Annotated in this window: 100 protein-coding genes (2 of these 100 only partly in view); 41 read left to right on the top strand and 59 right to left on the bottom strand. The window is 72.3% G+C overall.

Going from position 1 to position 114,056, the window contains the following annotated elements:
* Together ACYVK7_RS25375 and ACYVK7_RS25370 are read right to left on the bottom strand one after the other, a co-directional pair.
* A protein-coding gene (locus ACYVK7_RS25375; RefSeq protein WP_460890514.1) for a SanA/YdcF family protein crosses the window boundary here: on the bottom strand, nucleotides 1-42 show its start. Its footprint begins 582 nt before the window's first position; 42 of the gene's 624 nt are visible here — the first part of the coding sequence; its start codon is at nucleotides 40-42; its stop codon lies off the left edge, out of view.
* A 187-nt stretch (nucleotides 43-229) separates the two neighbouring features.
* Nucleotides 230-1,141: a DUF4031 domain-containing protein gene (locus ACYVK7_RS25370; RefSeq protein ID WP_460890513.1), complete on the bottom strand. Its 912-nt coding sequence runs from the start codon at nucleotides 1,139-1,141 to the stop codon at nucleotides 230-232.
* A 481-nt stretch (nucleotides 1,142-1,622) separates the two neighbouring features.
* Between ACYVK7_RS25370 and ACYVK7_RS25365 the strand changes: the two genes are divergently transcribed.
* The 3 genes from ACYVK7_RS25365 to ACYVK7_RS25355 all read left to right on the top strand — a co-directional run bounded on the left by ACYVK7_RS25365 (nucleotide 1,623) and on the right by ACYVK7_RS25355 (nucleotide 3,494).
* Nucleotides 1,623-2,471 (top strand): polymorphic toxin-type HINT domain-containing protein, encoded by an 849-nt coding sequence (locus ACYVK7_RS25365; RefSeq protein WP_460890512.1) that lies wholly within the window; start codon nucleotides 1,623-1,625, stop codon nucleotides 2,469-2,471.
* A 14-nt stretch (nucleotides 2,472-2,485) separates the two neighbouring features.
* Entirely contained in the window at nucleotides 2,486-2,875 is a 390-nt protein-coding gene (locus tag ACYVK7_RS25360) for a hypothetical protein (protein WP_460890511.1), read from the top strand.
* A gap of 184 nt (nucleotides 2,876-3,059) precedes the next feature.
* Nucleotides 3,060-3,494, top strand: a complete 435-nt coding sequence (locus ACYVK7_RS25355) for a hypothetical protein (RefSeq protein WP_460890510.1) — start codon at nucleotides 3,060-3,062, stop codon at nucleotides 3,492-3,494.
* On the opposite strand, the gene ACYVK7_RS25350 is transcribed toward ACYVK7_RS25355, so the two are convergent.
* The 4 genes from ACYVK7_RS25350 to ACYVK7_RS25335 all read right to left on the bottom strand — a co-directional run bounded on the left by ACYVK7_RS25350 (nucleotide 3,451) and on the right by ACYVK7_RS25335 (nucleotide 10,182).
* Entirely contained in the window at nucleotides 3,451-4,071 is a 621-nt protein-coding gene (locus ACYVK7_RS25350) for an LppM family (lipo)protein (RefSeq protein WP_460890623.1), read from the bottom strand. The genes ACYVK7_RS25355 and ACYVK7_RS25350 overlap by 44 nt on opposite strands.
* A 181-nt stretch (nucleotides 4,072-4,252) precedes the next feature.
* Nucleotides 4,253-5,473 carry an acetate/propionate family kinase gene (locus tag ACYVK7_RS25345; protein ID WP_460890509.1) on the bottom strand — a complete coding sequence of 407 codons (1,221 nt, stop codon included), beginning with the start codon at nucleotides 5,471-5,473 and terminating at the stop codon, nucleotides 4,253-4,255.
* A gap of 91 nt (nucleotides 5,474-5,564) precedes the next feature.
* Nucleotides 5,565-7,670, bottom strand: a complete 2,106-nt coding sequence (gene pta, locus ACYVK7_RS25340) for a phosphate acetyltransferase (protein ID WP_460890508.1) — start codon at nucleotides 7,668-7,670, stop codon at nucleotides 5,565-5,567.
* A gap of 22 nt (nucleotides 7,671-7,692) precedes the next feature.
* Nucleotides 7,693-10,182: a phosphoketolase family protein gene (locus tag ACYVK7_RS25335; RefSeq protein ID WP_460890507.1), complete on the bottom strand. Its 2,490-nt coding sequence runs from the start codon at nucleotides 10,180-10,182 to the stop codon at nucleotides 7,693-7,695.
* A 117-nt stretch (nucleotides 10,183-10,299) separates the two neighbouring features.
* Here ACYVK7_RS25335 and ACYVK7_RS25330 point away from each other — a divergent pair, with 117 nt between their 5' ends.
* Nucleotides 10,300-11,202 (top strand): SURF1 family protein, encoded by a 903-nt coding sequence (locus ACYVK7_RS25330; protein WP_460890506.1) that lies wholly within the window; start codon nucleotides 10,300-10,302, stop codon nucleotides 11,200-11,202.
* A 51-nt stretch (nucleotides 11,203-11,253) separates the two neighbouring features.
* Here the strand turns inward: ACYVK7_RS25330 and ACYVK7_RS25325 are convergent, their stop codons facing one another.
* Together ACYVK7_RS25325 and ACYVK7_RS25320 are read right to left on the bottom strand one after the other, a co-directional pair.
* Nucleotides 11,254-12,420, bottom strand: a complete 1,167-nt coding sequence (locus tag ACYVK7_RS25325) for a MalY/PatB family protein (protein WP_460890505.1) — start codon at nucleotides 12,418-12,420, stop codon at nucleotides 11,254-11,256.
* A gap of 52 nt (nucleotides 12,421-12,472) precedes the next feature.
* Nucleotides 12,473-12,886: a DUF3817 domain-containing protein gene (locus ACYVK7_RS25320; RefSeq protein ID WP_460890504.1), complete on the bottom strand. Its 414-nt coding sequence runs from the start codon at nucleotides 12,884-12,886 to the stop codon at nucleotides 12,473-12,475.
* Between the two features lie 54 nt (nucleotides 12,887-12,940).
* On the opposite strand from ACYVK7_RS25320, the gene ACYVK7_RS25315 reads away from it, so the two are divergent.
* From ACYVK7_RS25315 to ACYVK7_RS25305, 3 genes are all read left to right on the top strand, one after another.
* Nucleotides 12,941-14,782: an ABC transporter ATP-binding protein gene (locus ACYVK7_RS25315; RefSeq protein WP_460890503.1), complete on the top strand. Its 1,842-nt coding sequence runs from the start codon at nucleotides 12,941-12,943 to the stop codon at nucleotides 14,780-14,782.
* Nucleotides 14,779-16,524 carry an ABC transporter ATP-binding protein gene (locus ACYVK7_RS25310; protein WP_460890502.1) on the top strand — a complete coding sequence of 582 codons (1,746 nt, stop codon included), beginning with the start codon at nucleotides 14,779-14,781 and terminating at the stop codon, nucleotides 16,522-16,524. Before ACYVK7_RS25315 ends, ACYVK7_RS25310 begins: the two co-directional genes overlap by 4 nt.
* A 66-nt stretch (nucleotides 16,525-16,590) precedes the next feature.
* A complete protein-coding gene (locus ACYVK7_RS25305) occupies nucleotides 16,591-16,755 on the top strand; it encodes a hypothetical protein (RefSeq protein WP_460890501.1) in 165 nt (54 codons plus the stop codon).
* Between the two features lie 3 nt (nucleotides 16,756-16,758).
* Here ACYVK7_RS25305 and ACYVK7_RS25300 read toward each other — a convergent pair whose 3' ends face one another.
* Complete coding sequence (locus ACYVK7_RS25300; RefSeq protein WP_460890500.1) at nucleotides 16,759-17,544, bottom strand: IclR family transcriptional regulator; 786 nt, start codon at nucleotides 17,542-17,544, stop codon at nucleotides 16,759-16,761.
* A 69-nt stretch (nucleotides 17,545-17,613) separates the two neighbouring features.
* Here ACYVK7_RS25300 and ACYVK7_RS25295 point away from each other — a divergent pair, with 69 nt between their 5' ends.
* From ACYVK7_RS25295 to guaA, 4 genes are all read left to right on the top strand, one after another.
* The gene (locus tag ACYVK7_RS25295; RefSeq protein WP_460890499.1) at nucleotides 17,614-18,636 is read left to right on the top strand and encodes a 2-dehydro-3-deoxygalactonokinase; all 1,023 of its coding nucleotides are present in this window, start codon (nucleotides 17,614-17,616) and stop codon (nucleotides 18,634-18,636) included.
* On the top strand, nucleotides 18,633-19,256 hold the full coding sequence (locus tag ACYVK7_RS25290; RefSeq protein WP_460890498.1) for a 2-dehydro-3-deoxy-6-phosphogalactonate aldolase: 624 nt from the start codon (nucleotides 18,633-18,635) through the stop codon (nucleotides 19,254-19,256). Before ACYVK7_RS25295 ends, ACYVK7_RS25290 begins: the two co-directional genes overlap by 4 nt.
* The gene (dgoD, locus tag ACYVK7_RS25285) at nucleotides 19,253-20,401 is read left to right on the top strand and encodes a galactonate dehydratase (protein ID WP_460890497.1); all 1,149 of its coding nucleotides are present in this window, start codon (nucleotides 19,253-19,255) and stop codon (nucleotides 20,399-20,401) included. Before ACYVK7_RS25290 ends, dgoD begins: the two co-directional genes overlap by 4 nt.
* Nucleotides 20,402-20,467: 66 nt before the next feature.
* Nucleotides 20,468-22,060: a glutamine-hydrolyzing GMP synthase gene (guaA, locus tag ACYVK7_RS25280; protein ID WP_460890496.1), complete on the top strand. Its 1,593-nt coding sequence runs from the start codon at nucleotides 20,468-20,470 to the stop codon at nucleotides 22,058-22,060.
* A 105-nt stretch (nucleotides 22,061-22,165) separates the two neighbouring features.
* On the opposite strand, the gene ACYVK7_RS25275 is transcribed toward guaA, so the two are convergent.
* From ACYVK7_RS25275 to ACYVK7_RS25260, 4 genes are all read right to left on the bottom strand, one after another.
* Nucleotides 22,166-22,795, bottom strand: coding sequence for a prepilin peptidase (locus ACYVK7_RS25275; RefSeq protein ID WP_460890495.1), 630 nt, complete (start codon nucleotides 22,793-22,795; stop codon nucleotides 22,166-22,168).
* Nucleotides 22,796-23,506: 711 nt separating this feature from the next.
* On the bottom strand, nucleotides 23,507-24,754 hold the full coding sequence (locus tag ACYVK7_RS25270; protein WP_460890494.1) for a glycosyltransferase family 4 protein: 1,248 nt from the start codon (nucleotides 24,752-24,754) through the stop codon (nucleotides 23,507-23,509).
* Nucleotides 24,755-24,855: 101 nt separating this feature from the next.
* Nucleotides 24,856-25,530, bottom strand: coding sequence for a hypothetical protein (locus tag ACYVK7_RS25265; protein ID WP_460890493.1), 675 nt, complete (start codon nucleotides 25,528-25,530; stop codon nucleotides 24,856-24,858).
* Nucleotides 25,527-27,176 (bottom strand): PspC domain-containing protein, encoded by a 1,650-nt coding sequence (locus ACYVK7_RS25260; RefSeq protein ID WP_460890492.1) that lies wholly within the window; start codon nucleotides 27,174-27,176, stop codon nucleotides 25,527-25,529. The genes ACYVK7_RS25265 and ACYVK7_RS25260 overlap by 4 nt, the downstream gene beginning before the upstream one ends.
* Nucleotides 27,177-27,312: 136 nt before the next feature.
* Between ACYVK7_RS25260 and ACYVK7_RS25255 the strand changes: the two genes are divergently transcribed.
* The 3 genes from ACYVK7_RS25255 (at nucleotide 27,313) to ACYVK7_RS25245 (ending at nucleotide 30,146) form a co-directional block, all read left to right on the top strand.
* Entirely contained in the window at nucleotides 27,313-28,722 is a 1,410-nt protein-coding gene (locus tag ACYVK7_RS25255) for a sensor histidine kinase (RefSeq protein WP_460890491.1), read from the top strand.
* A complete protein-coding gene (locus ACYVK7_RS25250) occupies nucleotides 28,719-29,423 on the top strand; it encodes a LuxR C-terminal-related transcriptional regulator (protein ID WP_460890490.1) in 705 nt (234 codons plus the stop codon). The genes ACYVK7_RS25255 and ACYVK7_RS25250 overlap by 4 nt, the downstream gene beginning before the upstream one ends.
* A gap of 111 nt (nucleotides 29,424-29,534) precedes the next feature.
* On the top strand, nucleotides 29,535-30,146 hold the full coding sequence (locus ACYVK7_RS25245; RefSeq protein WP_460890489.1) for a hypothetical protein: 612 nt from the start codon (nucleotides 29,535-29,537) through the stop codon (nucleotides 30,144-30,146).
* Between the two features lie 93 nt (nucleotides 30,147-30,239).
* Here ACYVK7_RS25245 and ACYVK7_RS25240 read toward each other — a convergent pair whose 3' ends face one another.
* From ACYVK7_RS25240 to ACYVK7_RS25225, 4 genes are all read right to left on the bottom strand, one after another.
* Entirely contained in the window at nucleotides 30,240-33,101 is a 2,862-nt protein-coding gene (locus ACYVK7_RS25240; protein ID WP_460890488.1) for an immune inhibitor A domain-containing protein, read from the bottom strand.
* Nucleotides 33,102-33,319: 218 nt separating this feature from the next.
* Entirely contained in the window at nucleotides 33,320-34,624 is a 1,305-nt protein-coding gene (gene cobA / locus ACYVK7_RS25235; RefSeq protein ID WP_460890487.1) for a uroporphyrinogen-III C-methyltransferase, read from the bottom strand.
* Nucleotides 34,617-35,477 carry a phosphoadenylyl-sulfate reductase gene (locus tag ACYVK7_RS25230; protein ID WP_460890486.1) on the bottom strand — a complete coding sequence of 287 codons (861 nt, stop codon included), beginning with the start codon at nucleotides 35,475-35,477 and terminating at the stop codon, nucleotides 34,617-34,619. Before ACYVK7_RS25230 ends, cobA begins: the two co-directional genes overlap by 8 nt.
* Nucleotides 35,474-37,237 (bottom strand): nitrite/sulfite reductase, encoded by a 1,764-nt coding sequence (locus ACYVK7_RS25225; protein WP_460890485.1) that lies wholly within the window; start codon nucleotides 37,235-37,237, stop codon nucleotides 35,474-35,476. Before ACYVK7_RS25225 ends, ACYVK7_RS25230 begins: the two co-directional genes overlap by 4 nt.
* 518 nt (nucleotides 37,238-37,755) lie before the next feature.
* Between ACYVK7_RS25225 and ACYVK7_RS25220 the strand changes: the two genes are divergently transcribed.
* Together ACYVK7_RS25220 and ACYVK7_RS25215 are read left to right on the top strand one after the other, a co-directional pair.
* On the top strand, nucleotides 37,756-38,109 hold the full coding sequence (locus tag ACYVK7_RS25220; protein ID WP_460890484.1) for a hypothetical protein: 354 nt from the start codon (nucleotides 37,756-37,758) through the stop codon (nucleotides 38,107-38,109).
* A 24-nt stretch (nucleotides 38,110-38,133) separates the two neighbouring features.
* Complete coding sequence (locus tag ACYVK7_RS25215; protein WP_460890483.1) at nucleotides 38,134-38,616, top strand: DUF456 domain-containing protein; 483 nt, start codon at nucleotides 38,134-38,136, stop codon at nucleotides 38,614-38,616.
* A 113-nt stretch (nucleotides 38,617-38,729) separates the two neighbouring features.
* Here the strand turns inward: ACYVK7_RS25215 and ACYVK7_RS25210 are convergent, their stop codons facing one another.
* The gene (locus tag ACYVK7_RS25210) at nucleotides 38,730-39,278 is read right to left on the bottom strand and encodes a PaaI family thioesterase (RefSeq protein ID WP_460890482.1); all 549 of its coding nucleotides are present in this window, start codon (nucleotides 39,276-39,278) and stop codon (nucleotides 38,730-38,732) included.
* A 24-nt stretch (nucleotides 39,279-39,302) separates the two neighbouring features.
* Between ACYVK7_RS25210 and ACYVK7_RS25205 the strand changes: the two genes are divergently transcribed.
* Together ACYVK7_RS25205 and ACYVK7_RS25200 are read left to right on the top strand one after the other, a co-directional pair.
* Nucleotides 39,303-41,336, top strand: a complete 2,034-nt coding sequence (locus ACYVK7_RS25205) for a S9 family peptidase (RefSeq protein WP_460890481.1) — start codon at nucleotides 39,303-39,305, stop codon at nucleotides 41,334-41,336.
* A gap of 13 nt (nucleotides 41,337-41,349) precedes the next feature.
* Complete coding sequence (locus ACYVK7_RS25200; protein WP_460890480.1) at nucleotides 41,350-41,823, top strand: GNAT family N-acetyltransferase; 474 nt, start codon at nucleotides 41,350-41,352, stop codon at nucleotides 41,821-41,823.
* 4 nt (nucleotides 41,824-41,827) lie between these two features.
* Here the strand turns inward: ACYVK7_RS25200 and ACYVK7_RS25195 are convergent, their stop codons facing one another.
* The gene (locus tag ACYVK7_RS25195; RefSeq protein WP_460890479.1) at nucleotides 41,828-43,387 is read right to left on the bottom strand and encodes a sugar transferase; all 1,560 of its coding nucleotides are present in this window, start codon (nucleotides 43,385-43,387) and stop codon (nucleotides 41,828-41,830) included.
* A gap of 314 nt (nucleotides 43,388-43,701) precedes the next feature.
* On the opposite strand from ACYVK7_RS25195, the gene ACYVK7_RS25190 reads away from it, so the two are divergent.
* The 5 genes from ACYVK7_RS25190 to ACYVK7_RS25170 all read left to right on the top strand — a co-directional run bounded on the left by ACYVK7_RS25190 (nucleotide 43,702) and on the right by ACYVK7_RS25170 (nucleotide 48,442).
* Nucleotides 43,702-44,877 carry a glycosyltransferase family 4 protein gene (locus ACYVK7_RS25190; RefSeq protein WP_460890478.1) on the top strand — a complete coding sequence of 392 codons (1,176 nt, stop codon included), beginning with the start codon at nucleotides 43,702-43,704 and terminating at the stop codon, nucleotides 44,875-44,877.
* 108 nt (nucleotides 44,878-44,985) lie between these two features.
* Nucleotides 44,986-46,239 carry a DUF1972 domain-containing protein gene (locus ACYVK7_RS25185; RefSeq protein WP_460890477.1) on the top strand — a complete coding sequence of 418 codons (1,254 nt, stop codon included), beginning with the start codon at nucleotides 44,986-44,988 and terminating at the stop codon, nucleotides 46,237-46,239.
* 13 nt (nucleotides 46,240-46,252) lie between these two features.
* Entirely contained in the window at nucleotides 46,253-46,984 is a 732-nt protein-coding gene (locus ACYVK7_RS25180) for a CDP-alcohol phosphatidyltransferase family protein (protein ID WP_460890476.1), read from the top strand.
* A complete protein-coding gene (locus ACYVK7_RS25175; RefSeq protein ID WP_460890475.1) occupies nucleotides 46,981-47,427 on the top strand; it encodes an adenylyltransferase/cytidyltransferase family protein in 447 nt (148 codons plus the stop codon). The genes ACYVK7_RS25180 and ACYVK7_RS25175 overlap by 4 nt, the downstream gene beginning before the upstream one ends.
* Nucleotides 47,428-47,527: 100 nt before the next feature.
* Entirely contained in the window at nucleotides 47,528-48,442 is a 915-nt protein-coding gene (locus tag ACYVK7_RS25170) for a glycosyltransferase (protein ID WP_460890474.1), read from the top strand.
* Between the two features lie 42 nt (nucleotides 48,443-48,484).
* Here the strand turns inward: ACYVK7_RS25170 and ACYVK7_RS25165 are convergent, their stop codons facing one another.
* From ACYVK7_RS25165 to ACYVK7_RS25145, 5 genes are all read right to left on the bottom strand, one after another.
* Nucleotides 48,485-48,820 (bottom strand): hypothetical protein, encoded by a 336-nt coding sequence (locus ACYVK7_RS25165; RefSeq protein ID WP_460890473.1) that lies wholly within the window; start codon nucleotides 48,818-48,820, stop codon nucleotides 48,485-48,487.
* A gap of 26 nt (nucleotides 48,821-48,846) precedes the next feature.
* A complete protein-coding gene (locus tag ACYVK7_RS25160; protein ID WP_460890472.1) occupies nucleotides 48,847-49,068 on the bottom strand; it encodes a hypothetical protein in 222 nt (73 codons plus the stop codon).
* 182 nt (nucleotides 49,069-49,250) lie between these two features.
* Nucleotides 49,251-50,270: a glycosyltransferase family 4 protein gene (locus tag ACYVK7_RS25155; protein WP_460890471.1), complete on the bottom strand. Its 1,020-nt coding sequence runs from the start codon at nucleotides 50,268-50,270 to the stop codon at nucleotides 49,251-49,253.
* A gap of 37 nt (nucleotides 50,271-50,307) precedes the next feature.
* Nucleotides 50,308-51,618, bottom strand: coding sequence for a lipopolysaccharide biosynthesis protein (locus ACYVK7_RS25150; RefSeq protein ID WP_460890470.1), 1,311 nt, complete (start codon nucleotides 51,616-51,618; stop codon nucleotides 50,308-50,310).
* The gene (locus tag ACYVK7_RS25145; protein ID WP_460890469.1) at nucleotides 51,615-52,634 is read right to left on the bottom strand and encodes a glycosyltransferase; all 1,020 of its coding nucleotides are present in this window, start codon (nucleotides 52,632-52,634) and stop codon (nucleotides 51,615-51,617) included. Before ACYVK7_RS25145 ends, ACYVK7_RS25150 begins: the two co-directional genes overlap by 4 nt.
* Nucleotides 52,635-52,724: 90 nt before the next feature.
* On the opposite strand from ACYVK7_RS25145, the gene ACYVK7_RS25140 reads away from it, so the two are divergent.
* From ACYVK7_RS25140 to ACYVK7_RS25125, 4 genes are all read left to right on the top strand, one after another.
* On the top strand, nucleotides 52,725-53,669 hold the full coding sequence (locus ACYVK7_RS25140; RefSeq protein WP_460890468.1) for a glycosyltransferase family 2 protein: 945 nt from the start codon (nucleotides 52,725-52,727) through the stop codon (nucleotides 53,667-53,669).
* Between the two features lie 59 nt (nucleotides 53,670-53,728).
* On the top strand, nucleotides 53,729-54,415 hold the full coding sequence (locus ACYVK7_RS25135; protein ID WP_460890467.1) for a hypothetical protein: 687 nt from the start codon (nucleotides 53,729-53,731) through the stop codon (nucleotides 54,413-54,415).
* Nucleotides 54,416-54,567: 152 nt separating this feature from the next.
* Nucleotides 54,568-57,852, top strand: coding sequence for a PKD domain-containing protein (locus ACYVK7_RS25130; RefSeq protein WP_460890466.1), 3,285 nt, complete (start codon nucleotides 54,568-54,570; stop codon nucleotides 57,850-57,852).
* Entirely contained in the window at nucleotides 57,849-59,117 is a 1,269-nt protein-coding gene (locus tag ACYVK7_RS25125; RefSeq protein ID WP_460890465.1) for a hypothetical protein, read from the top strand. The genes ACYVK7_RS25130 and ACYVK7_RS25125 overlap by 4 nt, the downstream gene beginning before the upstream one ends.
* Here the strand turns inward: ACYVK7_RS25125 and ACYVK7_RS25120 are convergent.
* The 10 genes from ACYVK7_RS25120 to ACYVK7_RS25075 form a co-directional block, all read right to left on the bottom strand.
* The gene (locus tag ACYVK7_RS25120; RefSeq protein WP_460890464.1) at nucleotides 59,114-59,761 is read right to left on the bottom strand and encodes a LysE family translocator; all 648 of its coding nucleotides are present in this window, start codon (nucleotides 59,759-59,761) and stop codon (nucleotides 59,114-59,116) included. The genes ACYVK7_RS25125 and ACYVK7_RS25120 overlap by 4 nt on opposite strands.
* 73 nt (nucleotides 59,762-59,834) lie before the next feature.
* Complete coding sequence (locus ACYVK7_RS25115) at nucleotides 59,835-60,953, bottom strand: glycosyltransferase family 4 protein (protein ID WP_460890463.1); 1,119 nt, start codon at nucleotides 60,951-60,953, stop codon at nucleotides 59,835-59,837.
* Nucleotides 60,937-62,517 (bottom strand): tyrosine-protein kinase domain-containing protein, encoded by a 1,581-nt coding sequence (locus ACYVK7_RS25110; protein WP_460890462.1) that lies wholly within the window; start codon nucleotides 62,515-62,517, stop codon nucleotides 60,937-60,939. Before ACYVK7_RS25110 ends, ACYVK7_RS25115 begins: the two co-directional genes overlap by 17 nt.
* 59 nt (nucleotides 62,518-62,576) lie before the next feature.
* A complete protein-coding gene (locus ACYVK7_RS25105; protein ID WP_460890461.1) occupies nucleotides 62,577-63,215 on the bottom strand; it encodes an arsenate reductase/protein-tyrosine-phosphatase family protein in 639 nt (212 codons plus the stop codon).
* 88 nt (nucleotides 63,216-63,303) lie between these two features.
* Nucleotides 63,304-64,878 (bottom strand): sugar transferase, encoded by a 1,575-nt coding sequence (locus ACYVK7_RS25100; RefSeq protein ID WP_460890460.1) that lies wholly within the window; start codon nucleotides 64,876-64,878, stop codon nucleotides 63,304-63,306.
* Between the two features lie 331 nt (nucleotides 64,879-65,209).
* Nucleotides 65,210-65,839 carry an acyltransferase gene (locus tag ACYVK7_RS25095; RefSeq protein WP_460890459.1) on the bottom strand — a complete coding sequence of 210 codons (630 nt, stop codon included), beginning with the start codon at nucleotides 65,837-65,839 and terminating at the stop codon, nucleotides 65,210-65,212.
* 15 nt (nucleotides 65,840-65,854) lie between these two features.
* Nucleotides 65,855-66,160, bottom strand: a complete 306-nt coding sequence (locus tag ACYVK7_RS25090) for an acyl carrier protein (protein ID WP_460890458.1) — start codon at nucleotides 66,158-66,160, stop codon at nucleotides 65,855-65,857.
* A 22-nt stretch (nucleotides 66,161-66,182) separates the two neighbouring features.
* Complete coding sequence (locus ACYVK7_RS25085) at nucleotides 66,183-67,427, bottom strand: pyridoxal-dependent decarboxylase, exosortase A system-associated (RefSeq protein WP_460890457.1); 1,245 nt, start codon at nucleotides 67,425-67,427, stop codon at nucleotides 66,183-66,185.
* Complete coding sequence (locus ACYVK7_RS25080) at nucleotides 67,424-69,022, bottom strand: acyl-CoA ligase (AMP-forming), exosortase A system-associated (protein ID WP_460890456.1); 1,599 nt, start codon at nucleotides 69,020-69,022, stop codon at nucleotides 67,424-67,426. The genes ACYVK7_RS25085 and ACYVK7_RS25080 overlap by 4 nt, the downstream gene beginning before the upstream one ends.
* Nucleotides 69,023-69,248: 226 nt before the next feature.
* On the bottom strand, nucleotides 69,249-70,118 hold the full coding sequence (locus ACYVK7_RS25075) for a GNAT family N-acetyltransferase (protein ID WP_460890455.1): 870 nt from the start codon (nucleotides 70,116-70,118) through the stop codon (nucleotides 69,249-69,251).
* 176 nt (nucleotides 70,119-70,294) lie between these two features.
* Here ACYVK7_RS25075 and ACYVK7_RS25070 point away from each other — a divergent pair, with 176 nt between their 5' ends.
* Nucleotides 70,295-71,560: a glycosyltransferase family 4 protein gene (locus ACYVK7_RS25070; protein WP_460890454.1), complete on the top strand. Its 1,266-nt coding sequence runs from the start codon at nucleotides 70,295-70,297 to the stop codon at nucleotides 71,558-71,560.
* Nucleotides 71,557-72,540, top strand: coding sequence for a hypothetical protein (locus ACYVK7_RS25065; protein WP_460890453.1), 984 nt, complete (start codon nucleotides 71,557-71,559; stop codon nucleotides 72,538-72,540). The genes ACYVK7_RS25070 and ACYVK7_RS25065 overlap by 4 nt, the downstream gene beginning before the upstream one ends.
* Before the next feature lie 25 nt (nucleotides 72,541-72,565).
* Here ACYVK7_RS25065 and ACYVK7_RS25060 read toward each other — a convergent pair whose 3' ends face one another.
* The 5 genes from ACYVK7_RS25060 to ACYVK7_RS25040 all read right to left on the bottom strand — a co-directional run bounded on the left by ACYVK7_RS25060 (nucleotide 72,566) and on the right by ACYVK7_RS25040 (nucleotide 77,115).
* Nucleotides 72,566-73,435, bottom strand: a complete 870-nt coding sequence (locus ACYVK7_RS25060) for a glycosyltransferase family 2 protein (RefSeq protein ID WP_460890452.1) — start codon at nucleotides 73,433-73,435, stop codon at nucleotides 72,566-72,568.
* The gene (locus ACYVK7_RS25055; protein ID WP_460890451.1) at nucleotides 73,432-74,331 is read right to left on the bottom strand and encodes a glycosyltransferase; all 900 of its coding nucleotides are present in this window, start codon (nucleotides 74,329-74,331) and stop codon (nucleotides 73,432-73,434) included. Before ACYVK7_RS25055 ends, ACYVK7_RS25060 begins: the two co-directional genes overlap by 4 nt.
* A complete protein-coding gene (locus ACYVK7_RS25050) occupies nucleotides 74,331-74,984 on the bottom strand; it encodes a polysaccharide deacetylase family protein (RefSeq protein WP_460890450.1) in 654 nt (217 codons plus the stop codon). Before ACYVK7_RS25050 ends, ACYVK7_RS25055 begins: the two co-directional genes overlap by 1 nt.
* An 83-nt stretch (nucleotides 74,985-75,067) precedes the next feature.
* On the bottom strand, nucleotides 75,068-76,381 hold the full coding sequence (locus ACYVK7_RS25045; RefSeq protein ID WP_460890449.1) for an O-antigen ligase family protein: 1,314 nt from the start codon (nucleotides 76,379-76,381) through the stop codon (nucleotides 75,068-75,070).
* Nucleotides 76,378-77,115, bottom strand: coding sequence for a hypothetical protein (locus ACYVK7_RS25040; protein ID WP_460890448.1), 738 nt, complete (start codon nucleotides 77,113-77,115; stop codon nucleotides 76,378-76,380). Before ACYVK7_RS25040 ends, ACYVK7_RS25045 begins: the two co-directional genes overlap by 4 nt.
* 125 nt (nucleotides 77,116-77,240) lie before the next feature.
* Between ACYVK7_RS25040 and ACYVK7_RS25035 the strand changes: the two genes are divergently transcribed.
* On the top strand, nucleotides 77,241-77,954 hold the full coding sequence (locus tag ACYVK7_RS25035; protein WP_460890447.1) for a hypothetical protein: 714 nt from the start codon (nucleotides 77,241-77,243) through the stop codon (nucleotides 77,952-77,954).
* On the opposite strand, the gene ACYVK7_RS25030 is transcribed toward ACYVK7_RS25035, so the two are convergent.
* The 10 genes from ACYVK7_RS25030 to ACYVK7_RS24985 all read right to left on the bottom strand — a co-directional run bounded on the left by ACYVK7_RS25030 (nucleotide 77,872) and on the right by ACYVK7_RS24985 (nucleotide 89,493).
* On the bottom strand, nucleotides 77,872-79,110 hold the full coding sequence (locus ACYVK7_RS25030; protein WP_460890446.1) for a rhamnosyltransferase WsaF family glycosyltransferase: 1,239 nt from the start codon (nucleotides 79,108-79,110) through the stop codon (nucleotides 77,872-77,874). The genes ACYVK7_RS25035 and ACYVK7_RS25030 overlap by 83 nt on opposite strands.
* A complete protein-coding gene (locus ACYVK7_RS25025) occupies nucleotides 79,107-80,291 on the bottom strand; it encodes a glycosyltransferase family 2 protein (protein WP_460890445.1) in 1,185 nt (394 codons plus the stop codon). The genes ACYVK7_RS25030 and ACYVK7_RS25025 overlap by 4 nt, the downstream gene beginning before the upstream one ends.
* The gene (locus ACYVK7_RS25020) at nucleotides 80,288-81,469 is read right to left on the bottom strand and encodes a DegT/DnrJ/EryC1/StrS family aminotransferase (RefSeq protein ID WP_460890444.1); all 1,182 of its coding nucleotides are present in this window, start codon (nucleotides 81,467-81,469) and stop codon (nucleotides 80,288-80,290) included. Before ACYVK7_RS25020 ends, ACYVK7_RS25025 begins: the two co-directional genes overlap by 4 nt.
* A complete protein-coding gene (locus ACYVK7_RS25015; RefSeq protein WP_460890443.1) occupies nucleotides 81,469-82,953 on the bottom strand; it encodes an oligosaccharide flippase family protein in 1,485 nt (494 codons plus the stop codon). Before ACYVK7_RS25015 ends, ACYVK7_RS25020 begins: the two co-directional genes overlap by 1 nt.
* A complete protein-coding gene (locus ACYVK7_RS25010) occupies nucleotides 82,946-84,124 on the bottom strand; it encodes a glycosyltransferase family 4 protein (RefSeq protein ID WP_460890442.1) in 1,179 nt (392 codons plus the stop codon). The genes ACYVK7_RS25015 and ACYVK7_RS25010 overlap by 8 nt, the downstream gene beginning before the upstream one ends.
* The gene (locus ACYVK7_RS25005; RefSeq protein ID WP_460890441.1) at nucleotides 84,121-84,774 is read right to left on the bottom strand and encodes an acetyltransferase; all 654 of its coding nucleotides are present in this window, start codon (nucleotides 84,772-84,774) and stop codon (nucleotides 84,121-84,123) included. The genes ACYVK7_RS25010 and ACYVK7_RS25005 overlap by 4 nt, the downstream gene beginning before the upstream one ends.
* Nucleotides 84,771-85,928 (bottom strand): DegT/DnrJ/EryC1/StrS family aminotransferase, encoded by a 1,158-nt coding sequence (locus tag ACYVK7_RS25000; protein ID WP_460890440.1) that lies wholly within the window; start codon nucleotides 85,926-85,928, stop codon nucleotides 84,771-84,773. Before ACYVK7_RS25000 ends, ACYVK7_RS25005 begins: the two co-directional genes overlap by 4 nt.
* Nucleotides 85,925-86,971: a dTDP-glucose 4,6-dehydratase gene (locus ACYVK7_RS24995; RefSeq protein WP_460890439.1), complete on the bottom strand. Its 1,047-nt coding sequence runs from the start codon at nucleotides 86,969-86,971 to the stop codon at nucleotides 85,925-85,927. Before ACYVK7_RS24995 ends, ACYVK7_RS25000 begins: the two co-directional genes overlap by 4 nt.
* Nucleotides 86,968-88,080, bottom strand: coding sequence for a Gfo/Idh/MocA family protein (locus ACYVK7_RS24990; protein WP_460890438.1), 1,113 nt, complete (start codon nucleotides 88,078-88,080; stop codon nucleotides 86,968-86,970). The genes ACYVK7_RS24995 and ACYVK7_RS24990 overlap by 4 nt, the downstream gene beginning before the upstream one ends.
* A 216-nt stretch (nucleotides 88,081-88,296) precedes the next feature.
* The gene (locus ACYVK7_RS24985) at nucleotides 88,297-89,493 is read right to left on the bottom strand and encodes a glycosyltransferase family 4 protein (protein WP_460890437.1); all 1,197 of its coding nucleotides are present in this window, start codon (nucleotides 89,491-89,493) and stop codon (nucleotides 88,297-88,299) included.
* Between the two features lie 391 nt (nucleotides 89,494-89,884).
* Here ACYVK7_RS24985 and ACYVK7_RS24980 point away from each other — a divergent pair, with 391 nt between their 5' ends.
* A complete protein-coding gene (locus ACYVK7_RS24980) occupies nucleotides 89,885-93,769 on the top strand; it encodes a DUF4082 domain-containing protein (protein WP_460890436.1) in 3,885 nt (1,294 codons plus the stop codon).
* A gap of 21 nt (nucleotides 93,770-93,790) precedes the next feature.
* Here the strand turns inward: ACYVK7_RS24980 and ACYVK7_RS24975 are convergent, their stop codons facing one another.
* The 3 genes from ACYVK7_RS24975 to ACYVK7_RS24965 are packed head-to-tail and all read right to left on the bottom strand — an operon-like array spanning nucleotide 93,791 to nucleotide 96,967.
* The gene (locus tag ACYVK7_RS24975; RefSeq protein ID WP_460890435.1) at nucleotides 93,791-94,543 is read right to left on the bottom strand and encodes a hypothetical protein; all 753 of its coding nucleotides are present in this window, start codon (nucleotides 94,541-94,543) and stop codon (nucleotides 93,791-93,793) included.
* A gap of 4 nt (nucleotides 94,544-94,547) precedes the next feature.
* Complete coding sequence (locus tag ACYVK7_RS24970; RefSeq protein ID WP_460890434.1) at nucleotides 94,548-95,579, bottom strand: TolB-like translocation protein; 1,032 nt, start codon at nucleotides 95,577-95,579, stop codon at nucleotides 94,548-94,550.
* On the bottom strand, nucleotides 95,576-96,967 hold the full coding sequence (locus tag ACYVK7_RS24965; RefSeq protein ID WP_460890433.1) for an MFS transporter: 1,392 nt from the start codon (nucleotides 96,965-96,967) through the stop codon (nucleotides 95,576-95,578). The genes ACYVK7_RS24970 and ACYVK7_RS24965 overlap by 4 nt, the downstream gene beginning before the upstream one ends.
* 177 nt (nucleotides 96,968-97,144) lie before the next feature.
* Here ACYVK7_RS24965 and ACYVK7_RS24960 point away from each other — a divergent pair, with 177 nt between their 5' ends.
* Nucleotides 97,145-97,930, top strand: coding sequence for a class I SAM-dependent DNA methyltransferase (locus tag ACYVK7_RS24960; protein ID WP_460890432.1), 786 nt, complete (start codon nucleotides 97,145-97,147; stop codon nucleotides 97,928-97,930).
* 37 nt (nucleotides 97,931-97,967) lie between these two features.
* On the opposite strand, the gene ACYVK7_RS24955 is transcribed toward ACYVK7_RS24960, so the two are convergent.
* Nucleotides 97,968-98,129, bottom strand: coding sequence for a hypothetical protein (locus ACYVK7_RS24955; RefSeq protein WP_460890431.1), 162 nt, complete (start codon nucleotides 98,127-98,129; stop codon nucleotides 97,968-97,970).
* 177 nt (nucleotides 98,130-98,306) lie between these two features.
* On the opposite strand from ACYVK7_RS24955, the gene ACYVK7_RS24950 reads away from it, so the two are divergent.
* Together ACYVK7_RS24950 and ACYVK7_RS24945 are read left to right on the top strand one after the other, a co-directional pair.
* The gene (locus ACYVK7_RS24950; RefSeq protein WP_460890430.1) at nucleotides 98,307-101,027 is read left to right on the top strand and encodes a UvrD-helicase domain-containing protein; all 2,721 of its coding nucleotides are present in this window, start codon (nucleotides 98,307-98,309) and stop codon (nucleotides 101,025-101,027) included.
* A gap of 332 nt (nucleotides 101,028-101,359) precedes the next feature.
* Nucleotides 101,360-102,682, top strand: a complete 1,323-nt coding sequence (locus ACYVK7_RS24945) for a hypothetical protein (RefSeq protein ID WP_460890429.1) — start codon at nucleotides 101,360-101,362, stop codon at nucleotides 102,680-102,682.
* Here ACYVK7_RS24945 and ACYVK7_RS24940 read toward each other — a convergent pair.
* The 6 genes from ACYVK7_RS24940 to ACYVK7_RS24915 form a co-directional block, all read right to left on the bottom strand.
* Nucleotides 102,624-103,346 carry a hypothetical protein gene (locus ACYVK7_RS24940; RefSeq protein ID WP_460890428.1) on the bottom strand — a complete coding sequence of 241 codons (723 nt, stop codon included), beginning with the start codon at nucleotides 103,344-103,346 and terminating at the stop codon, nucleotides 102,624-102,626. The genes ACYVK7_RS24945 and ACYVK7_RS24940 overlap by 59 nt on opposite strands.
* Nucleotides 103,343-103,963 (bottom strand): DUF4352 domain-containing protein, encoded by a 621-nt coding sequence (locus tag ACYVK7_RS24935; RefSeq protein WP_460890427.1) that lies wholly within the window; start codon nucleotides 103,961-103,963, stop codon nucleotides 103,343-103,345. Before ACYVK7_RS24935 ends, ACYVK7_RS24940 begins: the two co-directional genes overlap by 4 nt.
* A complete protein-coding gene (locus ACYVK7_RS24930; RefSeq protein ID WP_460890426.1) occupies nucleotides 103,960-104,640 on the bottom strand; it encodes a hypothetical protein in 681 nt (226 codons plus the stop codon). Before ACYVK7_RS24930 ends, ACYVK7_RS24935 begins: the two co-directional genes overlap by 4 nt.
* A 98-nt stretch (nucleotides 104,641-104,738) precedes the next feature.
* Nucleotides 104,739-105,050: a hypothetical protein gene (locus ACYVK7_RS24925; RefSeq protein WP_460890425.1), complete on the bottom strand. Its 312-nt coding sequence runs from the start codon at nucleotides 105,048-105,050 to the stop codon at nucleotides 104,739-104,741.
* Between the two features lie 232 nt (nucleotides 105,051-105,282).
* A complete protein-coding gene (locus ACYVK7_RS24920; RefSeq protein ID WP_460890424.1) occupies nucleotides 105,283-105,825 on the bottom strand; it encodes a Clp protease N-terminal domain-containing protein in 543 nt (180 codons plus the stop codon).
* Entirely contained in the window at nucleotides 105,825-106,034 is a 210-nt protein-coding gene (locus tag ACYVK7_RS24915; protein WP_460890423.1) for a helix-turn-helix domain-containing protein, read from the bottom strand. Before ACYVK7_RS24915 ends, ACYVK7_RS24920 begins: the two co-directional genes overlap by 1 nt.
* Before the next feature lie 293 nt (nucleotides 106,035-106,327).
* Here ACYVK7_RS24915 and sucC point away from each other — a divergent pair, with 293 nt between their 5' ends.
* From sucC to ACYVK7_RS24880, 7 genes are all read left to right on the top strand, one after another.
* The gene (gene sucC / locus ACYVK7_RS24910; protein ID WP_460890422.1) at nucleotides 106,328-107,494 is read left to right on the top strand and encodes an ADP-forming succinate--CoA ligase subunit beta; all 1,167 of its coding nucleotides are present in this window, start codon (nucleotides 106,328-106,330) and stop codon (nucleotides 107,492-107,494) included.
* Nucleotides 107,495-107,532: 38 nt separating this feature from the next.
* Complete coding sequence (sucD, locus tag ACYVK7_RS24905) at nucleotides 107,533-108,429, top strand: succinate--CoA ligase subunit alpha (protein WP_460890421.1); 897 nt, start codon at nucleotides 107,533-107,535, stop codon at nucleotides 108,427-108,429.
* Nucleotides 108,430-108,653: 224 nt separating this feature from the next.
* Nucleotides 108,654-110,138, top strand: a complete 1,485-nt coding sequence (locus ACYVK7_RS24900; protein WP_460890420.1) for a cell division protein PerM — start codon at nucleotides 108,654-108,656, stop codon at nucleotides 110,136-110,138.
* Nucleotides 110,086-111,375, top strand: coding sequence for a hypothetical protein (locus ACYVK7_RS24895; protein WP_460890419.1), 1,290 nt, complete (start codon nucleotides 110,086-110,088; stop codon nucleotides 111,373-111,375). Before ACYVK7_RS24900 ends, ACYVK7_RS24895 begins: the two co-directional genes overlap by 53 nt.
* 74 nt (nucleotides 111,376-111,449) lie before the next feature.
* Entirely contained in the window at nucleotides 111,450-112,094 is a 645-nt protein-coding gene (purN, locus tag ACYVK7_RS24890; RefSeq protein ID WP_460890418.1) for a phosphoribosylglycinamide formyltransferase, read from the top strand.
* Between the two features lie 314 nt (nucleotides 112,095-112,408).
* Complete coding sequence (locus ACYVK7_RS24885; RefSeq protein ID WP_460890417.1) at nucleotides 112,409-113,758, top strand: MFS transporter; 1,350 nt, start codon at nucleotides 112,409-112,411, stop codon at nucleotides 113,756-113,758.
* Between the two features lie 204 nt (nucleotides 113,759-113,962).
* Nucleotides 113,963-114,056, top strand: partial view of a BCCT family transporter gene (locus ACYVK7_RS24880; RefSeq protein WP_460890416.1) — the 5' end (the start) only. The gene runs 1,490 nt beyond the window's last position; the window shows 94 of its 1,584 coding nt (coding positions 1-94); it begins with the start codon at nucleotides 113,963-113,965; the stop codon falls past the right edge of the window.

Raw genomic sequence — 114,056 nt, 5'->3', positions numbered from 1 at the left:
GAGCACGCCCGCGACGAGGCCGGCGACCTTGAGGGGAGTCACGAGCGGAACCGTACCGTGCTCTGGCCGTTGCGTGGGGCGGCGGCGTGCGGCGGCGTGCGGCGGCGAGGAGCGGTGTGCGGCGGCGTGCGGCAGCGAGGAGCGGCGTGGTCGGCAAGACGTCAGGTCATCGGTAACTCGGGTTGCCGACCACCTGACGTCTTGCCGACCACATGGGTCCGTCGCGGCGCTAGGCGGCCAGCCTCCCCAGCTCTTCCCGGAGGTTTGTCTCCGCGGCGGCCTGCCAGCGAGCCGCACCTGGTGCGGTGCGGAAGAGGGGACCGCCGGCCAGGAGCGCGCGGAGGACCTCGGAGCGTCCGGCGCGGAACAGCGGATCGGGCACGTCGCAGTACTCGGCGCGCACCTGCAGCGTGTACCGGGTGTAGACGGCGGGGCTGCCGCCGACCACCGCCAGGTCGGCGTCGCTGACCAGGCCGCCGACGACGTCGTCGGGCGCGGGGTCGTGGTCCGCCGTGACCAGGACGAGGCGTGCGACCTCGTCGAGGTCCTCGCCCGTGACACCGTTGCCCGCCAACGGGCCGAGCAGCTCGGCGACCAGCGCCGCCGAGCGCTCCTCGTCCTGCCCGGCGACGCCGTCGTGCACCGCGTCGTGGAACCAGAGGGCGAGGCGGGCGTGCCAGAGCGCGCGCTCCGAGACACGGGCCTCGCCGGCGATGGAGTCGAGCGCGTCGAGGGCCACGGCCAGGTGCAGGGTGGTGTGGTAGACCCGGTGCGGCTCGCGCCAGCGGTCCACCAGCTCCTCGCCGGCCTTGTGCGCGAGGACCGGGTCGGCCCACAGGGCGTCCCACCGGGTCAGGAGGGCCGGACGCTTGGCGCGGCTGCGCTCGGCGCCCGGGACGCGCAGACCGGAGGTTGCCAGGCGGCGGGCCAGGTCGCCACCCTCCGCGGGCACCGCACCCGCCGCGACGAGCGCGGCGTACCGCTCGGCCGGGACGTCGTAGTGGTCGAGGTCGAACGCCCGGTCGGGCACGCCCTGCGCGCGGGCGAAGAGGCGGAGCTCTTGCAGCGACCCGTCCGAGACCAGGTGGGAGAACAGGGTCCCGTGCGCGGGCCAGGCCGGCGGGTCGATGAGGAGGGTCACTGGACGAGCCTACGGCGGGTCGGGTGATCGCCTGCACTACGGCCGGGGCATAAGGCTTGGTCGCGGCGGGGTGCTTCTGGCTGTGCGTCGTGGTCTGCGGGTGATCTTTGGTGAATCACCCGCAGAGTTGCTCATTCTGGTCATTGGACCCCAACCTGTGGAAAACGAAGGCTCAGAAGAAGGAACCCTTTACGTGGAAGGGCTTCCTCACCGAGACAGCGGTCGGTGCGGCCTCTGTGCGGTCGCGAGTCGCATCGCGCCGACAGCAACGGCGGCGGCTTCTGGCGCGATCCGATCGGTGACCTCTGCGGTTTCTCAGCGTGCGTCGTCGGCTGCGCAGGCGATGGCGTCCGCTGTGTCGCGGAACAGGTCGACGGCTGCTGCGGCGGCGGCGCGGCAGCGGATCTCGAGTGCTGTGTCGGGCTTGAAGCAGCGCTTGTCGGGGTCTGGTTGCTCGTTTGCTGGGTCTACCGGGGTGTTGATGGCGGACGGCTCCGTCAAGGCGATCGACCAGGTCGAGCCTGGTGACGAGGTGGTGGCCACTGATCCGGAGAGTGGCGAGCAGGAGTCCAGGCCGGTCGAGGCGGTGCATGGTCACGACGACGTCATGCTCACCCTGGTCCTGACGACCAGCACTGGTGAGAAGCGCGAGATCCTGACGACCGAGGACCACCCGTTCTGGTCGCAGTCGGATCAGGAGTTCCAGCGGGCTGACGAGCTTGCTCCGGGTGAGCAGGTGCTGACCGCGGACGGTGGCAGCATGGAGGTCCACGCGATCGAGACCGAGGAGGTGACCTACGGGCCGGCCTGGAACCTAACTGTCCAGGGCCTGCACACCTACAGCGTGATCGCTACCGGTGCTGATGTCGGTGCTGGCACCACCCGCGGGCCACCCGCTCACGCTCAGACCGACGCAGTCCTTGTTCACAACTGTCCGATTGCCCCTGGTCAACCGGGTGCGGCAGGTGCAGGTGCGCGGGGCGGGGGCCATGGTTCGCCGGGCAGCCTGGCAGACAACCTCGGCGACGATGTCGTCTTTCACTACACGGACGAGACTGGACTTAATGGCATTACGGGTAGTGGCGTGCTCAAGCCGGACGGTAAGGGTCGAGTGTTCGTAACGCAGGAGATGCTTTCGGCTGGTGACGCTCACAATGTGCTCTTCGCCGGCGCGCCGAGCCATGCGGGGCGAGGGAGCCACCTTCTCGCTATTCGATTGCGGGAGGGGGCAGCAGTGGAGCAGCAGGTGCAGAGATTTGAGCTAGTGCACCAGGGGGCACTCAGGTTTGATCCCTCAGATATTGTGTTCTCGGGGATAAATCCGTTCTGACGACTGGAGGATCAGTGATTATCGACTTAAGTGCGCAGGAGTGCGAGAAGGCATTTGAAGCGATCGTTCGGCTCAAGTTTGATGACGATGATGATGTTCCCGGGCCGTATTTCGCCAGCCCTTTTGTGTCGAGTGCCCTGGCGAAGATGTTCTCGGCCCTGATGGAGGAGGCGGAGACCTCAGGGGATCGCCGAAGCGTCGACGCGTGGCTGAAGTGGCGCAATTGGAAGAACCGTTCGCACGAGAGGCGGATCCTGGTTCGTCGCGCTGCATCGTGGGGACCTTGGGATGGGTGGAGCGACGGAGAGCGTGCGGACGTTCTTCGTTACGGCGCGGCACCGTTCTTGCTGAGCGATTCGGATGTCGATGACCTCATTGCAGAGATCGACGCTGTGAGGAATTGAACATCCTTGTGGGATGGTCATGAGAAATGTTATAGCCGATGGTTTCTCGACTCAGAATTCATGAGCGCAATTCGGAGTACTGCGCGGCCGAACAGAATGCGAAAGCCCTGCGGGTTGATCTGATGGCCAGTCCTCAATGTCGTGCAACCTTGAATGTAGTTCTCTCTTTGACAAGGATCAGAAAATGAACGACATCGGCTTTTACGTGTTCCTCGCCCTCGTCATCGCAGCCAGCTTCGTCGTGGCGAACTGGCTATTTCGTCGGGCGGCAGCCAAGCGCTCCGGTTCTGGCGTCGTGCAGCTGGTGGTCTGGGCGCGCTCGGGCAAGGTTCCCGGCCTGAAGCGGCAGAAGAAGTGGGTCAAGGCCACGGCGCGTGTGGGTGAGTCCGGGAGTCTGGTGTGGGTCAAGCCCGCTGGCGATCCAGTGGCGGTGACCCTGCGGAGCCATGAGTCGCGCCCGCGGAACAAGAGCGACCTGTGGTTCCTCGACCCGGGGACCCCGGTCTGGGAGGCCGTAACCGCCGACGGCCAGGAGCTGGGCATCGTGATTCCGCAGTCACGTGAGCACTGGTTCGTCAAGCAGCTGCCGGCCGCGGATGAGCCGGCGATGCTCTTGTAGGCTGCCTACGCCACCTCGTACGGCCAGTAGAACTGCGCACGCCAGGACTGCACACAATAGAACGGCCCCGCCGGAAATCCGGCGGGGCCGCTCTGTTTGAGCACCGGGTCAGCTCACGGCAGGGTGACCGCGAGCTCAACCCCTGCGGCGCGAGAGAGCGCGAGAGCACGCACGACAGAGCCCGTGGCGAGCAGTGCTCACCACGGGCTCGGGTCGTCAGGATCGGATGATCACGCCTGCGGAGATCCAGCAGGTGCGTCGGGCGCGGCGGCTGATGCCGGCGCTGCCGCGAGCTCGGCTGCCGTCCTGCGCTTGCGCGCCGTCCGAACCAGGTCGGACAGTTCTCGTCCGCCACCTCGGTCAGCGCCGAGCCCTCGAAGACGTACCGCTTGCCGGTGAATCCGTCCTCGGCGTAGTCCTGCACCTTGGCAGCGCCCTCACCAAGGTCTTCGCTGTCCATCTCTGCGAGCAGCTCGGCGGAGGTCATCCCCGCAGCGTCTGCGGCCTGGTCCGACACGGCGAGCAGCATCGTGCCCGTGGCGGTGTCGTCGCTGTTGAGCGTGAGGTCCACGCCCATTTTCACGCAGGCCGAGAGGAGTAGTGCGCTCAGAAGCAGCGTGGCGGCGCCGAGCGCGCGCCGTGCGTTGCTCATGCGCGAAAAATCGCGGCCCCGTTCGTCGGAAATAGACCTTCCCTTGAGTCCTGCCTCGTTTCACCCGGCAGTCTGCCGGATCGTCAGGCGGACGTGACCGGAGGCCTCACTGCTCGACAAGCTCCATCGTCTGCCGCGCGATCGCCAGCTCCTCGTTGGTCGGCACCACCATGACCAGCGGCGCCTGCTCACTCGAACCCGCCGAGACCACCCGCGCCTCGTCCGACCGCGCCTCGTTCGCCGCCGGGTCGATCGTGAGCCCGAGGAACTTCAGGTCCCGCACCACGCCCGAGCGGATGCGGTGGTCGTTCTCGCCCACACCGGCGGTGAACGTCAGCACGTCGATGCCGCCCAGCACCGCCGCGTACGCACCCACGTACTTGCGCAGCCGGTGCAGGTACACCTCCAGGGCGAGGCGCGCGTCGCCGTCGCCCGTGTCGGCCAGCTTTCGCACCTCGCGCATGTCGTTCACCCCCGACATGCCCAGCAGGCCGGACCGCTTGTTGAGCAGCGTGTCGACGTCGGACGCGGACAGGCCGGACCGCACCAGGTGGAACACGATGCCCGGGTCCACGTCTCCGGGGCGGGTGCCCATCACGAGGCCCTCGAGCGGCGTGAACCCCATCGACGTGTCGACCGGGCGCCCACCCAGGACCGCCGACGCCGACGCGCCGTTGCCCAGGTGCAGCACCACCTGGCGCAGCGTCTCGGGACCGCGGCCCTCGGCCGCCAGCTTGGCGACGACGGCCGGGTGGGCGGCCACAGCGGCCGACACGAACTCGTGCGACGTGCCGTGGAAGCCGTACCGGCGGATGCCGTGCTCGGCGGTGACCTTGCGGTCCAGGGCGTAGGTCGCGGCGGCGGCGGGCAGCGGTGCGAAGAAGGCCGTGTCGAACACCGCGACGTGCGGCAGGTGCGCCAGCAGCTCGCGCGCCACCTCGATGCCCTTGACCGCGGCGGGGTTGTGCAGCGGCGCGAGCGGGATGAGGTCGCGCACGGCGGCCACGACGTCGTCGTCGACCAGCGTGGGCTCGGTGAACACCGCACCGCCGTGCACCACCCGGTGCCCGACGGCGGCGATGCCGGCGTCCGCGAGGGACGGACCCGACTCGTCGAAGAGGTCGAGCACGAGGCGCAGCGCCGCACCGTGGTCCGGCACCCGTGAGTCGCGGACCGTCTCGGCGTCGCCGGACTGGTGCGTGGCCGACCCGGTGGACTCGCCGATCCGCTCGACGATGCCACCCGCTATCGACCGGCCGGACGCCGGGTCCACGAGCTGGTACTTCAGCGACGACGAGCCGGAGTTGAGAACAAGAACGGTAGCCACAGGGCGAGCCTTTCAGAAGTCCGGTTGCTGTGGGCGCGATCTTCGTCACGTCGCGCCGGTCTGCGGCGCGATGTTCGCGCCGACAACCACGTCAGGGGGTCTGGGCCTGGATCGCCGTGATCGCCACCGTGTTCACGATGTCCTGGACCAGTGCGCCGCGGGACAGGTCGTTCACCGGCTTGTTCAGGCCCTGCAGCACCGGTCCGACGGCGACCGCCCCCGCCGACCGCTGCACCGCCTTGTAGGTGTTGTTGCCGGTGTTCAGGTCGGGGAACACGAACACGGTGGCCCGCCCGGCGACGTCGGACTCGGGGAGCTTGGACGCGGCGACCGAGGCGTCGACGGCGGCGTCGTACTGGATGGGGCCGTCGACGTCGAGCTCAGGGGCGCGCTCACGGACCAGACCCGTGGCGGTGCGCACCTTGTCGACGTCGGCGCCCGTTCCCGACTCGCCGGTCGAGTACGACAGCATCGCGATGCGCGGCTCCACGCCGAACTGCGCGGCGGTGGCCGCCGAGGAGACCGCGATGTCGGCCAGCTCGTCCGACGTGGGGTCGGGGATGACGGCGCAGTCGCCGTACACGAGCACCCGGTCCTCCAGGCACATGAGGAACACCGACGACACGGACGACGTACCGGGCTTGGTCTTGATGATCTCGAACGACGGCCGGATCGTGTGCGCCGTCGAGTGGGCGGCGCCGGACACCATGCCGTCGGCCAGGCCGAGGTGCACCATCATCGTGCCGAAGTACGAGACGTCGGTGACGATCTCCCGTGCCCGCTCGACGGTCATCCCCTTGTGGGCGCGCAACCGGGCGTACTCGGTGGCGAACCGCTCCACGTGCTCGGGGTCGTGCGGCGACAGCACGCGCGCGGCCTCGATGTCCAGGCCGAGCTCGGCGGCGCGGGCCCGGATCGGCTCATCGGAGCCGAGGATCGTGAGGTCCGCGATCTGCCGGGCCAGCACCGTGGACGCGGCGCGGAGGATCCGGTCGTCGGAGCCCTCCGGCAGCACGATGTGCCTGCGGTCGTTGCGGGCCCGCTCGATGAGCTGGTACTCGAACATCAGCGGCGTGACGACCTGCGGGCGCGGCAGGTCCAGGCGGGCGGCCAGCGCCGCGGCGTCGACGTTGCGCTCGAACAGGGCGCGCGCGGTCTCGACCTTGCGCACCGAGCCCTTGTCCACGCGGCCACGGGTCTCCGCCGCGGCACTGGCGGCGCGGTACGTGCCCAGCTCCGTGGTGATGACGGGCAGCTTGGGCCGCATCGCCTCCAGCAGCTCCGCGGGCCGGCCCTGCGGGTAGAACCCGCCGTTGAGGATGATCCCCGCCAGGGACGGGAACGACGGCGTGAGGTGCGTGGTGAGCAGGCCGATCAGCAGGTCGGTCCGGTCGCCGGGGGTGATCACGACGGCGCCGTCGGTCAGCCGTTCGAGCAGGTGCTCGAAGCTCATCGCGCCGACCTGCAGCTCGAGCGCCTCGCGGACCAGCAGCTCCGGGTCGCCCAGCACGAGCGTGCCGTCGACGGCCTCCAGGAGCTGGCCCACCGTCGGCGCCTGCAGGAACGGCTCCTCCGGGATGGTCCAGACCGGTAGGTCGGGCTGAGCCGTGGCCAGCAGGGACCGCACGTCGAGCGCGCTGTGGGTGTCCGCGCGGTTGACGACCAGACCGATCGCCTGGGCGTGGTGCGCCGCCAGCTCGGCGAGACTCACCTCGGCCAGGGCCCGGATGTCCTCGGGTGCCCGCTCGCGGCCCGAGACGACGAGCAGCACCGGCGCGCCGAGGTTCGCCGCGATCCGCGCGTTGAACGAGAGCTCGGTCGGGCCGGCGACGTCGGTGTAGTCGGTGCCGAGCACCACCACCGAGTCGCAGCGCGCCGCGAGTTCGTGGAACCGGGACACGATGCGGCTCAGTGCCGCCTCCGGGTCCGCGTGCACGTCCGCGTAGGTCACGCCGATGGCGTCGGCGTACCCGACGTCGACGCCGTCGTGCTCCAGGAGGAGCTCGAGCACGTGGTCACGCTCCCCGCTGGTGTCCTCGGCCTCCGTGGCGCGCGACACCGGCCGGTAGACCCCGACCCGCTGGCCCTTGCGGACCAGCAGGTCGAGGACGCCCAGGGCGACCGTCGACTTACCGCTGGCGCCTTCGGGGGATGCAATGACGATGCTGCGCGTCGCGCCGGTCACGTGCCGCTCCATGTTCGCTCTGTGATATTTGGTGCTACTCGTTGTCTCCACCAGTGCCGAGCGTAGCGTCAACCTGGTCCCCGTCGGCCAGGTCCTGGGCGTCGGGCCAGACCCAGTCGCGCACCTCCGGGATGTCGTCGCCGTGCTCACGGGTCCAGGCGCGAGCCCGCAGCCGCGCGTCCTGCATGCGCTGGCGCAGCACGGCCTGGCCGCTGCCGAGCGACGGCACGCGGTCGATGACGTCGATCACCAGGTGGTACCGGTCGAGGTCGTTGAGCATGACCATGTCGAACGGCGTCGTCGTGGTGCCCTCCTCCTTGTACCCGCGCACGTGGATGTTCGGGTGGCCCGCGCGACGGTAGGTCAGGCGGTGGATGAGCCAGGGGTACCCGTGATACGCGAAGATGATCGGACGGTCGGTCGTGAACAGGCCGTCGAACTCGCGGTGGGTCAGGCCGTGCGGGTGCTCGGTCGCGTCCTGCAGCCGCATCAGGTCCACCACGTTCACCACGCGCACCTTCAGGTCGGGCAGCTCCCGCCGCAGGATGTCCGCCGCCGCGAGCACCTCCAGGGTCGGCACGTCGCCGGCGCAGCCCAGCACGACGTCCGGCTTCTCGCCCGGGGTCTCGGTACCCGCCCAGTCCCAGATGCCGAGGCCCCTGGTGCAGTGCTCGATCGCTGTCTCCAGATCGAGGAAGTTGGGTGCGGGCTGCTTGCCCGCGACCACCACGTTGACGTACTGACGGCTGCGCAGGCAGTGGTCGTACGTGCTGAGCAAGGTGTTGGCGTCCGGCGGGAGGTAGACCCGCACGATCTCCGCCTTCTTGTTCATCACGTGGTCGATGAACCCGGGGTCCTGGTGGCTGAACCCGTTGTGGTCCTGCCGCCACACATGGCTGGACAGCAGGTAGTTCAACGAGGCGATCGGTCGCCGCCACGGGATGTCGTTCGAGACCTTGAGCCACTTGGCGTGCTGGTTGAACATCGAGTCGACGATGTGGATGAACGCCTCGTAGCTCGTCAGCAGCCCGTGCCGGCCCGTGAGCAGGTAGCCCTCCAGCCAGCCCTGCACCTGGTGCTCGCTCAGCACCTCCATGACGCGTCCGGCCCTGGCCATGTGCTCGTCGACGTCCGGCCCGAGGTACTCGGCGTTCCACTGCTTGTTCGTCGCGTCGTACACCGCCTGCAGGCGGTTCGACGCCACCTCGTCCGGCCCGAAGATGCGGAAGTTGTCAGGGTTCAGCCGCACCACGTCGGTGAGCCACTGGCCCAGGACGCGGGGCGCCTCCGACGTGGTCCCGCCCGGTGTCGGGACCTCCACCGCGTACTCGCGGAAGTCCGGCAGCCGCAGGTCCTTCAGCAGCAGCCCGCCGTTCGCGTGCGGCGTGGCGCTCATCCGCAGGTCGCCCTCGGGGGCCAGCTCGCTGATCTCGGGCAGCACGCGGCCGTCGTCGTCGAACAGCTCCTCCGGACGGTAGGACCGCAGCCACGCCTCGAGCACGCGCAGGTGCTCGTCGGTGTCGCGGGCGCTCGCGAGCGGCACCTGGTGCGCGCGCCACGAACCCGTCGTCTTCTTGCCGTCGATCTCGTCGGGGCCGCTCCACCCCTTGGGCGTGCGGAACACGATCATCGGCCACGCAGGGCGGCTCAGGTCGCCCTTCGCCGCCCGCGCCTTGATCGCGGCGATCTCGTCGAGCACCTCGTCGAGCAGCGCGGCGAACCGGCGGTGCGTCTCGAGCGGCGACTCGTCCTGGTCGTACCCGCCCTCGAAGAAGTACGGCGTGTGCCCGTAGCCCACCATGAGGTCCCGCAGCTCGTCCTCCGGGATACGGGCCAGGACGGTCGGGTTGGCGATCTTGTAGCCGTTGAGGTGCAGGATCGGCAGCACCACACCGTCCTGGGCCGGGTTGACGAACTTGTTCGAGTGCCACGACGTGGCGAGCGGCCCGGTCTCCGCCTCGCCGTCGCCCACCACCGCCGCGACGAGCAGGTCCGGGTTGTCGAAGGCCGCGCCGTAGGCGTGGCTCAGGGAGTAGCCGAGCTCGCCGCCCTCGTGGATCGACCCGGGCGTCTCCGGCGCGACGTGGCTGGGGACGCCGCCCGGGAAGGAGAACTGCCGGAACAGGCGCTGGACGCCCGCGGCGTCCTGCGTGATGTCGCTGTAGACCTCCGAGTAGGTGCCGTCCAGGTACGCCGAGGCGACCAGGCCCGGCCCGCCGTGACCCGGACCCGTGACGTAGACCGTCTGCTGTCGCCGCTCCGTGATGGCCCGGTTCAGGTGCGCGTACAGGAAGTTCAGTCCCGGCGTGGTGCCCCAGTGCCCCAGCAGCCGCGGCTTGACGTGGTCCGGGGTGAGCGGCTCGCGCAGGAGCGGGTTGTCCAGCAGGTAGATCTGCCCCACCGAGAGGTAGTTCGCGGCTCGCCACCAGGCGTCGATGCGCTCCAGGTCGGCGGGCTCCAGCCGGGCGACCCCTGTCGCGCGCCATCCGGTGGCCGGGGAGTCGGGGACTGTGGTCGTAGTCATCACTCACGCTCCTACCTGCTGGTTACCTGCGGAATCTGTGCCGGGTCGGCTCCTTGATCATTCGAACGCAGAACGGCTGGGCACGCGACACGTCCGCGGGCGGTTACCGTTGACGTCATGCCTGTCAGTGCCCCCAGCACACCCACACCGACGGCGCACGACGCCGATGCGGCACCCGAGCGCCGCACCTTCCTCCAGGTCGCGCGGCAGCCCCGCATGATCGGTCTGCTGCTCGTGTTCCTGCTGGCAGCGCTCCTGTGCGGCAGGCTGGGCGCGTGGCAGCTGGACCGCGCGTACGAGCGCGCGGAGCTGGCCGCGCAGCAGGAGGCGGCGGAGTCCGCGGCGGCCGGCCCGTCCTGGCTGGGCGACGTGCTCGCGCCGCAGGAGAGCTTTCCCGGTGAGCTCGTGGGCCGCGAGGTCCGGGTGACCGGCGAGTTCGAGCCGACGGGCTCGCTGCTGGTACCGGGCCGCGCGCTGGAGGGGCACACCGGCTACCTCGTGCTCGCCCCCTTCCGGGTGTCCGACGACGGCATGGGTGGCGACTCCTGGGCCGACCTGTCCGGCCCGCCCGTGCTGGCCCTGGTCCAGGGCTGGGTGCAGTCGCGGGCGGACGCGAAGGCCCTCGTCCTCCCGGAGGGCGAGGTCACGGTGACGGGCTGGCTGCAGGCGGGCGAGGCGACGTCGGGGAGCGCGGCGGTCGTGGACGGACAGGTCGACCAGATCGCCCTCAGCGCGCTCGTCAACGAATGGGGCGGCCCCATCTACACCGGCTACCTCGTGGCGACCGGGGGTCCTGGCTCACCCGAGGGCGGCGGGGTCGCCGCCCTGCCGCGGCCCACCATCGACGGCGGTTCGGGCGCCAACCTGCAGAACGTCTTCTACGCGCTGCAGTGGTGGGTGTTCGGCGGCTTCGCCGTACTGCTGTGGATCCGTCTGGTCCGGGACGAGATGGCCGGCGGGCGCAGGGGCGGCGAGCCGACCTCCGCCGACACCGGTATCGCGGGTCTGCCGTCGTCGTAGCGCTCGCCGCGCTCCTCGCTCTCCTTGGGCTTCGAGCGCTCGACGGGCGCGTCAGCCGACCAGGCTCTTGAGCATCTGGTCCACCGCCTGCTCGAGGACCGGCCGGGGCATGGCGGCGTTGAACCGCACGAAACCGTGGCCCGCCTCGCCGCACATGCCGCCGTCGGTCAGGGCGACGCCCGCGTGCTCCTGGAAGTGCCCGGCCAGACCGGCCGACGCGGGCGGGACGTCCAGGCCGCGGCAGTCCAGCCAGGCCAGGTAGGTGCCCTCCGGCCGGCGGTAGCCGATGCCCGTCCCGTCGAGCAGCTCGCCCAGCCGGGTGAGGTTGCCGTGCAGGTAGGCGATGGTGTCGTCGAGCCAGTCCCGGCCCTCGGAGTACGCGACCTGGTTCGCCAGGACCCCCGGCGTCGACGCCCCGCCCTCGACGCGCCGGCCCACCTCGTTCCAGAGCCGCACGTCCGCGTCGTTGGACAGGACGATCTGCGCGCACTTGAGGCCGGGCAGGTTCCACGCCTTCGAGGCGGAGGTGGCGGTCAGCGTGTGGCCGGCCGTCGTGTCGTCGAGGGACGCGTACGGCACGTGCCGGTGCCCCGGGTAGACCAGCGGGGCGTGGATCTCGTCGGAGAACACCCGCCCGCCGTGGCGGTCCACCACCTCGGCGACGGCCAGCATCTCGTCCGGCTCGAGCACCCTGCCGATCGGGTTGTGGGGGTTGCAGAGCACCAGCAGGTGGCCGCCCGCGCGGAACGCCGCGTCGAGCGCGTCGAGGTCGTAGGTGTACCGGCCGTCGGCGTCCCGCAGCATCGGCACCTGGATCACCTCGCGGCCGAGCCCGCCGGGCAGTGTGAGGAACGGCATGTAGGCCGGGGTCGGCAGGATGATCGGCGAACCGGGGCGCGAGAACCGCGTGATGGTGTGCTCGAGCGCGGTCAGCACGTCGGACACGGGCCGTACCCGGTCCGGGTCGACGGTCCAGGAGTACCGGTCGGCGGCGAACGACACATACGCGTCGACCATGCCCGTCACGAGGGTCGGCGGGAGGTAGCCGAGCAGGCCGCGGTCCACGGCGTCGTGCAGGGCGGCCGCGACCGGGGGTGCGAGCGGGAAGTCCATCTCGGCGACCCAGGCCCCGATGGTGCCGGGGTAGGCGGTCCACTTGAGGCTGCCGTTGTCGCGGAGGTGGTCAGCGGTCAGGGCGTCGAAGGCGTGAGCGGTCACGCTTGCATTGAACCAGGTGCGGCACGCCCGCGGCAGGGACGACCGGGGGGCGTCAGCTCAGGTAGCGCGCCTCCAGCGCGGCGAGCTTCGCCTCCGCCTCGGTGTGGATCTTCTTCTCCAGCACGAACGACATCACGGGCACCACACCGGCGATCACCATCGTGACCAGGCGGCCGAAGCCCCAGCGCATCTTCGACCACAGGTCGGCGACGGTGACCAGGTACGCCACGTAGATCCAGCCGTGCGCGAACGGCACCCACGCGATGAACGGCATGACGCCGTCCACGTCGGTCAGCGCGCCCACGCCGTACTTGATGCCCAGCTCGACGCAGAGGATCAGCAGCATGACACCGGTGACGAGAGCCATGAAGCGGTAGCGCGCCATGGCGCCGCGAGCCTTGCGGATCGCGGTGGCGGCTGCCTCGGCGGAGATCTCGGGAGCAGTCTGAGGGGTACTCACAACCATCGAGGATATGCCTTCTCCGGCATGCGATCTGCCGTGGGGATAAAGCGTGGATCAATGTCAGTGGTCGTCCGTACCGTGTTGATCGTGCGCTCCCTCCCCTTTGCCGATCCCGGCACCCCGCCGCTGCGCGGTCCACTCACCCTGCTCCTGTGGCTCGCGCGGAAGCAGGCCCGTGTGGTGCTCGTCGCGATGGCGTTCGGTGTGCTCGGTTTCACGTGCAGCGCCTTCCAGCCGTTCCTGCTCGGCCGCATCATCGATCACGCGAGCGCGTCAGGGCTCGACCGGACCACCTGGACCTGGGTCGGCGTGATGCTGGGTGTCGGCCTGGTCTGGATCGCCTCGAACGCGATCGGGCACCGGTGGGACATCGCCGCGTGGATGCACGCGGCCTTCCGCACGTCCCAGCTCGTGACACGCACCGTGTCCCGCTCGGGGCACAACATCACCAAGGAGCTGCCGACCGGCGAGGTCGTGTCCTCGGTGGCGAACGACACGATGCGCATCGGCGAGGTCTTCGCCATCGCGGGGCAGGCCATCGGCAGCATCGCCACCTACGGCATCGTGACGGCGCTCATGCTCTCGCAGTCGGTCACGCTGGGCGTCGTCATCGCGCTCGGGCTGCCCGTCGTCGCCGCGATCCTCGCCCTGCTGGTCAAGCCGCTCCAGAAGCGGCAGAAGCATCAGCGCGAGGCCCAGGGCCGGCTCACCACGCTCGGCGCGGACACCGTCTCGGGCCTGCGGATCCTGCGCGGCATCGGCGGCGAGAAGGTCTTCACCGGCCGCTACCGCACGCAGTCGCAGAAAGTGCGTGAGGCCGGCGTCGACGTGGCGGGCACCCAGTCGGTGCTGGACGCGCTGCAGATCCTGCTGCCCGGGCTCTTCATCGCGCTGGTCGTGTACCTCGGCGCGGTGGAGGCCATCGCGGGGCGCATCACGACGGGCCAGCTGGTCTCGTTCTACGGGTACGCCGCGTTCCTGTCCTGGCCGGTGCACCTGCTCGTGCAGTCGGTCAACGTGGTGACCAAGGCGCACGTCGCCGCCGCCAAGGTCGTCAAGGTGCTGCAGGTCGTCCCGGCCACCGGCGCGGCGGGCTCGACGGCGGCCATGCCGCCGGCCGGCGTGCCGCTCGTCGACGAGGCGACAGGGGTCACGCTCCAGCCGGGGCGCGTCGTCGCCCTGGTCAGCCCGGACCCGGACGAGTCGGCACAGGTCGCGATCCGGATGGGCCGGTTCGACGACGAGGCGGAGGCAGGCACGCCGGTCACGCTCGGCGGGGTCCGGCTCGCCGACCTCGACAAGCGCGAGCTGCGCGAGCGCATCGTCGTCGCGGACGCGACGCCGTCACTGTTCTCCGGCCGTCTCGCCGGCGAGCTCGACGTGCGGGACTCCGCCGACCGGGAGGCGCTGCTGCGGGCCATGCACATCGCCGACGCGCACGACGTGCTCGACTCGCTGCCCGACGGCATCGAGGGCGAGATCCCGGAGAAGGGGCGCTCGCTGTCCGGCGGTCAGCGGCAGCGGGTGGCTCTGGCCCGCGCGCTGCTCACGGACCCGGAGATCCTGGTGCTGGTCGAGCCCACCTCAGCGGTCGACGCCCACACCGAGGCGCGCATCGCGCAGCGGCTCACCGCGTGGCGTCGCGGCCGGACGACCCTGATCGTCACCGCGAGCCCGCTCGTGCTCGACCACGTGGACGACGTGATCTTCCTGGCCGACGGGCAGGTCGTCACGCACGGGACGCACCGCGATCTGCTCGACCTGCCCACGAACGCCGACGGCGGGCGTGCGGCCGGCCGCTACCGGAGGGTGGTCGGCCGCTCGCTGGACGAGGACCTCGACGCCGAGCTCGACGAGCTGCTGGGCGCGACCAAGATGCCGGAGGGAGGCACACCATGAGCACGGAGAAGATCCTGCCGATCGCCGACGCTGCCGATACGTGGCAGTACACGCGAAAGATGCTCGGGCGGCACCGGGCACCCCTGGTCGTCATCACGGTGGCCAACACGGTCGCGGCGGTGGCCGGCCTGGCGGGGCCGTTCGTGCTCGGCCGGCTCGTCGACGCCGTCACGGAGGGCACCACGCTGGAGGTGGCGCGGAACCTGGTCCTCGTGGCCGTCGCCGCGGTGGTGCTGCAGGCGCTGATCACCCGGTTCGCGCAGCGGCGCGCCATGGTGTTCGGCGAGACGGTGTTCGCGGACATGCGCGAGGAGTTCGTCGAGACGGTCACGTCCCTGCCGTTGTCGACCGTGGAGACGGCGGGGACCGGCGACCTGATCGCCCGCACGACCCGTGACGTCAACCGCATCCAGAACGCGGTGCGCTTCGGTGTGCCCCGGCTGGTGATCGCCGTGGTGACGCTCGTGCTGACCATCGTGTTCAGCCTGATCGTGTCGCCGCTGGTGGCGCTCGGGATGTTCGTCGGCGTGCCGGTGCTCGTCGCCGTCGCGCGCTGGTACCTGAAGCGAGCCACCCCTGCCTACCAGCGGGAGTCGGCCGCCTACGCGCGGCTCGACGGCACCGTCACCGAGTCGGTCGAGGGTGCGCGCACCATCGATGCGCTCAAGATCGGCGGCCGTCGCACGTCGCGCGGCGACGACGACCTGCACGAGGCGTTCGAGGCGGAGATCGGCACGCTCAACCTGCGGACCGTGCTGTTCCCGGGGGTGGACTTCGCCTTCATGCTCGCGCCGATCGCGGTGCTCGTCTGGGGAGGGTTCCTGGCCTCGGAGGGCACCGTGACCATCGGCGTGGTCGCGACGATCGTCATGTACACGTACCAGCTCCAGGGCCCGGTGTGGGAGCTCATCTTCTGGCTGGACGAGATCCAGGTGGCCGCGACGTCGCTGTCCCGCATCATCGGCGTCCGGCTGGTGCCGGCGGACCGGACGGCCGGCGAGGAGGTGCCCGGCGACGAGCAGGTGCGGGGCACGGACGTGCGCTACGCGTACCGCGAGGGGACCGACGTGCTGCACGGCATCGACCTCGACCTCAGGGTGGGGGAGCGGCTGGCGATCGTCGGGCCGTCGGGCTCCGGCAAGTCGACCCTCGGCCGCATGCTGGCCGGCATCCACCCGCCCACCGGCGGCACCGTGAAGGTCGGTGGGGTGCCCCTCGTGGACCTGCCGCTGGAGGACCTGCGCAAGCACGTGGCGCTCGTGACCCAGGAGCACCACGTGTTCGTGGGGTCGCTGGCGGAGAACCTGCGGCTCGCCAGGATCGAGGCGAGCGACGACGAGCTGATGGAGGCCCTGCGTGCCGTGGACGCCCACGGCTGGGTCGAGGCGCTCGACGACGGCCTGGCCACGGAGGTGGGTTCAGGCGGCTACCGGCTCACTCCCGCGCAGGCGCAGCAGGTGGCGCTCGCGCGGCTGGTGCTGCTCGACCCGCACACGCTCGTCCTCGACGAGGCGACGTCGCTGCTGGATCCGCGCGCGGCCCGGCACCTGGAGAGCTCGCTCAACGCGGTGCTCGCCGGGCGCACGGTCGTGGCCATCGCCCACCGCCTGCACACGGCGCACGACGCCGACCGCGTGGCGGTGCTCGACGGCGGCCGGATCACCGAGATCGGCCCGCACGACGAGCTGGTCGCGGCAGGCGGCGAGTACGCCAAGCTCTGGCGCAGCTGGCAGCACGAGTGAGCAGCCGTGTCCAGGGGAGAGGTCCCCTAGGGTTTTCGGTGCGCGGCGCGGCGGCGTGCGGACGCGGTGGCAGGCATCCTCCGGGACGCCCGCCCGGACCTGCGGCTCACCGTGAAGGGTCACGGCGAGCGGCAGCCGATCGCGGAGAACGAGGTCGACGGCAAGGACAACCCGGCGGGCCGGGCCAAGAACCGGCGGGTCGAGGTCAGCTACACCGGCACCTCGGGCTGAGCACTACCCGGCGGGCGTCCGCCGCCCCAGCCCGGCCGAGATCCGGGCGGCGGCGTCCCGCACCACGGGCGCGAGCGTCTCCAGCCGCTCGGGCGGCATGTACGGCCGAGTCGCCGTGACGCTGATGGCCGCGACGATGGCGTTCGACGTGTCCCGGACCGGCGCGGCGACACAGAGGATGCCCGGCTCGTTCTCCTCCAGGTCGAACGCGACTCCCTGTGCGGCCGAGACCTCCATGACCTGCACGAACGCCTCGGCGGTCAGTACGTCGTGGTCCAGGCCGTGCCCGGCGCCCACCGGCCGCTCCGCGACGAAACGCTCGCTCCAGCGACCCGGGCTGTCCAGGAGCAGCGCCTTGCCGATCCCGGTCCGCGTCAGCGGCATGCGGTGCCCGATCTGCGAGCGCATCACCGCACCTCGGGTTCCCGGGATCTTGTCGAGGTAGAGCACCTGGCCCCGGTCCTCGATGGCGAGGTGGACCGTGTCGTGCACGCGCTCGGCGAGCGCGCGCAGCACGGGTGCCGCGATGGCGGTCACCGGGTTCTCCTGCAGCGCCTGGTAGCCGAGCTCGATCAGGGCGGGCCCGAGCGCGTAGGCGCCGTCGTCGAGCTGGCGCAGGTAGCCGGTGGCGAGGAGCAGCTGGAGCAGGCGGTGGGTGGTGCTGCGCCCCACGCCGGTCTCCTCCACGATGTCGCGCAGGCGGGTCCGGCCGCCGGCCACGGCGTTGACGACGGCGATGCCGCGGGCGAGTGTCTGGGTGCCCGGGGGAGTAGCGGCGGGGGCGGTCACCGCATCAGCGTATCCCGATAATAGGGATGCGGTTCAGATAGTCGGGACGCCCGCTCTACCGTCCGGAGCATGGCTGACGAACCGTCGGAGCGCGACGCCGCGCTCCTCGCCCTGGACTGGGGCACCACGACGTTCCGGGCCTGGCTCCTCGACGGCACCGGCGCCGTCCTCGACCAGGTCCGTACGAACGACGGCGCCCTCACGATCTCGGAGCGATCCGACTCGGCCCGCGTGCGGGCCGCGGCGTTCGAGGAGACGTTCACGCGGCTGTGCCGCCCGTGGCTCGCCGAGCACCCCGGCGTACCGGCGCTGTGCGCGGGGATGGCCGGCTCGAACCACGGCTGGGCCGAGGCCGGATACCTCGACGTGCCCGCGGACCTCGGCGGCCTCGCCGAGCGGCTGACCGTCGTGCCCGCGGGCGACGCCGTGGTGCACCTCGTGCCGGGGCTGCGGGCCACCGGCACGGATCCGGACGTCATGCGCGGCGAGGAGGTCCAGCTCGCCGGGGCGCTCGCCGTGGCGGCAGACCGGCCGGGGACGGTGGTGCTGCCCGGCACCCACTCGAAGTGGGTGCGTCTCGACGGCAGCCGGGTGACGGGCTTCACCACCGCGATGACGGGCGAGCTCTACGGTCTGCTGATGCGGGACAGCATTCTCGCGCGGCTCGCGACGGGCGAGCCGGGCACCGAGGTCTCGGCGGCCTTCGAGCGGGGGCTCGACACCGAGGCGGGGCGGGGCGACGAGCGCGGGCTGCCCGCACTGCTCTTCACGGCGCGCCCCCTCGTGCTCGCCGGCCGGCTCGAACCCACCGAGGTGGCCGACTACGTGTCCGGGCTGCTGATCGGAGCCGAGGTGCGGCACGCGCTGCGCGCGACCCCCGCCACCGTCGTCGCTCTGTGCGGGCCGCCGGCGACCGAGCAGCGCTATCGCTTCGCGCTGGAGCGCGCCGGCGCGAGCGTCCACGTCGTCGGGGAGGACGCCGCCACCCACGGGCTGTGGCAGGTCGCCCTCGACGCGGGCCTCGCGCAGGCCGCCCCGCGCACCCCGGCCGCACCGCGGACCACCCCGACCACCGAGGAGCAGCACGCATGACCTCCCAGCCCACCGGCCTCGTGGCCATCCTCCGCGGGGTGACGCCCGCCGACGCCGTCGCCGTGGCGGAGGCGATCTTCGACGCCGGGTTCCACGCCGTCGAGGTGCCCTACAACTCCCCGGACCCGCTGGAGTCGGTCCGCCGGATCCGGGCGGCCGGACCGGCCGACCGCCGCGTCGGCGCGGGCACCGTGCTCACCCCCGACCAGGTGCGCCGGGCCGCCGACGCCGGGGCGTCGCTCATCGTCTCGCCGAACACGCGGGCCGACGTCGTCGCGGAGACCGTGCGGCTCGGTCTGACGAGCTACCCGGGGGCGGCGACGCCGACCGAGGCGTTCGTGGCCCTGGACGCGGGTGCGCGAGCGATCAAGCTCTTCCCGAGCACGGCCGTCGGCACCGACGGCATGCGGGCCTGGGCCAGCGTGCTGCCCGCGGGGACGGAGCTGATCCCCGTCGGGGGCGTCGACGCCACCAACCTCGCCGGCTGGATCGCCGCCGGTGCGGCCGGCGCCGGGATCGGCACGTCCCTGTACCGCCCGGGCGACACGCCGGACGTCGTCGGCGAAAGGGCCACCGAGCTGGTCCGCATCTGGAACGACAGCGTCAGGAGCGCGCAGTGAAGATCACGTCGATGACCACCTTCGTCGTCCCGCCCCGGTGGCTCTTCCTCAGGATCGAGACCGACGAGGGCGTCGTCGGCTGGGGCGAGCCCGTCCTCGAGGGACGGGCCGCCAGCGTCGCGGCGACCGTCGAGGAGCTGTCCGACTACCTGATCGGCAAGGACCCCCGCCGCATCGAGGACCACTGGACGGTCCTGTACCGGTCCGGGTTCTACCGTGGGGGCGGCATCCACATGAGTGCGCTCGCCGGTATCGACCAGGCCCTCTGGGACATCAAGGGCAAGGCGCTCGGGGTGCCGGTGCACGAGCTCCTCGGTGGTCAGGTGCGAGACCGCATCAAGGTGTACTCGTGGATCGGCGGCGACCGGCCCGCCGAGACCGCCGCCCACGCGAAGGACGCCGTCGAGCGCGGCTTCTCCGCGGTCAAGATGAACGGTCCGGAGGAGCTGCAGTACCTCGACACGCGCGACAAGGTCGAGAAGGTGGTCGCCAACGTCGCCGCCGTGCGGGAGGCCGTCGGCCCCGACATCGGCATCGGCGTCGACTTCCACGGGCGGGTGCACCGCCCCATGGCCCGCGTGCTGCTCGACGCCCTGCAGCCCTACCACCTGATGTTCGTCGAGGAGCCGGTGCTGTCCGAGCACGTCGACGGCATCGCGGACGTGCTGCGCGCCTCGGCCACCCCCATCGCCCTCGGGGAGCGGCTCTACTCGCGGTGGGACTTCAAGGACGTCATCACCTCCGGCGTGGTCGACATCATCCAGCCCGACCTGTCCCACGCCGGCGGCATCACGGAGGTCCGCAAGATCGCGGCCATGGCCGAGGCCTACGACGTCGCCGTCGCCCCGCACTGTCCCCTCGGCCCGATCGCGCTGGCGGCGTGCCTGCAGCTCGACGCCGTCGCGTACAACGCGGTGATCCAGGAGCAGAGCCTCGGCATCCACTACAACACCTCGAACGACCTGCTCGACTACATCGTCGACCCGGCGGTCTTCGCCTACGAGGACGGCTCCGTCGCCATCCCGCAGGGACCCGGCCTCGGCATCGAGGTCGACGAGGACTACGTCCGCGAGCGCGCCGTGGACGGCCACCGCTGGCGCAACCCGGTCTGGCGGCACGCGGACGGGTCGTTCGCCGAGTGGTGATCCGGCGTGCGGGACGTTACACGGCCGTGGAGCGCCCAGCCGCTGTCGGCCCCATAGACTTGCCGTGTGTCGTCCACCGCCCCTGAAAGCCAGCCCCCGACCCCTCGACCGGTCATCGTCGTCGACTTCGGCGCCCAGTACGCCCAGCTGATCGCCCGCCGCGTGCGCGAGGCGAAGGTGTACTCCGAGGTCGTGCCGCACACGTGGACCGTCGAGCAGATGCTCGCCAAGGACCCGGCGGCCATCATCCTGTCCGGCGGGCCGTCCTCCGTGTACGCGGCGGGCGCCCCGTTCGTCGACCCCAAGCTGTTCGAGGCAGGGGTCCCGGTCATGGGCATCTGCTACGGGTTCCAGGCCATGGCCCAGGCGCTGGGCGGCGAGGTCGCGCAGACCGGGCTGAGCGAGTACGGCGGCACGGAGGTCGAGGTGTGCGCCTCCGGCATGCTGCTCGCGGACACCCCCGAGCACCAGACGGCGTGGATGAGCCACGGCGACGCGGTGCACAAGGCCCCGGTCGGTTTCGAGGTCCTCGCGACGTCGGACGGCTCGCCCGTCGCCGCGTTCGAGGACACGCACCGCCGCCTGTTCGGCGTGCAGTGGCACCCCGAGGTGAAGCACTCCGCGCACGGCCAGCAGGTGCTCGAGCACTTCCTCTACGAGGGCGCCGGCCTGGCCCCCGACTGGACCCCCGGCAACGTCATCGCCGACCAGGTCGCGAACATCAAGGCGCAGATCGGTGACTCGCGCGTCATCTGCGCGCTGTCGGGCGGCGTGGACTCCGCCGTCGCGGCGGCGCTCGTGCAGAAGGCCGTCGGCGACCAGCTGACGTGCGTGCACGTCGACCACGGCCTCATGCGGGCCGGCGAGGTCGAGCAGATCGAGAACGACTTCGTCGCCTCGACCGGTGTGCGACTCATCGTCCGGGACGAGAAGGAGCGCTTCCTGACGGCGCTCGCCGGCGTCAGCGACCCGGAGACCAAGCGGAAGATCATCGGCCGCGAGTTCATCCGTGTCTTCGAGGACGCGCAGCGCGACATCGTCGCCGAGGCGGGTGCGCACGGCGAGGAGGTCAAGTTCCTCGTGCAGGGCACGCTGTACCCGGACGTCGTGGAGTCCGGCGGCGGCGAGGGTGCGGCCAACATCAAGAGCCACCACAACGTGGGCGGCCTGCCCGACGACCTGGACTTCTCCCTGGTGGAGCCGCTGCGCACCCTGTTCAAGGACGAGGTCCGCGCGGTGGGCCGCGAGCTCGGGGTGCCCGAGGAGATCGTCTCGCGCCAGCCGTTCCCCGGCCCCGGCCTGGGCATCCGGATCGTCGGCGAGATCACCGCCGAGCGCCTGGAGATCCTGCGCCGCGCCGACGCCATCGCCCGCGAGGAGCTGACGAAGGCCGGCCTGGACAACGAGATCTGGCAGTGCCCCGTGGTGCTGCTCGCCGACGTCCGCTCGGTGGGCGTCCAGGGCGACGGCCGCACGTACGGGCACCCGATCGTGCTGCGCCCCGTCTCGTCGGAGGACGCGATGACGGCGGACTGGACCCGCCTGCCGTACGACGTGCTCTCGACCATCTCGACGCGCATCACCAACGAGGTGCGTGAGGTCAACCGTGTGGTGCTCGACGTGACGAGCAAGCCGCCGGGCACCATCGAGTGGGAGTGACCTCCTGCGGCCCTGCCCCTCGCCGGGGGCAGGGCCGCAGTGCTGTGCGGCGGGCGTGCGACCCCGGGGTGCTCCTGGGCGCTCCCGGGGTGCTCCCGCGGGTGCTCACCACCAGCCGATGAGGCGGGCCCAGCTCAGCCCGATCACGGTGCCGAGCAGCAGGTAGGGGCCGAACGCGATACCCGTCTTCCAGCCCGCGCGCCGGCCCAGCAGTAGGACGATCGCGACCACTCCCGCGACGATGTGCGCCGCGAAGATGCCGACCAGCAGGATGTACCAGGAGTGCCAGGTCAGCAGGGCACCGAGGCTCAGGGCGAGCTTGACGTCCCCGTACCCCAGGCCGCCGCGCGGGGCGATGAGGTAGAGCACCTGGTAGACGGCGAAGAACGCCAGCGCGCCGAGGGCCGCCCGTCCCAGCGATCCCCAGGCACCGGTCCCGAGCGCCGCCAGCGTGAGCAGGAGTGCTGTCGCCCACGTCAGGGGGAAGACGAGGACGTTCGGCAGCCGGTGCGTGCGCGCGTCGATCACGGCGAGCGCGGCCCCCACGACGGCAAGCATCAGGTACGCGGGCGTCAGCCAGCCCGGACCGCTCGCCCAGAGGGCCCAGACGACGGCGGGCACCGCGGCGAAGCCGATGGCGCGCGCGTACGGCCGTACCTCGGCCCGGGCGCGCACGTACTGGCGGACGACGAAGGGCTCGGCCGGGGTCGTCGCAGCCGGTTCGGTGGGGCTCACCGGGTGAGGCTATCGGCGGGCACAGGACGGGTGCGACTGCAGGGTGGGTGTGGGTGTGGGTGTGGGTGTGGGTGTGGTCGGCGGCCGGGCGACTCGTCGCGGCGGTACCTGCCTGGACCTCAGCCTGGAGACGGGCTTGGAGGCGGGCTTGGCGACGGGCTTGGAGGCGGGCCTGGAGACGGAGTTCGGCGATTGCAGACTTGGTCGCGGCCCGCCCCGTCGACTGCAGACTTGGACGCGGTTGTGGGCCCTCAGGCCGCAATGAAGTCTGCAGTCGGCACATGGGGATGCGACCAAGTCTGCAGTCGGCGACGCCGGGGGCCGGGGGACCTTCGTCGGGATCACCGCCCGGTGCCGGTGCCGGTGCCGGTGCCCGGGGCCGGTCGGCGGGTGGCGGTCGGTCGTCGGCGGGCCGGGCGACTCGTCGCAGTTGCACCTGCCCACTGCAGACTTGGTCGCGGCCCGCCCCGTCGACTGCAGAGTTGGACGCGGTTGTGGGCCCTCAGGCCGCAACGAAGTCTGCAGTCAGCACATGCGGCTGCGACCAAGTCTGCAGTCGGCGACGCCGGGGGCCGGGGGACCTTCGTCGGGGCCGGAGGAACCGCCAGCGGGGCCGGGGGGACCACCAGCGGGGCCGGGGGGACCGTCGGCGGGACCGGGGAACCGCCAGCAGGGCCGGGGCCGGGGACCGTCAGCGGCGCGGCGAGCGACCTACGCCTCCACCAGCGCCGCCGCCTCCCGGTAGGTCTGCTCGGTCGCGGCGAGCACCTCAGGCCAGGCCACTCCGGCGGGTGGTGTCGCGGCCCGCGCCAGGAGGCCGTCCAGGAGGCCGGGCTCGGTCGCCAGCCGCACGATCGCGTCGGTCAACGAGTCGTCGTCGGGGACGACGAGGCCCGTGGCGCCGTCGGTCACCCGCTCGGCCACGCCCGAACCCGAGCGGGTGAGCACGGCCAGCCCTGCCGCCTGCGCCTCGAGAGCGGCCAGGCCGAACGCCTCCGCCACGGCGGGTGCGGCGAAGACGTCGGCCCGCGCGTAGAGGCGCTTGAGCTCGGTCGCGGTGAGCCGCCCCGGCAGCGAGACGACGTCGCGCAGGCCGTGCTCCATGACGAACCGGCGGGCCGCCGCGCGGTCCGGGCCGTCGCCGGCGAGGGTCACGAACAGCGCGCCGTCGGGGAGTGCCGACGCGGCATCGGCGGCTGCTGTGAGCAGCGGCAGCATCCGCTTGCGCGGCGCGAACCGGGCGGCGGACACCAGGTGCACGGCGGACCCTTCGGGCCGCGCGCCACGCTCGGTACGCGGAACCCGCCAGGCGTCCAGGTCGAGGCCGTTGGGCAGGATCGCCACGTCTCCCGCGTTCCGGGATCCGCCCACCGAGCCGCCCACTGAGCCGCCCACCGAGCCGCCCACCGAACCATCCACCGAGCCGCCCACGACTCCCACCCCCGCCGAGGACACGAGCCGTCGTAGCGGCGCCGCCGTCAGCTCGCTCACCGCCGACCACCGCACGGGCCAGCGCGACCAGCGGAGCACGACGTCGGCCGCCGCGAAACCCCGCCAGGCGCTGCCCCACACGCTGTGCACGGTCAGCACGGCGGGCAGTCCGAGCCTGGTCACCGGGCGCAGCGCCGCCTGTACGGTCGGGGCGAGCACCCCCATGTGCAGGTGCACGACGTCGGGGCGCTCGCCTCGCGCGATCACGTCCCGCAGCCGGGCGGTCACGTGGGCGGTGGAGCGCGGGTGGACGGGCCAGCCGCCCGGCACCCGCGCGGCGACGCGGTGCACGGTCACCCCGTGCTCGACGGTGGTGCTCACCCCGTGCGCTCCGGGAGCCGCCGGCGTGGTGGTGATGACCTCGACGTCGTGGCCCGCCGCTGCCTGCTGTTCGGCGAGGCGGCTCACCTGGGCCTCGATGCCGCCGAGCAGCGGGAGGTAGGTGTCCGACAGATGAGTGATCCGCACGCTGACATCCTCGCAGGCACCGCGTGACCGGGCCGGTACGAAGCATCGAGGCCGGTCCGGACCTGGACCGACCTCGATGGGTTGTGCCGACGGGTGGCGGGTCAGCGCCGCCGGAGGCTCGAGACCACCGAGCCGACGACAAGGATCACGCCCGCCGCGCCCAGCAGCACGATCAGGGCGACGCCCAGGTCGAACATCACGCCGGCGGAGACCGCGAGGATCCCCAGGCCGACCGCGATGACGATCAGCCCCCACACCGCCGTCCCGACCCGCGGACCGCGCCGCACGGGGGCGGCCTGCGCGGCCTGTGCGACCTGCAAGGCCTGGGCCGGCTGAGTCTGCGTCGGGGCAGCCGCGCCTTCGAGCCGGTCACCGGCCGGCGCCGTACCGGGCCGGTCGTCCGACGCCACGCCCGTCACCGGGTCCGACGTCGGGGTGGCCGCCTCGGGGGCCGGGTCACGCAGCGGGGCGAGCGGGTCGGAGTGGTCGGGCGCCGGGGCGTCCTGGACGGCGGCCGACGCGGCCTCCTCCTCCTGCACCCGTGCCGCGGCGACGCCGTACGCGGGGTGCACCTCGACCTCGGGCGCGGGCCCCGTGGGGATCCGCTGGGTGGCCTGGCTGATCTCCTGCGTCGGCGGGGTCTCCGCGGACGGCAGCACCTCGGTGGTGTCCGGATCCTGCGTGGTCTGGTTGTCCATGGCTTCGCTCGTGTCCCGGCCCTCCGGCCGACTGGTGGTGTCGCTCTGGTTCTCTCGGTCGTTCGGGTGCTCGGTCATGGGTTGCTCCCTGACTTGGTCTCGCTGACGATGACCTCGCCGGCCCCGGCCTCGATGTCGAGGCTGAGCACGGCGCCGTCGTCCCCTACCTCGTCGCTCGCGAAGTAGGCGTCGGTGCCGACGCCGCTGGCGGACCGGCCCTGGTTGTCGACGTTCCACTCGACGACACCCGCGGCGATGTAGGCGTTCGCCTCGACCGCCACGTCCGACGGCACCAGCACCTCGGTCGTGCCCGCTCCGAGCTGGATCGGCACCGTCACGGGCTCACCCGGCTCGACCTCGGACAGGTCGAGCTCGGAGAGGTCGATGACGGGTTCGCCCCAGCGGATGTAGAAGCCTCTCTGCGCCTCCCGCACGGTCTGCACGGTCACGGTGCCCTCGGTGAGAGTGGTCGCGTCGGGGTCGTTGGGCTCGTTCACGTACTCGCTGATCTCGCGGCTGCTCGTCACGGCGTCGTCCACCCAGCGCGGGCCCACCGCACCGGCGACCGTCACGTACGTGAGGCCGAACAGCATGGCCACGATCGCGAAGAACCCGAGCAGCCCGCTGGTGCGGCCGCGCATCGCGGAGATGAAGATCGCGACGCCCAGCACCACGGTCCCGATGCCCAGCCAGGTCGCCGCGAACCCGGCGTCACTGGGCAGCTCTCCGCCGTTCATGCGGTGCAGGGCGAGGAGCAGGGCGCCGGCCAGCAGGATGATGCCCACCGTGATGCCGACGAGGGTGCCGCCCGGACCGCGGTGCGGGCGGGCAGGAGGCGGGGTGTAGACCGGCTGCGGAGCCGGGGCCGCAGCCGGAGCAGGCCCGGACCAGTGGGGCGCCTGCGTCTGCCGGTGCGGGGCCGGTCCGGCGCCCGTGGCGTAGACCAGACCGTCGGACCGGCGGTAGTCGACCGGCGGAGCGGGCGTGAACGGTGCCGGCGTTCCGCCGGGGCTCGGTGTCCCGGGCATGGGCGTACCGGAAGCAGCGGGGCCAGACGGGGTCGGCACCGTCGGAACCTGCGCGGGGGCAGCGCCCGTGCGGCGGGCGGCGTTGTTCTCGCGCTGCCGCCGCACGCCCTGGACGATCAGGTAGACGACCCCGCCGACCACGGCCAGCCAGAAGAGGAAGTTCAGCAGCTGCAGCTCGGCGCCGCCCCACCCGCCCAGCGGGCCGCCCCAGGCGAAGCCCATGAGGAACACGGCCACCGAACCGAGCATCGCCACGTCGAAGTTGCCGCGCGCCGCCTCCTGCAGGTGGATCCGTCCGTCACGCTCCGGGAGCAGGGCCCACGCCGCGCCGTACAGGATCAGGCCGAGGCCGCCGAAGAAGATGCTCACGATCAGCAGGCCGCGCACCAGCAGCGGGTCCCAGCCCACCCGCTCGGCGAGACCGCCGGCGACGCCGCCCACCCAGCGCTGCTCGGAGCGCGGGAACAGGCCACGGCGGATCGATGCGAAGAAGCCGGACTCCGGGTAGGGCCGCTGTCCGGGTGGTACAGGTGCAGGACCGCTCGTCGGGGCGGTCGCTGGATCGGCAGCCGGCTCGAAGGCCGGGCCGGAGGTGCTGGCGTCCGGGCCGGCCGGCCCGGCGTTGGCCGGCCCGGCGTCGGCCGAGCCGCCAGGCTCACTCGTGGCGCCCTCTGGACGCGTCTCGTCGGTGCTCATGGTGACAATGCTGGTCGACCGGCGACCGATCCGGCATCGGGACCTGCCCTGAACCAACCCTGGTTCGGGTCGTGCGGGACCCTGAGATCCAGGCTCAGCCGTGTTCAGGGGGCCCCGAACGTGTGACGATCGGAGAGTGAACCAGAGACTTACCTTCCGCAGGCCCGCCTCGGCGGGGCCGGGATACAGCGGCCGCTGGGTGGCGGGTGTCGCCGCCGGCCTCGCGGCCCACCTGGGCGTACCCGTGTGGCTGGTCCGGGTCGCGTTCCTGATCCTCGTCTGGTTCGCCGGAGCCGGCCTGGTGGCCTACGTCTTCTGGTGGATCACCGTCCCCACGGGCTTCCCCACCGTGGCCGACGACGCCCTGCCCGCCGACCGCCGGCGGCTCGCCCCACGCCTGACGACCGACGCCGACGCCGACGCCGGTGCCGCGGACCGGACGGCATCGCTCGTCGACCGCGTGCGGCTCTCCGGACCGGTGTCCCGCCTCGCGGTCCGCGACATCTGGATCGGCGTGGTCCTGCTGTCGAGCGCCGCGCTCATGCTCGCGATCCGTGCCGACTGGGACCCGGTCGCATCCTGGGTGCTGCCCGCCCTGCTCGGCCTCGGCGGCGTGGCCCTGGCCTGGAGCCAGATCGACGCCACCGAACGCGGCCGCTGGGTCGACGGCACCACCACCGGCCTGCGATCGCGCACCGCGCTGCTCCGCCTCGCCGGCGGCGTGGTGCTCACCATGCTCGGCGTGCTGATGCTGGTGGGCCAGGACACCCCGGCGAGCGTGCTGATGCAGGCCACCATCGCCTCCGTGGCCATGGTCGCCGGCATCGCGCTCGTGTCGCTGCCCTGGTGGTTCCGGCTCGTGCGCCAGCTCGGCGACGAGCGCGCCGCCCACGCCCGCGAGGCCGAGCGCGCCGACATCGCGGCCCACCTGCACGACTCGGTGCTCCAGACCCTCGCCCTGATCCGCGCGCAGGCCTCCGACCCCGAGGCCGTCTCCCGCATGGCTCGCGCCCAGGAGCGCGAGCTGCGGGGCTGGCTCTACGACGACCGGCAGGAACCCGGCACCTCGGTGGCGGCGGAGCTCAAGGAGCTGGTGGCCGAGATCGAGGACGCCGTGGCACCGCTCACCGTGGAGACCGTCGTCGTCGGCGACGCCCCGCCCACCGAGGCGACGTCCGCCCTGCTGCAGGCCGCCCGCGAGGCGCTGCTCAACGCCTTCAAGCACGGCGCACCTCCCGTGTCCGTATACCTTGAGGTCACCGACGCCGTGGCCGAGGTGTTCGTCCGTGACCGCGGCACCGGGTTCGATCTCGACGAGATCGCCCAGGACCGGTTCGGCGTCCGGGAGTCGATCCTCGGCAGGGTCCGCCGGCGCGGCGGCACCGCCGAGGTCGTCAGCCGGCCCGGCTGGGGCACCGAGGTGCGGCTCCGGATGCCGCTGGACAAGCCTGCGAACGGCGAGAAGAAGACCGAGAAGAACGGCAGGGCACGGGCCACGACGGCCCCCAGCTCTGCCCCCACCACTGCGGAAGGCGCGACGAGATGACAACCCAGGCGACGCCGTCGGGCGGCAGCACGCAGGGCTCCGTGACCATCCCGGTGCCCGTCGTGCTCGTGGACGACCACCACCTGTTCCGCACGGGCGTGCGGGCTTCCCTGGACAACCGGGTGACCGTGGTGGGCGAGGCGTCCGACGTCGACTCGGCGGTGGCGCAGGTGCACCAGCACCGGCCGCCCGTCGTGCTGCTCGACGTGCACCTGCCCGGCGGCAACGGCGGCGGCGGCGCCGAGGTGGTGCAGCGCTGCGCCGACCTGCTCGCCGAGGGCGTGCGGTTCCTCGCCCTCTCCGTGTCCGACGCCGCCGAGGACGTCGTCGCCGTCATCCGGGCGGGCGCCCGTGGCTACGTCACCAAGAACATCGCACCGGCCGACCTCTCGTCGGCGGTGGTGCAGGTGGCCGGCGGCGACGCCGTGTTCTCGCCACGGCTGGCCGGGTTCGTGCTGGACGCGTTCGGTGCGTCCGCGAACGACATCGCCGTGGCCGACGACGAGCTCGACCGCCTCTCGAAGCGGGAGCAGGAGGTCATGCGCCTCATCGCGCGCGGCTACTCCTACCGTGAGGTCGCGAGCGAGCTGTTCATCTCGATCAAGACCGTGGAGACCCACGTGAGCGCGGTGCTCCGCAAGCTCCAGCTCTCCTCGAGATACGAGCTGACCCGCTGGGCGGTGGCCCGCCGCCTCCTCTGACGAGGCGGTGGGTGGAGTCGGGGATGAAGTCCGGGGGGTGGCGTTCTGCCTGGTGGCGGGCGTTGATACGCTCTGTGGCCCGACCCACCGAGACGAAGAAAACCAACCTCCATGCGGAGCAGTCGACTAGTCAGCCTCATGATCGCGGTGGTCGCCGCGATCATCTGGGTGGTGAGCACCTACGCGAACCCCTCGAACTCCTGGGATCCGGTGAACTTCGTGCTGCGGATCGCCGCGGGCGCCCTCACGGTCGCCGCTGCGGCCGAGTGGCTCGTGCTGAGCATCCGGGAGAGCCGGGGCGCCAAGGTCCGTGCACGAGGGTCCCACCTCGCGGCGGCGGTGCGCCGCAGCGCGGGCTCGAGGACCTTGCTCGACAACCTCCTGCGGGCCTCCGACGGTCGCCCCACCCCGGCGCAGGACCTCGCCGTCGTCGAGGGTGGCGGGGCGGTGCTGGTGGTCGCGTACCTGATGGAGCGAAAGGTGCGCCGGGTCTCGCTGCGGGTCGGTCTGGACCAGGCCTCCGCCGAGTCCCTCGAGGCGGTGCTGGGCGCTGCGCCTCACCGGCTGTTCGGCACGCAGCCGCCGACGCGCGGCGCGTTCGACCGGTCCTCGTACACACAGCTCGAGGGCGCCTCACGGTCCGGGGCCTGGAGCGTCGCGGTGCCGACGGCCGACGTCGACCTGCTCCGCTACGTCCTCGTGCGGGCAGAAGAGTTCCTGTGAGCCGGTAGGGCGGGACCACCTGGCTGGTGGTCCCGCCCTCGCAGTGCGACGACCGCCGGGCCGGCGGCTGTGCTGCCGGCCCGGCGGTGCGGGTCACCGCCCCGAGAGCGGCGGCGTGATCTGGACCAGGGCCGAGGTGTTGCCCTTGAAGGCCTTCTTGAGGTGGATCACGGTGCCGTAGCCGACACCGTCGTCCGCCGGGTCTCCGGTGCCGGTGATGGCGCCGATACCGAAGTCCTGCCCGAACTCGTCCGGCAGGAGCGCCCCGTTCTCGTCGACGATCCGCACCGTGTAGGGCGAGTTGTCGACGGACGGCACCACGGTCGACGCGTCGTTGTCACGGTAGAACAGGCTCCCGCCGTTGACCTCGATCCCGGGGTACCAGCCCGCGTCGTCGGTGAACGTGCGCACCGGCGCCTGCGCGTCGAAGTCCGTGCAGAACTCGACGGTGGTGTCGGCACCCGTGATGCACTCCGTGAACGGGTACGTCGGCCGCAGGCCGAACGCCACGTTCGAGGACTGCGGACGGGACGGCAGGTTCTTCAGCGTCGACGTGTCCGGCGTGGCCGACTCGTCGCGGCGCAGCGGGTCGAAGTGGCTGTCCACCAGCAGCAGACCGCCCTTCGCTCCGGTGCTCGGGAGCTCCGAGAGGTTGTTCAGCACGTGGTTCTGGCGGCCGAACGTCGTGTCCCGGTACCAGACGAGCATGCCCGGCGCGTTGTAGGCGAGCTTCTCCACCTTCCACGCGTCGGTCTCCGGAGCCGCGTACGTGGTGTCGTACGCGTACTTCAGGCCCTCGTCGAACCCGTCAAGGTTGCGCCACTCGACCAGGTAGAAGTGCTCCTGGACGGACGAGCCGGAGTAGGTGTGCCAGCCGTTGCCCGTGGTGTCCGTGAAGGTCGAGACCTCGGGGGTCCAGCCCGCCTCGCCCGACTCCACGTCGTCGCTCCACACGACCTCGCTGCCGCTCGTGAGCTCGAAGTCGTCGGAGAACCAGCCGCGGTCCTCGAACGCCGCGTCCGTGGCATAGCGCAGACGCAGCTGGACGGTCTGCCCGGCGAAAGCGGACAGGTCCACGTTCAGGTGCGCCCAGCCCTCGGTGGTGCCGGTGAGGCCGTACTTCTTGGTGCCGTAGTCGGCCATGCGGCCGTTCGGGTCCGCGTACCCGTCCGGTGTGGTGACCTCGGCACCGGCGTCGTCCAGGACCTTCTGCTCGTCCCAGGTGGCGCCGCCGTCGGTGGAGACCTCGACGAACCCGTAGTCCCAGTCGGCCTCGATGCTGTAGTCGGCCCAGAAGGAGAACGTGGCGTCCGCCGGGACGTCGAGCGTGCGGTTCAGCCGGATGTCGGCCCAGCTCTGGTCCGACCCGGTGTACCACATGGCCTCGCCGCTGTGCGGCTCGCCGAGCTCGATGCGCTTGTCCGGCAGGTTGATCTTGACGCCGTCCTCCGTCCCGCGGTGCGGGCGGGAGGCCTGGCCCACCTTGACGGCGAGCTTGTCGTCGCCAGGGTTCACCTCGACCGGGTCCACCCAGCCGAGCACCCACTTGTCCCAGATGCCCATGTGCGTGGGCATCGACTGGAAGATGGGTCCGGCGTGCGAGCCGGAGCTCATCAGGTCCCAGAAATCCACGTCGGAGTCGCCGCCGCTGGCCGTGTCGTACAGGTCGGGCAGGCCGAGGTCGTGGCCGTACTCGTGGGCGAACACGCCCACGCCGGAGTCCTCCGGCTGCACGATGTAGTTGGACAGCGTCAGGTCGGTGCCCGGGATGGGCGCGCCGCCGGGGACGTTCGACGAGTGGGCCCAGATGGCGTACGTGCCCTGCTCGCCGCCACCACCGGACTTGTCCTCACCCGCGTGGACGAGCACCACGTGGTCGATCACGCCGTCCGGCTCGTTGACGTTGCCGTCACCGTCCCGGTCGGACTGGTCCTCGATGTCGTAGTCGGCCCACGGGAAGTCGGGCTGCATCTCGGCGAGCTTCGCCACGGCGTCGATCGGCAGCTGCCCGGGACCGCTGGGGTTGTCCGGGTGCCCGTTCATGGTCTGGTAGGCACCGGCCTCCCACTCGCCCTCGTCGTTGAGGAAGCAGCGCTGCGCGCCGTACCAGGCCTCGGAGTGGGGCACCTTGACCCACGGTGTGGCCTCACCCGAGACGGTGTAGGCGTTGCGCGACATCTCCTCGTACATGTTCTTCATGGTGTAGCCGGAGATGTCGATGCCCGGGCGGCCGTCCGGCCCGGTGAGGTCGGGGCGCACCCGCTCGGTGATGCCTTCGTCCGTGAAGAGCATCTTGTCGAAGTGCTCCGACGAGAAGTCCTCGACCCACATCGTGTTGTTGTCCGGCTGAGATGCTTCCGCGGGGTTCGGGATGTTGTTGTGCAGCGGGCCGTTCTGGACGTTACCCGGCATGCATTCCGACGAGCCCCAGTAGGTGGGCACCATCTGGTCGGTGAAGTCGTCGTTCGCGTTCTCGTCGAACTCCACGAGGATGGTCAGGAGGCGAGCCTCCTGTGTGCTGGGCGCGCTCTTGTAGCGCGACTCCTTGATCTCCTTGGGGCTCTTGCCCGTGCGGATGGCCTGGCTCTCCAGCTTGGCGAGCTGCTCCGCCGCCGCCGGGTTGCCGCTGGAGAACTTCTTGGCGAGCTCGTCCGAGGCGGTCTGGACGGTGGCGTCGACGCCGACGCCGCTGCTGCCCTCCGCCTTGTGGACGATGGTGCGGCCGTCGGCGGTGATCTCGACGTCGTCGTCGATCTCGGGCTGGGCGGCGACGTCCGCGTAGTTGATGTAGTGCTCGGAGCTCTCGAAGGCCGAGCTCTCGATGGCCGTCGTACCGCTCCCGGTGGCCGACGCCGTCGTCGCCCCTCCGGTCGCGGCGAGCCCGGTGACGGTGAGCGCGATGACAGGAATCGCGGCCACCGTGCACCGAAGCGCACGGGTGGTGTGTGTTCTCATGCGTTCTCCCAGATCAGGCCGTCAACAGTGGTCGCGTGACGGCAGGGGCAGAAGGCCGCGGAATGTCGCGGCCTTTGCATGCCTACCGGAACTTGACCTATGACGAAAGGGGAACGGGGGCTTTTCCTGCCGTGTGGAGCGGAATTCACCCTGAAGAAATCCGTTGAGTGCTGGGTATCCGAGGGTTGATGGCCTTCGCGCCAACAGATACCCAGCACTCAACGAGCTTGGTGGGCCCAGGCCGGGGAGAGACGGACCACCGCGCCGACCACGACGACCGCCGGCGGCCGGACGCCGACCTCGGCCGCGCGGTCCGCGATGGTCGCCAGCGTGCCGACGGTGACGCGCTGTCCCGGTCCGTAACCGTCCTCGACCACGGCGACCGGAGTGTCGGCGGGGCGGTCGGCGGTCGTGAGCGCGGCAGTCGTCTCGGCCAGGCGGGTGACGCCCATGAGCAGCACGAGCGTGTGGTCGGGCCCGCCGGGTAGCTCGGCGGCCGCGCCCTCGCGGGGACCGGGGAGCGCGTCGTGCCCGGTCAGCACGCTGAAGCCGCGCGCGACGCCGCGGTGTGTGACCGGGATGCCCGCGGCGGCGGGCACCGAGACGGCCGACGTCACGCCAGGCACCACCTCGACCTCGATGCCCGCCGCGCGGCAGGCCGCGAGCTCCTCGCCGCCCCGGCCCAGCACGTACGGGTCACCACCCTTGAGGCGGACGACGTCGCTCCCGGCCTGGGCGTGCTGGATCAGCAGCGCGTTGATCTCGTGCTGCGGCACCGGGTGGTTGCCGCTGGTCTTGCCGACGTCGATGATCTCGACGTCGGGGGACAGCTCGCTCAGCAGGGCACGCGGACCGAGCCGGTCGACGACCACGACGTCGGCCTGCGCGAGGACCGAGCGGCCCCGCGCCGTGATGAGGCCGGGGTCGCCGGGCCCGCCGCCGACGAGCCAGACCCGGCCGAGCCCGTCGCTCGCCGCCGGGGGCCGGTGCCGGCGCAGCGGGAGCGTGCCGGACCGGAGCTGGGCCGCCACGGCGTCCCGGATCGCCAGCGCGCGCCGCGGGTCGCGGCCGGCGGTCACCGAGACGGTCACCTCGGCGTCGTCGGTCAGGGTGGTGCGGGCTACCGCTGGGACCCACGCGCTGCCCACGGAGGCGTCGCCGGCGGTGACGCAGAAGACGCGGGCGCGCTCGGCGTCGTCGGCCACCTGGTGGTCCACGCGCGCCGAACCCGTCGCCGTGTGCACGAGCCACGCCCCGTCGAGGTCGCCCGTGCGGTAGTCGCGCCGCACCCATTCCACCTCGGCCGGACCGGGGCCGTCCGAGGGCTCGGGAGCCTCCGCGGCGACGGGGATCCCGGACTCGGCGAGCACGGAGTGCGGCGTCACGAGACGGACGCGCGCCCCCGCGTCGACGAGCGAGCGCACGCGCCGCGCGGCGACGGGGCCGCCGCCGACCACCACGACGAGCCGGCCGGCGACCTTGAGGCCGAGCGGGTAGATGTCCTGCGTCCCGGCGTCAGACATGGAGACCGCACTCGTCCTTGTCGCGCCCGGCCCAGCGGCCGGAGCGGGCGTCCTCACCGGGCAGCGGCCGGGCCGTGCACGGCTCGCAGCCGACCGACGGGTAGCCGTCGGCGAGCAGGGGGTTCACGACGAGGCCGTGCCGGTTGGCGTACTCGGCGACCTGGTCGTCGCTCCACGCGGCGATCGGGTTGATCTTGACCACGCCGTTGCGCTCGTCCCAGCTCACGAGCGGAGCGTTGGCACGGGCCGCCGTCTCGCTGCGGCGCACGCCCGTCGCCCACGCCTCGTACTGCTCGAGCGCCTTCTGCATGGGCGCCACCTTGCGCATGGCGCAGCAGGCCTCGGGGTCGCGCTCGTGCAGGCGTGCCCCGTACGCGGCGTCCTGCTCGGCGACGGTCAGCTCGGGGCGCACGTCCACGACGTTGACGTCCATCTCGATCTCGACGGCGCCGCGGGTGCCGATCGTCTCCGCGAAGTGGTAGCCCGTGTCGCCGAACAGCACGTCCACGAACGGGAACTGCTCCGCCACCAGGTGCGAGAGCACGGTGTCCTGCATCGAGGAGGCCACCGCCATGTACGGCCCGAACTCCCGTACCGCCCACGCGATGACCGCCTGGGCGTCCGCCTCCGGCGTGCTCCCGCACGCGTTGAGCTGGGCCTGCCCGCGCTCCACCACGGCACGCAGTTCCTCGGGCGTCCGACGGCGGCGCCGGGCCCGGGCCGTCGGCCGCATCGCGCGGATGCTCTCGCGGGCGGCGGCGCGGGCCCGCACGCGCGCGAGGCGCGGGTTGATCACCGCGCCGTGCCCGGAGAGCGACAGAGAGGACGCGGGCGCTGCTTCCACGGTGGTCATCGCAAGGCCTCCTCGTCGGCGCGGTGCGCCCACTGCGCGAACGTCTCGTCGCCGTCGTGGTCGGCGTCGTACCGGCGTACCACGCGCTCCACGTAGTCGCCGATCCCGTCGGCCGTCACCTTGAGGCCGCGTACCGTGCGGCCCAGCCCGGCGTCGTCCCGCTCCACCGACGCGAGCCCGCCGCCGAGGTGCACCTGGAAGCCGGGGACCTGGTTGCCGTCGTCGTCCATCACGAGCTGGCCCTTGAGGCCGATGTCCGCCGTCTGGATGCGCGCGCAGGAGTTGGGGCAGCCGTTGACGTGCAGGGTCAGCGGCTTGAGGTCCTTGAGGTCCCCGAGCCGCTCCTCGAGCTGCGTGATCGCCTCGGCCGACGTCGCCTTGGTCTCGACGATCGCCAGCTTGCAGTACTCGATGCCGGTGCAGGCGATCGTGTTCCGGCGGAACAGGCTCGGGCGGGCGTGCAGGCCCAGCTCGTCCAGGTCGGCGATGAGCGGCTCGACCTGGTCCTCCGCGACGTCGAGCACCAGGAGCTTCTGCAGCGGCGTCAGCCGGACGCGCCGGCTGCCGTGCGCCTCGGCGACGTCGGCGAGCCGCGCCAGGTTCTCCCCGGAGACGCGGCCGACGGTCGGCGCGGCACCCACGTAGAACCGGCCGTCGTGCTGCTCGTGGACGCCCACGTGGTCGCCGCGCTCGGCCAGACCGAGCTCGGCGGGGGTGGGCGGGGCGTCGCCGTCGGTCATCCGGTAGCCCAGGTACTCGGTCTCGAGCACCTCACGGAACTTCTCGACGCCCCAGTCGGCGAGCAGGAACTTCAGGCGGGCCTTGTTGCGCAGCCTGCGGTAGCCGTAGTCGCGGAAGATGCTGACCACGCCGTGCCAGACCTCCGGGGCCTCCTCGGCCGAGACGAAGGCACCGAGCCGCTCCGCGAACCGCGGCGTGGTCGACAGCGCCCCGCCCACCCACACGTCGTAGCCGATGCCGCGCTCGGGGTGCTCGACGCCGACGAACGACACGTCGTTGATCTCGTGCACGACGTCGAGGCTCGGGTGGCCGGTGATCGCCGTCTTGAACTTGCGCGGCAGGTTCGCCAGCGCTGGGTCACCGATGAAGCGCTTCTGGATCTCCTCGATCACCGGCGTCGGGTCGATGAGCTCGTCCTTGGCGACCCCCGCGACCGGGCTGCCGAGGATGACGCGCGGCACGTCGCCGCAGGCCTCCGTGGTGCTCAGCCCCACGGCTTCGAGACGCCGCCAGATCTCCGGCACCGCCTCGACCTCGATCCAGTGGAGCTGGATGTTCTGCCGGTCGGTGATGTCGGCGGAGCCGCGGGCGAACTCGGTGCTGATGCCCGCGATGACCCGCAGCTGCTCCGTGCTCAGCGCCCCGCCGTCGATCCGCACGCGCAGCATGAAGTACTTGTCCTCGAGCTCGTGCGGTTCGAGGGTGGCGGTCTTGCCGCCGTCGATCCCGGGCTTGCGCTGCGTGTAGAGGCCCCACCAGCGGAAACGCCCGTGCAGGTCGTCGCCGGGGATCGAGTCGAAGCCGTCCTTGGCGTAGATCCGCTCGATGCGGTCGCGAACCTCCAGCGGGTCCGACTCGGCCTTGAACTCCTCGTTGTGGTTGAGCGGAGCGGGGCCGTCGATCTTCCACTGGCCGTTCGGGCGGGTAGGGCGCTTGGCGGCCCTGGCCGGGGCCTTGTCTGCGGTCTCGTCTGCGGCCTTGGCTGTGGATTGGGTCGGAGCAGGTGCGGTGTTGACCATGTGTGGGGTCCTGTTCGTGCGGGGCGCGCGGAGTCGAGCGAGAGCTGGGGGTGTGGTGCGCGTCGGGCGGGCACAGGTAGCCGATTCCCGGGGGCGACCAGGGACTCGGTGCTGCGGTTCGACGGCGGGTTGCGACCTTGCGGGGACGAGCGTGCAGGGGCGGGGGAGCGCGTCAGAGCTGACAGCTGCGACAGCAGTCGCAGGCACCGGTCGGCATGGCGCACATGGGCATGTCGTGACGGGTGGTCACGAGGGAGATGCGCGCTGCCTTGGTCATGGCGAAGACGTTAACCGCCGCTGGAGGAGGGCGGAAGGGGCGGTCCACATAGTGGATGCCTATTGCTCGCATCGATGGTGCCTATGCATGTCCGGTTCGTGGCTGACCATGGGGCAACGGCTCTCGCCCGGAAGGACGCTCGGGCCGGGCCGGCGGACCCCACGTGGTGGCACTCGTCACTACCGCGAAGCAGGCACGGTTTCGTGCCTCGACGGCGTCCGCCGCGGATAGGCTGACGGTCATGGAGTTCCTCTACAACGTCTTCGTGTTCCTGCACTTCGCGAGCTGGGCTCTCGTGTTCGGCGGCTCGATCGCGTCGCTGCGCACCAAGGCCCTCTACAAGGGCGTGTCGCACGGTGCCATGGGTGCCGCCGCTGCGGGCATCATCATGGTCGGCATCGCGGAGATGGGCGGTCTCTGGGACGACGGCGGCCCGTCGATGGCGAAGATCGGCGTCAAGCTGGTCGTCGCGCTCGCCGTCGCCGTGCTGGCCGTGCTGGCCGTGCGCAAGGGCGAGGACGTGTCCCCGGGCCTCAAGGGTTCCGTGCTCGGCCTCACCTTGGTAAACATCCTGGTCGCGGTGTTCTGGAACTGATCGTCTGACCGCTAGGGTGCCGCCGTGAGCGTTCTCGGAGAAGTCCTCGTCGGTGTGGCCATCCTGGTGGGCCTGATCGGCATCGTCGTTCAGGTGTTGCCGGGCTCCGTGCTGGTGCTCGGCGGCATCCTCGTGTGGGCGATCATGACCGGCGGTGTCGAGGCGTGGGTCGTGTTCAGCATCGCGGCGGTCGCTGTCGCCGTCGCGGAAGTGGCCCAGTGGGTGATCGCCGGCAAGCACATGCGCAAGGCCAAGGTGCCCTGGGTGACGCTCGCCGTCGGCGGCATCGCCGGCATCATCGGCTTCTTCGTGGTGCCGGTGATCGGCCTGTTCCTCTTCTTCGTCGGCGCGATCTTCCTGCTGGAGTGGGCCCGGCACAAGGACGTGCCGGCGGCCTGGAGGTCCACCAAGACGGCTGTCCAGGCCACCCTGATCACCATCGGCGTGCAGCTCGTGGGCGCCCTGCTCGCCTCGGGCGTCTGGGTGGTCGGCCTCTTCATCACGTGACGCAGCGAAAGTCCGCCACCAGAATGTGATCAGGCATGGTTTCGTACCCGAAACCATGCCTGATCACGTTCTCGAAGCGGACCTTTTGCGCCGCGCCGCGCCGCGCCGCGCCCTCACGCCCCCGGGATGTCGAAGACCAGCAGCGTGCTCGACGCCGTCGCGACGACCGCGCCCGTCGCGTCCCGCACGACGCCCTCGGTGAAGCCCACGCGCGAGCCCGCCTTGACCACCGTGCCCTCCGCGGTGAGCGGCCCACCGCCCCCGCGCACGGCTTTCACGTAGTTCACCTTGATCTCCACCGACGTGTACCCCTTGCCCTGGGGTAGCACCGACTGCATGGCGCAGCCGCACACCGTGTCCAGGAGCGTGCACATGACGCCCCCGTGGACCGTACCGATCGGGTTGTAGCCGGACTCGTCCGGCGTGCACGTGAACGTGACCCGCCCCTCTTCCACGACGTCGATGTCGAGGCCGAAGTGCGCGGCGATCGGCGGCGGCGGGATGACGCCGTCGCGCATCTGGCGCAGGAACTCGAGGCCGGGCATCGACGGTGCCCTGGCTGCGATCCGCAGCGGGTCGTACCAGGTCAGCTCGCGGGTGCGCGGCTCGCCCCAGCCCTCTGGCGTGGTGGCCGGGGCGTCGGACTGCTGTGTTTCGGACATGCTGGCAAGGGTAATGTCCGGGTCATGCAGGCCACCGACCTTCCCCTGATCCGTACCGTCTCGCGGCCCGCCGTCCACCCCGACGGCACCTGGGCCGTCGTGTCGGTGACCCGCCCCGATCTCGACGCCGACGCCACCGTCGGACAGCTCTGGCGCGTTCCCCTGGCCCCGGCCGGCAGGGCCGTCCCGGCCGGCGGGGCCGTCCCGACCGACACGCCCGACCAGCCCCGCCGCCTGACCCGAGGCTTCCGCGACACCGCTCCGCGCATCTCGCCCGATGGCGCCCTGGTCGCCTTCCTGCGCGCACAGCCCCAGGCCGCCCCGCAGCTCTGGGTGCTCCCGACGGCCGGCGGCGAGGCCGTCCAGGTCACCGAGCGCACCCTGGGCGTGAGCGACTTCCGCTGGTCGCCGGACGGCACGCGCCTCGCCTTCCTGAGCCGGGAGCCCGAGCCGGGCCGGTACGGCTCCGTCGAGGGCATCGCGGCGGGCGCCGAGGCCCCGCGCCGCATCACCGGGTGGAGCTGGACGCGCAACGGCGTCGGGTACCACCGGGACCGCCCGCAGCACGTGTTCGTGGTCGACGTGCCCGACGTCGCCGCCGAGCCGGTGGTGCAGCCGGCCCCGACCGCACAGGGCGAGGCCGAGCCGCGCCCCACGGTGCCGGAGCCGCTCCGGGTGACCACGGACGACGTCGACCACAGCGGGATCGCGTTCACGCCTGACGGGGGCTCGATCGGCGTCATCGCCGAGCGCGAGCAGGGGCAGGGCCAGGCGGGGCGCGGCGTAGTGCGCGTGCTGCCGCTCGCCGCACCGGCCGGCGGCGGCTCCGAGGTGGACCTCGGCACGCTCGCCCCGCAGTCGATCGCGTTCGGGCTGGGCGGTGAGCTGTACGTGGTCGCGCAGGACCTCGGCCCGGACGGCAAGGACTTCGTGGCGCGCAACGCGGCGCTGTACGTGCTGTCCGCGTGGGCCGACCCCGAGCCGCGCCGGCTCACCGACCCGGAGACCCAGGAGGTCGGCGGGGAGCCCCTGCCGATCGACGGCGGCGTGCTGCTCGCCCTCGCGAGCCGCGGCGCGCAGCACGTGGTCCGGGTCGCCGACGACGGCGTCACAACCCCACTGACCAGTGGCGATGTCGTGGTGGCGGAGTTCGGGGTCGGGGGCGGGACGCTCGCGGTGTCGTACGCGGACCCGGGCAGCTACGGCGACGTGGGCGTCGTGGACCTGGACACGGGCGGTGAGCTGCTCCGCCGCACGGACTTCTCCGCGCCGCTGCGCGCGACCGGGATCGTGACCCCCACCGAGCTCACCGTCACCGGGCGCGACGGGTATCCCGTGCACGGCTGGACGGCCGTGCCCGAGGGCACGGGCACCCACCCGACGCTGCTGATGATCCACGGCGGCCCGTACGCGTCCTACGGCGTGGGCCTGTTCGACGAGACGCAGGTGCTGGTCGACGCCGGGTACGCCGTCGTGTACTGCAACCCGCGCGGCTCGGCGGGCTACGGGCAGGCGCACGGCCGATCGATCCGGCAGGCCATGGGCACCGTGGACCTGCACGACGTGCTGGACTTCCTGGACGGCGCCGTGGCGGCGGACGGGCGCCTGGACGGGTCCCGTGTGGGCGTCCTGGGCGGCTCGTACGGCGGGTACCTCACGGCCTGGACGATCGCTAACGACCACCGCTTCGCCGGCGCGGTCGTGGAGCGCGGCTTCCTCGACCCGGAGGGGTTCTTCGGGACCAGCGACATCGGCTCGTTCTTCGGCCTGGAGTACGTGGGCGAGACGCCCGAGCGGATCGCCGCGCAGTCCCCGCAGGCCGTCGCGGGGCAGGTGCGCACCCCCACGCTGGTCATGCACTCCGAGCAGGACCTGCGCTGCCCGCTGTCCCAGGCGGAGCGCTACTACTCGACGCTCAAGCGGCACGGCGTGGAGACGGAGCTGGTGGTCTTTCCCGGCGAGAACCACGAGCTGTCCCGGACCGGTCGGCCGCGGCACCGGCAGCAGCGCTTCGACCTCATCCTGGACTGGTGGAAGCGCTACCTGCCGGTGGGATGAGAGCATCGACCCCGTGCAGATCATCACCACCCCGCTCGCTCAGCTCGACGTGACCATCGCCTACGGGGTCTGGAAGCTGCGCCAGGACGTGTTCGTCGTCGAGCAGGACTGCCCGTACGACGATCTGGACGGGCGCGACCTCGAGCCCACGACCGTGCAGGTCGTCGGGCTCGGGGAGGCGGCACCTGACTCCGTCTCCGACGGCGGCACGCGCGTGCTCGGCACCGCCCGGGTGCTCGACGACGGCGACGTCTGGCGCATCGGCCGTGTGGCCCTGGTCAAGGGCGCGCGCGGCAAGGGTCACTCCGACGAGCTGATGCGTGCGGCGCTGAAGTACATCGACGACGCCGGCGACCGCCGCGACGTGGTGCTGGACGCGCAGTCCCCGCTGACACGCTGGTACGGCAAGCACGGGTTCGAGCCGGACGGCGACGAGTTCCTCGAGGACGGTATCCCGCACACCCCGATGCGGCTGGAGCGCGGCTGACGGGTCAGTAGGCGCCGCGGCCCGAGACCACCGCGCGGGCGGTCTGCGCGAGGATCAGCAGGTCGAGGAACGGTGTCCAGTTCTCGGCGTAGTAGACGTCGAGCCGCACCGACTCCTCCCAGGACAGGTCCGACCGGCCCGTGACCTGCCACAGGCCCGTCATGCCCGGCTTGACCAGCAGCCTGCGCCGCATCCGCTCCTCGTAGGCCGCGACCTCGTGGGGCAGCGGCGGGCGAGGGCCGACGAGGCTCATGTGCCCGCACAGCACGTTGAAGAGCTGCGGCAGCTCGTCGAGCGAGTACCGGCGCAGGACGCGCCCGACCCGCGTGACCCGCGGGTCCGCGCGCATCTTGAACAGCGGGCCGGCCGCCTCGTTCGCGCCGGTCAGCGCGACCACGTCCCGGTCGGCCCCGACGTACATGGTGCGGAACTTGACCATCGGGAAGATGCGCCCGCCCCGGCCCACGCGGTGCGAGAGGTAGAACACCGGACCCCGGCTGGTCAGCGCCACCGCCAGCGCGATGGCCAGCAGGACCGGCAGGACCAGGAACGTCAGCAGGGCGGTCAGCCCCCAGTCCATGACCTGCTTCACGGAGAACTTGGGGCCCTCGAACCGGGGCGTGTCCACGTGCAGCAGGGACATCCCGGGAGCGGGGGACACGGTGATCCGGGGGACGGCCACGTCGGCCAGCTCGGCGGTGAGCATCAGGTCCACGCCGTACCGCTCGAGCTCCCAGCCCAGCCGCCGCACGACGTCGGCCGTGACCTCGTGCGAGCTGCACACCGCGACCGCGCCGGCACCCACCGCGTGCGCCGTCTGCCCGACGTCGTCGAGGTCGCCGAGCACGGGGACGCCGTTCACCTTCTCGCCGGGCCGCACGCCGCTGGTCGGCACGCAGACGCCGACCACGACGAACTCCTGTTCGGGCGAGCCGTTCAGCAGGCGGATCAGCCGCGCTGCCTGCTCGCGACCGCCGACCGCCAGGACGATGGTCAGGCCGCCCTCCCCGCGCCGGCGCTGGCGCAGCAGGTGCTGCCGCCAGGCGTAGCGCGACGCGACGAGTCCGACCATGCCGAGCGGTGCGGCGACCAGCAGCAGGGTGCGGGCCTCGGAGTAGGTGGTGATCCAGGCGAGCAGGACGATCAGGCTGAACGACTTCCATGTCGCGTCGAGCACGCGCTGGTACTCGGACATGCCGCGGCCGAAGAAGCGCACATCGTACGCACGGTTGGTCGCCAGGGCGGCCAGCCAGGCGATCGCGAGCAGCAGCACGACGCCCGAGTGCGTCATCAGGCCGCTCGTGGACCAGGGCGAGGTGGTGTCGAGCGCGAGCTGCAGACCGTACGCCGTGACCAGGGTCGCCCCGATGACGGCGGCGTCGGTCAGCCGCAGCCGAGCCTTGTACCCGGCTTGCCAGCCGGTCCGGGCCCGCGGGGCCGAGACGACGCGGAGCGGTCGGACGTCGGAGTCGTCGGCGGTAGGGGGAGCACCATGGTTCGACGAGAAGCCGTCGCGCACCGGAAAGAGAAGCGGCGGCTTGCCGTCAACCGAGTGTGTGGTCACGCTCGATCCCTTCGGTTCCTGCTGGCGTGGCTGGTCGCGCGGGCGCATGGCGCCCGGGCGCCCAGGGCGTCGGTGGTGGGTGGTCCCGCGGAGCTCTCCGGGCGGCGCAGCCGCCGGTGGCTGGTGCCAACGTACGGTGAAGTCGGGGGCAACGCGGCGTGAACCAGGAGAAGTCACCCGCTGATTCGTACCTTTCACCCGGTGTGAAGGCTATTTACCGAGAAGGACCGATTTTTCACCCTGAATTCGCGGCGGCCGGAGATCACCCGGCCGCGCGCCTCCGGTGCGGCTTCCGGCTGGCACAGTTGGCGGTCATGACGACGGTTCTTCTCGCGCACGCCTCCGTGGAGCTCTACGGTTCCGACCTTCAGCTCGTGGAGACGGCGGTCGGTTGCCTCGACGCGGGCGCGGACGTCGTGGTGCTGCTGCCGGGCGAGGGGCCGCTCGCCGAGCGGATGCGCGACGTCGGCGCGCGCGTGGAGACCCTCGACGTACCGGTGCTGCGCAAGGCGCACCTCACGCCGCGCGGCGTCGTCGCGCTGGGGAGCCGCACGCTCCGCGCCCTCGGCCCGATGGTGCGGCTGATCCGGCGTCTCCGACCGGACACCGTGCTGGTCAACACGCTCACGATCCCCGCGTGGCTGGTCGCCGCCCGGCTCGCCGGGGCCGCACCCGTGTGCCACGTGCACGAGGCGGAGGCGGACGCGCGGTGGGTGGTCCGCGTCGGCCTGGCGGCCCCGCTGCTGCTTGCCCGCGACGTCGTGGTGAACTCGGCGGCGGCCCGCGACGTGGTCGTGTCGGCCGTCCCCGCACTGAGCCGGCGGACGCGGGTCGTCTACAACGGGGTGCCGGGACCGCCGCTCGGCGCCTCGTCGTCCGTGGAGGACGGTGGCCCGGCTGCCGACGCGGCCCACGTCGTGCTGGTCGGCCGCCTGTCGCCACGCAAGGGCTCGGACGTCGCGCTCGAGGCGGTGGCTCGCCTGCGCCGGGCCGGTCGGGACGTGCGGCTCACGCTGTGCGGGTCGGTGTTCGCCGGCTACGAGTGGTTCGAGGACCAGCTCCGGGCACGGGCCGACCAGGAGGACCTGGCGGGCGCGGTCGAGCTCGTCGGGTACGCGGACCCGTGGGTGTGGTTCGCGCGAGCGGACGTCGTCGTCGTGCCGTCCCGGGTCGAGCCGTTCGGGAACGTGGCCGTACAGGCGATGCTCGCGGGGCGGCCCCTGGTGGCCAGCCGCACCCAGGGGCTGGCCGAGATTGTCCACGACGGCGAGACGGGTCTGCTCGTACCGCCGGACGACCCGGCGGCGCTGGGCGAGGCGGTCGCCGCGCTGCTGGACGACCCGGCGCGTGCCTCCGCCATGGCGGACGCCGGGCGACAGGACGCGGCGGAGCGGTTCGGGGCGCAGCGGTACCGCGCGCAGATGGGACGGCTGCTGGTGAGCAGGCGCCGGGTCGTCCGGTTCGTGCGCACGAAGCGTCAGGTGGGTTAAAAAACGCAATACCTGCTAGATGTGCCACAGCGCACAAAGACTGCCTTATGTGGGTGAAATGGCTGTCCTGGGCTGTTCTGCGCATCTGGGTCGATCTACGCTCCCGGAATGCCCCCGAGAACCCTGCACATCGCGATGGTCGGTACCCGCGGTGTCCCTGCACGCTACGGAGGGTTCGAGACGGCGGTGGAGGAGATCGGGGCGAGGCTCGCGGAGCGCGGGCACCGGGTCCGGGTCTACTGCCGCCGGGGCCTCACGGTGCGTGACGCTCCCGCGCCGCCCCTCACCCACCACCTGGGCATGGAGCTCGTCACCCTGCCGGCCCTGCGGCGCCGCTCCCTGGAGACGCTGAGCCACACCGCGCTGTCCGTCGCGCACCTTGCGGCGCGGCGCGCCGATGTCGCATTCGTGTTCAACGCCGCCAACGCGCCGTTGCTGCCGGTGCTGCGCGGGGTGCGCATCCCGGTCGCCACGCACGTCGACGGACTGGAATGGCGTCGCGCCAAGTGGGGACCGACCGGCCGGAGGTACTACCGTGCCGCCGAGACGGCGGCCGTCCGACTCTCGGACGCCCTGATCGCCGACGCACCGGGCATCGCGGACTACTACCGTGACGAGTACGACGCGGACAGCCGGCTCATCACCTACGGAGCACCCGACCTGAGCGGCGTCGGGCACGAGCGGCTGGCCGAGCTCGGTCTGAAGCCCGGCGGCTACCACCTGGTGGTCGCCCGGTTCGAACCGGAGAACCACGTCGACGTGATCGTCGAGGGGTACGTGGCGAGCGGTGCGGTCCGCCCGCTCGTCGTCGTCGGATCCGCGCCCTACGCGCACGAGTACACCGAGCGCATCACCGCGCTCGCTGCGGGCGACCCCAGGGTGCGCCTCCTGGGCGGTGTGTGGGACCAGAGCCTTCTCGACCAGCTGTACGTGGGCGCCCTCACCTATCTGCACGGGCACTCCGTGGGCGGCACCAACCCCTCGCTGCTGCGCGCGATCGGCGGCGGCACGGCGACCGCCGCGTACGACGTCGCGTTCAACCGCGAGGTGCTCGGCTCCGCCGGGCGGTACTTCCGCACCCCCGCCGACGTCGGCGCGCGGGTCACCGAGGCCGAGGACGACGTCGCCGGCTGCGCGGACCGGGGCAAGGCCCTCGCCGAACGCGCCACCACGTACGACTGGGACGCCGTCACCGACGGGTACGAGCAGCTCGCCCACGACCTCGCCGCCCGCACGACGCCCGGCCCTCAGCCGTTCGCTCGTCGCAAGCACGCCGAGCAGTGGGCCTGGTCCGCGCCAACCGTGCCGGCGGTGGACCAGTCGGCAGCCGCTCCCGCCGACATTCCCGCCGAGCGATCCTGAGGGGTCAGGTCTGATGAGTACAGCCATTCGTGAGCCGTACGGCGAGGTGCTCGCCCGGCTCGGCACGGCGCAGAAGGGTGCCGCCCGCGGAGCCCCGGCATACTCCCGGTTTGTGAACCGCCGCATCGGACGGTATCTCGCGGCGGCGGCATACCGGGCGGGGCTCTCCCCGAACGCAGTCACGGGCGTGAGCGCGCTATTCACCTTCAGCGGCATCGCGTTGCTGATCGCGCTGCCGCCGTCGTGGGGTCAGGGCACTGCCGTAGCCGTCTTGCTCGTCCTCGGCTACGCCTGGGACTCGGCCGACGGGCAGGTAGCACGCCTGACAGGCCTCGGCAGCCCGGCGGGCGAATGGCTCGACCACGCAGTCGACGCGGTAAAGGTGGTGACCCTCCCGCTCGCGTTGGCGGTAGGCCTTGCGGTGCACGATGTCGTGGCGCCGGCCTGGCTGCTCGTCCCCCTTGTCTCCGCGATCACCAGCAGCGTCCTGTTCTTCGCAATGATCCTTACCGACCAGATCCGCCGGGCGCACGGCGTGCAGTCGCAGGCGCCGACCGACGGCCGGTTCCCGTGGCTTCGGTCCGTCCTGGTGCTTCCCACCGATTACGGCGTGCTGTGCTGGACTTTCCTGCTGCTCGGGGCGCCCACCGTCTTCCTGTCGGTGTACGCGACGATCACCGTCTGCACGACTGCGTTCCTGGCACTCGCCCTGGTCAAGTGGTTTCGCGAGGTGCGCGAGCTGTGAACGTCGTCGGCTACGCACCGGGCGCCTGGGACATGTTCCACGTGGGCCACCTGAACGTCCTGCGGCATGCCCGGAGCAACTGTGACTACCTGGTGGCAGGGGTGGTCGATGACGACATGCTGGAGCTTGCGAAGGGACGTCGTCCGGTGGTCCCCGTGATCGAGCGGGCCGAGATCGTGCGCCATGTCGTGTACGTGGACGAGGTGTTCGTCGAGACCCAGCCGGACAAGATCGAGACCTGGCGACGGCGGCCCTTCGACGTGTTCTTCAAGGGCGACGATTGGAAAGGGACAGCCAAGGGGCGTGACCTGGAGCGCAGGTTCGCCGATGTCGGGGTCGACGTCGTGTACTTCCCGTACACGGTGCACACCTCGAGCACGGTCCTGCGGCGCGCTTTGGAGCTGCTTGAGGGCGATGTGACCGGCAGGAGCGAGGTGCGGTGAGCGGGGTGCCATCTGTGCAAGGCAGAATCGTTCCCGTCAACAAGGACGAACGCCGCGGTCTGCCCGAGCACGTTTCCAGGTCGAAGCACGAGCGTCCACGGTGACTTCGCTGAATGACGGCGGAGCCGGCGTGCGGCAGTCGACCGCGCTCGACGACGTGGCGGTGATCGTCGTCAACTACGGCTCCTCGGACCTGCTCGCGTCCAACCTGCCCCGCACCGTCGGCGACAGCGGCGTGCGCGTGGTGGTCGTGGACAGCCTCAGCGACACGGCGGAGCGGACGGCCGTGACCCGCCTGGCCGCCGACCACGGCTGGGACCTACTGACCCCCGCGAGGAACGTCGGGTTCGGCGGCGGCTCGAACCTCGGCGCGGCGCACGCGCTCGCGGCCGGCTCCCGCGTGCTCGTGTTCCTCAACCCCGACGCCTGGACCGACCCGGCAGGGCTGACGGCGCTCGCCTCGGCAGCGCGCGCGGGGGAGCGGGTGCTCGTCGCCCCCGTGATCCACCGGCCCGACGGCAGCGTCTACTCGCGCGGCCTGACCTACCTCCACCTGTCCGACGGCACCATGAGCGGCCGGCGCAGGTCACCCGACGACGTCCCGTGGCTCAGCGGGGCGTGCGTCGCCGTCGGTGGCGCCTTCTGGGAGGAGATCGGCGGTTTCGACGAGGACTACTTCCTCTACTGGGAGGACGTCGACCTGTCGTGGCGGGCCACGACGCTCGGCGCACGCCTCGAGGTGGTCGACGACGCCCACGTGGTGCACGACGAGGGCGGGACCCAGGAGTCCACCGGCCGGGCCAAGAGCGAGACGTACTACCGGTACGACATCCGCAACCGGATGCTGTTCGCGCGCAAGAACCTCGGCCCGGCCGGGGTGCGGCGGTGGCGGCGCTCGCTGGCCCCGGCGGCGTGGGCCGTCGCGCTGCGCGGTGGGCGGCGGCAGTTCGTCGAGGGTGTCGGGCCGTGGCGCGGGGTGGCGCGGGGGGTCGTGGAGGCCCTGGGTATGCGGTGACGCAGTGGGAATGGGCGGACGTGACGAGGCCGCCCGATGAGCTCAGCCGGCCCTGAGGAATTCAGGTCGGATGACCTCCCGCAGCGCAGCGGTGACCGCCGTCAGGTCGACCGGAGCCGACACAGGCCGGGCAGCGGCGTCCAGGTGCTCCAGTATCGCCAGTCTGGCCATCGTTGATACTGGCAGGTCTCTGGCGGTCGCAACCCGCACCAGGTGTTCGTACTGGTCGGCGGTCAGCCGGACCGAGAGGACCCGGGGCGCAGAGTCTCCTCGCTTGCGCGAGCCGACGGCGTCGTCGGGCAGCGAGTCGTGACGGCGTGCTTCGGACTCGTCGCCGACGTCGTCCAGCAATTCCTCGATGCCTGGCTCTTCACTCATGATCGTCCTTCCGTGGCCTGGTTTGTTCAATGCGCCGGATCGCCTTGGAACGTGGCCCCATCGGCCTCGTAATGGCGCTGATCGACGTCGTTGGACTTCCATGCGTTAGCGCCCCACACTTTCGTACCCTCCCGCACGGTAATCACTGTGACGAGGAATCCTGCGCTCTCCGACCAGCCGATCGTCCGGTCGGACCTGCCTTTCTCCGAAGCCGGGTTTGGACTGAAGAACAGGGCCGCTGGGTCCACGAATGCCTCGTCGGCCCACTCCGGCTCAATGTTCGTCTCCCCTGCTGAGCCCTTTCGTGTCGACCGTGTGCGGATGTAGTCCGCCCGATGTTTCCAGTCCGGCACCCCGAGGCCCGGTTCACTTGCCCCTGTTCACCCACGTAGTCGAATCTACTACGGGCTGGGCTGGGCAACAAGACACGTCAGCCCAACGCGATGGCCCGCAGCGCCTCGCACATGACGGTCGTCGAGTGGTTCCTGACCACGTGCTCTCGCGCCGCCCGGCCCAGGCGTGCGGCCCGATCACGATCGTCGAGCAGGCCAAGGACCGCCGCGGCCATGGCCTCCGGATCCTGCGGCGGCACGAGCTCGCCCGTCTCGCCCGGAACCACGTAGTCGTCCATCCCCGGGGTGGCGCAGGTGACGACGGGCCGGGCGCACGCCCCCGCCTCCAGGGCCACGGTCATGCCGGAGACGTGCCAGTTGGGACGCGTCGCGACGGCGACGACGGACGAGCGGGCGAACAGCCGGCGTACCTCGTCGTGGGGGATGAACTCGTGGCGCTCGACGCCCGCGGGAACCGGGAGCGGGCTCTTGGAGCCGACGACGACCCTCGTGCCCGGCCGGGCACGCAGAACGATCTCCAGCGCCGCGTACAGCGTGGCCGGGTCTCGGTCGCGGTCGCCGCCGATGCTCGAGACGAGCGGCTGGTCCGGGTGGTCCGACGGCGCGTAGAACTCGGTGTCCACGCCGAACGGCAGGTGATGGACGGGCGGGTGCCCGTCACCCAGCCACGACTCCACCCGCTCGACCTGCGGGCGGGCGAGGGTCCAGAGCACGTCCATGCCACGCAGAGCCGTCCGCGCTGCAAGCACCGCCGGGCCGGACGCGCCCACCGCGACGGTGTCGGTCGCCCAGATCACGCCGCAGGCGTGGCGGCGCGCCCGCACCTGGGAGCGCATGGCGACGGCCAGCGACTCCTCCCAGGTGAGCGCGACATCGAGCTGCGGCCCGCCGAACGCCGGCAGCGGCAGCCCGCGAGCGTAGGCCCGGGTGGCGAGCCGTGACGCCGGCCGGACCTCGCGGTCCGTCAGGGTGAGTCCCGGTGACGCGAGCCGGTCGAGGCCGTACGGCCAGCGGCCGGGAACGGGGCTCTCGGCATCACGCTCGGTCCAGCGGGCGACACCCCGCCCCTGGGGGAAGACGACTGAGATGTCGGCCATCAGTTCTCCTCGTCCGTGTCTGTCGTCGGCTGCGGGGTCACGCCTGCCGCGCCATGGACCGGCGCACCCACAGCGCATTGGGGACCACCTGGCACACCAGCACGGACACCGACGTCGCCCACACCGGGCCGGCCGCTCCGAGGTGGGGGATGGACCACCAGGTCAGGGCAAGGTTCAGGGGAATCATGAGGACGATCGGAAGCACTTGTGCCCTGAGGCCGGGCCCGTCGGTCATGTACATGCCGACCGGGTACTTGGCGGCCTGCAGCACCGTGAACACGACGAACGCGACGACGAGCGACAGGCTGAGCCCGAACTCGCCGCCCGTCACCAGCGGTACGAAGACGGGCAGCAGCGCGGTCAGGACCAGCGCCAGCACGATGCCGGCCACGACGAACACCACGGTGGCCCGGAACGGCGAGGCCTTGACGGACTGGCTCCGGGCTCGTGCGAAGTGGGGCCACAGCGCGACCCCTGCCGTCGCCACCGCGGCGAGGACGACGCCGAAGAGCTGGGACGCGAGGTTGTACCGCGCGAGGTCGAGGGGGGTGCCCTGGTGGCTCAGCAGGATCCGGCCGGTCTGCATGGCGATCGGCAGCGAGACCATCTGCACGAGCATGGGCCAGGCGGTGTCGAACACGGGGACCCCGGGGACCGTCCGGAGCCGGGGCACGTCCCGGAACGCGGCCCCGACCTGCGGCCGCACCAGGCGGGACGCGGTGATCAGCAGCACCACGGCCACGACCGCCGCCGCGGCGTAGGAGGCGACGGCGAGGAACGTGCCCGCGCCGTCCCCCGCCAGCAGGACGATGAGCACGCCCGCCATGACCAGCGGCGCGGTGAACCCGGTGAGCGCGATCTGCAGGGCGTTGCGGCCCAGCCCCACCATGATCCGGGCGCCGACGCCGCACGGCAGGGCCAGACCGAGAACCATGACGCACACCGTCGCCGTGGCCGCGCCGCCGTCGAGGAGGCCGGGCCCGAGCAGCACCGGCCACCAGCCGAGCAGCCCCAGCAGCGCGCCGACCGTGGCGATGACGAGGCCCGAACACAGCATCACCCGGAAGGCGCTGGTCAGGGTCCTGCGCACCACCGGGTCGGTATCGGCCCGGTCGGTCGAGGCCATGGCGTTCACGACCACGGCCGCCACGCCCAGGTCCGCGAACGGGATCAGTGCGGGCAGGGACGTCAGGAGCCCGTACTGGGCGTACTGGGCGACGCCGAACTGCTCGATGATCAGGCGCGCGGTGACCATGCCGAGCAGCCCGGACAGCCCGGTCACCGCCACCTGGACGATCGCGCTGTTGCCGACGGAACGCCAGGGGGAGCCGAGACGGGCCTTGGTCACCCACGCCCCCCGGACCCTGCGCGGGACAGAGCCGTGCGGTAGACGGCGAGGTGGGCCTGGCCGGCGTCGTCCCACTCGCGGGCGCTCAGGTCGGGGGAGGGGGCACGGGGCTCGCGCGCGGCCGCCAGCGCGGACTCGAGGTCCTCGCCGGTCAGGTCCCCGGTGAAGGTGTGGATCCAGCCGGGTCCGACCTCCGCCGCCAGGTCGGCGTTGACCGCGGTGTCCGGGGCGAGGACCGGCCGGTCGAGGGAGAGCGCGGCCAGGACGGTGCCCGAGTTGTGCATGAACCGGTAGGGCAGCACGACGAGCTCCGCGCCGGTCACGGTGGCGACGAGCTCGTCGTCGGGCAGGAAGCCGAAGCGCAGGGTGACGCGCGGGTCGCCGTCGGCCAGCGCGGTGATGCCGGCCGCGAGCCCTGGCGCGGACGCCGCGCCGGAGATCCCGAGCGTCAGGGAGCCGTCCCGGACGGACCGGAACGCCTCGACCAGGCGTTCGACCCCCTTGTACCGCCGGACGAGGCCGACGTACTGGAGCCGGCCGGGAACCACCAAGGAGCGTGGGCCGGTGTACCAGTCGCGGTAGTGGCCGTGGGGGATCGTGGTGCTCGGTCCGGGGCACTCGGTGCGCTCGTTCAGCAGGATCCGGTGGGTCGTCAGACGGTCGAACCAGCGCAGGAGGAGCCGCTGGACGCTGCTCGCGTCGGCCGGGAGCTCGACGTTGTGCATCGTGCGGACCACGGGCGTGCGGGTGAACGTCAGCCGGAGCAGGAGGAGCGCGGTGAGGGCCCCGTGCACGAGGCGGCCGGACAGTCGTCGGCCGCCCTGCCCGAGGATGGTCTCCGGCCAGTGCAGGTGCACGATGTCGTAGTGCCCGAGGAGGGCTGCCCGATAGGAGAAGGTGACGACCTCGAGGCCAGGTGTCTCACGCAGCGCCCTGGTCAGCATCGTGATGTACGGGTTGGTGGTGCTGCGCGGCTCGCGGTTCGAGACCAGGACGCGCGGGTGAACCTGCTGCACGGGTCGCGACTCTCCGAACGATCTGGGGGCGGGCCACGCTACGGTAACTGCCGGATCAGCCGTCGTGGGGCGTTGGAAGGGGTGATTATGGTGGGTGAAGTCAGGCCGGAGCGCTTGGTCGTCGCCGTGCTCACGTACCGCCGCCCGGACCGGATCGCTGCCCTTGTCCCCGTGCTCGTCGAGCAGGCGGCCGACCTGGCACGGCGCCTCGAGGGGGTCGAGACGAGCGTGCTGGTGGTCGACAACGACGCGGCGGGCACGGGCGCCGCCGCCGTCGCAGGGCTCGGCGCGGCTACCGTCGTCGAGCCGGAGCCGGGAATCTCCGCCGCGCGCAACCGGGCGTTGCGCGCATCGGGCGATCAGGACCTGCTCGTCTTCGTGGACGATGACGAGGTGCCTGACGAAGGCTGGCTGCGTGCTCTGCACGCCACGTATCGGCGGACGGGCGCCGCGGCCGTGTCCGGTCCGGTGATGTCGCGGTACACGGTCGAGCCCGAGCCATGGGTCCTCGCCGGGGGCTTCTACGACCGGGCCCATCGCCGTGGGCTGGCGACCGGGACCACGATCGCCGTCGCCGCGACCAACAACCTCCTGCTCGACCTGCGGGTCGTCCGGCGCGCGGGCCTGGTGTTCGACCCGGCTCTCGGGTTGTCGGGCGGTGAGGACACCCATTTCACGAGCGCGCTGACGGCAGCAGGCGGGCGCATCGTCTGGTGCGCCGAGGCGGTCGTGTCCGACGTCGTGCCCGCGGACCGGCTCACCCGGCGGTATCTCCTCGCCCGCAGTGCCGGGCTCGCCAACGCGTCGGCGCGTGTGGCACTCATGCTCGCGCGAGGCCGGGGGCGGCGTGCGGCCCTGCGAGCGCGCACCTTCGCGACCGGGATCGCCCGCGGCGTGCTCGGGTCGCTGCAGGTGACCCTGGCCGTGCCGCGCGGCGATGTCGCGGGCGACGCGCGCGGCCGCCGTGCCCTCGCACGGTCTCGGGGCGAGCTGCTCGCGAGCCTCGGACGGGTGCTGCTGCCGTACGCCCGGTAGGGGTGAACTCCGCGCGAACGCGGGCGGAGCGCCACGCCGCGCCATTACGCTCCGGGATCATGTCTGCCTCCCCTCTCGTCACCCGGCGCCGGCTCGTGGTGGCCCTCGTCGCCCTGGTCCTGGCGGTCGCCGCCGTCGTGGCGGTGGTGACGCTGCGGTCGAACGCCGAGGCGACGGCCGGCGCCCCGTCCGCGAGCCCTACCGCGACTGCCGCTGACCTGAAGGACGAGGGGAACCCGGCCGAGCCCGAGGCCGGCACGCCGAGCCAGGACGACTCCGCACCGGCGGCCTCGCAGGATGCCGGGTCGGAGGACGGGGCCGAGACCGACCGGCCTGCGGCCCCCGAGGCGCGGGAGACCCTGGACCCTGCGCCGTTCGGCGCCGAGGCGACGCCCGAGCCCGGAGTCACGGTGACGGTGCCGTCCGTGCAGAAGGTGACCGGCGAGGCGAACGTTCCCGGCGAGGTCGGCGGGCCGGCGCTCCGGTTCGCCGTGGAGCTCACGAACGGCACGGGCAAGGTGCTCGACCTGCGGACGGTCGTGGTGAACGCCTACTACGGGCCCGACCGCACGCCCGCCGCGCCGCTGCTCAAACCGGGTGGCAAGGCGTTCGAACCGGAGGTCGCCGCCGACGGGTCGGCCGGTGCGGCGTTCGTCTTCAGCGTCCCGCCCGAGTTCCAGGACGAGGTGGAGCTCGAGGTCGATGCGGGCATCGGCAAGGCGATAGCGATCTTCACGGGCGCCTGAGGCATTCGAGATCACCCAGAGTTCACCCCGTGCCGAACGCGCCGACGCTCGTGTCCGCTATTAGCGTGTTGCGCGGTCAGTCCTACAGGTCCATATCGATCGTCCGGCGGCTCAGCGGTCCGGCGGGTCCATGTCTCCCCAGCGAGGTTTCCGTGTCCCATCGCACTCTGCCCGGCCGGCGGTTCTCCGCCGTTCTGGCGAGCATCACTCTCGTGGTGACGTCCTTCGTCGCCATCCCCGTGGCAGCGGCCACCGAGGTCGCCCAGGTGGCCACCGACGTCGCCGAGCCGACTGCCGACCCGGCCACCGTGTCCGCCGACGCCCTGCCGACCGTGCAGATCGACGGCATCGTGTGGCAGCAGGTCATCGTCGGCAACACCGTGTACGTCGGCGGCGAGTTCCAGAATGCCCGTCCCGCGGGCGCCGCGCCGGGCACCAACCTGGTGCCGCGCACCCACCTGCTCGCGTACAACCTGACGACCGGCGAGCTGATCGCGTCGTTCAACCACACGCTCAACGGCAACGTCACCGACCTGGCGGCCTCGCCGGACGGGACCCGCCTCTACGCGGTCGGCAACTTCACGACGGTCAACGGTGTGGCCCGCAGCCGCATCGCGGCGTTCAACCTGCCGAGCGGCACCCTGAACACCTCGTTCGCCCCCCGTATGAACGGCAACACGAAGTCCGTGGCCGCCACGAACACGACCGTGTACGCCGGTGGGTACTTCACGGGCGTCAACAACACCACGCGCTACCGCATGGCGGCGATGAACGCGTCGAACGGTGCTCTCGTGCCGGAATTCGTGCCGGTCGTGGACGACCGGCAGGTCCAGTCGATCGTCGTGTCGCCGGACGAGCAGTCGGTCGTGATCTCGGGAACGTTCACGTCCGTGAACTCCGACTCAGGCAATGCCTACGGCATCGCCTGGCTCGATGCGGCTACCGGCGCGAACCGCCCGTTGCCGGTCAACTCGCGGATCCGGAACGCCGGGGACAGCTCCAGCGTCATGCGGCTCGCGACCGACGGCGAGGAGGGCTGGTACGGCGTCGGCTGGCACTTCGGGAAGGGCGGGACGACCGAGGGCACCTTCAAGGTCGGCTGGAACGACGGCGCGCTGATCTGGCTTGAGGACTGCCACGGCGACACCTATGACGTGGCGCCGGTCGGCAACGTCGTCTACACGGCCAGCCACAAGCACTACTGCGGGAACAGCGGTGGATTCCCCCAGACCAACCCCTGGTCGTACTACCACTCCACGGCCTGGACCGACGAGGTGCGCGGCACCAACACGAAGGACATCTACGGCTACCCGGACCACCCCGGCACGCCACGTCCCGACCTCCTGACCTGGTACCCGCGCACCGACATCGGCTCGTACAGCGGTCAGAACCAGGCCACCTGGACCGTGACCGGCAACGCCGACTACGTGCTGTACGGCGGTGAGTTCCCGAGGGTGAACGGCGTGGGACAGCAGGGTCTGGTCCGGTACGCCAAGCGCAGCATCGCCCCGAACGAGTCCGGGCCGATCGACTCCGGTGCCGCCCTCAACCCGACGGTGGCGTCGGTCGCTGCCGGTACCGTCCGGCTCGACCTGACCACCACGTGGGACCGCGACGACGCGGCGCTCACGTACCGGATCTACCGTGACTCCGAGGCGACGGATCCGGTCTTCGAGGAGACCATCGCCGCCACGTTCTGGAAGCCCGTGCAGCGGACCGCCAAGGACACCGGCCTCGCGGCCGGCTCGGAGCACCGCTACCGCCTCACCGTCACGGACCCGTGGGGCAACGTCAAGAAGTCGGAGTGGGTCAACGCCACGGTCTCCGACGCTCCGCGCAGCGACTACGCGGACACCGCCGTGCAGGACGGGGCGACCCACCTGTGGCGCCTGGGTGAGCCGAGCGGGTCCACCCGCACCTACGACTGGGCGGGCGGTGAGGACCTGACCGTGCCCACCAGCGTCCAGCTCGGCACCACCGGGGCGATCACCGGCGACCCGAACACCGCCGCGACGTTCCGGAACTCCTCGTCGAGCCGCCTCGCCGCGACACAGCGCGTCGCCGGGCCCGACACGTTCTCCGTCGAGACCTGGATCCGCGGCAGCGGCAGCGGTCGCATCGTCGGCTTCGGCAACAACAACAGCGCCACCGGTACCTCCAGCTCGACGGACCGGCTGCTCTACGTCGACTCCGGCGGGCGGCTGACGTTCGGCGTGAACGACGGCGGGCGCGAGACCCTCCGGTCCCCCGGCCGGGTGGACGACGGCGACTGGCACCACGTGGTCGGCACGCTCGGGCCGGGCGGCATGCAGCTCTTCGTCGACGGAGTCCGGGTCGCCGACCGGGCCGACGTCACCCGGGGCCAGGCCTACGACGGCTACTGGCGCATCGGCGCCGACACCCTGAGCGGCTGGCCCAACCGCTCGCTGTTCAGTGGCGACCGGTACACGGGGGCGATCGACGACGTCGCGATCTACCCGACGGTGCTGTCCGCCGCCAAGGTGCTGGACCACTACACCGTGGCCACGAACGGCGGCCGCCCCAACCAGGCGCCCGTCGCCGACGCGGCGGCGACCATCCACGGCTTCGCCCTCACGGCCGACGGCAGCGGCTCCACCGACCCCGACGGCACCATCGCGTCCTGGGCCTGGAACTTCGGCGACGGCACGACGGGCACCGGCCAGGAGGCGACCCACACCTACGCGGCGCCCGGCACGTACACCGTCACGCTCACGGTGACCGACGACGAGGGCGCCACCGCGCAGGACACCGTCCAGGTCGAGGCCTCCGCGCCCACCGAGTTCGCCACCGACGACTTCGCGCGCTCCGTGACCGACGGCTGGGGTGCGGCCGCCGTCGGCGGGCCCTGGACGCTCTACGGCTCGGCGTCGGCCTACTCCGTCGCCGATGGTGAAGGGGCCATGACCCTCGGCGCGCCGGGCGCGAACACGAAGGCTCAGCTACGCGACGTGTCCGCGACGGACGTCGAGGTCACCGGCGTGCTCTCGCTCGACGAGATCTCCGACGGCAGCGGCACGTTCGTCTCCCTCGTCGGACGCACCGGCGGGTTCTCCAGCGAGTACCGCGCCAAGGTCTGGGTCAAGTCCACCGGTGCGGTCCAGCTGCAGCTCGTCGCCCTCCAGTCGGGTGAGACCACGCTGGCCGCCGCGAACATCGCCGGACTCAGCGTGACACCCGGAGAGCGGCTCGCCGTACGCCTGCGCCTCACGGGCTCGTCGCCGACCACGGTCGAGGGCAAGGTGTGGAAGGACGGCTCCACCGAGCCCGCCGACTGGCAGCTCACCGCCACCGACTCGACCCCCGAGCTGCAGGACGCCGGCGGCGTCGGGTACGCGCTGACCCTTGCCGGGAGCGTCACCACGGGTGCGAACGTCGTACGACTGGACGACCTCTGGGCGGGGCCGCCCACGCCGTGACGTCAAGCCTTCCCGCGCCGGCCCAGGCCCTCCCGTCCCCCGAGGGGCGGGAGGGCTGGGCCGTTGTCACGGTAGGGCTGGCCGGGCTCGGCATCCTGCTCGTCGGCCTCGACCTGGACCTCTACCTCGGGCTGACCGCTGGAACGATGCTCGTGGGGGCGTTTCTCCCGCTGTGGCTGGGCAGCATCCGCAGCTCCCGGTGGACGGTCGCCGTCTTTTCCCTGATCGTCGCGAGCCTCGCCGGCGACGCCGCCCTGTCCGCCTGGATGTCCGGCACCCGGGAGTTCTCCCGGGTCGCGTTCCTCGAGTCGGCATTCCTCCTGGTCACGCTCGCCTTCGGGATCGGCTGGATCCTCTGGGCGCGCAAGCTCCTGCCCGACTGGGGGATCGGAGTGCTGTTCGGTGCGGGGCTGCTGCTCTCGGTCAACCCCGGTTCCGAGCTGTTCCCCGTCAGCCCCTGGAAGTTCGGGTTCGCACTGCCGATCACGGTGATCGTCCTCGCGTTCGCGATGCGGGCCCGGTCCCGCTGGGTCGAGGTGATCGCGCTCCTGGCGCTCGCGGGGGTCTCGGCGCTCAGCAGCGCCCGCTCGGGTGCGGCGACGCTCGTCCTCGTCCTGGTCCTCGTCGTGTGGCAGTCGATGAAGAGGCCGAGGACGTCCCGGGGTGCCGCACTTCGCACGGTGCTGTTCGCGGGCATGCTGGCGGTCGGCACCTACTTCGCCCTGCAGGCGGCGATCCTGGACGGCGCGATGGGCGACGAGGCCAGGGAGCGCACGCTGCTGCAGCTCGACACCTCGGGAACGCTGATCGCGGGCGGGCGGCCGGAGCTCGGGGCCACGGCGGCGCTCATGGGGGCCCAGCCGGCCGGGTTCGGGGGTGGGACCATGCCGTCCATGCACGACCTGCAGGCCGCCAAGTCCGGCATGGCGGGTCTCGGCTACGACCCGAACAACGGCTACGTGGAGAACTACCTGTTCGGCGCGGGCATCGAGCTGCACTCCGTGTTCGGTGACCTCTGGGCCTGGTACGGGCTGGCGGGACTTGCCCTCGCAGTGGTCCTGGCGGTCTTCTTCGTGAGCCGGGTGGCGATGCTCACGACGTCGCGCTCGGCGTCCGCACTCGTGCTGTTCCTCGGCATCAAGGCGATGTGGGACCTGCTGTTCTCCCCGGCGGAGACGTCGTTGACGACGCTGGTGCTGGGGGTGGGGCTGCTGGCCCCGTTGGTGGCGCGCGCGCCCGGCCCGCCGGCGTCGTCTCCCGTCTAGACCTTGATGACGGTGCCCTCGAGCGCCAGCCCGCCGCCCAGGCCCACCATGGCGACCCCGCCGGTGACACTCAGGTGGTCGAGCCGCTTCGGGTCGCGGGAGAACCAGGTGCGCGCCTGGCTCGCGAGCAGCGCGACGATCGAGTCCTGGCAGAGGGCCAGGACGCCGAACAGCAGCCCGAGGAACAGCAGCTGCGGCGTCGCGGGTGCGGCGTCGTTCATGAACTGCGGGAGGAACGCCGCGAAGAACACGATGGTCTTCGGGTTGGTCCCGCCCACCAGGAACCCGGCCCAGACGGCCCGCCACGGGCTCGTGGCGACCGCCTTGTCCGGTGCGGCGAGGGAGAGCCGGGCGTCGGCGCGGTGCCGGATCGCCTGGATCCCCAGATAGATCACGTATCCGGCGCCCACCAGCTTGAGCACGGTGTACGCGGTCGCGGATGCCTCGACCAGCGCGCCCAGACCGACCGCGACGAACGCCACCTGGACCAGCAGGCCCAGCGCGTTGCCGGTGACCGACAGGAGCGCGTCCCGGCGTCCTACCGTCAGGGCGCGGCCGATCGTGAACAGCACGCTGGGTCCGGGCAGGGCGATGAAGACGACGGACGCCGCGAGGAAAGCCGCGAGCTGAGGGCCGGTGGGCATGGCGTCACGGTAGCGACGGGCTCGGGGCCGGTCCAGACAATTGGCCGGGCAAGGAGCCTGGCGCGAGGACCGGCTACGTCCCTGTCGCGACGACCTCGCGCGCGAACAGCCACGCGTCCGCCTCCAGCCGGGAGTCCTGGCCCGGCAGCGACGAGCGCACCGTCGCCGGGTCGATCGGCCGGGTCACCGCCTCGGTGAGCGCGGGTGCGAGCAGCTCGGCCACCGAGCCGGCCGGCACCACGCCGTGCCCGTTCCGCGTGAGCCAGTCCGCTATGCCGGTCTCGTCGGTCGTGACGATGGTGCAGCCGTGCGCGAGACCCTCGACGATCGGCAGCCCCACCTGCTCGCGCCAGGCGCCCTGTCGGCGGGACGGGAGCACCACGACGGAGGCGCGGCGCAGCTCCGTGTGCACGACCTCGCGTGGCGGGTCGGCGATCACGCGGATCCGGTCGTCCGCACGGGCGGCCGCGTACGCGTCGTCGAGCAGCGCGCCGCGCCCGACCACCGTGAGGCTCGCGGAGGGTACCCGGCGCCGCACCGTGGCCCAGGCGGTCAGGACCGAGTCGAACCCCTTGCGCCGTGAGAGGTCGCCGAGGAACAGCAGGCCGCCCGTCAGCTTGTCGCCGTCGGCCAGGCAGCCGCACACGGCGGGGAGCGCCTCCAGGGTGGTCCAGCTCGGTCCGCGTCGCTCGGCGATGCCGAAGACCGTCCCGTAGAGCTGCCGTGCCGTCCGGGTGCCGAAGACGACCCGGTCGACGCGCCGCCAGACCCGGTGGGCGAGGACCAGGTCCAGGCGCCTGCCGAGCCGGGGCCACCAGTGCGTGGGTTGCGGCAGGGTGTGCGGGTCGATGTTGCCGATAGCGTAGGTCACAACCTGGGTGCGGCGGCGCCGGACCAGGTCGCTGACGAGCACGCCGGCCAGCACGGCGGCGGACCGGCGCACGCAGTCGACGGCGGCGGGCTCGTTGATCTCGACCGTCGTGTACCCGTTCCGGGCGACGAGCCACGCGCAGCGCAGGTCGCCTACCTGCCGGGGCCGCACCTGCGCGACGAGTCCCTCGTCGAAGTCGTAGCGGCTCTCCTGGTACAGGATGTCGGCCGGTGCGAGCTCCAGCGCCCGCTCGAGGTGCGCGGTACGGAGCGTCTTGTAGACGCGGACGGCACGCGTCCGCACGTCATTCTGCTCGCTCATCGGCCTGTCCGAGCTCGGAGCCGACGGCGACACCTGGCCGGGGTGATACCTCCGGACGAGGCCCGCTGCTCAGTCCCGGCACGCCGCCAGGACCGGGGGCGCTGCCGGGCCGGCGAAGGTTGCCGGAGCCGGGCACGACGCTGATCGCGCCGGTGGTCGACGGCAGGTCGAGCGGGTCGTGCGCCCGGTTGCCCGGGAGGATGCTGGACCAGCGGCGCTGGGTCGTGCGGTAGCCGTAGTAGGAACCGCCCGGTCCGGACCGGGGCGCGAACGTCAGGATGAGACCGAGGACCGGGGCCTCGACCACGGCGAGCGCGCGCAGCGCCTGGGTGAGCTGCTGCCGGCGCACGCGCCGGGCACCCACGACGACGACCACGCCGTCGGCCATGGTCGACAGGACCGCGGCGTCCGAGACGGGCAGCAGCGGCGGGGCGTCGATGACGACCACGTCGTACGCGGAGCGTGCGGCGGCGATCAGGTCGCGGGTGACGTCAGAGGCGATGAGCTGGTGCGGGTTGGGCGGGATGGGACCGAGCGGCAGGATGTCGAGCGGCCCGGGGCCGTAGTGCTGCACCAGGTTGGCCAGGGTGGCCCTGCCGACCAGAACGGTCGTGAGCCCGGCAGCACCCTCCAGCCCCAGGGTGGGCGCTACCGACGGGCGGCGCATGTCGCCGTCGATCAGCAGTACCCGGCTGCCGCTCTCGGCAAAGGTCGAGGCGAGGTTGATGGCCGTGGTCGACTTGCCCTCCGCGGGGATGCTGGAGGTGACCACGAGGACCCGAGCGGGCGTGGTCGCGTCGACGAACGACAGGTTCGTCTGGACCCGGCGGTATGCCTCGGCGCGCGTGCTCAGCGGATCCTGGGTGGCAAGGACCTGGGCGGCCTTGCGGTTGACCACCGGGATCGAGCCGAGCAGGGCAGTACCCTGCGACACCGTCTCCAGGTCCTTGGTCGAGCGGATCCGGGTGTCGAGGACGGCCCACAGCAGCACGATCGCGATGCTGAGCGCGAGTCCCGCGGCTCCGCCCGCCGCCGTCAGGAGGCGGGTCCGCGGGGCGGACGGATACTGGGGGACCTCAGCGGGCGACACGACCGTCACCGCGATGGACTGGCCGCCGGTGGGGGTGGCGGGCGACAGGTCCACGACGGTGTCGGAGAGCTGCTGCGCCACCGCGTCGGCGATCTGGGCGGCACGGTCCGCGGCGCCGTCGACCACGCTGATCTCGATGATCGAGGTGTTCAGCGGCGAGTCCGCGGAGACGGCCTCGGCGAGCTCGCGGCCGGTGGCCCCCTGGCCGAGGTCGTCGGCGACCGGGTCGAGCACCACCGGCATGTCGGTGAGCGCCGCATAGGACTCGATCAGGTTCTTGACGTACGTCGACCCCTGCAGCAGGTCGCTGGTGGACTCGCCCGTGTTCAGCGACACGTAGACCTTGGCCGTCGCCGTGTAGGTCGGCGGCGTCGTCCAGGCCCAGCCGAGAGCGACAAGTGCCGCGAGGAGGGCCGAGCCGACGATGACCGGCCAGCGTCGTCGCAGCACGTTCGCGTACTCGGCGAGCTCCACGCCCTGCCTCCCTGTTGTCGGTGTGACCCGGTTGTCGTGTGCGGTGCTGTGCGTGCGGCTCAGGGCCGACCCGGTGGTGACGAGTGCCGTGGCTGTGCGAGCGGCACGCCGGTACGGGGGGTCGGCGGGCTCAGCAGCCAGGGCTGCCGACCGGTGCCGAGCACGCCGCACACGGTGTCGGTCGCCGTGCTGATCTGTTCGAACGCACGACGGAAGGCCTTCTCGCTGCGCCCCCACGGGTCCGCGATGTCGAGGTCCCGGCTTCTCGCCGAGTGGTTCAGGCGTTCCAGGCTCACCAGCTGCGGCACCGCGGCCCACCGGCTCGCGTCGTCCGTCGCCGTGCGCGGCCCGGGTGAGGCGCTCAGGACGTGTGCGAGCTCCAGGAGCGTGAACGTGCGCCGTACCGCGTCGGGTACCGCGCGCACGACCGCCGAGCGCTGGGCGCGGGACATCGTGATGACGACGGTGGCGGAACGGATCATCGCGGGAGTGAGCTGGCGAGCGGCGAACGAACCGGTGTCCAGCCCGCGCGCCTGCAGGAGGCTCGCCATGCGGGGTGCGACAGGCTCGCCCACCCGCGCCCGCACACCGGCGCTGGCGATCTCGACGGTGTCGTCGGTGCGCGCCGTGAGCAGGCGCGCGAGGGCCGGGGAACGACAGATGTTCCCCGTGCACACCGCAAGAATGGTCGTCGCCATAGCGAACCAAGCATGCCGTGGTGTATGTCGTGGTAGTAGCCGATCGGCACCTTTTCACCCGAACGTCACCCTTGGTGCCGCCGAGGGGTCAGTAGGCGCCTCGGCCCGAGACGACCGCACGGGTCGTCTGCGCGAGGATCGCCAGGTCGAGGAACGGCGTCCAGTTCTCGGCGTAGTAGACGTCGAGCCGCACCGCCTCGTCCCAGGGCAGGTCCGACCGGCCGGAGACCTGCCACATCCCCGTCATGCCGGGCTTGACCAGGAGCCTGCGCCGCATGCGCTCCTCGTAGGCGGCCACCTCGTGGGGCAGGGCGGGCCGGGGACCCACCAGGCTCATGTGCCCGCCCAGGACGTTGAAGAGCTGAGGCAGTTCGTCGAGGGAGTATCTGCGCAGGACCCGGCCCACCCGGGTGACGCGAGGGTCGGTGCGCATCTTGAACAGCGGACCCGTGGCCTCGTTCTCGGCGGCCAGCGCAGGCACCTCGCGGTCGGCGCCGACCCGCATGGTGCGGAACTTGACCATCCGGAAGATCCGGCCGTCGCGCCCCACCCGTTCCGACAGGTAGAACAGGCCACCCTTGCTGGTCAGGACGACAGCGAGTCCCACGCCGACCAGCGCCGGGAGCAGGAGCAGCGTCAGCAGAGCGGCGAGCACCCAGTCCATCGCCTGTTTCACACGAAACTTGTGCCCGTCGAACCGGGGTGCGGCCACGTGCAGCAGGGAGATCCCCGACGCCGGGGAGACAGTGACGCGGGAGGCCTCGACGTCGGCGAGCTCGGCCGTGAGCATGAGGTCGACACCCACCCGTTCCAGCTGCCAGCCGAGCCGCCGGACCACCTCGGCCGTGATCCGGCCGGACGCGCTCACCGCGACGGCGCTCGCGCGGACCAGGGCCGCGGTCTCGCCGACGCGGGACAGGTCACCGAGGACGGGGACGCCGCCCACCAGGTCCCCGCGAACGGCGTCACGCGTCTGCTGACGGTCGGTCCGTGGGTCACCGTCGGACGGCGCCTCGTCGGCGGGTAGGCAGGCGCCGACCACGACGAGCCCCTGCTCGGGCGAGTCGTTGAGCAGACGGATCACCCGCTCGGCCCGCTCCCGATGGCCGACGACGAGGACGGACGTCATGCAGCCGGCGCCGCGGTGTCGGGTGCGCAGCACCCACCGCCGCCAGGCGTAACGTGACGTGATCAGCCCCGCGAGCCCCAGCGGGAACGCGATGGCGTGCACGAGTGCCTCCCGGACCTCGACCAGGCTGGTGAGCCACGCCATGAGGACGAGGACGCTCACCGACGTCCAGGTGGCGCCGAGGACTCGCCGGTACTCGGTGAGGTCGTGGCCGACGATCCGCGGGTCGTAGGAGCCTTCCGCCGCCAGCGCCGCGACCCAGACCAGCGCCACCAGCGCCGGCACGGCGACCGGGCCCGAGTGGCCCGAGGAGCCGGCCGTCAGCGCGGCATCGAGCAGGTAGGTGACCGCCACCGCGCCGACCACGACGGTCGCGTCCGTGAGCCGGAGCCGCGTGCGATACCAGCTCTGCCACGGGGGCAGGGCATGTGACGCACGAATGCTGTGCAGCCCCCGGGCCGAACGGATCCTGAACCGGGCATCGGTTGCCGTCGGGTGAATCTCGAATCCGCCGCCGATCGTCTGGCTCGCCACATCGAATCCTTTCTTACCTCGGGCAAGAATTGCGCGTCGTCGAGCGCGCGCAATTGCGGCACGGCACGGTGCCATAAGGTGATGGGACTGTGGCATCCAGCCCTGATAAGGCCGATCCGGGGCGGGTTCCGCCCCTGGCGCTCATGGTTTCCTGTACACAATGATAAAAGCCGAAAGAAGTGCTGTCGCCTTGCTGGAGCCCTTTCACCCGACGGTTCACCCGGCGGTTCACCCGTGGTAAGAAATGGGCGAAAAAATGGGTCGAACAAGGTCTTTAAAGTTTTTCATCCGCGATCGCCGATCGCTATGAAAAAGATTGGCGAAATGCGCTTCATCCGTGAAGGGAAGTGCTCGAGGATGCCTCGCTCAGCACGCCGTCCGCCTCCGTGAACTCGTCGCCGGTCGAGGGGCAGCGCCACCTGTCCGGACCGACCCGCTCCAGCGGTACTCCGGCTCGCCCTACCCAGCGGATGCGCCGTGCGGGCACGCCCGCGACGAGCGCGAAGTCCGGCACGTCGGCGGTCACGACCGCGCCGGCGGCGACGGTGGCCCACCGGCCGACCGTCACCGGGGCCACGCAGACCGCCCGGGCGCCGATGGCGGCACCGGTCCTGATCGTGACGCCGACCGCCTGCCAGTCGTCGTTCGTCTTGACCCTGCCGTCCGGGGTGACGGCTCGGGGGTACAGATCGTTGGTCAGCACGGCGGCAGGTCCGACGAAGACACCGTCCTCGAGCACGGCGGGCTCGTAGACGAGAGCGTAGTTCTGCAGCTTGCAGCCGTCGCCGAGCAGCACACCCGGCCCCACGTAGGCTCCGCGCCCCACGATGCAGCCGGCGCCGACGACGGCGTTCTCCCGGACCTGGGCGAGGTGCCAGACGGTGGTACCCGCGCTGATCGTCGCTCGCTCGTCGACGTCCGCCGACGCCTCGACGCGCGTCCGGTGCTCGTCGATGGTCATGGTGGCCTCGGCCGGTCAGCGAGCCCGGTCGCGGACGAACGCGTGCAGGCTGCCCGCGGTCTCCAGCAGCCCGCCGGTCAGCTCGTCGTCGTCGACCGTGATCCCGAACCGGTCCTCGAGCGCGGTCAGCAGCTCGAGGACCGCCAGCGAGTCGAGCTCCGGCAGGGCGCCGAAGAGCGGCGTCGCGGCGTCGAACGTGCCGACGCGTTCCTCGATCCCGAGGGTGGTGCCGAGCACGTCCAGCACGTCGGCGAGCGGCATCTCGCCCGCGCCGTCGCCGGTCACGGTGCCGGCCGGGTCATGTGTCACGTCGCTGCTCATCACGTCTCTCCTGTCAGGGCGGTCAGACCAGCACCTCGGCGGGCGCCGGGTGGCTGAGGAATGCGGTGGGGCTGGCGGTCAGGCCGTAGGCGCCCGCCTGGAGCACCGCGACCAGGTCGCCGGGCTCCGCCGGGGGGAGCTGGACGTCGTCGGCCAGGAGGTCGAGCGGGGTGCACAGGCAGCCGACGACCGTCACCTGCTCCCTGTCGGGCGCCGCCATGTGGTTGCCGACGAGCACCGGGTAGTTGCGCCGGATGACCTGCCCGAGGTTCCCGGAGGCGGCGAGCTGGTGGTGCATCCCTCCGTCGACCACGAGGTACGTCCGTCCGCGCGAGACCTTGCGGTCGATCACGCGGGTCACGTAGCAGCCGGCCTCGCCGACGAGGTAGCGGCCCAGCTCGATGTGGACGTCGGCCTCGGGCAGCGCGGGTGCGATCAGCTCGCCGACCACGGTCGCGAGGTTCTCACCCACCCGGCCGAGGTCGACCGGCCGGTCCTTCGGGAAGTAGGGGATGCCCAGGCCGCCGCCCAGGTTCACGTAGCGCACGGGCCCGGGCGTGTGCTCGGCCAGGGTGACGACGAGCTCGGCCGTGGCGCGCTGGGCGTGGGCGACGAGCTCCGCGTCGAGGTTCTGCGATCCCGCGAAGACGTGGAAGCCCGCCATGTCCACGCCGGTCGCCGCCAGGTGGCCGAGCAGGTCGGGGACCTGTTCGGCGTCGACGCCGAACTGCTGCGGGCCGCCGGACATGCGCATCCCCGAGCCGCGCACCGCGAAGTCGGGGTTGACCCGGACCGCGACGCGGGGGACGACGCCGAGCTCGTCACCCGCCGCGACGACACGGCGTGCCTCGGTCTCCGACTCGAGCTCGATGAGGACGCCTGCCGCGACGGCGGACCGGATCTCGTCCGGCGTCTTGCCGGGGCCGGCGAAGCTGACGTGCTGTGGGCCGGTGCCCGTGTCCAGCGCGGTGTGCATCTCCCGGGTGGAGGCGACGTCGAGGGCGTCGACCAGCCCGGCCAGGTGCTGCACGACGGCAGCCATGGGGTTGGCCTTGACGGCGTACCCGAGACGTACCGCGCCGCCGAGCGCGGCCCTGACCTCGTGCACCCGGTCGGTGATGCGCTGCCGGTCGTAGGCGAAGAACGGTGTGGACCCGACGCGGGCGGCCAGGCGCCCCAGGGGCACCCCGCCCACGAGGATCTCGTCGCCCGACACGGGCACGGCGGCGACGGCCGGATGCGGGGCGGTGAGCGGCTGCGCGGTCACGGGGTCACCCGCGTCACGATCTGGTCACGGATCGCGGTCCGGTCGAGCTTGCCGTTGGGGGTGCGGGGCAGGGACGCCGTCAGGCGGATCTCCGCGGGAACCATGAAGGCGGGCAGCGCCTGTCGCATCTCCTTGCGCAGCCGGTCGGGGTCCACCGGTTCGACCGCCGTGCCGGGCGTCGCCGCGACCAGCACGATCCGCTGGCCCAGGCGGGAGTCGGCCACCCCGAGCGCGACGGCCTCGCGCACCAGGCCCGTGTCGAGGGCCGCCTGCTCCACCTCGGTGGGGCTGACGCGGTACCCGGAGGTCTTGATCATCTCGTCCGCCCGGCCCACGAAGTAGAGGTACCCCTCGGCGTCCCGCACCACGGTGTCGCCCGACCACACGGCCGGCTCGGGGACGGCGCGCCAGGGTTCGTCGTACCCGGGCACCGGACGGAACCGCTCCGCCGTCCGCTCCGGGTCGTTCCAGTAGCCGAGCGCGACCAGGCTGCCGCGGTGCACCAGCTCGCCCGGCTCGTCCGCGGCGCACGGCGTGCCGTCCGGCCGCAGCACCAGGACCTCCGCGTTCGGGATGGCCCGGCCGATCGAGTCGGGCCGGCGATCGACCTGGCCCGGGTCCAGGTACGTGGAGCGGAACGCCTCCGTCAGCCCGTACATCAGGTAGGGCGCCGCCGTGGGGAACACGGTGCGCAGCTCGTGCAGGAGGGCCTGCGGCATCCGCCCGCCGGTGTTGGCGAAGTACCGCAGTGCGAAACGTGCGGAGGGCGGCCACGTGGCTGCGGCGAGCTGCGTCCACAACGGCGGTACGCCCGTGATCCCGGTGACGCCGTACCGCTCGCACGCGGCGGTGACGTCGCGCGGGAGCAGATAGTCGAGGAGCACCACGTGGGCGCCGACGGCGAACGCGGTCGTGAGCTGGCTGAGGCCGGCGTCGAAGCTCAGGGGCAGCACGGCGAGCAGCACGTCGTCGACGGTGTTGTGCAGGTAGCCGGAGACGCTGGTCGCGCCGACGATCAGGTTGCGGTGCGACAGGACGACGCCCTTGGGCGCCCCGGTGCTGCCCGACGTGTACAGGATCGCCGCGACGTCGGTGTCGGGCCCCGCCGGCATGTCGACGAGCTGTCCCTCGGCCTTCGGGGCCGGCGTCCAGTGCCGCACGGTGATCCCCGGCAGGTCCTCCGCGAGCGGTGGGCCGTCCGGCTGGTCCACGAGCAGCACGACGGTGAGTCCGGTACCGGCGAGCCGGTCGCGCACGGCGGCCAGCCGGCTCGCCGACGTGACCAGCACCCGGGCGCCGGAGTCGCGCACGACGTGGGCCACCTGCGCGCCCTTGAGCAGCGGGTTGACCGGGACGAACACTCCGCCGGCCACCGAGGTGCCCCAGAGCGCGGCCACCGTCTCGAACCGCTTCTCCAGGTAGACCGCCACCCGGTCGTGGCGGGACACGCCGAGCCCGGCGAGCCGTGCCGCCGCCTGTCGCGCGGCACGCCACAGCTCTGCGTACGTCAGCGTCGAGTCCCGGAGGGACAGCGCGGGGGCGTCGGGTCTGATCCGGGCCTGGTGCTCCACGTGCTGATGGATGGAGGTCGTCACGAAGTTCACGGTACGGCGGCAGCCGTCATTTCTGGCAGGCCGTCAGAGGGTGAATGGTCCCGGAGCACGGGTGAACAAATATGTGGCGCAGAGCAATTCGGGCGACCGGGTCGGAAGTCGAATCAAAGGGTCGAAATAATTCGACGAGGTGAATCTTCAGAGGTGAATTCCTGCGAGCCGGGCGGGTATTCATCTCGCGGGCCGGGTGAAGTGTTCCCCGTCGCATTCACCACGGGACCTGGGTGAGCTCGCTGTAGAGGTACGTGACCGACTCCGGGGGCTCCCCGGCCCGGCTCAGGTACATCGCCGGCCGCTGTGCGGACAGCGGTACCGAGTGCCATGGCCGGCGGCCGCACACCCGGGTCTGCACCAGGGTGAACGGCAGCCGGTGCGCGAGCAGGATGTGCCGGTACACCGCGGGAGCGGCCGTGCCGAACACGGCGCGGTCGCTCACGTGGAGCACCGAGGCGAACAGGCCGACCCGCTTGCGTCGCACCCTGCGGAACACCACCCAGCACGGCCGCCCGTCGGCGACGACCACGACGTGCCGGGCCGCGGCCGAGTCGGCGTGGTCGCGGTAGGCGGCCAGGTCGCCGCCCGTGAGGACGGCCTCGATGCCCGTCCGCCCGGTCACCAGGCGGACACCGGGCCGCACGGGCAGGGGAAGGTTGACGACCAGTGCGCCGGAGGTGTCCAGGTGGCGGAAGCCGAGGCGCTCGTTCAGGGGTACCACGGTGCCGCTCGGGGAGAGGTCGGTGAGCTCGCGGTCCCGCTGGGCGAGCATCGCGCGCACCAGCCGCAGCGAGTGCTGGCGGAACTCGTCCAGGACGCACCACGCCGCGAGGTTGCACACCGCCCGCTGCCGGCCAGGGCCGCCGGCCTCGGAGTAGAGCCCGGCGTACACGCCGACGACCCGGCCGTCGGACTCGAGCAGGAACCCGTGGTCGGGGTGGCTCGTGGTCCACGTGGGGCGCAGCGACCGAGCCCATCGTTCGGGCGTCAGCGAGCCGTTCAGGTGCGCGCTGAGAAACTCGCCCACGCGGGAAAGGTCGTCCGGTGTGATCGGGGCGAGCGCGACATCGGTCGAATGTGCCACGTTCGCAGTATGGCGCGGTGAAAACGCGGCGGCAGGCAGTGTGCGGGGTGAAGAAGCCGGTGCCGCAGAATTTCATCCCGTCATTCCCTGAAACATGGCGGGCGGCGTTTTTCTCACCCCTGCGTTCACCCGGCAGAGGGCTGCCTTTGCCGTCCACGAGCCCGCACTATCGGGTGATGGCCGTCAACGGATCGCTGGGTCCATCGCGCGTGGCTCACGTGCTGCTGATCGCGCCCGCGTGCGACGGCGAGGACGTGGGGGAGTCGTGGCTCGCCCACCAGTGGGCGCTCCGGCTGTCGCAGCGGTTTCGCGTGACACTCCTGTCGACGTACAAGAGGGGACACGTGCCACCGTCGCGGCAGCTCCCGACGGTCCGGGTCGTGGAATGGGCGGAGCCGCCGCTGGTGCACCGTGCGGAGCGGCTGAACAGCTTGCTCCAGCCGGCCTACGTGCCGTTCTACGTGCGGGCCCGGCGCTACGTCCGGAGCCGGCTCGCGGCGGGCGAGCGGTTCGACGTGGCACACCAGGCGACGCCCGTGGCCCTGCGCTACCCCTCACCCGTCGTCGGCCTGGGTGTCCCCCTGGTGGTGGGGCCGGTCGGCGGCAGTCTGGCGTCCCCGCCCGCGTTCGTCCCCGAGGAGGCCGCGACGCCCTGGTACCAACGCCTCCGAGGACTCGACCGGCTCCGGCTCAGGCGTGATCCGCTCCTGCGTGCCACCTACGAGCGGGCCGACTGCGTGGTGGGCATCGCCCCCTACGTGCGCGAGCTCCTGGGCGACCTGCGGCTGCGCCGGTTCGAGACGCTCGGTGACGTCGCCGTCCACGCACTCCCACCCCAGCGGGACCGGGCGGGCCGTCCCGGCCCGGTCCGGCTGCTGTACGTCGGGCGGCTCGTGCGCACCAAGGGAGCGCGGGACGCGATCCGTGCCATGGCGCAGCTGCGCGACCTCCCGGTGGTGCTCGACGTGGTGGGGGACGGGGCCGACCGTGCGGCGTGCGCCGACCTGGTGCGTGATCTCGGGCTCGCGGAGCGGGTGCTGGTCCATGGCGCGGTGACCCGTGCGGAGGTCGACCACTTCTACGAGCGTGCCGACATCTTCGTCTTCCCGAGCTACCGCGAGCCGGGCGGTGCCGTCGTGCTCGAGGCCATGTCGCACGGGCTGCCGCTCGTCGTGTGCGGCCGCGGTGGTCCGGGGGCGAACGTGTCCGACGCGTGCGCCGTCCGGTTGCCGGCCGAGTCACCGGCTCAGCTCGCCCGGGACGTGGCCACGGCGGTCCGCGGCCTGGTCACCGACCCGAAGCGGCGGCTGCGGATGGGGGAGGCGGCCCGCGAGCACGTGGCGGCGACCCACCTGTGGGACCGCCGGATCGATCGCATGACGGATCTCTACGAGCAGATCGCCGCCTCGCGTGCGACGAGCGGCGGCCAGGTGCCCGGATGAACGACGAGAGCCAGCGTGCCACGATGGACCGCATGGGCACTCCGTCCGTACGGATGGCGCTCCGGTGGGTCGTCGGTGCGCTGGTCGCGGTCGCGCTCACGACGCTCGTCCAGCCCCCGCCGCCGTCCGACTCCGCGGGGGAGAGCCCGGCGGGTGCCGGCGGCCCCACCGCGTCCGTCGGGGCGGGAACGCCGATCACCTTCCCGACGGCCACGACGGCAGGGCTCCCTCCCGGGTGGTCGCCGCGGCGCACCCACACGGGGGACCTCTGGATCCGCACGGCGGGGACCGTGGTCGAGGACCTGCGGATCACGGACGGCGTCATCCATGTCGCGGCGCGGGACGTCACGCTCCGGCGGGTGCACGCCGTCGGGGCCAAGGTGGTGAACGATGCCGAGGACACCTGCGGGACCGGCCTGGTGATCGAGGCGTCCACCTTCGTCGCGGGCTCCGCGCGGACACGGGACACCGACCTGCCGGTCATCGGCAACGGTGGCTTCACCGTGCGGGACGTGGTGATCGACGGCGTCCCCGAGGGGATCAGGGTGGGCGCCAAGCAGTGCGGTGACGTCGTCGTCGAGGACTCGTTCGTCCGGATCACCCCGCCCGACGTGTGTCCCGACTGGCACGGCGACGGCATCCAGGGGTACGGCGGCGGCAGCGTGACGGTCCGGCGGACGTGGATCGTCATGCGCGAGCGCGAGGACTGCTACGGGACCGCGCCCTTCTTCTACCCGAGCGGCCAGGGCAACACGTCGCTGACCGTCGACGGGCTGCTGGTCGAAGGAGGGGGCTACCCCTTCCGTGCCGGCACGCCTGGAACCGTGCGCGACCTGCAGGTGGTGGAGGACAGCTGGGGCTACGGACCGGTCGACGTCCTCTGCTCGGCACTGACCACGTGGCAGGCGCACGTCGTGACGGTGAGCGACGGCCGGACGACTCCGGGCAGCGCGATCGAGTGCGCGGGCAGCGGCACCTGAGCACCGGCCGGTGCGCCGAGTCCGGTCAGCTCCCCGTGCGGGAGCTGGCATCCCGTTCCCAGGTGGTGAAGTCTCCTGCGCGCAGGGCGCCGCGGGCACGTACGCGCCCGGCGAGCACGACGCCGAGGAACACAGGGATCCGCGGCGCCAGCCCCGGCCGCTCCCGCAGGACCTGCCAGAGGTCGCCGAGCGTCGTACGCGCGTCGGCCCCGCGCAGGCCGGCCCGGTCGGCCTGGACGTTGCCGGTCGTCACCCGTGCACGGCGGCGGACCAGGTCGCGCAGGGTGCGCGCCGGGTGCACCACGACGGCGACGTCCTGCACGATGACGCGCTCGGCCGGTGCGAACGCCTCGGCGAGCACGAGGTCGTCGGCCATCATGTCGGGCAGCGCCCCGACCCGGTGCGCGCCGTCGCGGGACACGGCGAGGGCCCCGCGTCCGAACAGGCCCGAGCGCACGGTGGGCAGCGCCTCCCAGACGTCGTAGTACCAGCGGGCGAGCACGGTGACGCCCGCGCGCGGCATGGCGCGGCGTGGTGCCGCGACCGCCGCGCGCCCGGGGCCGACGGCGGCCGCGAGTCGGGCCACGCCGTCAGCGGTGATCTCGACGTCGGCGTCGAGGTACACGCGAGGGAAGGTCCCGGCCACCTGGTCCGCGGCGCGCAGGGCGCGCGTCTTTGACGGCTCCGGCAGGTCGAGCACGGACACGGGGTACCGCGCGGCCACGCGCGCCGTCCCGTCCGTGCACCCGTTGCACGCGACCACCGTCTCGAACCTGCCGGGTTCGGCGCACAACGCCTCCAGAAGACGCCCGATCGTGTGCTCCTCGTCATGCGCGGGAACGATGACGGACGCCACCGGCGCCCGCACCGCGGCCTCTCCGGCCGGCCGGCTCATCGCGGTAGCACCGCGTCGCTCGCCCCGAGCGCGGCCGGGCGCTGAGCCGGGCGTACGAGCGCCCGCAGCGTCGGCCAGGACGCGCGGTGTCCCAGCAGGCCGCGGCGGAGCTCCACCAGCAGGGTCGCCGCGTAGTACAGCCAGGCGGCTCCCGTGCCGCGTCGGCGCCGGATCAGGCGCACCCGGTTCAGCATCTGCATGGTGTGGGTCTCGTGGCTCGTGCCGGAGCCGCCACCGATGTGCATGCCGCCCGCCGTCGGCGCGTAGACCGTGGCCCAGCCGCGGTCCCGGGCCCGGAGCGCGAAGTCCGTCTCCTCGGAGTAGAGGAAGTACGACTCGTCGAAACCGCCCACGGCGTCGAAGCACTCCCGGTCCACGAGCCAGATCGCGCCGACCGCCCAGTCCACGGCGTGCTCGGTGGTGTAGGCCCGCGGGTCCTCGACCCGCTCCGCGAGCCACGGCACGCGGGTGAAGCTGAGACCTCCGGCGCGGGCCACGGTCGGCGTGCGCCGCAGCGTCGGGGACAGGCTCCCGTCCGCCTCGCGCGTACGGGGGACCACGATGCCGACCCCCGGCCGCCGCAGCACGCTCAGCATCCGCGGCACCGCCTCGGCGTCGAGCTCCACGTCCGGGTTGAGCACGAGGACCGCGGCCGTCTCCGGCGCGTGGCGTACCGCACGGTTCATGCCCGCCCCGTAGCCGTCGTTCACGCTCTCGACCACCGCGCAGTCGCCCCGCCGCCGCAGCAGCGCCGGTGTCCCGTCGGTGGACCCGTTGTCGACGACCACCGTCGTGTACGGGACGTCGCCGAAGGCGCCGGGCAGGCTGTCGAGGAGTGCGCCGACGTGCCGGGCGCTGTTGTAGGTCACGACGACCGCGGCGACCTCCGCCCCCATCAGCGCAGTCCCTTGACGAAGGTGCGCGCCGAGTCGGCGAGCCGCGTGGCCCGGCGGTCGCCGTGCCGGAGCCAGCGGGCCACGTCGTCGGGGGTGTCGTGGGCGCGGAGGCTGAACCGGGCCTGCCGCCAGGTGCCCGGCCGCGCCAGTGCGCGGTCACTGGTGTAGACGCGGGTGTAGCGCAACCGCCGCAGCGCGGCCAGGGTCACGCGGTCGTACCGGCCGAGCGGGCAGGCCGCCGTACGCACCGGCTCGTCCAGGATCTCCTCGAGTCGCCGCCGGGCGACCACGAGCTCCTCGTGCTGCTCCGCCGGGCCCAGCCTGCGCCAGACGCGGTGGTGCATCCCGTGCGATCCGACACCCATCCCGGCGTGGCGCAGCCGGCGCACGTCGTCGGGCGACAGCGAGCCGGGGACGCCGAGGCGGCCCGCGATGACGAAGAACTCCGCGACCCGCCCCCGCTCCAGCAGCTCCGGCAGCGCCACGGTGACGTCGGAGGCGTTGCCGTCGTCGAAGCTGATCCGCACGTCCGGACGCTCGGCGACCAGGTCGAGGACCCGGCGGAACGTGCCGGCACCGATCCAGTAGGAGGCCTCCCCGGCCGGGACGCTGCCGGGCGGCGTCCCGATTCCGTGAAAGCAGAGATTGATCATTTGTTTATCGTGAACGAAGAACTACCGGCACGGAATACGGCCGAGGGTGAATGTCCGGGTGATTGACGGGCCGGTGTGCGTGGCTATGCAGGGCCGCGCAACGACCCCGTGAGGCCGACCAGGAGAAAGAGGGCGCCCATCGTCATCGGGAACGCGAACGCGTCGAAGAAGAGCAGGCTGACGAACCCGACGACCACCGAGGCGATGAGGGCCAGCGCCAGGTCGTGGGACCTGGCGTCGGTGCCCGCACTGTGTGCGCGCGCCCGCAGGAGCGCTCGGACCGCCGCCAGGCCGAGGCCGCAGAACAGGGCCGTGCCGACCACGCCGATGGTCACCAGGAGCAACAGGTACTGGTTGTCGAAGATCCGGTACGTGGGCAGGAAGGTGCCCAGCCCTCGTCCGAACAGGGGGTCACGGGCGATGAAGTCTCCCGCCAGCGCGAACGATCCGGTCCGTGAGGCGACGCTCGGGTCGTCGGCGGCCCCGGTGAACAGGCCGAGGATCGACGCCAGCATGCCCGGCGCGACGACCAGCCCCGCGACCGTGCCCGCCGCGGTGACGCCGAGCATCACGCGGCGCCGTGATCCCTTCCAGCCGAGGAGCATGATCACGAGGCCGACGGCGGCGCCGACGTAGGCTGACCGGGAACCCGTCGCGGGCACCAGCGCGAGCGACGCCGCGGCAGGGGCCCAGCGCACCAGGGCCCGGCGCTCGGTGTGCTGGAAGCCGACGTGCAGCGCCAGCGGCAGCAGCATGGTGACCAGGACGCCGTACTCGATGGGGTGGGTCGCCGTGCCCTGCGGGCGGACGCGTCCGTTGCGTTCCCCGAGCTCGTACGGCGACGTGAGGGTCAGCCCGGGCAGGGAGATCCGGTCCACGAACAGCTCGCCGACGGCGAACTGGGCGAGCCCCAGCAGGGCGAGGGCCCCGCCCGCGAGGGCCAGCCGCCACACCAGCAGGTCGCGCCGCTCGGCGGACCCGATCCCGTCGTGCGCGAGGAGGAGCATGCCCGACCAGGCGAGGAGCGACAGGAGCCCGACGTCGGCGGGGCTGATCTCGCCCGACACGACGGGCCGCGACATCGCGATGACGTACGACACCCCGACACCGAACAGGAACAGGCCGAGGGCCACCCTGACCTGCCGGGGACGGCTCAGCGCCGGTCCGGTCGCCCCGACGCCGATCAGCACCCAGAGCAGCAGGCTCGCGAGGCCGGCCACCATCGACGGTGCACCCGCGCTGCCGAGCGGCCCGATCACGAGCTTGGAGGGCACGGCGAACAGCAGGACCAGGTAGATGGACAGCCATGTGACGACGTCGAACGGCACGGCCCGCCGGAACGCCGAGCGAGCTGGTGCGGCGTGCCGGTGGTTCGCGGCAGGCCGGGTCTGCGTCACCGGGGCTCCGCGGTGGACGCCCGGGCGGGCGTGTCGTCCCTCCGGCGGTCGCGGGAGTCGGGGGCGGGGTTGTTCCACGTCGGGCCGCTGTCCGGCGGCTTGAGGACCGGTGGCCCGGTGACCGGTGCCCGGCGCCGCACCCGGCTGCGCCGTAGCCCGTCGGTCGCCACGGCGCCGACGACGGTCACCACCAGCCCGGCGCCGGCGGCGGCGATGAGCATTCGCACCGTGCCGCTGGTGTCGATCTCCGCCCGCTCGTCCTTGGCGAGGACGAGCGTCGACACGATGGCGTTCTGCGGTGCGTCGACCTCGGCCTGGAGCCGCCGCAGCTCCTCAGGGATCGACGAGGTGAGCCGGTCGAGGGTCTCCAGGGCTCGCCGCGGCGTCGCGTCCGTCACGTCGACGGCGATCACCGGTCCGCGCGTCGACTCCTCGATGGCCACGACGTACTCGGCGTCGGGGGAACCGGAGGTGAACTCGGCCTTGGCGCCGTCGCTCTCGTAGTACGCGACCACCACGCGCGCAGGGAGGTCGAGCCCGCCGAGTGCCAGGAACGGGTTGCCGCCCTTGCCGACGGCCTGCTCGGAGGGTACGAGCAGGACCAGGGCGCGCGCCGTGTAGACGGGTGGCTCCACGGCGGCGGCCCCCCAGACCAGTGCGGCGGTCGCCATGAGCCCCGCGACCGTCACCATCCACTGGCGGCCCAGGGCTGTGATCACCTCGAGGAATGACATTGGTTCACCCTTTCCGGGCGTATCACGTCGCGCTCGACAAAGGTATCGTGCGAGGGCGGGGAAAGGAACGAAGCACGGAATTCCGAGGCGAATTTCGCCCGCTGCGGAGAAATAGCGGAGATGCTATGGCCTTGTGGGACCTGGTGCGTGCGGCACTGCGACGCTGGACCGTCCTGGTGGCGGGCGCCGTGGCGACGCTGGGACTCATGTACTCCACGACGCTGGACGACGGCGTCTACTGGAGCCGCACGCAGGTCGTGTTCCTCGCGCCGCCGAGCACCGACTACCCCAACTCCCTGCGCACCACCTCCGAGGACCTGATCATCACCGCGGGTGTCGTCGCCAAGTCGGTCTCGGGGCCGGACGCGGTCACCAAGTACGCCTCCCCGGACGCGACGCTGGTCGGCGAGGGGGTACGTGACGGCTGGTCGATCCGCCTGCCTGACACGGGTGGCCAGTGGGCGCCCCACTTCGCCGAGCAGGTCCTGTACGTCGAGGTCGTCGCGGCCACCGCCGACGAGGCCGCGACCCGGCAGGGGAAGATCATCGCGCAGATCGCCGACGAGCTGGACCGCCTGCAGCGCGACGCCGGGGTGGCGCCCGTCAACGACATCACCGTGACGGTAGCCCCGGAGTCCACGGTGGTGCACCAGGTGAAGGGGTCGCGCGCCCGGAGCGTCGGGATGGCCGGGGTGCTCGGCGCCGCCGCCACGTTCACCGTCATCGCGGTGCTCGAGGCGCGCGGGCGCCGGGCCGTCACGCACGGCCACCGCGCCGCACCTCGTCCTCGACGATCTGTGCCACCCGCTCCTGCGTCGGGCCCCAGGACCGGCCCATGACGCTCGCGGCGACCTTCGCGGCGTAGACGTCGGCGTCCGGCCGGTCGACGGCGGCCGCGAGCTCCGCGGCGATGCCCGCCGGAGTCGGCTCCGCCCACCCGACGTACGCGCCCGGCAGGTCCGCACGGGCCAGCGGAGAATCGTTGACGACGGGCACGACGCCGGCGGCGAGCATCTCCTCGGCCACGAGCGAGATGTTCGTGAAGGACATCGCGAGCCCGGCGACGACCCGTCCGTACAGCTCGTTCAGCTCCGCCGGAGCGAGGTTCCCGTGGTACGACACCGGGAACGGCAGGCCCGTCGGCCGCGACCCGTAGACGTGGATCTCCTGGTCCGGGTGCGTGCGGTGAAAGCGCTCGAGCGCCAGCCGGGCCAGGAGATAGCCCCGGCGGCCGACGTCCGGCTTGGCGTAGAGCACCACCCCCGAGCGGGGCGCCTCGGTCTCCGGCGGGCGGTAGGTCAGGGTGTCGCACCCGAACGGGACGACGTCGCTGTCCTGGCCCAGCTCGGACCGGAGGCATCCCGCCACCATCTCGCCGAGCGCGATGCGCCGGAACGGGAACCGGTAGGTCATGGCCGCCAGCTCGTACTCGGACCCGCGCGGGTAGAAGTACGGCTCGTAGTCCTGGACGAAGTACAGCCGGTGCACCGGCCGCACACCGCAGGAGAGCACGACGTGGGCCGACTCCCACGAGGACGCCACGACCGCGTCCACCCCGCTGATGCCGGCACGCGCGTCCCGGACCTCCGCCCGCACCCCGGGCCAGCCGCGCCGCAGCTCGGCGGTGCGCAGGGCGACGTCGAGCCCGTGCCGGTCGTAGAGGTACAGGACGCAGGTGTGGCCACGCGCCTCCAGGCCTTCGACCATGCGGAACAGGGTGGTGTGCCCGCCCGAGCCCGCCGCGGGCGGTGACGTCACCCAGCCCACCGTGAGCGGCCGGTCCGGTGGTGCTGCCTCCGGCGTCGGCAGCACGTCCGGGACCGTGCCCGCGATGTCCGCCGGGTCGAGCTGGAAGCCGAGCGACCCCGCGCCGGTGGCCCGGTACGCGCGCGCGGCGACCCGCTGGGCCACCCCGTGCACACCCGCACGGCGCAGGCGGCGGATCGTCGCGGTGGTTCTGGTCAGCCGGTTCATCAGCAGGTCCCCCTCGGTCACAGGCCGGACGTCGCCCAGCGCAGGTACAGCAGCTCGACGCGAGCGCGCCGGGCCACGCGCCGGACGGCGGCTCCGGGCCACCGCCCGGCGCGCCGCTGCCGGCGCAGCACGCGCTCTGTCGAGCGCCAGTGCTTCGACGGCGGCCAGATGTCGGCAGCGAACCCCAGGTACTCGTCGGGTTGTTCCCGCCGGTCGGTGGCCGCCCCCGCGTACCGCAGCGCGTCCCGGGCCAGCGCCGCCAGCGCGCGGTCGTGCAGCGCCGACGCGTCGGGGAGCCGGGCACCGACGTTGGCGAACAGCCGGTCGTACGCGTCGGCGCGGGCGCGCAGGTCCAGCAGCGCGCCGGACCCCTCGTTCACGCTCAGGCTGTCCGCGTGCTCGCGATGGAGCGCCTGGTCCGCGCCGCCCACGTAGGCGACGTCGCTGACGGCGGCCAGCCGCAGCCACATCTCGACGTCCATCGTGAACCGGAGCGTCGGGTCCAGCGGCCCGACGTCCTCGAGCAGGGCGGAGCGCATGACCACCTCGGGGGAGGTGATGCAGCTGACGCCCGTCCGGCACCGCTCGGCCAGCCACGCGTGCCCGTCCCAGACGGTCCACGTCAGGTCGCCGACCGCGGGTTCGGGCGACGTACCGTCGTCGAAGTGGTGCGGGTGCCCGTAGACCAGCCCGACCTCCGGGTGCTGCTCCAGCACGGCGGCCGCCCGGGCGAGCGCACCGGGCGGCAGCATGTCGTCCGCGTCGAGCCGTACGACGAGCTCGCCCGTGCTGGCCGCCCAGCCTCGGTTGAAGGACTCGACCTGGCCGACGTTCCGCGCGTTCGCGACGACGCGCACCTCCGGGTGCCGCTCCGCCAGCGCACGGGCGACGGCGAGGCTGTCGTCCGTCGAGGCGTCGTCGACGACGATCACCTCGACGTCCACGCCGGCCTGGCTGACGAGGCTGCCGACGGTCTGCGGCAGGAAGCGGCCGTACCCGAAGCACGGCACCACCACGGAGACACGGGGCCGGGCCAGCGGGGCCGACGGCGCGAGCCGTCGGATGTCGCGGGGCGCCAGCGGGGACCGCACCCACCGCCCGAACCAGGCGACGAGCCGGCCGCCGCTCCGCCCGCCCGTGGCGTGCCGGTCCACCCACGTGCGCCACGCGGTGGCCGCCCGGTCGAGCGTCCCCGTGCTCATGGGAGCACCGCCGGAGGTGCGGCCCGGCCCGTCACGGCCGAGTGGAGCGTGCGGACGACGTGCTCCTGCTGCGCCGCGGTGATGCCGGGAAACATCGGCAGCGACAGGATCTGGGGGGCGTGCGCCTCGGCGCGTGGTGCGAGCCCCTCGCGGAAACCCAGGTGGACGGTGGCCGGGAGCAGATGGACCGGGGCCGGGTAGTGGATCCCGTGCCCGATCCCCGCGGCGCCGAGCGCGGCCGACACCGCGGGCCGGTCCGGCGTACGCACCACGTACAGGTGCCACACGTGGGAGGCCCCGGGCAGCTCGCGCGGTGCCACGAGCTCGGGCACGTCCGCGAACACGTCCGCCAGCAGGTCGCCGTAGCGGGCCGCCGCGGCCGACCGCCGCGCGTTCCAGGCGTCCAGCCGGGTCAGCTTCACCGACAGGACGGCGGCCTGCAGCGCGTCGAGGCGAGAGTTGGCGCCGACCTCCAGGTGCTCGTACCGGTCGGTGCCACCGTGGTTGCGCAGGCGGCGTGCGCGCTCGGCGATGTCCTCCGAGGAGGTCAGGACCGCGCCGGCGTCGCCGAACGCGCCCAGGTTCTTGCCGGGGTAGAAGCTGGTGGCGGACACGTCGCCCGCCCCGCCCGAGCGGAACCCGTCCCGGGTGGCGCCCTGGGACTGCGCGGCGTCCTCGACCAGGAGGACGTCCGGACCCGTCACCTCGCGCAGGCGAGCCACGGGAGCCATCTGTCCGTACAGGTGGACGGCGACCACCGCCCGGGTCCGCCGGGTCAGCCGGCCGGCGACGTCCTGCGGGTCCAGCAGATAGTCGTCGTCGACGTCGGCGGGGACGAGCGTGGCACCGCAGCGCAGGACCGCCTCCGCCGTCGCGAAGAACGTGTTGGCCGGGACGATCACCTCGTCGCCCGCGCCGATCCCCGCCGCCCGGAGGCCGATCTCCAGCGCGTCCGTCCCGTTGCCGACGCCGATGGCGTGCGGCGCCCCCGAGTACGCGGCGAACTCCCGCTCGAAGCGGTCCACCTCGGGGCCGAGCACGAACCCTGACGTGCCCAGGATCCGGTTCCAGCGCTCGCGGATCTCCGGCTCGACCTCGTCGGTCTGTGCCTGCAGGTCCACGAAGGGCACCGGCTGCCGCGGAGGCGCCGGGGGAGCCGTGCTCACGGTCTCGGTCATCAGGTCGTTCCTCTCGGTGGGGACGCGGGGACGGCGGGCGTCGCGGTGGCCTCGTCCGGTCCGTCGAGGGCGGCGCGGGCTGCGCGCAAGCGCGGTAGCGCCCACGCGACGGTGGTGGCCAGGTAGACGACGAGCGTCGTGGCGCCGCCGAGGAGGCCGCCCAGCAGCGGGCCGTCCGCCCGGTCGGCGACGAGCATGCCCAGGCCGACGGCGCACACCGCCGCGAGGCCGGGCACGGCGAGCGCACGGACGAGCGCCCCTACCTCGTCCCGCGACCGGTGCAGCAGCACGAGGTAGGCGGGCAGCAGCACGCCGACGGCGACGACGGCCTGCGCCAGACCGACGCCTGTGCCCCCACCGATCCGCGCGCCCACCACGGTGGCAGGGATCAGGGCCGCCAGCCAGACCACCTGCACGACGAGGACGCTGCGCGAGCGGCCCAGTGCGTACAGGTAGCCGACCAGGACGTCCGCGACCACGCGGGTGGCGCCCACCACGGCGAGCGGCACGAGGATCTGCACGGCGGGCTCCCACCGGGCGCCGTAGACCAGGACGACCAGCGGGTGAGCCAGCGCGGCGAGCATCGCCGCCGCGGCGGCGACTACCCACCACACGGGGCCCAGGAGCGGGACGAGCGCGGCGCGGGCGCGCTCGCGGACCCGGGAGAAGGCGGGCAGGGTGACCGACCGCAGCACCTGGCCCACCAGGGTCATCGGCCACGTCGAGATGTTCGCGGCCAGCACGTAGTACCCCAGCTCGACGGCGCCGGCGGTGTTCCCGAGCACCACCCGGTCGACGGCCAGCAGGACCCAGGACAGCAGGTTCGCCGCCGCGACCGGCAGTCCGAAGGCGAGCACGGAGCGCGCTACCGTCGCGTCCCACGAGAACCGCAGCGCCGTGCGGGCGAGCCAGAACTGCATGGCGACACCGCACGCCTGGCCGGCCACCCGGCCCACCGCCAGGCCGAGCAGGCCGTGGCCGAGCGCCGCGAGGACGAGGGTCACCACCGCGCCGACACCGAAGTCGACGGCGTTGCAGCGGAACAGGCTGCGCTGGTCGAGCCGCCGTTGGAGCGTGGCGAACGGGACCACGCCGATGCCGGCGAGCAGGAACGTAGCGGCCAGGATCGCGATCGGCCCGGCCGCGCCGGGGCCGCCCATCGCGGCGGCGAGGGCCGGTGCGGTCAGCGCGGTGACGACGGTCAGGGTGCCGCCGGTCACCAGGCCGAGCACCGCGACCGGCCCGGTCCGCCGCGCGAAGTCGGGGCTGCGGACCAGGTCCGCGCTCAGGCCGAGGTCCGCGAGGGCCATGACCACGCTCTGCACGGTCAGGGCGATCGCGTAGAGGCCGAACTCCTCGGGCGACACGATGCGGGCGATGACGATCCCGAGCCCCAGGTTCCCCAGCCGCACGACGAGGGTGCCGGTGGTGCTCCAGCGCAGGGCCCGCCCGACCTGGCCGCTCAGGGCCTGCCGGTCAGCCATCGGCAGGCCTCTCCCGCAGGCGCCCGCGCGCGGTGTCCCGGGCGACCAGCGCAGCAGTCCGACCGAGGGACACGGCCGAACGGCGGCCGGACCCGGCGGCGGAGCGGTAGATCTGTTCGAGCTGCCGCGCGGCGCCGGTCAGGGAGAACCGTTCCGTCACGACCTGGTGCCCGAACGCGCCGAGGTGGTCCCGCAGGCCCTCGTCGCGCAGCAGCGGCTCCAGCTCGGCCGCGAGGCCCGGCATCCCCGCGCCGTCCGACCCGTACCAGCCCTGGTCGAGGAAGGCCCCCAGGGATCCTTCGTCCAGGCGGCGCCAGAAGCCCCGCTCGCCCTGCACGACGACGGGCTTGGCGAACGCCATGCCCTTGAGCACGGAGCTGCCCATCCCCAGCACGACGTCGGCCGCCTCGTAGGCCTGCCGCGGGTCGTCGAGCGCGCCGGTGACCACCACGGCGCGCCGCCCGAGCCAGCCGTTGACCGCATCGGCCCGCGCCACGACGGCGTCGGCCCGCGGGCCGTCACCCACGACGAGCAGGCGCAGCGGACTGCTCGAGCCCGCGTGGTCGACCAGGGCGATCGCGTCCAGGATCCCGGCCGTCTTGTCGAGGTCGTCGGTGAGGCGGCAGACCACGGAGAGCACCAGGTCGTCGGGCGTGAACCCCCATCGAGCCCGGGCAGCGCCGTTGCCCCGAGTCGACGGGGCGTTCGCGACGGTGTCGATCGGCGGTTCCATGAGCCGCACGTCCCGGCGTGTGCCCGCTGCCTCCCGCGCGAGCCTGGCGGTACCCACGATCAGTGGCACGTGCCGCGGGATGTAGCCCGACACGTACATGGACAGGGTCGTGACCACGGCGGGCGTCCCCAGCAGCAGGTGCGGGCCGAGGGCGATGTCGATCGCCGGGCCCCACTCGTACGCGTGCACGACGTCGGCGCGCAGGCGGCGCACCGTCGAGACCGCGTGCGCCATGTTGCGGGGCGACGGCCACGTCAGATGCGTCGGGAGCGCCTCCAGGTCCAGCCCGAACCGGCGCGCGACGTCCCACATGGCCCCACCAGGAGGTGCGAGGACGACGACGTCGTGCCCCAGGGCCGCGGTCTCGCGGGCCAGCTCCAGCGCGTTGAGCTGGCTCCCGCCGATCTCCATGTGGTGCACGTAGACGACCACCCTCATCGCGGGCCTCCCGCCGGCGCGGGCACGAGAGGGCGCGCCGGTACGCCGGCCCAGGTCTCGCCGTCGGGTACGTCGGTCAGCACCACGGCGCCCATGCCGACGGTGGCGCCCGCACCGATGCGCACGCCCGGGTGCACCGTGGCGTTCATCCCCAGGTAGGCGGCCCGGCCCACGCGCACGCCGCCGCCCAGCCGCACCCCCGCGGCGAGCGTGGCGAGATCCTCGACGCGGCAGTCGTGCGTCACGGTGACGCCGGGCATGGCGACCACGTGCGCGCCGAGCTCGGCGTCGGCGGTGATCGTGACGCCGGCCAGCAGGACCGACCCGACGCCGACCGGGCAGCCACCGGGGTTGCGCACCGCCGGGTCGACGACCGAGGCGAACCGCGTCGCCCCGGCCCGGCGCACGCGGGCGACCACCAGCGCCCGCCCGCCGCTGGGACCCACACAGGCCAGCAGGTCGGCGTCGGGGTGCCGGCCCACGTCCTCGATCCCGCCCAGCACAGGCACCTCGTCGAGGGTGGGCGGCAGGTCCGCGTGGCGGTCGTCCAGTACGCCGAGCACCGGGCGGCCGGCCTCGCGCAGCACCGCCAGCGCCTCGCGGGCGAGCCCGCTCGCGCCCAGCAGGAGCACCGGGCGGGCGCTGGTCACCGTGGCTCCCCGGCCGTGCGCACGGCGGCGATCACGCGGTCCAGCTCGCCGTCCGTCATCTGGTGGAAGAGGGGCAGGATCAGCGTGTCGGCCGTGAGCCGCTCGGTCACCGGCAGCGGTGCGTGGCGGGGCGCGGCGTGCGCGGGCTGGAGGTGCGCCGCCATGATGCCGCGCCGCGCGGAGACCCCCGCCGAGGCGAGCGCCAGGAGCAGCCCCTCGCGGTCCGTCGCGTACGGCGGCCGCACCTCCAGCCACAGCGACTGCGCGTTGCCCGTGCCCCACGGGGGATCGTCGACGAGGCGGAGGCCGGGCACGTCCGCGAGCGCGTCGCGGTAGCGGGCGGCGAGCTGCCGGCGCCGGGCGACGATCTCGGGAAGCCTGCCGAGCTGCACCAGGCCGACGGCGGCCTGCAGGTCGGTCATCCGGAAGTTGAACCCGACCTCCCCGTACTCCTCCGGCGGCGAGACGAGGGCGGCGTGCCGGTCGGCCGCCGAGACGCTCATCGCGTGCTCCCGCAGGCGCCGCGCGCGAGCTGCCCACTCCGGGCGGCTCGTCGTGAGCATCCCGCCCTCGCCGGTGGTGAGGATCTTGCGGGGGTGGAACGACCAGGCGGCGATCTCGGCGCCCGCCCCGACGGGGTGGCCGCGGTAGGTCGAGCCGGCGCCGCACGCGGCGTCCTCGATCACGACGACGCCGAGCGGGTCGCACAGCTCCCGGATCGGGGCGAGATCGACCGGCACACCGCCCTGGTCCACCGCGACGACCGCGCGGGTGGCGGGCGTGAGGGCGGCGGCGACCGTCTCGGCGGTGATGTTTCCGGTGGCGGCGTCCACGTCCGCGAACACGGGTCGTGCGCCGACGTACGTGGGGGCGTTCGCCGTGGCGACGAACGAGAAGGACGGCACGACGACGTCGTCCCCCCCGCGGACACCCGCGACGACCAGGGCGAGGTGCAGCGCCGTCGTGCAGCTCGAGGTCGCGACGGCGGCACCGGCCTCCATCGCGTCGGCGAACGCTTCCTCGAACTCCGCGACGCGCGGGCCCTGGGCGACCCAGCCGGACTCGATGACCTCGGCCACCGCCGCGATCTCCGCCGCGCCGAGCCACGGCTTCATGACGTCCACCCGGGTCAGGTCCGCTCCCGTCGTCGTCATGAGACCACCCCGGCGCTCGCCGGTGCGGCCGACGGGGCGACCCAGTTGCGGTCCTCGATCCGGCGCAGCATCGACGCAGGGCTCTCGGGCCGGTCACGGAACCACTCGACGAGCTCGGCGACACCCTGCTCGAAGCTGGTGCGCGGCACGAACCCGGTCAGCTCCCGGACCAGGGTGTTGTCCACCAGGAGGCGGCGGACGTCGCCCGGCCGCGCCGCGAGGCGCACGGGGTCGAGGTCGGGCCGGCCGACGATCCGGGCGACGGTCGCCACCAGGTCGTTGATGGTCAGCTCGGCACCTGACCCGACGTTGACGGTGCGGCCGACGGCGGCGTCGCACCCCGCGATCTCGGCCAGGGCCCGTGCCGTGTCCGAGACGTGCAGGAAGTCTCGTGTCTGCTCGCCGTCCCCGTAGACGAAGCCGGGCAGCCCGCAGAGCGCGCGCACGATGGTGCGGGGCAGCACCTCGCCGCTGTCGCCCTCGAAGTGGCTGCGCGGGCCGTAGGTGTTGAACGGGCGGACGACGGTGACCGGCATGCCGTGGGTGCGGTAGGCGGCGCGTGCGTAGGCCTCCCCGGCGAGCTTCGAGCCGCCGTAGACCGTCTCCGGCCAGGTCGGGTGCCTCTCGTCCATGGGGGCGTACTGCGCCGTGCCGAACACCTCGCTCGAGCTGACGTGGACGAACCGGCCGACGCCCGCCGCACGCGCGCGTTCGAGCAGCTCAAGGGTCGCGGTCGCGTTGACCTCGTGGTTCTCGCGGGGGTCGTGCAGGCTGTGGCGCACCCCGAGACACGCCAGGTGGAAGACGACGCCCGCCTGGTCGACCAGACCGAGCGCCGTGTCGCTCCGGACGTCCTCGACGACGAGCCGGACCCGCGGGTCGTTCTCCAGGTGGGCCAGGTTCGCACGCTGCCCGTTGGCCAGGGAGTCGACCACGGTGACCGACGCGACGCCCCGGTGCCCGACCAGCTCGTCGACGAGGTGGCTGCCGATGAAGCCGGCACCGCCCGTGACGAGGACGTCCGCCCCGTGCAGGATGCTCATGCGGCACCGCCCGAGATGTGCTCGCCCGCGAGCTCCAGCGCCGGTACGGCAGCGGCGTCGACGAGGGTGCCCGCCCGGACCGGGGAGACGCCCCCGCCGGCGGCGAGGCTGCGGTCCGCCGCTTCCAGCACGTCGAGGACACGCAGCCCGGCCGTACCGTCGGTCAAGGGCCTGCGCTCGCCGTGGATCGCCTCCGCGAGCTCGCTGACCATGGATCCGAGCGCCTCGCGCTCCTCCAGCGCGGGGGACCAGGTGTCGCCCAGCCGGTAGGAGATGGTCGCCGCCCGCCGTTCCAGGCTGTCCAGCGCCTGGGTCTCGAGGTCGACGCCGCGGTCGTAGACGCTGATGCGCTGCTGTGGGTTCAGGTCGTCCCACACGAGGGTGCGGCGCGACCCGCCGACGGTCATGCGCCGCACCTTGGTGGGGCTGAGCCAGTTCACGTGCACGCTCGCCACCGCGCCGCCCGGGAGGGGGAGGACCAGGTAGCCCACGCACGCCTTGCCCGCGCCGATCGGGTCGGCGCCGTGCGCGGCCACCGACCGTGGCTGCAGACCGCCGGGCAGGATGAAGTCGATGATCGACAGGTCGTGCGGCGCCAGGTCCCAGAACACGTCCACGTCCGGCTGGACCAGGCCGAGGTTGATCCGCACGGAGTCGATGTACAGGATCTCGCCCAGGTCGCCGTTCGCCACCAGCTCGCGGATCTTCCGGGCCGCCGGCGTGTAGCAGTAGGTGTGGTCGGTCATCAGCACCAGGCCACGTGCACGCGCCTCCGCGACCATCTCCACGGCGGACACGGCACGGTCGGCGATCGGCTTCTCGACGACGACGTGCTTGCCGGCCCGGAGCGCGGCCATCGCTATCGCGTGATGCGTCCCGGCGGGGGTCGCGATGGCGACGGCGTCGACGTCGTCCCGGTCGAGCAGCGCGGTGAGCGACGTCTCGACGTCGGCCTGGCCGTTGGCGGCGGCGACCCGGGCGGCGCGGTTCGCGTCGAGGTCGCACACCGCGGCCAGCTGCCAGCGGTCGGACGTCACGAAGTTGCGTGCCAGGTTGGGTCCCCAGTAACCGGCGCCCACCACGGCCGCCCGCAAACACTTCTGGTCCATTCTGCCTTCTTCCGGTGTCGGCCCGGATCGGTCCGGAGAGTCGAGTTCCTGGATCCGATCAATGTACGTCCCGCCTCGACGGTGAACGGGGTGGTGCGTTCAAGAATCACCCGCCGGCGGCCTCTGTTCACCCCCGTCGACGCTTTCACCCCGAGGTGAAAAGCGAGACGTGCGAGATGAATAAAAGAGGTGAATGGAGAACCGCGCCGCGGGTATTCACCCCGGCTTTTCGGCCAGAGCGCCCGTACGGCCCGTGAGGCGGTCGAACACGCGCACGTAGGTCTCGGCCTGGCGGCGCCACGACAGCTCGCCCTCGATCCGGGCCCGCCCCACGGTGCCCATCCTGCGGGCGCGGTCCGGGTCGCCGAGGATCTCGAGGATCGCGTCACCGAAGGCGGCGGGATCCGTCCCGGCGACGTACCGTGCGGCGTCGCCGGCGCTGCGCCGGGTCTCGGTGAGGTCCGAGGCCACCACCGGCAGCTCGTGCGCCATGTACTCGAGGGTCTTGTTCATGGTCGAGCGGTCGTTGAACTCGTTGGGCGGGTCCGGCGTGACCCCGAGGTCGGCGCTCGACAGCCACCGGCCGATCGCCGCGTGGTCGACCCTCCCGGTGAAGTGGACCCATGGGTCCAGCCCGCGCCGCGTGCAGTCCGCACGCAGGGCCTCCAGCGCGTCGCCGAAGCCGAGCAGGGCGAACCGCACGTCGGTGCGCTCGCGGCGGTGCACCACGTGGTCGATGGCGGCGAGCAGCCGGTCGACGCCGTCCTGCGCCCCCATGATCCCGACGTAGCACACCAGGTGCTCGGCGCCGTCACGGGCACCGGGCTCCGTGTCCCCGCGTTGGACGAGCTCGGCGTCAGGTGTGCTCATGACCACGGAGCTGCGGTCCGGGTCCACCCGCCCCCGGCCCTGTGCGATCTGCTGGTACGAGCCGTTCGTCGAGATCACGTGGTCCGCCGTCCGGTAGGTCGCGGCCTCCAGCAGCAGCAGCGCCCGGTACAGGAAACCCTGCCGGCCGAACTTCGCCAGGTACACCTCCGGGCACAGGTCGTGCTGGTCGTAGACGAAGCGCACCCTGTGCCGGGCCCGCCACGCCCAGGCGAGCAGCCAGAAGGTGTCCGGCGGGTTGCACGCCTGGATCACCTGGAACGGTGCGGCACGGTGCACACGGATCGAGGCACGCGCCGTGCGCCACCAGCAGACGACGAACTCGCGTACGTAACCGGCGAGCCCTCGGGCCTCCGGCGGCGGTGCGTAGGAGTAGACGGTGGTCTCGTCGAGGTGGAACCGGGCGAGTTCGCCCGGGTGCTCCTGCGGGCAGATGACGCTCACCCGGTAGCCGGCGTCGGTCAGGGCGCGGCACTCGGAGCGCACCCTCCGATCGAGCCGGAGCGGCAGATTCTGGATAATCACCAGAACGTGTGAAGCGGCGGAATGCATAGGGGAAGTGTCACCACAGGAACTGCTTTGCAGATACCCGTCAGCAGGGTGAAGACGGCGTATCACCCGCCGGTTCAAATCCGGCCCGTCCTGCAAAGGTCACCCGAATCTCATCCTGGTCCGGGGTGGCATTTCGGCGGCTATTCCGATTGTGCAGAAAGGTGCTCAAGGAAACATTCCCGATACTTTGTCCTGTACGGGCGCCGGTCGGGACAAGGCCTGCCGGGTGAACCGCGGGTGATCATCCCCGCCCGCCCCGCCGACCCGGCACGGACGCTTCTAGTGTGGTGAGGTGGGCAGCAGCACCTTTGCACCTCCGACAGCTCGGTCCGCTCGAGGCCATCGCCACCGGGCGGTCTCGATCGTGGTCGTCCTGGCCCTGTCGTCGGCCCTGCTCGCCGTGGTCCCCTCCGCGGCGGCGGCCATCCTGCCGTGCCTGCCCGGTGGCAACGCGGTCGTGTGCGAGAACTCGAAGCCGGGCACCTCTCCCCAGGTCTGGGACATCGAGGGCGCGGGGGACCCCAGCATCCAGGGGTTCGCCACCGAGATGAGCGTCGACGCGGGGGACCGCATCGCGTTCAAGATCGACACCGACGCGCGGGCGTACTCCATCGACATCTACCGAACCGGCTGGTACCAGGGACTCGGGGCGCGCAAGATCGACGACGTCGACCCGAGCGCGACGCTTCCGCAGACGCAGCCGGAGTGCGCGTGGGAGGAGTCCGTCGAGCTGGTCGACTGCGGGAGCTGGGCGGTGTCGGCGGTGTGGGACGTCCCGCTCACCGCCGTGTCCGGCGTGTACGTGGCGCACCTGACCCGGCAGGACACCGGCGGTCAGAGCCACATCACCTTCGTCGTCCGCGACGACGGTTCCACGTCGGACATGGTCTTCCAGACGGCGGACACGACCTGGCAGGCCTACAACACCTACGGCGGATCCAGCTTCTACTCCGGGGGCGCGAACCAGCGCGCCTACAAGCTGAGCTACAACCGGCCGTTCACCACACGTGGGCTCGCGAACGGCCGCGACTTCTACTTCAGCGCCGAGTACGCCATGGTGCGGTTCCTGGAGCAGAACGGCTACGACGTCACCTATATCGCGGGAGCGGACACCCATCGCGACGGTGCGCGGCTGCTCGACCACGAGACGTTCCTGTCCGTCGGCCACGACGAATACTGGTCCGGTCCGCAGCGGGCCGCTGTGGAGCAGGCCCGCGACGCGGGAGTGCACCTGGCCTTCTTCGCGGGGAACGAGATGTACTGGCGCACGCGCTGGGAGCCCTCGGTGGCCGGACCGTCGACGAGCCACCGCACGCTCGTGTCGTACAAGGAGACCTGGAGCCACGGCAAGATCGACCCGTCCGGCGAGTGGACCGGGACGTGGCGGGACCCTCGATACGCGAGCCCGGCGAACGGCGCGGGCCGGCCGGAGAACGAGATCATCGGCACCCAGTACATGGTCAACTACTCCGACCTGCCGGTCACCGTCCCGGCCGAGGAGGGCGACATGCGGATCTGGCGGGGTACCGGGCTGGACGCCCTGCCCGCCGGGACGTCGCAGGAGCTCGCCCCGCACACCGTCGGTTACGAGTCGAACGAGGACCTCGACAACGGGTTTCGTCCCGAGGGCCTGATCCGCATGTCGCGGACGGTCGGCGAGGTGCCGGAGTACCTGCAGGACTTCGGCAACACGGTGGCGCCCGGCGAGACCACGCACACGATCACGATGTACCGGGCCCCGAGCGGTGCGCTGGTGTTCTCGGCGGGGACCGTGCAGTGGTCGTGGGGCCTGGACGCGGAGCACGACGGCGACGGCGCGGCGGCGGACCCACGGATGCGCCAGGCGACCGTCAACCTGTTCGCGGACATGGGGGTCCAGCCCGGCACCCCGGCGGCGGACATCACCCCGGCGACGCGGACGACGGACACCACCGGTCCGACGACCCAGATCGGGAGCCCGGCCGCGCAGGCGTCCTTCACAGGCGGGTCGACGATCACCGTCACCGGGACCGCCGCCGACGCCTCTGGCGTCGTGGCGGGCGTTGAGGTGTCGCTCGACGGCGGCGAGAGCTGGCACCCCGCCACGGGACGTGCGAGCTGGGAGTACACCGGGCAGGTGTTCGGGTCCGGGCCGGTCGAGCTCCGTGCGCGGGCGATCGACGACAGCGCGAACATCGGCCCCGCCGCCACGCGCGGCGTGCAGGTCGGGTGCCCGTGCACGGTGTTCGGCGACGCACCGCCGGAGGACGAGCCCGCCGACGACTCGTCGGCCGTCGAGCTGGGCCTGCGGTTCGTCGCGGCGGACGACGGCTACATCAGCGGCGTCCGCTTCCACAAGGGCGCGGCCAACACGGGCGTGCACCACGGGACGCTGTGGAGCGCGGCCGGCGAGCAGCTGAGCCGGGTGGAGTTCACCGGCGAGTCGGCGACCGGGTGGCAGGAGGCGTCGTTCGTCACTCCGGTGCCCGTGGTCGCGGGCGAGCGGTACATCGTGTCCTACACCGCACCCGTCGGCGGCTACACGGCGACCGGTGGCGCGTTCCTCACGCGGGGCCGCGACGCCGGTCCGCTCACCGTCGAGGGCGGGTTCGGCGCGGAGCCGGCGGGCCTCTACGGCCCGCCCGGGACGGTGCCGACCCAGTCCTGGGACAACGCCGCGTACTACGTCGACCCCGTGTTCACGTTCACCGACTCGTCCCCGCTGGTCGCCACCGCGCACGAACCCGTCCCGGGAGAGGTCAGCGTGCCCCTGGACGCTCCGGTGCGCATCACGTTCTCCAAGAACGCCGTCGCGTCCTCCATCGACTTCACGGTGACCGACGACGCGGGTACGGCGGCAGCAGGGCAGGTGTCCTATGACGCGCTCACCCGCACCGCCACCTTCACGCCGTCCGCGCCCTGGGCGGGGTTCGCCACGTACACGGTGGCCGTCACCGCCCGGTCGGCCGAGGGCACCGAGCTGTCCGCCGGCGGGACGTGGAGCTTCCGGACCGTCCGTCCGCCGTCCACGACCTGCCCGTGCGGCCTGTACGAGGACACCTCGGCGCCGGACCTCACCGCGGCGGCGGACCACGAAGCCGTCGTGCTGGGCCTGCGGCTCTCGCCGGACGTGGACGGCGAGATCGTCGGGATGCAGTTCTGGAGGTCGACCGAGATGGAGGGCCCGTTCGTGGCCTCCCTGTGGGGGCCCGGCGGGCAGGAGCTCGCCCGGACGACCGTCTCGGACCCCGTGCCGCAGGGCTGGCAGGACGTCGCGTTCGACGTCCCGGTCGAGGTGACCGCCGGGCAGGAGTACACGGTGGGGTACCGCGCGCCGACCGGTGAGTACCCGGCGACGCTCGGCGCGCTCGGTGACCCGCGCACCGTCGGGAGCCTGAGCACGCCGCGGAACGCAGGTGCCTACGTCTACGGCTCGGGGTGCCCGACGACGGCGACCTCGACGGCCTACCACGTGGACGTGATGTTCCAGCCGGCCCCGGTCGCTCCGGCGATCGTGTCGCGGACGCCGTCCGCCGCCGCCGTCGACGTGCCGGTGGGCACGGACGTCTCGGTCACGGTGTCGCAGCCGCTGACAGCCGCCGGCACGACGCTGACGCTGACCGGCCCCGACGGCCAGGCCGTGCCCGGCAGCCTCTCCGTCCAGGACGCGACCGCCACGCTGGCGCTCCCGGAGGACCTCCTGCCGGGCACGACCTACACGGCCCAGTTCGCCGGGACCACCACCGACGGGTCGTCGATCGGGCCTGCCACCTGGTCGTTCACCACGCGGGCGCGCGACGGCGAGTGCCCGTGCCTGGTCTTCGGCAGTGACGTGCCACCCGTCGCGGCAGCGGACGACGGCGCGGCGGTGGAGCTCGGCACGCAGTTCTCCGCCGTTCGTGACGGTGTGGTCGGCGCGGTCCGGTTCTACCGGGGTGCCGGGAACACCGGACCGCACACGGTGACGGTGTGGTCGGCCGACGGCGCGCCCCTCGCGACCGCCGAGGCGCCGTCAGGTCAGGGTGAGGGCTGGCAGACGGTCCAGCTGCCGCAGCCGGTGGCGATCACGGCGGGGACCACGTACGTCGTGTCCTACCTCGCGCCCCAGGGCCACTACGCCGCCGGGCAGGGCTACTTCGCGCAGCCCCGCACGGTCGGTCCCCTGACGACGCCGGTGGACGCCGGCCGCTACGTCTACGGCGGCGGGTTCCCGCAGTACTCGTGGCAGAGCACCGGGTACTGGGTGGACCCGGTGTTCACCGACGAGTGACGTCGCGTCCGCCGGGGGTCGTCACCGGACCGACAGCACCGCGAACACGGTGACCGCACACCCCGCGGGATCCCGGGCGGCGCCCACCTGGGCGGTCTCGTCGTTCCGCTCGAGCTCCACCGTCGTGCGGCCCGGGCGGCTCGTCGTACCCGTCTCCGCGAAGCCGCCGGTCGTGAACCAGGCGCGGTAGTCGAGCAGGACGTCGGCGCAGGCACCTTCCACGACCGCGTCGAGCGCGACCTGGTAGCGGCCGTCCGTCCCGGTCACGGAGCTGGAGGCCACCTCGGCGCCCGCGGGCACGAGCACCACGTCGTCGGGAAAGCCTCGGACGAGACCCGTGGCGTCGCCGGTCTCCTGCGTCCGGCTCAGCCGGCCGGCGGACGGGACCCGGACGTCGCCCAGGCGGTCGCCCGTGGGCCGGCCCTCGGGACCGGGCGGGGCGACCTCGCTGCCCTCGCCCCCGCTCTGGCCGCCGCTGCGCCCGTCCGGTACCGGCGCGTGCGGTCCCGCGGAGCCCGGCTCGGCCGTGCTCGGCTCGGACGTGCGTGGCTCGGCGCTCCTCGGTCTGGCGGTGCCCGGCGAGCCCGGCTCGGGCCCGGCGTCGCGTGGTTCGGCGTCGCGTGGGTCGGCCGACGCCGTGGCCGGGGCCGTCCTGTCGCCGGACGCCTGGTCCGAACCGGCCGTGCACCCGGTCAGGGCCAGGGTGACGGCCAGCAGCGGGGCGACGCACCAGCCCCGCGGGGCGGTGCGCGGCTCTCTGCGGATCTTCGACATGGTGCTACCTCCGGACCACGCTCGGGGACCAGGCCTGCGGGATCGCGACGGCCGGTTCGCCCGTGCCGTCGGCACGCAGGGACCAGACGTCGGTGGTGCCCGGCTCGTCGGCGCGGGGCAGCCCGTAGAGAAGCGTCGTGTCGTCGAGCCAGGTCAGCTGGTCGTCCACGGTTCGGCGCTCGGCGTCGAGCACGGTGACGTCGAGGGTGTCCAGGTCGAGCACGGCGGGTGTCCAGTGCGGGCTCGCCGAGCCGTCCGCTGCGGCGTCGTGCTTGAAGGCCAGCCGGGTTCCGTCCGGGGACAGCGAGGGGCACTCCACCCCGTCGAGCACGGTGACGAGGGTGCGCTCGGTGAGGTCTCCGCGCACCAGCCAGGTGTGGCCGAGGGAGCGGGACTGGACGGTGGCGTAGAAGAAGCGGGCGTCCACGAACGTCACGCCCCACACGTTCCGGTCGACGGGGGCCACCCGCTCGCCGTCGGCCAGCAGCGTGAAGTCCTCGAGGTTGCCGGACACGTCGGCGCCGTTCAGGTCGTGCACCCGCGTCTCCGTGGAGACGCCCGTCTGGGAGTAGGAGTGGCCCGTCACGAACGCGGTGGTCGCGACGAGCCCGTCCGGTGACAGCCGGGTCCTGCTGGGGATGCCGGGCAGCGGCCATGCGGCTGTGGTCCGCCACTCGGAGTCGAGCACCTGCGCCTCGTAGGTGGTGACGACACCCCGGTGCGTGCGCAGGCAGACCGTCGTCCGGCCGTCCGAGGACACCCGGTCGCACACGGCAGGCGTGACCTCGCGCGGGCCGGACGGGTCGTCCAGCGCGACGGCGGCCACCCTGCCGTACTGCCCGCCAGGGGCGGTGCCGCGGAACAGGACGTGGGGACCGTCCAGCACGCCCTCGGTCACCTCGACGCGCGTCGGAGCGTTCTGCTGTGCCCGCGCGCGCTGGAGCTCCGTCACGGCGTACCAGGCGGTTCCCGCCAGCACCACGACGACCAGCACGGCGAACACGGTCTGCCGGCGGACGGAAGGGAGCCTGCTCATGCCGGGCCCGCCTCGGCCGCGTCGGGGTCCCGCTCCAGGCGACCGCCTCGCACCAGGTACGCGCAGACGGGAACCGCGACCGCCAGAGCGGCCGTCGCGATCCACAGCGCGTCGACCCGGCCGGTGGAGTACCACAGCACGCCGAACCCGGCCGATGCGACCATCCGGCTGACCGCCGTGACCGTCTGCGCGGTGCCGATCGCGGTGGCCCGGGCCGACGCGGGCACCAGGGCGCTGGTCAGGGCCGCGAGGACGCCGTCCGTCATGGCGTAGAAGGCGCCGAGCAGCACCAGGGCCGCGACGGTCGTGGCCGCCCCCGGCCACGGGGCGGCGGTGCAGGCGTAGGCGCCGCCCAGCAGTGCGTGCCCCCAGACCAGGACACGTGCCCGGCCGATGCGGTCGGCCACCCGGCCGACCGGTGCGGCGAGCAGCATGTACACGACGTTCGTCCCCACATAGAGCAGGGGGAACCACTGCGCGGCGAACCCGTCGCGATCCTGCAGCGCGAGGTAGACGAACCCGTCGCCGACCGTCAGCAGCCCGAGGATCGCCGCGACGAGCAGCAGCCGGACCGTCGCGCCGCCCCGCAGGAAGCTCCACGAGAAGGGACGCCCGGTGGCCTCGAGGGCGCCGGGTGCGTCGCACGCGCACCCCTTGCACCGGGGCAGTCCGCGCTCCTGACGGGTCCGGTGGGTCCGCAGCCAGGCCGCCCGGCGCGGTCGCAGGTCCGGGACCAGGAGCACGAGGGCGCCGACACCGAGCACGGCCGCGCCGAGCGAGATGACGAAGATCGTCGACCAGCCGTCCGGGATCGCCCAGAGGACGGTGAACGCGAGCAGCGGTCCGAGTGCGGCGCCCGCCGTGTCGAGCGCCCGGTGCACCCCGAAGGAGCGCCCGAGGTTGCGCGGGTTCGCGGCGGCGGCGATCAAGGCGTCCCGCGGGGCCGTGCGGATGCCCTTGCCGACCCGGTCGGTCACGACGAGGCTCGCGACGGCGGGCAGGCCCGCCGCGAACAGGAGCCCCACCCTGGTCAGTGCCGACAGGCCGTAGCCGACGACCGCCACCCACTTCGGCCGGTCGGTCCTGTCGGCGGCCCAGCCGCCCGCCACGCGGACCAGGGCACCCGCCCCCTGGACGAGTCCGTCGACCACGCCGTACGCGACCACCGACAGGCCGAGCGCCGCGGTGACGTACAGCGGCAGGACGGCCGTGACCGCCTCGGAGGAGACGTCCGTCAGGAAGCTCACCACGCCGAGCGTCACCACGGTGGACGGGACCCGCCCGGCGCGCCGGCGAGAGCCGCTCGCCCGGTCGCTCGCCCGGTCGCCGGGCGGGGCGGTGGTCGGTGACCCCACCTCTCCCGGTGCCGCGCGGACGAGACCGGACATGTGGCTCCAGCGGTCTTGATAGGTGGTACAAGGCTCGATCAGATTACGACCGGCGGGGTGGGTCCCGACGGGCGCCGGAGGGGTGAACTGCGTTTCTCACCCGGGTGAGCGGGCACGGGCGAGGGCCGCGGAAAATAGACGTGTGTCACCGCCGTCGTCGGGCATAGCGTCGGGTTCGTGAGCGATACGGCGAGCAACGACGCGAGCGGCACACCCGTCGACGACCCCCGCGACGGCTGGTTCCCCGAGAGCGTGGCGGCCGCCTACGACGAACCGGAGGGCGCGAACGCGCCCGAGGTGGGGAACCCCGCCGTCGACCTCCTCGCCGACCTGGCCGACGGCGGTCCGGCGCTGGAGCTGGCGATCGGGACGGGCCGGATCGCCGTGCCGCTCGCGGCCCGTGGCGTACCGGTGAGCGGCATCGAGCTGAGCAGGGCCATGGCCGCGCGCGTCGCGGAGAAGCCGGGCGGTGCGGACATCGACGTCGCCGTCGGCGACATGACCTCCACCCGGGTGCCGGGCGAGTTCTCGCTCGTCTACCTCGTGTTCAACACGATCAGCAACGTCACCACCCAGGACGGACAGGTCGACGTCTTCCGCAACGCCGCGGCACACCTGCGGCCCGGCGGCCTGTTCCTGATCGAGGTGGGCATCCCGGACCTGCGGCGGATGCCGCCCGGCCAGGACACCGTGCCGTTCACGGTGGCGCCGGACGACGGCGGCGGGTACGTCGGGTTCGACCGGTACGACACGGCGACGCAGCGTTTCACGTCGAACCACGTCACGGTGACCCCGGACGGCGGACGGTTCTGGACGGTGCCGTTCCGGTACGCGTGGCCCGCCGAGATGGACCTCATGGCGCGGATCGCCGGGATGCGGCTCAAGCATCGCTGGGCGGACTGGGACCGGTCGCCGTTCGAGCACGAGAGCACCAAGCAGGTCTCGGTCTGGGAGAAGGCCTGACGGCGGACGACGCCGCCGCGCTGTCCTCGGCCGGCGCTCACGTCGCCGCGTCCCGTGCCGTCCAGGCCGCACACTCACGGCGCACGATCTCGATCACTGCCTGGGTGGTGCGGTCGAGGTGGCTGCGCCCGTCGGCGAGGCGTGCCGTCGGGCTGATGTACCCGTGCATGCCGATGTTGAGAAAGGCGATGGTGCTCATCGACGGCCTCCCGAGCGGGGCGTGGCTGGTCCCTCGGTCATGGCGTGGACCCCTTCCGATCCGGCTGACAGACCCCTGCGTACCGTCGACCGGGCAGCCCCCGGATCTGTGACTGCTCTGCGGGTGGACCGCGCGGCCCGTCCGCAGTGTCGGTGAGCCCGCCTAGGCTTAGGGGCGATGACTTCCCTCTTCGACAGCCTCTCCCTGCCCGGCCTCGACCCCGCGTCGCCCGGACCGATCTCGCGCCTGCCGAGCACGGCACCGCAATGGGACGACGACGCGGCGGGCACCGGCGACCCGGGCGAGGCGGCACTGCCCGCCGAGCCGGACTGGCTGGCGGGCCTGCCCCACGAGTCGGAGGCACCGCGCGCCCGGGGTGCCTACTCGCACCTCGACCCGGACGAGCTGCTGGACGGCCTCAACCCGCAGCAGCGGGCAGCGGTGGTGCACGAGGGCGGGCAGCTCCTCATCGTGGCCGGCGCCGGGTCCGGCAAGACGCGCGTGCTGACGCACCGCATCGCGTACCTCCTGGCCACCGGGCGGGCGCGCGCGGGCGAGATCCTCGCCATCACGTTCACCAACAAGGCCGCCGCCGAGATGCGCGAGCGGGTCGCGGGCCTGGTGGGACCGGCCGCGAACCGCATGTGGGTGTCCACGTTCCACTCGGCCTGCGTACGGATCCTGCGCCGCGAGGCGACGACGCTCGGGCTGAGGTCGAGCTTCAGCATCTATGACGCGGCCGACAGCCAGCGGCTCCTCACCCTGGTGACGCGCGAGCTCAACCTCGACCCCAAGAAGTACCCCGCGCGGGGGCTGTCCAACAAGATCAGCGACCTGAAGAACGAGCTGGTCGACCCGGAGACCTACGCGCGCCAGACCGGGGCCAACGCGACCCAGGAGGCGCTCGCGGAAGCCGCCGCAGCGGAGGCGGGCGCCATCCGCAGGCCGTGGGGCGGGCAGTCGGCCGAGGAGCGCAACACGGCGTCGCCCAAGTTCGACCAGGTCCTGGCCGACGTCTACACCCGCTACCAGGCGCGCCTCACGCAGGCGAACGCGCTGGACTTCGACGACATCATCATGACCACGGTGAACCTGCTGCAGGCGTTCCCGAACGTCGCGGAGCACTACCGCCGCCGGTTCCGGCACATCATGGTGGACGAGTACCAGGACACGAACCACGCGCAGTACACGCTGGTCCGCGAGCTGGCGGGGGTCGGCACGGAAGAGGACAGCGGCCTCGACCCGGCCGAGCTCACCGTCGTCGGTGACTCCGACCAGTCGATCTACGCGTTTCGCGGCGCCACGATCCGCAACATCCTGGAGTTCGAGAAGGATTACCCGGACGCGACCACGATCCTGCTGGAGCAGAACTACCGCTCCACGCAGAACATCCTGGGCGCGGCCAACGCGGTGATCTCGCGCAACGCGGGCCGTACCCCCAAGCGCCTGTGGACCGACTCGGGCGCCGGGGCCAAGGTCGTCGGCTACGTGGCGGACGACGAGCACCAGGAGGCGCGGTTCGTCGCCGACGAGATCGACAAGCTCGGCGACTCCGACGGTGTGCGTCCGGGTGACGTCGCGATCTTCTACCGCACCAACGCGCAGTCGCGTGCGCTCGAGGAGGTGCTGGTCCGCGTCGGCCTGCCGTACAAGGTCGTGGGCGGCACGCGGTTCTACGAGCGCCGCGAGGTCAAGGACGCCGTGGCGTACCTGCGCGCGCTCGCGAACGAGGACGACGACGTGAACCTGCGCCGCATCCTCAACGTGCCCAAGCGAGGGCTCGGGGACCGGGCCGAGTCGCTCGTGGCCTCGTTCGCCGAGCGGGAGCGCACGTCGTTCGGCGCGGCGCTGGAACGTGCCGACGAGATTCCCGGCATGACCAACCGTTCGCTCAAGCCGCTGCTCGCCTTCCGCGACATGATGCGGGAGCTGCGGGCCCTGGTGGACCAGGGCGCGCCGCCCGCGGAGGTGCTCGGCGCAGTGCTCGACCGCACCGGCTATCTCGCGGAGCTGCGCGCGAGCGAGGACCCCCAGGACGAGGGGCGCGTCGAGAACCTGGCCGAGCTGCACGCCGTGGCCGTCGACTTCGGCGAGACGGATCCCGAGGGCTCGCTCGCGGACTTCCTCGAGCGGGTCTCGCTGGTCGCCGACAGCGACCAGATCCCCGATGAGGACGTGGCCGACGGCGCCGCGGAGGAGGCGCCAAGGAAGGACCAGGGCGTCGTGACGCTCATGACCCTGCACACGGCCAAGGGCCTGGAGTTCCCGGTCGTGTTCCTCACGGGCATGGAGGACGGCACGTTTCCCCACATGCGCTCCCTGCACGACGACTCCGAGCTCGCCGAGGAGCGCCGCCTTGCCTACGTGGGCATCACGCGGGCCCGTGAACGGCTCTACATCACGCGGTCCTCGGTCCGGGCCGCCTTCGGCATGGCCAACGAGTTCCCGGAGAGCCGGTTCCTGCAGGAGATCCCCGAGGAGCTGTGGGACTGGCGGCGTCGGGAGTCGTCGACGGCCGCTATCCGCGCCGGACGCGGAGGCTGGAGCGGTGGGTACGGGTCCGGCGGCTACGGATCCGGCGGGCGCGGCTCGGGCACGGGGTCGACGTGGTCGTCCGGCCGGTCCGGCACCTCACGCACCGGCACCACGACGTCGTCCCGCGGCGGGGGGAGCAAGCCGTTCGCGCCGGAGAAGAAGGCGGGCGCGAAGGGCGGGTTCGGCGGCCTCGACGTGCAGAAGAGCATCCCCAACCTGGAGATCGGCGACCGCGTCACGCACGACTCCTACGGGCTCGGCACCGTGGTGGACGTCGAGGCCAACGCCGTGGTCAAGATCGACTTCGGCACCAACGGCACCAAGCGCATCGCCCTGAAGTACACGGCGGTCACCAAGCTCTGACGGGTCTGAGCGCGTCCCGCTCCGTCCCGGGGCGTTGCGAGGCCTGCACCGCCTGCGACGCCGAAGCGCAAGTTGCTCGTGGTCCGCTCGCGCCCGGGGGGTCGAACCGCAACCTGGACGTCCATCTGACGTCGACCCGAAGGTTGATCGTCCATCAGCGGCCGGATCGACGTGCAGGTTGCGGTTCAGCGGCCGGATCGACGTGCAGGTTGCGGATCGGCGGCCGGATCGACGTGCAGGTTGCGGTTCGGCGGACCCGGCGACAGCCGACCGATCCGCGCGTATGACCAGGCTTGGCGAATACCTCCCGGTTTAGGCCACTATGTGTCGCCATGAGGATCCTGCTCTCCGCCGGCCGCCTGTTCGGGGCGCACTGGCCCGCTCTCCTGACGCTGGGGCTGCTCGGTGTCGCCGTGCGCAACGGTGCGATGTGGGGCGCCGTCGAGCTGAGCCAGTGGAACTCGTTCGTGGCACAGCTCCTGCTGATCGTCAGCCCGCTCGGGTACCTCATGCCCGTCATCGGGATGCTCTGGGTCTGCCGCCAGTCCCTGCCGCACCTGAGCCCGGCGCCCGCCCGTACCCCGGGGGCCGCCGGCCCCGTACCCGGCATGCTCCCCGCGCGCGGCGCCCCGATCATGCCGTCGGAAGGGCGTGAACGGCGCCTCATCGACGTCGCCCTGTCCGTGCTGGTGCCGTTCCTCCTGGTCTATGAGGTCGAGGGCCTGATGGACGCCGACCGGGACCGGTTCATCAACGAGGCCTCCGCCGACGAGCTCTTCAACGACCTGTTCACCCCGGGCGGGCTCGACTGGTCCTCCCGGCTCGGTGTCTGGTCCGGCTGGACGCTCGTCGGCATCGTCGCGGGCGCGTTCCTGCTGCGCTGGATGCTCGGCAAGCTCGAGGGCAAGCTGCGCTTCCTCGGCTTCGCGGTGCTCGGCGGGTGCCTCGAGATCTACTGGACCAGCCAGGTCGCCGGCCAGATCGAAGCCATCGAGCTCGGCCTCTGGGACGTCGCGACGGACCGGCAGCTCGTAGCGGCCGCCGTCGGCACGGTCGGCGTCGCGCAGGAAGCCGTGGGGGAGAGCGGGAACGAGGCGGTCGCCTTCGTCGCCGAGGGAGCGGTGACCGTCGTCGAGTCGCTCGACGTCGTCCTCGTCGCACCCCTCGCCTGGCTCGCGATCGGCGCGGTCGTGCTGGGGCACAAGCTGATGGAGCCCCCGTCGACCGAGCACCACTGGCTCGACCGCATGACCTGGCTGCCCTCCGGCCTGCGCGCCGTCCTCGAGTCGCTCACCGACGACCTGCGGGCCCGGTTCTCCGCCCTGTGGAACGGCGTGAAGATGATCGTGGCCGGCGGGCTCGGCCCCATGCTCGTCTTCTGCCTGGGCTACCTCGTCCTCATGCGTGTACCGCAGGGCCTCGGCTGGGCGGTGCGCACCGTGACCGGACCCGTCGAGACCAACACCTGGCTGGCCTTCAGCACCATGGAGGCGGCCGCCGGCCTCGCGCTCTCCCTGGCGCTCGCCGCCGCGCTGATCGCAGCGACCGTCGAGGTACTGGTCCAGCGCGGCCTCGTGATCCGTGAGGAGGCGGAAGCTACGGCAGCTCGACCGTCACGTACTCCGGCCCGCCGAACCCCAGTCGCACCTGCGTGATCTCCGCGTCGGGATCGGCGAGCACGTACGACGAGACGTCCCACTCCGGCTCCTCGCTGACGAAGCCCTCGGCGTCCGGCGTCGAGCACCGGTTGGAGGAGCCCAGCACGTCGGTGCCCGACTCCCCGTACCGAGTGCCGTCCTCGCCGACGAGGATGATCTGGCACAGGGAGACGTCGGTCTGCGGCTCGGCCGCGAAGTGGACCTGCACCTCGTACGCGACGGATCCGTCGGGGATCACGACGGGGTCGCCGTAGCTCGGTGGCGGCAGCTGGTCCACCCGTTCGATGCCCGTGACCGTCGCGTCGATCTCCCGCAGCACCGTGGTGTTCGCCCGCTCCGGCACGTCGAGCCCGAGGTCGTAGTACTCGCCGGCCAGGTGTGCCGGCTCCCCGACGGTCACCCGGTCCACCTCGTGGTGCAGGCCGACGGGCCACCAGTAGGCCCAGACCCGGAACGACGACGCCCCGGCGGCCACGACCACCGCGACCGGCAGCAGCACCAGCCAGAGGCCGTTGCGGCGCCACCAGCCCGCGCGCCGCGGCGGCGCGGGCACGTCCGGCGGGATCATGCCCGGGAGCATCCCCGGCTGGACGCTGGGCGGTGTGCCCTGCGGCGTTCCCTGGCCAGGGCCCGGCGCCGCCGGGGTCACCAGAATCGTCATCCCTCGCTACCTCCCGTGCTCGCCGTGGCGTAGCCCGGCGCCTCCGGCGACACCGTCTCGGTCGCCTCCCACAGCTGGTCCGCCCGCTCCGGCGTGATGCCGAGGTCCACCACGGCGACGGCGTCGCGCCGCTGGCCGGCGTGCTCCTCCGTCTGGTCGCCGCGGGCCAGGCGCACCGTCGCCCCCGCCAGCGCGTCCCGCGGCACGTCGAAGCAGTACGTGGCGCGCCAGGCGTAGCCCGGCTGAGCGCTGGCCGACGTCGAGCAGCCGCCGCGCGTGCTCGGCCAGAACCGGCGACCCTGCTCGTCGGTGATCTCGGCCCCGCTGAACGTCGTCTCGCCCTGCGTGGCGCGCCACGTCGCGTCCACCACGACGAACGTGCCGGCGGCGGCAGCGGCCTCGGCGGGGCTGGTCAGGACGTCGGCCACGCGCACGTCGGTCACGGTCAGCTCCGCGTACGTGAGGTCGAGTGTCTCGCCGACCTCGCCCTCGACCAGGAACGGTGCGTCGACGCTCAGGTCCTGCGGTACGTACGTCACGAGGGCGCAGCCTGCCGTCACGGCGCCGACGACGAGCGCCGTGCCCTTCCACGTGACCCGTCGCCGTCCGTGCCTCACCGCTGCTCCTCCTCGGCGCTCGGTTCTGGCTTTGCGGCCTCGACCTCGATCTGCCCCTGGAAGGCGACCTCGTTCGCGAACCAGTGCCCGTCGTCCAGGCCGAGGGGGTCCTCCTCGACCCACTCCAGCTCCACCATCTCGAGCGGTATCGCGTCGCCCGAGAACGTGCCGCTCTGCTCCCAGACCAGCGCGACCCGGTGCGTGACACCCGGGTTGAAGACGCTGAGGCTGGTCCCGTCCTCGATGTTGAAGATGGTCGCGGGCGGCAGCCCGGGGTCCTCGGGCTCTTTCGGGACGATCCCGGCGTCCCGAGGTGCGGGGACGGCGCTGCCAAGCGTGACGCCGTACTCGGGCACGTCGCCGGTGTTGGTGACGTCGGCGACCACGGCGAGCATGTGGTTGCCGGGCTGCGGCACCAGGTGGCCGAGCTCGTCGGCGGTGGCGACCTTCTCGACGGTCACCTCGAACGGCCCTACCTCTACGGGAGTGCCGGCCGTCAGGGGGTCGGCCTGGGCCTCGACCTTGCTCCACGCCCCGAACGGGGAGATGGCGACGAGCGCGGCGACCGCGCCGGCCCCGACGCGCTGCGTCGTCGACATGTCGTCAGCGACGGCCGTCACCACGCGCCGGCCGAGCCGGAACGCGAGGTCGGGGCCGGCATTGCGGGCATGCTTCATGGCGCATGATCGTAGCGGTGCAAAGCGGTAATTTTGCCGGTGTTCCGCAGGCTGTTACGCGGCGACTGCTCCGTGCGCGCCCGACCGGGCCGTCGCGGTTACGAGCCGGTCGCGCTGTACGTGACGACCGCCCTCGTCGCGTCGTTGACTGTGCCGCACTCTTCCGGGAGGTGTGGATTGTTTTCCCCTGGCAGCATGCCCTTTCCGCCGACGCCGCTCCACGTGCCACCCGGCTCGACGCTCGTGCCGTCGGGGAACGTCAGTCCCTCCTCGGATACTGACGTGCCCTCGGGCCAGAGGACGGGATAGAAGGTGCCATCCATCGAAACGCCCGCACAGCCGGCGTCGTTGGTGACGAGCTCACCACCAACCTCTCCCTCGATGTCCTCGTCGCTGTACGTCGCGATCATCGCAACGAGTCCGTCGGCGCGCTGTACCTCAGGATGTTGCCAGTCAGTGCACGCTGCCAGTAGTGCGATGAGCGCGATTGCGGCAAGTGAGGCGTGTTTCCGTGCTCGTGGCATGGGAATCCCCAGAGGGTTCTGCCGCGGGATGTCCCGGACGTGTCCGAGCGTAGCGCCGAGGACCCGCGCCTATCGAGGATGAACTCGTCGCAGTCGAGATCGGTCCATTGCACAGCCATCACGCCGCCTCGCTGGCACCCTCCGCGAGGCGGCGGATGCGGTCCAGGTCCGCTCCGGCGCCCGTCAGGACGCTCCGGGCCGGCGACTCGGCGCGCGTGAGGCCCAGCAGCAGGTGCCCGCCGTGGATCTCCCTGGAGCCCAGGCGGATCGCCTCGCGCAGCGCGAGCTCCAGCGACTTCTTGGCGTCCGCGGTGAACGGGAGGTGCTTGCGGCGCCCGCGCAGCACGCGGCCCGCGCGCGAGAGCGCGCCCTCGCCGAACGTGGCCTCGGTGCGGCGCGTGACCTCGTCGAGGTCGATGCCCACGGCGGCCAGCGCCTCGGGGTCGAGTGCGTCGCCGGCCTCGATCCGCTCGCGGGTGCGGGCCACGAGCTCGGTGACGTCGAGGCCGCCGTCGGACAGGGCGGACCGGGCCGGCCCCGCGCGCTCGGCGAGGGCGACGAGCAGGTGGCGGCTGTCGATCTGGTCGCTGTGCGCGGCACGGGCGACCAGCTGGGCGTCGACGACGGCGGAACGGGCGTCCTTCGTGAACCTCTCGAACATCAGATCCTCCTGTTGTGCTTCTTGTGGACCGCCTGCCGGGAGACGCCGAGCGCGGCGGCGATCTCCTGCCAGGACCAGCCGAGCCGCCGCGCGCGCTCCACCTGGAGCGACTCGAGGCGGTCGGCCAGCTCGCGCAGGGCCCGGACGGCGCGCAGCCCGTCGGCGGGGTCATCCCCGGCGGCGGATGCGACGAGTGCTTGCTGGCTCATGTGTCAACCTTGGTTGACGCCTCGCGATCTGTCAACCCAAGTTGACGCATCGGGGGTGTATCGGGGGTGCGGGGCGCGCAGGACGCCGGGCTGACCTGTGCGTGCGGCGCCGCATTGCCGAGACATGCGCCACACGCGCCGACGAACCGCGGAATACCGCCGCTTCGTTCGGAAGCACGGGCGATCCAGGGCTACGCTGTACCGGGATGTCTTGACGTCGAGACATCGCTTCAGCCGGGCTCCGGGCGCCTACGACGTCCGAGGGCCGCATCCCGATGGAAGGACGCAGCAGGGTGGACCTGTTCGAATACCAGGCGCGCGACATCTTCGAGAAGCACGGCGTGCCCGTGCTGGGTGGGGTTGTCGCGACGACCCCCGAAGAGGCTCGCGAAGGCGCCGAGAAGCTGGGCGGCGGAACTGTCGTCGTGAAGGCCCAGGTCAAGACCGGTGGTCGTGGCAAGGCGGGCGGCGTCAAGCTGGCCCACTCGCCCGAGGAGACCGCCGAGAAGGCCGGCGAGATCCTCGGCATGGACATCAAGGGCCACACCGTGCACCGCGTGATGGTGGCGCAGGGTGCCAAGATCGCCGAGGAGTTCTACTTCTCCGTGCTCCTGGACCGGTCGAACCGCAACTACCTCGCGATGTGCTCCGTCGAGGGCGGTATGGAGATCGAGCAGCTGGCCGTCGAGCGCCCCGAGGCGCTGGCCCGCATCGCCGTCGACCCGGCTGTCGGCATCGACGAGGCCAAGGCTGCCGAGATCGTCGACGCCGCCGGCTTCGCCGAGGACATCAAGGGCAAGGTCGCCGAGGTCATCCAGGGCCTGTGGACCGTGTTCAAGGCGGAGGACGCCACGCTGGTCGAGGTGAACCCGCTGGTCAAGACCGAGGACGGCGAGATCGTCGCCCTGGACGGAAAGGTGACTCTCGACGAGAACGCCGGCTTCCGCCACACGGACCACGCGGAGCTCGAGGACTCGGCCGCCGCCGACCCGCTCGAGGCCAAGGCCAAGGAGAACGACCTCAACTACGTCAAGCTCGACGGCGAGGTCGGCATCATCGGCAACGGCGCGGGCCTGGTCATGTCCACGCTCGACGTGGTCGCGTACGCCGGAGAGAAGCACGGCGGCGTGAAGCCCGCCAACTTCCTCGACATCGGCGGCGGCGCCAACGCGAAGGTCATGGCGAACGGGCTGGACGTCATTCTTGGTGACGAGCAGGTCAAGGCAGTGTTCGTGAACGTCTTCGGTGGCATCACCGCCTGCGACGAGGTGGCCAACGGCATCGTGGGCGCGCTCGACCTGCTGGGCGACACGGCGACCAAGCCGCTGGTCGTCCGCCTCGACGGCAACAACGTCGAGCTGGGCCGCCAGATCCTGACCGAGCGCAACCACCCGCTCGTCACCCTTGCCGACACCATGGACGGCGGCGCCGACAAGGCCGCCCAGCTGGCCAACGCCTGATCGCCCGCGAAGACTTCGAAAGCAGAGATTAGAAGACAATGTCGATCTACCTGAACCAGGACTCGAAGATCATCGTCCAGGGCATCACGGGCGGCATGGGTGCCAAGCACACCGCCCTCATGCTCGACTCCGGTGCGACGATCGTCGGCGGCGTGAACGCCCGCAAGGCCGGCACCACGGTGCAGCACAAGGACCACGGGGGCAACGACGTCGAGCTGCCCGTCTTCGGCACCGTCAAGGAGGCCATGGCCGAGACCGGCGCTGACGTCTCCGTCGTCTTCGTGCCGCCGGCCTTCACCAAGGACGCGGCCATCGAGGCCATCGACGCAGGCATCGGCCTGCTCGTGGTCATCACCGAGGGCGTGCCGGTGCAGGACACGGCCGAGGTGTGGTCGTACCTGCAGGGCAAGGAGACCCGGATGATCGGGCCGAACTGCCCCGGCATCATCACCCCCGGCGAGTCGCTGGCCGGCATCACCCCGCACACCATCACGGGCAAGGGCCCGATCGGTCTCGTGTCGAAGTCGGGCACGCTGACCTACCAGATGATGTACGAGCTGAAGGACTTCGGCTTCTCGACCGCCATCGGCATCGGCGGCGACCCGATCGTCGGCACCACGCACATCGACGCGCTCGAGGCCTTCGAGAACGACCCGGAGACCAAGGCGATCGTCATGATCGGCGAGATCGGTGGCGACGCCGAGGAGCGTGCGGCGGCCTACATCAAGGAGCACGTCACCAAGCCGGTCGTCGGCTACGTCGCGGGCTTCACCGCCCCCGAGGGCAAGACGATGGGCCACGCCGGTGCGATCGTGTCCGGCTCGTCCGGCACCGCCGCGGCGAAGAAGGAGGCTCTCGAGGCCGTCGGCGTGAAGGTCGGCAAGACGCCGTCCGAGACCGCCGACCTCATGCGGGAGATCCTGCAGTCCCTCTGACGGGCTGCCGCCGCCCCTTGCCGAGCGCGGGACCTGCGCCTCTCCAGGACTCCTGGAGGGTGCGGTTCCCGCGCCCCGGTGAGGGGTTTTCTGCGTAAACGGGCGTTATTACACCAGGAGCAGGCCAGAACTCCATGCCTCTCTGTGATTTCTCCCGAACTTCACCCGGGCCACGCCGAGGCGGTTCCGTCGTGTGACAGCACAGTGCGGGTGAAGATTGCCTCGTGAGCGCACCACCCCGCACGACCGCGGCCACCCGCACCCCCGGCGCCCGGACGAGTCGCCCGGCCAGCCGGCCGACCGCCCGCCGCAGCCGGCTGGTCGAGGAGCCGACGCCGGCGGAACGGGTGGCGCCCCGCCTGTCCCACGTCGTCGCCGGCGTCCTCGCTGCGGGTCAGGCCCTGGTGCTGTCGCTCGCCGTGGTGGTCCTTCCCGCGGTGGTCGCGTACCTGGTCGGCACCGCCACGATGGCCACGCCGGCGGACGCGCCGGACGACGCCGCCCAGGTGAGCTCGGCGATCGACGTCGCGATGGGGATCTGGCTGCTCGGCCACGGCGTCCCGCTGACCGCTGACGACGTGACCGTCTCCCTCGCGCCGCTCGGCGTCGCCATCCTGGCGTTGTTCGCCACGTATGCCTGCGCCAAGCGGTTCGCCACCACCACGGTGCTCGCCGGCGTGTCCGGCGCCGTGACGTACGCGCTGTGCACGACGGCGGTGGCCGCCATCGCCGGTAGTGCCCCCGGCTGGTCGCTCCCGACGGCGTCCGCCGCCGGCCTGGCGATGGGCGGGCTCGGCATGCTGCTCGGCATCCTGGCGCGCCCGGACGCCCCGACCGCCACCGAGATCGGCGAGCGGGCAGAGGTCCTGACCCGCAGGTTCACCGGGATCGAGCTGGTGCCCGCGACGCTCCGGCTCGGGCTGCGGGGCGGGGCCGTGGCCGTCGCACTGCTGATCGGTGGGGCGGCGCTGCTGGTGGCGGGGTGGGCGCTGGCGGGGCGCGCCACCTCGTCCGACATCATCACCGCCCTCGAACCGGGCTGGACCGGCGGCATCGTGTTCGCGGTGGCCCAGCTCGCGCTGCTGCCGAACCTGGTGCTGTGGGCTGCCGCCTGGCTCGCGGGCCCTGGCTTCGCCGTCGGCGTGGGGACCAGCTTCACGCCGTTCGTGACGATCTCCGGCCCGCTGCCCGCGATCCCGCTCCTCGGAGCGCTGCCGGGGGACGACTGGGCCAACCCGATCAGTGCCTGGACCCCCGTGCTCGTCGTGGCCTGCGGCGTGGTGGCGGGTGTGTTCGCGTGGCGCCGGCTCGAGCCCGAGCTGGTGCGCTGGGCCGACGTGGGCTGGGTGCTCGGCGGAATCGTCGTCACGCCGGGCGTCGTCATGCTGCTGGGGCAGTGGTTCGCCGCGGGAGCCGGGGGGCCGGGTCGCCTGTCCGACGTCGGCGCGAACCCTCTGGTGACCGCCGGGCTGGTGGCGGCTGAGGTCGGCGGGGGAGCGGCCGCAGTGCTGCTCGGCGCCAAGGTCGACGCGGTCGGCCTGCTGGGGCGCGTGCGCGACCTGGGCGACGACGCCGGGAGGGGTCCCGAGACGTCCGTGGTCGAGTTGCTGCATGGTGAAGGATCAGGCGACGACGCCCCCGAACGGTCCGACGGACGTGGCGAACCCGACCACCCTGCCGCCGGGACGGGCGACCCCGCGCCCACGTGAGCGGGCGATCCGCTGGTGGGGGCGGTTGCTGACCCAGCGGTGGAAGGTGTTGGTGGCGGTGGCCGCCGCCGTCGTGCTGGTCGCCACCGGCGGCGTCGTCCTCACGGCGCGGGCCGAGGCGTCCCGGCTGGTGGATCAGGCCGACGCCCGGCACGTCGGCGGCGACTGCGAGGGCGCCGTCGACGCGCTCGACGAGCTGGGGCCGCTGCACCGTCTCGTGGCCGGAGACGTGGTCGACCCGTCCGTGCGGGGCCGTCGCGCGTGCGAGGTGCTCCTCGACGCGGCCGGCCCTGACGGGAACTACGAGCCGGCCGGTCTCGACGCCTACCTCGCACACCCTGGCGCGCGATGGGCGCACGCGGGCGTCGTCCGTGCGGAGCTGCTGTTCACGTCGTCGGCCGGCGGGAACGGTAGCTGGGACGCTCCGGGCCGCGACCCGGAGCGAGCCGTCGAGCAGCTCGCCGAGACGCTCGAGGCGCACCCCGAGGAATCGGAGTCCGTGCGCGAGGCGATGTCGGCCTACGTCGGGAGGTTCAAGAAGGAGTGGTACACCGAGCCGACCGTGTATCCCGGAGCGGCCGGGTACATCGAGCCGATCGACGAGGACTCGCTGGCGTCGGATGCCTGTGCGGCCCGGGAGGAGTACCTCTGGCTGCACGACGGCGGGTGGACCGAGCCGGAGCTCGCCGAGCCGATCGCGTCGACCGACGACCGGGGCGACGACCTGCTCGCGGGCTGTGCCCAGGTGCAGCAGGCCGCCGGGAAGCAGGGCAGTGCGCGCCGCCTGTACGACGAGTACCTCAAGACCTACGCCGACGCACCCGCCGCCGCGGCGGTGCGCACGGTGCGCGACGAGCTGGTGGCGACCATCCGGCACGAGCGGATGCGTGACCGGGCCGTCGCGAAGGCGGACCACCCGGTGGACGGATCGAACCTCGACGTGTGCGGGGACGCGCGATGCCAGGTGCGCGTGACCTCGGGGACCTTGGTCCCGATCGGCGGACCCGGTGGGCCGTACGAGCTCCTGGTCTGGGTGCACGACAGGTCCGTCACCGCCGAGCTGGGCGGGTACATCCGGTCGTTCTCCACCAACGGCGGAAGCATCGTGTCGGGCGACGGCTACGCGACCTGGGGTGGCGACAAGGGGAACGAGCTGGTCCTCAACGACAAGGTCGGGATCGGCGTCGACGGCATCCTGGGCGACCGGGCGACCCTGAGCGTGTGGCACGCCGACTGACGGCTCGCCCCGGCCCGCGCCCCGCGCCGCTCGGAGTGCTGAGGGCCGGCCCGTGTCCACGTAGGCTGGGACTCGTGCAGACGCCCTCCGGTCACCCCGTCGAGTCCCGTTCCGCCAAGCGCCTGGTGGTGCTCGCCTCGGGCGGCGGGTCCAACCTCGCCGCCCTCCTCGCCGCGCACGACGACGCGGCCTACGGCGCGCGCGTGGTCGGTGTCGTGACGGACCGTCCCGACGCGGGCGCGCTCGACCTCGCGCGCGACGCAGGGGTGGCCTCCGCCGTCGTCGCCATGAAGGACTTCGACGACAGGGCGGGCTGGAACGACGGCGTTCTCGAAGCGGTGTCCGTGTTCCAGCCCGACTACCTGGTGCTGGCGGGGTTCATGCGCATCCTCGCCCCGAGCGTCGTGCGGAAGTTCGAGGGCCGCATGATGAACACCCACCCGGCCCTCCTGCCGAGCTTCCCCGGAGCACACCCGGTCCGGGACACCCTCGCCCACGGCGTGAAGGTCACCGGCTGCACCGTCCACCTGGTCGACGACGGCGTGGACACCGGCCCGATCATCGCCCAGACGACGGTGCCGGTGCTCGACGGCGACGACGAGCCGACCCTGACCGAACGGATCAAGGTCGCCGAGCGTGCGCTGCTGGTCGAGACCGTTGGCCGCATCGCCCGCGAGGGGCTGTACGTGGCGGGCCGCAAGGCGTCGATCGGGCGCTGACGCCGGGGCCGTCCTGGGGCGGCCTGAAACGGCCCCAGACGGTCGACGGCAGACTTGGTCGCTTCGCCCACCGACGAGTGCAGACTTCGTCGCTGTCGCAGGGCCCGCAACCGCGACGAACTCTGCAGTGGCGCCAGCTGGCCGCCATCAAGTCTGCAGTCGGCCAGGAGAGGTCTCGGGCTCCGGGCACACCGGACCGGGGTCGGGCACGCCGCTCAGAGGGGACCGGCACACCGGGCCGGGATCGGGCAGAGCGTCGGCGCACGGGTGGACATTTCACCCGCATACGGCGCTCGGCCGCTACGTTGTGCCGCGTGACCGCAGAGATTCGGACGGCTGAGACCACACCCCCGCCGGACACCCCGCCGGACACTCCGCGGGAACGGACACCGGCGTCCGATCCCCCCGAACGGACGCCGGCGTCCGTTCCGGGGGCGACGGAGGTGCCCCTGCGGCGCAACCGTGCCTACCTGCTGCTGACGACCGGACGGTTCGCTCAGGCGATCGGTGCGGGGGTGGGCACGTTCGCGGTGCCGTTGCTGGCGTTCGAGGTCACGGGTTCGGTGGCGCAGGCGGGCCTGATCAGCGGGATCGGACAGGTCGGTGCCCTGGTGGCCACGCTGCCGGCCGGCGTCGTCGCGGACCGGGTGGACCGCCGTCGGCTCCTGGTGCTCGCCGCCGCGACCGGCACCGCGCTCTGGGCGACGGTCCTGGTGGCCGGGCTCGCCGGCAGCCTGAGTGCCTGGCACCTGGCGGCGGTTCTCTTCGGGTCCTCGATGGTGAGCGCGTTCGTGAACCCCGCGTCCGGCGGGGCGCTGCGTGCCGTGGTGCCCGCCGCGCAGATGGCTAGCGCCATGGCCGTGAACCAGGGTCGGATGGCCGCGGTGGGCCTCTTCGCAGGGCCGGTCGGCGGGCTGCTCTACGGCATGGCCCACGTGCTGCCGTTCGCGGCGTCCGTGGTGGGGCACGCGATCGAGGCCGTCGCCGTCTCGTTCGTGCGCGAGCCGCTCAACCGTGAGCGGACCGAGCGGACCCATCCTCTGGCGGACCTGCGCGAGGGGCTGCGGTTCGTGGGAGCCGTGCCGCTGTTCCGGGCGGTGCTCGTGCTGATCACGCTGCTGAACCTGACCTCGATCGCCGTGATCGTGGCGATCAACCTCGAGCTCGTACGCACGGGGACCGACCCGCGGCTCATCGGGCTGGTCGACGCGTGCGCGGGTCTCAGCATGCTGGCGGGCGCAGTCCTCGCAGGTCCGATCGTCCGGCGCACCCGGGTCGGCAGGTTCGGGCTCCTGACCATCGGTCTGCTCGTCGCCGCCCTGGTGGTCATGGCGCTCGCGCCGACGTACTGGGTGTTCGTCTCCATGCTGGCGGTCGGCGTGTTCCTCTACCCGGCGCTGAACGCCGGTTTCACCGGGTACCTCACGGTCATCGTCCCTGACCGCATGATGGGGCGCGCCATGTCGCTGCTCGGGCTGACCGGGCTGATCGCCGCGCCGGCCGCACCCGTCGTGGGCAGCGCGCTCCTGGAGGGCCGGGGGATCACCGGCACCCTGTGGCTGATGGCGGCCGCGCTGGCGTGCGTGGTCGTGGCCCTGTGCTTCGTCCGGCCGCTGATGCGGATCGGGCGGCCCGACACGTGGCCGGACGACACGCTGGAGTAGCGGGGCCCGCGGCTCAAGGAGCAGGTGACCGGGAGGCTCGATACGGTGGAAGGGCTCACCCGGCTGGACTCTGACAAGTGGTCATGACCCGATTGCCTCAGAATCGTCCACAGCGAAAGGCCGCACATGTCTGACCGCACGACAGGCACGACGGGAGCCCCTGCCGGCACGGCCGGCAGACGCGGGCTGATTCGCGGACCCCGAGTGTTCTACCCCGCGGCCGGACTGCTGGTCGCCTTCGTGGTGATCACCGCCATCATCCCGGAACAGATGGGCGAGCTGATCGCCGCGGCGAACG

The organism is Promicromonospora xylanilytica (genome assembly GCF_054782895.1).
Note: the sequence above shows the minus strand (reverse complement) of the source record. Positions and strands in the feature narration are given on the sequence as shown.

Excerpts from the sequence above, each read along its gene's own strand:
- ACYVK7_RS25010 (WP_460890442.1), bottom strand. The coding sequence starts at position 84,124 with ATGAGGGTGGTCGTCTACGTGCACCACATGGAGATCGGCGGGAGCCAG.
- sucD (WP_460890421.1), top strand. The coding sequence starts at position 107,533 with ATGTCGATCTACCTGAACCAGGACTCGAAGATCATCGTCCAGGGCATC.
- cobA (WP_460890487.1), bottom strand. The coding sequence starts at position 34,624 with ATGTCTGACGCCGGGACGCAGGACATCTACCCGCTCGGCCTCAAGGTC.
- ACYVK7_RS24970 (WP_460890434.1), bottom strand. The coding sequence starts at position 95,579 with ATGAGCAGGCTCCCTTCCGTCCGCCGGCAGACCGTGTTCGCCGTGCTG.
- ACYVK7_RS24965 (WP_460890433.1), bottom strand. The coding sequence starts at position 96,967 with ATGTCCGGTCTCGTCCGCGCGGCACCGGGAGAGGTGGGGTCACCGACC.
- ACYVK7_RS24915 (WP_460890423.1), bottom strand. The coding sequence starts at position 106,034 with ATGAGCCAGCAAGCACTCGTCGCATCCGCCGCCGGGGATGACCCCGCC.
- ACYVK7_RS25070 (WP_460890454.1), top strand. The coding sequence starts at position 70,295 with ATGGCCGTCAACGGATCGCTGGGTCCATCGCGCGTGGCTCACGTGCTG.
- ACYVK7_RS25205 (WP_460890481.1), top strand. The coding sequence starts at position 39,303 with ATGCAGGCCACCGACCTTCCCCTGATCCGTACCGTCTCGCGGCCCGCC.
- ACYVK7_RS24955 (WP_460890431.1), bottom strand. The coding sequence starts at position 98,129 with ATGAGCACCATCGCCTTTCTCAACATCGGCATGCACGGGTACATCAGC.
- ACYVK7_RS25120 (WP_460890464.1), bottom strand. The coding sequence starts at position 59,761 with ATGCCCACCGGCCCTCAGCTCGCGGCTTTCCTCGCGGCGTCCGTCGTC.
- ACYVK7_RS25190 (WP_460890478.1), top strand. The coding sequence starts at position 43,702 with ATGACGACGGTTCTTCTCGCGCACGCCTCCGTGGAGCTCTACGGTTCC.
- ACYVK7_RS25230 (WP_460890486.1), bottom strand. The coding sequence starts at position 35,477 with ATGACCACCGTGGAAGCAGCGCCCGCGTCCTCTCTGTCGCTCTCCGGG.
- ACYVK7_RS24975 (WP_460890435.1), bottom strand. The coding sequence starts at position 94,543 with ATGTCGAAGATCCGCAGAGAGCCGCGCACCGCCCCGCGGGGCTGGTGC.
- ACYVK7_RS25210 (WP_460890482.1), bottom strand. The coding sequence starts at position 39,278 with ATGTCCGAAACACAGCAGTCCGACGCCCCGGCCACCACGCCAGAGGGC.
- ACYVK7_RS25240 (WP_460890488.1), bottom strand. The coding sequence starts at position 33,101 with ATGAGAACACACACCACCCGTGCGCTTCGGTGCACGGTGGCCGCGATT.
- ACYVK7_RS25365 (WP_460890512.1), top strand. The coding sequence starts at position 1,623 with ATGGCGGACGGCTCCGTCAAGGCGATCGACCAGGTCGAGCCTGGTGAC.
- ACYVK7_RS25265 (WP_460890493.1), bottom strand. The coding sequence starts at position 25,530 with ATGACCGAGCACCCGAACGACCGAGAGAACCAGAGCGACACCACCAGT.
- ACYVK7_RS25135 (WP_460890467.1), top strand. The coding sequence starts at position 53,729 with ATGTCTGCCTCCCCTCTCGTCACCCGGCGCCGGCTCGTGGTGGCCCTC.
- ACYVK7_RS25155 (WP_460890471.1), bottom strand. The coding sequence starts at position 50,270 with ATGGCCGACATCTCAGTCGTCTTCCCCCAGGGGCGGGGTGTCGCCCGC.
- ACYVK7_RS25025 (WP_460890445.1), bottom strand. The coding sequence starts at position 80,291 with ATGAGCACGGGGACGCTCGACCGGGCGGCCACCGCGTGGCGCACGTGG.
- ACYVK7_RS25260 (WP_460890492.1), bottom strand. The coding sequence starts at position 27,176 with ATGAGCACCGACGAGACGCGTCCAGAGGGCGCCACGAGTGAGCCTGGC.
- ACYVK7_RS25245 (WP_460890489.1), top strand. The coding sequence starts at position 29,535 with ATGCGGAGCAGTCGACTAGTCAGCCTCATGATCGCGGTGGTCGCCGCG.
- ACYVK7_RS25290 (WP_460890498.1), top strand. The coding sequence starts at position 18,633 with ATGACCTCCCAGCCCACCGGCCTCGTGGCCATCCTCCGCGGGGTGACG.
- ACYVK7_RS25310 (WP_460890502.1), top strand. The coding sequence starts at position 14,779 with ATGAGCACGGAGAAGATCCTGCCGATCGCCGACGCTGCCGATACGTGG.
- ACYVK7_RS25095 (WP_460890459.1), bottom strand. The coding sequence starts at position 65,839 with ATGACCATCGACGAGCACCGGACGCGCGTCGAGGCGTCGGCGGACGTC.
- ACYVK7_RS25055 (WP_460890451.1), bottom strand. The coding sequence starts at position 74,331 with ATGGGGGCGGAGGTCGCCGCGGTCGTCGTGACCTACAACAGCGCCCGG.
- ACYVK7_RS24920 (WP_460890424.1), bottom strand. The coding sequence starts at position 105,825 with ATGTTCGAGAGGTTCACGAAGGACGCCCGTTCCGCCGTCGTCGACGCC.
- ACYVK7_RS25035 (WP_460890447.1), top strand. The coding sequence starts at position 77,241 with ATGGCCTTGTGGGACCTGGTGCGTGCGGCACTGCGACGCTGGACCGTC.
- ACYVK7_RS24950 (WP_460890430.1), top strand. The coding sequence starts at position 98,307 with ATGACTTCCCTCTTCGACAGCCTCTCCCTGCCCGGCCTCGACCCCGCG.
- ACYVK7_RS25090 (WP_460890458.1), bottom strand. The coding sequence starts at position 66,160 with ATGAGCAGCGACGTGACACATGACCCGGCCGGCACCGTGACCGGCGAC.
- ACYVK7_RS25330 (WP_460890506.1), top strand. The coding sequence starts at position 10,300 with ATGCCTGTCAGTGCCCCCAGCACACCCACACCGACGGCGCACGACGCC.
- ACYVK7_RS25315 (WP_460890503.1), top strand. The coding sequence starts at position 12,941 with ATGTCAGTGGTCGTCCGTACCGTGTTGATCGTGCGCTCCCTCCCCTTT.
- ACYVK7_RS25355 (WP_460890510.1), top strand. The coding sequence starts at position 3,060 with ATGAACGACATCGGCTTTTACGTGTTCCTCGCCCTCGTCATCGCAGCC.
- ACYVK7_RS25250 (WP_460890490.1), top strand. The coding sequence starts at position 28,719 with ATGACAACCCAGGCGACGCCGTCGGGCGGCAGCACGCAGGGCTCCGTG.
- ACYVK7_RS24990 (WP_460890438.1), bottom strand. The coding sequence starts at position 88,080 with ATGGACCAGAAGTGTTTGCGGGCGGCCGTGGTGGGCGCCGGTTACTGG.
- ACYVK7_RS25060 (WP_460890452.1), bottom strand. The coding sequence starts at position 73,435 with ATGAGCCGGCCGGCCGGAGAGGCCGCGGTGCGGGCGCCGGTGGCGTCC.
- ACYVK7_RS25295 (WP_460890499.1), top strand. The coding sequence starts at position 17,614 with ATGGCTGACGAACCGTCGGAGCGCGACGCCGCGCTCCTCGCCCTGGAC.
- ACYVK7_RS25320 (WP_460890504.1), bottom strand. The coding sequence starts at position 12,886 with ATGGTTGTGAGTACCCCTCAGACTGCTCCCGAGATCTCCGCCGAGGCA.
- ACYVK7_RS24930 (WP_460890426.1), bottom strand. The coding sequence starts at position 104,640 with ATGAAGCATGCCCGCAATGCCGGCCCCGACCTCGCGTTCCGGCTCGGC.
- ACYVK7_RS25220 (WP_460890484.1), top strand. The coding sequence starts at position 37,756 with ATGGAGTTCCTCTACAACGTCTTCGTGTTCCTGCACTTCGCGAGCTGG.
- ACYVK7_RS24940 (WP_460890428.1), bottom strand. The coding sequence starts at position 103,346 with ATGACGATTCTGGTGACCCCGGCGGCGCCGGGCCCTGGCCAGGGAACG.
- ACYVK7_RS25040 (WP_460890448.1), bottom strand. The coding sequence starts at position 77,115 with ATGTCATTCCTCGAGGTGATCACAGCCCTGGGCCGCCAGTGGATGGTG.
- ACYVK7_RS25165 (WP_460890473.1), bottom strand. The coding sequence starts at position 48,820 with ATGAGTGAAGAGCCAGGCATCGAGGAATTGCTGGACGACGTCGGCGAC.
- ACYVK7_RS25185 (WP_460890477.1), top strand. The coding sequence starts at position 44,986 with ATGCCCCCGAGAACCCTGCACATCGCGATGGTCGGTACCCGCGGTGTC.
- ACYVK7_RS25105 (WP_460890461.1), bottom strand. The coding sequence starts at position 63,215 with ATGGCGACGACCATTCTTGCGGTGTGCACGGGGAACATCTGTCGTTCC.
- ACYVK7_RS24995 (WP_460890439.1), bottom strand. The coding sequence starts at position 86,971 with ATGAGCATCCTGCACGGGGCGGACGTCCTCGTCACGGGCGGTGCCGGC.
- ACYVK7_RS24945 (WP_460890429.1), top strand. The coding sequence starts at position 101,360 with ATGAGGATCCTGCTCTCCGCCGGCCGCCTGTTCGGGGCGCACTGGCCC.
- ACYVK7_RS25065 (WP_460890453.1), top strand. The coding sequence starts at position 71,557 with ATGAACGACGAGAGCCAGCGTGCCACGATGGACCGCATGGGCACTCCG.
- ACYVK7_RS25015 (WP_460890443.1), bottom strand. The coding sequence starts at position 82,953 with ATGGCTGACCGGCAGGCCCTGAGCGGCCAGGTCGGGCGGGCCCTGCGC.
- ACYVK7_RS25115 (WP_460890463.1), bottom strand. The coding sequence starts at position 60,953 with ATGAGCGAGCAGAATGACGTGCGGACGCGTGCCGTCCGCGTCTACAAG.
- ACYVK7_RS25050 (WP_460890450.1), bottom strand. The coding sequence starts at position 74,984 with ATGATCAATCTCTGCTTTCACGGAATCGGGACGCCGCCCGGCAGCGTC.
- ACYVK7_RS25225 (WP_460890485.1), bottom strand. The coding sequence starts at position 37,237 with ATGGTCAACACCGCACCTGCTCCGACCCAATCCACAGCCAAGGCCGCA.
- ACYVK7_RS25000 (WP_460890440.1), bottom strand. The coding sequence starts at position 85,928 with ATGACGACGACGGGAGCGGACCTGACCCGGGTGGACGTCATGAAGCCG.
- ACYVK7_RS25180 (WP_460890476.1), top strand. The coding sequence starts at position 46,253 with ATGAGTACAGCCATTCGTGAGCCGTACGGCGAGGTGCTCGCCCGGCTC.
- ACYVK7_RS24925 (WP_460890425.1), bottom strand. The coding sequence starts at position 105,050 with ATGATCGCGACGTACAGCGACGAGGACATCGAGGGAGAGGTTGGTGGT.
- ACYVK7_RS25335 (WP_460890507.1), bottom strand. The coding sequence starts at position 10,182 with ATGACTACGACCACAGTCCCCGACTCCCCGGCCACCGGATGGCGCGCG.
- pta (WP_460890508.1), bottom strand. The coding sequence starts at position 7,670 with ATGGAGCGGCACGTGACCGGCGCGACGCGCAGCATCGTCATTGCATCC.
- ACYVK7_RS25350 (WP_460890623.1), bottom strand. The coding sequence starts at position 4,071 with ATGGGCGTGGACCTCACGCTCAACAGCGACGACACCGCCACGGGCACG.
- ACYVK7_RS25020 (WP_460890444.1), bottom strand. The coding sequence starts at position 81,469 with ATGACCGAGACCGTGAGCACGGCTCCCCCGGCGCCTCCGCGGCAGCCG.